Here is a 115,343-nt window from a genome sequence, read left to right on the forward strand (position 1 = left end):
GAATCAAAAAAGAATAAAACTCAGTCTTGGGGGACTCAGCCCGGTAGAATACCGGACTGAGTATCAAAAAGCCGGTTAACTGAAACTGTCCAGGTTTTGGGGTTCAGTTCATTGCGCCGCATCCGGCATATAGCCGAGTAGAGGCAAAATTACTCTTCCCGGCCTTTACCCATACTTTTTTGGTCTTCATCCGGATAGTGTTTTTTTAGATATTCCAGGACGTTTTTATTGACCTTGTGTTGGGTATACACCCACCCTTTCCAGTAATCAGGTTGGTCCAGGTAAACTTCTGGCGGAATGGTGAAATCAGAAAGCGTTAACCATTCGGCTAACAGATCGGGGTTTCGTTTCTGGATCAACTGCAACAGCATGATCAGCGACATGGCAGAGGCAGGAGCCGTACTATCGCCGCTTAAATACTTCCACACTGTTGACCGGTTCGAACGAAAAAGGATCGGTAGCAATGCCCGGTCCAGATTCATTTCATTAAAAATCTTCTCAAATTCATTCATTTAAATTTCCTGCCTGGCGTAAACCTCTTAAAAATTGAGATTTATCAAAGAAACGCATTTTAGCACACATCAGGAACCGCTTCACGTTTAGTCCAGAAACAGAATTTATTTCGCTTATCAAAACAAGTCTTTACTCTTTTTTACATTGAAAGAGCACGAAATAATTTCATTTTTTATTTATATAAGAAACTATTTTTGTTTCTTATTGGTGGTGTTTACGCTTACACAAGACAAAAATGCGCTTTACATCACACAAATGGCGGCGTAGATTTCGATCAAATTGCAACGCAATTTATTTCTTAAAACAATATTATTTGTTTCTTATAGAAACATTAATGCGACTTATTTTGAACAAGAGAAAATGAATGAAAACTGTAAACGTAGCTTTACTGGCACTCATAATTTCAGCAATATCCAGCCCTGTTGTTTTAGCTGGTGATACCATTGAAGCGGCGGCAACAGAGCTTTCAGCCATTAACTCTGGCATGTCGCAATCGGAGATTGAGCAGAAGATTACCCGCTTTTTAGAACGCACAGACAACAGCCCCGCTGCGTATACCTATTTGACTGAACATCACTACATCCCTTCTGAAACACCTGATACCACTCAGACTCCCCCTGTCCAGACAGATCCTGACGCAGGACAAAAAACCGTTGCCGCTACAGGTGATGTACAGACAACCGCCCGTTATCAGAGCATGATCAACGCCCGACAGTCTGCGGTAACTGATGCCCAGCAAACGCAAATTACAGAGCAACAGGCGCAGATCGTAGCCACACAAAAAACGCTCGCCGCGACTGGAGATACGCAAAATACCGCGCATTATCAGGAGATGATTAATGCCAGGCTGGCGGCTCAAAATGAGGCTAATCAGCGCACTACCACGGAACAAGGGCAGAAAATGAATGCACTGACAACCGATGTGGCAGCACAACAGCAAAAAGAAAGGGCTCAATACGATAAACAAATGCAAAGTCTGGCGCAGAAGTCTGTCCAGGCACATGAACAAATTGACAGCCTGTCACAAGACGTAACCCAAACGCAGCAACAGTTAACCAACACGCAAAAACGGGTCGCAGATAACAGCCAACAAATTAACACGCTCAATAACCATTTCGATTCTCTGAAAAACGAAGTTGAGGACAATCGTAAAGAAGCCAATGCGGGAACTGCATCTGCCATCGCTATCGCCTCACAACCACAGGTGAAAACCGGTGACGTGATGATGGTGTCAGCGGGAGCGGGAACGTTCAACGGTGAATCTGCGGTGTCTGTAGGAACATCTTTTAATGCCGGAACGCATACGGTACTTAAAGCAGGTATTTCTGCGGATACACAATCTGATTTCGGTGCGGGTGTCGGCGTGGGATATTCGTTCTAATTTTAACAGCAATTTCTTATTCGCAATTTTCCGCACATTATTTAAGGTAAACAATGATGAATAGCTCCATTAAATCGTTTTCCCTGCTGGCGGTTATATTACTGGCTGGCTGTAGTTCACCCACTTCCCGCATCGCAGATTGCCAGGCGCAGGGCGTCAGCCATGATACCTGTTACCTCGCAGAACAGCAGCGTCAGGCGGCTATTTTAAGTGCATCCGAAGCGCAGGCATTTAAAAATGCAGAAGCCGCACAACACGCCCAGGCGGCAAAGAAAGCCATTTATAAAGGATTTGGCATGACCTTTAGAATGAGCAGTAAAAACTTTGCTTATCTCAATGATTCATTATGTGCAATTGATGAAGACAATAAAGATGCCACTGTTTATCAGTCAGGTCTTTATAACGTCATTGTTTATCACCACACGGGAAAAGTCGCCTTAATGAAGGAAGGTCAGTTTGTGGGTTATTTAAAATGAAGGAGCAAAGGAAAATCCCCCTGACGCATATTATGATTATCGGTGCGTTTATTTTTGCCTTCTTGCAAGTGGTGTTATTAGCCTCCCTGGTTCACGCTGTGAATGTTAACAACGAAATCCAGGAAGGCTTATTTCAGTCGGGGCGCATTATGGTAGAAAGTTTGCAGCATATTCTTTCGGTGCAAACGGGGATTAACTGATTTTCACCCCGCCCGATGATGACAGCAGCCGGAGAGATTTTCGATAATCGGGCAGTCGGCGCTGTCATCGCCAGGGCAGGCATTCGCCAGCGCCAGTAGCTGGTTGCGCATGGATTGCAGTTCTTCGATATGCCGTTCGATCTCCGCCACCTTCTCCAGCGTACGACGTTTGACGTCGGCACTATGACGCTGCGGGTCGTTAAACAGGTTCACCAGCTCGCCGCTCTCTTCCAGGTTAAAGCCCACCTGGCGTGCCTGGCGCAGTAAGGTCAGTTCGTTGAGATGCTGCTGCGTGTAGGTTCGATAACCGTTTTCGCTGCGCATCGGCGGCGTCACCAGCCCCTTCTCTTCATAGAAGCGGATTGCTTTGCTGGTCAGGCCGGTAATTTTTGCTACATCGCTAATGTTCATCGTTCGCGCAACGCCTCCTGTGCTTTGTTAAAGGGTTTCAACAAATATTCAAGCACGTTTTTTTGCCAGTGCGAATATCGACCGCCACCACAATAATACAGGAAGTACTGCGCACAGAGAGATGTTATACGGTTTTATTGCGCTTCATGACCATTGCCACGATAAGGCTGAGTAAGATTGCACCAATAATCCATATCAACGCACGGCTGCCCTGGGACCACAGGCTGTAGATAAAGCCAACGATCACCAACAACATCACCAACGTACCAACGATAAGAATCGGCAACGAGGCGTGAATATCATGACGCAGGCGGATCGCCACCACAAACACCGCCAGATAGCAGATCAAAAAGGTGGCGCTGGCAACGCTGGCGAGTGAGCCTAAATTCAGCGCCGCCGTCATCAGCATAATCAGCACCACGACAATGATGTTGCCCCAGGTACTCTGCCGCCACAGGGATTTATTCATTAGCTTTGGCAGTTCGCGTTCGCTGCCCATGTTGTCCATGATGTTAAACACGGCGAACAGGTTCGCGTTTATGGCTGAAGCCGTCGCCAGTAAAGCGCCGATGACGACGATCACATAACCCACATGCCCGAGCAGCGGAGAAGCAGCCTGCGCTACGGCGGTATCGGCATATTTTTCTAACTCTAATGCCGATACATCGCTAAGCAAAACCAGCGCCAGCGAGATATAAAGCAACGTGGTAACGCCAATCGCCACCAGAAATGCCCGTGGCATAATGACCTGCGGATCTTTCACTTTATCCGCCGCGTTCGCCATCATGCCAAAGCCCGCATAGGCAAGGAAGGTTATCCCAATACAGGAGAAGAACGCACCGGAGCTGGGGGGCGCAGAGACGGAAATATGCGCCGGTTGCAGCGACCAGACACCTGCAATGATCAGCAATAACAGGATCATCATTTTAATGCCGACGAGGATCACTTCCAGCCGCCCTACCGCATGGTTGCTTAAGGAGTTGAAAAGCGTCATCACCGCAATGATCCCCAACGCGTAGAGCAATATAAGGTGCTCCTCCTGGCTGCCTTCATGCAAAAACTGCACGGCATAAGCGCCAAAAGCACGGGCGACCATGGCGATGCTTACCGCCAGCGTCAACAGGTACAGTAACGAGAGCGCCAGCGAAAAGACGCCGTTGCCTAATCCGCGACGAAAGAAGTCGATAATACCGCCATTGCTGGGATAGCTCGCCCCCAGGCGCGCATAGGCATAACCGGAAAACATCGCCACAATACCGCCAAATGCAAAGGCGACCCAGGTCGAGGCTTCCATTAGCAACGCAGCCTGCCCCAGCAGCGCGAAGATCCCCGCCCCCACCATTGCCCCAATGCCGATGGAAACGACGTTCCATAGACCGAGGGGTTTGTTACCGTTATTACCTTCCGTGTTCATCATGATCAGCCCTTAAACACGTTATAGCCGAGTTGCTTAGCGACCGATGCCACCATTTTTTGACCGCGAACACTGTTGCCTTCTTCGTCCAGCGGTGGTGAGAACGCGGCAATTCCCATCACGCCAGGGACGACCGCCAGAATACCGCCACCTACACCGCTTTTGCCCGGTAAACCAACGCGATACGCCCAGTCACCGGAGCGACCATACAGCCCTTCCATCATCATTTCGGCCAGAATGTACGGCACGTTGTCGGCCTGAAGAACGCGTTTATGCGTCAGCGGATTCACTCCCCCCGCCGCCAGCGTCGCGCCAAGCGTTGCCAGTTCAACAGTATTGATGAGCGTGGAGCACTGACGGGTGTACACGTCACAGGCTTCCATTGCATCACAATAGAGATATCCGGCGGAGTACAGCAGCCAGGCAATGGCCCGGTTATGGAAGTTGGTTGTTTGTTCCGACTGGTTGACTTCATCAGAGAGCGCTACCTGCTCACCAGCCAGTTGTTGTTGGATATGTAAAATTCGCTGCCAGCGTTGTTCGGCATTTTCAGCGTTAATCAGGCTGGTGGTGGCAATAGCGCCAGCATTTACCAGTGGCGACAGCGGTTTGCCGCCATGCAACTCTAAGGCGATAACTGAATTAAAGGGCAATCCGGTCGGGTCAGCGCCAACTTTGTCCTGTACCGCCTGCGGGCCGACATCTTCTAACGCAAGGGCTAACGTACAGACTTTCGAGATGGATTCCAGCGCAAAGCGGTAATCACTGTCACCCGCGCGATAGATGTTGCCATCGCAGGTCACAATAGCCACTGCTGCCAGTTGATCAGGGACATTCGCCAGACAGGGAATGTAGTCGGCATTTTGTCCGCCGTTAAGTGAGTGAAATTGGGTGTAAGCCTGATCCACTGCCTGCTGTAATTTGTTTGCATCTAACATCTTTTGTTAACTCCTTTTTATAGATGCGGGAGGTAATTCCTCACCCCGGTGCCGATTTTCAGGCATCCTGATTTAACTTAGCACCCGCAACTTAACTACAGGAAAACAAAGAGATAAATGTCTAATCCTGATGCAAATCGAGCCGATTTTTTAATCTTTACGGACTTTTACCCGCCTGGTTTATTAATTTCTTGACCTTCCCCTTGCTGGAAGGTTTAACCTTTATCACAGCCAGTCAAAACTGTCTTAAAAGGAGTGTTTTATGCCACAAACTATCGACCTGACCCTGGGCGGCCTGTCCTGCGGTCACTGCGTTAAACGCGTGAAAGAAAGTCTCGAACAGCGCCCGGATGTTGAGCAGGCGGATGTGTCTGTCACTGAAGCGCACGTTACCGGGACTGCCAGTGCAGAACAGCTGATCGAAACCATCAAACAAGCGGGTTATGACGCATCTGTAAGCCACCCAAAGGCTAAACCGCTGGCGGAGTCATCAATCCCGTCGGAAGCACTGACAGCGGTTTCTGAGGCGCTTCCGGCAGCGACCGCCGATGACGATGACAGCCAGCAGTTGCTGCTGAGCGGCATGAGCTGCGCCAGCTGTGTCACCCGCGTACAAAATGCGCTGCAAAGCGTACCGGGCGTCACTCAGGCACGGGTAAACCTGGCGGAGCGTACTGCGCTGGTGATGGGCAGTGCCTCCCCACAAGATTTAGTGCAGGCGGTGGAAAAAGCGGGCTACGGCGCGGAAGCGATTGAAGATGACGCTAAACGCCGCGAGCGCCAGCAAGAAACCGCCGTCGCTACGATGAAGCGCTTCCGCTGGCAGGCGATTGTCGCACTGGCGGTGGGTATCCCGGTGATGGTCTGGGGGATGATCGGCGATAACATGATGGTCACCGCCGACAACCGCAGCCTGTGGTTGGTTATCGGCCTGATAACCCTGGCGGTAATGGTTTTCGCCGGCGGGCATTTTTACCGCAGCGCATGGAAAAGCCTGCTGAACGGTGCAGCGACGATGGATACGCTGGTGGCGCTGGGTACTGGTGTGGCGTGGCTCTATTCGATGAGCGTCAACCTGTGGCCGCAGTGGTTCCCGATGGAAGCGCGACATCTTTATTACGAAGCCAGCGCGATGATTATCGGTCTGATCAATCTCGGCCATATGCTGGAAGCGCGCGCGCGTCAGCGTTCTTCTAAGGCGCTGGAGAAATTACTCGATTTAACCCCACCGACGGCGCGCCTGGTCACCGACGAAGGTGAAAAAAACGTGCCGCTGGCAGATGTTCAGCCAGGTATGTTATTGCGCCTGACGACCGGCGACCGTGTGCCGGTAGATGGTGAGATTACCCAAGGCGAAGCGTGGCTGGATGAAGCGATGCTGACGGGCGAACCTATCCCGCAGCAAAAAGGCGAAGGCGATAGCGTCCATGCCGGGACAGTGGTGCAGGACGGTAGCGTGCTGTTTCGCGCCAGTGCGGTTGGCAGCCATACCACGCTATCAAGGATTATTCGTATGGTGCGCCAGGCCCAGAGCAGCAAGCCAGAAATCGGTCAGCTGGCGGATAAAATCTCAGCCGTATTTGTGCCGGTAGTAGTGGTTATTGCGCTTGTCAGTGCGGCAATCTGGTATTTCTTTGGTCCGGCACCGCAGATTGTCTATACCCTGGTGATTGCCACCACGGTGCTGATTATTGCCTGTCCGTGTGCGCTGGGGCTGGCGACGCCGATGTCGATTATTTCCGGCGTCGGGCGGGCGGCTGAGTTTGGCGTGCTGGTGCGGGACGCTGACGCGCTGCAACGCGCCAGTACACTCGATACCGTCGTGTTCGATAAAACCGGGACGCTGACCGAAGGGAAGCCGCAGGTTGTCGCAGTGAAAACGTTTGCTGATGTTGATGAAGCGCAGGCATTGCGTCTGGCGGCGGCACTGGAGCAAGGTTCCAGCCATCCGCTGGCACGAGCGATCCTCGATAAAGCAGGCGATATGCAGCTGCCGCAGGTCAACGGTTTCCGCACATTGCGCGGGCTGGGCGTGAGCGGTGAAGCTGAAGGTCATGCGTTATTGCTGGGCAATCAGGCGCTGTTAAATGACCAGCAAGTTGATACTAAAGCGATTGAAGCAGATATTTCAGCTCAGGCATCGCAAGGGGCAACGCCTGTGCTGCTGGCGGTTGACGGGAAAGCGGTAGCCCTGCTGGCTGTACGCGATCCGTTGCGTAGTGATAGCGTGGCGGCGCTGCAACGCCTGCATATAGCGGGATATCGTCTGGTGATGTTGACCGGGGATAACCCAACCACCGCCAATGCGATCGCCAAAGAAGCAGGGATTGATGAGGTGATAGCTGGGGTGCTGCCGGACGGTAAAGCCGAAGCGATCAAACGTCTGCAAAGTGAAGGACGTCAGGTGGCAATGGTGGGCGACGGCATTAACGACGCGCCAGCGCTGGCTCAGGCGGATGTCGGCATTGCGATGGGTGGCGGCAGTGATGTTGCCATTGAAACCGCGGCGATTACCCTGATGCGCCATAGCCTGATGGGCGTTGCGGATGCGCTCGCGATTTCCCGCGCAACGCTGCGCAATATGAAGCAGAACCTGCTCGGCGCGTTTATCTACAACAGTATCGGTATTCCGGTCGCCGCCGGTATTTTGTGGCCGTTCACCGGTACGCTGCTTAACCCGGTGGTTGCCGGAGCGGCAATGGCGCTCTCGTCGATTACCGTAGTGAGTAACGCCAACCGATTGCTGCGATTTAAACCGAAGGAATAAGTACATCATTACGGATGCACTGCTTTAGGGTGGCGCATCCGTTATAGGGAAATTATTCTACGCGACCTTTTTTGCACGCTCTTCACGGCGTGCCAAATATTCAGCCACTGTTTCAATCCGTCCCAATTCTTCCTGGGTACGCATGTTGTTTTCAACTTCCCAAAGATCAACTGCCGCCTGGAGGTTTAGCCAAAAATCGACTGTGGTATCAAAAACTTTCGCCAGACGGAATGCCATTTCAGTGGTGAGTTTACGATTATTATTGATCAGTGCACTGACGCTATTACGATGAACATGCAGTAACTCTGCTAACTCATTGATTTTCAAATCGAGCGGTTCCAGATATTCATAGAGAAGAATATCTCCGGGTGTCGTCGGTTTTCTTGTTGCCTGTTTCATGGTTTTACCTTTCTCGTCAATACGACAGCTATGTTTTAGTAGTTGTGTGGGTCTAAAAACAATTCTTCGGCCTTGCCATTAACCCATTTAAATATCAGTCGGTACTGTTTATTCACTCTAATGGAGGAATATTCCTGTAATTTCCCGGACAACTCTTCGTATCGGTTCCCCGGAGGGGAGCGTAAATCCCGATGAGAAGTGGCAGCATTAATGATGTCCAACTTTCGTGATAACGTGGTATGGATTTCAGCAGGGATCTTTCGATGTGGCGTTGAATGGACAAAAAAATCAGCCAGCCAGGCATCACGAAAACTCCTTATATTATTCTTTTGAGCCATTCCATTCTCATCTCCTTGTCCATTGTTTAATTATTGTAATGCACACAAGCACTGTGCACAAGTGCGACAATCAACTCCATTTGCGCCATCCCTCCCCGCGCGCTAGCATGATATTTCACAAAGGGAGGTCGTATGGATCTGTTGTATCGGGTAAAAACGCTTTGGGCCGCGCTGCGCGGTAATCATTACACCTGGCCTGCTATCGATATCTCTCTTCCCGGCAATCGCCATTTTCATCTGCTCGGCAGTATTCATATGGGTAGCCACGATATGGCTCCCCTGCCCACCCGTTTGCTCAAAAAGCTCAAAAACGCCGATGCGCTGATCGTCGAGGCGGATGTTTCCACCAGCGATACGCCTTTTGCTAATTTGCCTGCCTGCGAGGCGCTGGAAGAGCGCATTAGCGAGGAGCAATTACAAAACCTGCAGCACATTAGCCAGGAGATGGGCATTTCTACCTCACTCTTTTCTACCCAACCGCTGTGGCAAATCGCGATGGTTCTTCAGGCGACGCAGGCACAAAAACTGGGGCTGCGGGCAGAATACGGTATCGATTACCAGCTATTGCAGGCGGCGAAGCAACAACATAAACCCGTGATTGAACTGGAAGGGGCAGAAAACCAGATTGCCATGTTGCTCCAGCTCCCTGACAACGGACTGGCGCTGCTGGACGATACGCTGACCCACTGGCACACCAATGCACGGTTGCTGCAACAAATGATGAGCTGGTGGCTGAATGCGCCGCCGCAAAATAATGAAATAACGCTGCCTAATACGTTCAGTCAGTCGCTGTACGATGTGCTGATGCATCAGCGAAATCTCGCCTGGCGGGACAAATTATGCGCCATGCCGCCGGGGCGCTATGTGGTCGCAGTCGGTGCACTACACCTGTATGGAGAAGGGAATTTGCCGCAGATGTTGCGCTAAAAAAATGGCCAATATCGCTATTGGCCCGTCAAAGAGGAATTTCATATTTTTATTATTATGCCGTCACTTTAAGCGACGGTGTAACTCGATTGTCGCTCAATCTCACCATCCTGCCAATACTCTTAGGCAAGATGACTCTTTTTTTTGGACCGCCATCAGGCGTATGCTTGCTTCGTTTTTTTGTTTAAGGCAGGAAAATTACCATGACACCCGCAGTTAAATTACTCGAAAAAAACAAGATTTCGTTTCAAATCCATACCTACGAGCACGATCCGGCTGAAACCAATTTTGGCGATGAAGTCGTCAAAAAATTAGGTTTGAATCCGGATCAGGTCTACAAAACGCTGCTGGTGGCAGTGAACGGTGATATGAAACACCTTGCCGTGGCCGTTACGCCGGTTGCAGGTCAACTGGATCTTAAAAAAGTAGCAAAAGCGCTGGGTGCCAAGAAAGTTGAGATGGCCGATCCGATGGCCGCGCAGCGTTCAACGGGATACCTGGTTGGGGGGATTAGCCCACTGGGGCAGAAAAAACGTCTGCCAACGATTATCGACGCCCCCGCACAAGAATTTGCCACTATTTATGTTTCCGGCGGCAAGCGCGGACTGGATATCGAACTGGCGGCAGGCGATCTGGCAAAGATCCTCGATGCCAAATTTGCTGATATCGCCCGCCGCGATTAAGCATTGTGCCGGATGCAAATATCCGGCACTTTCGGATTACTGCCAGCTCACCTCACCTTTCGGTTCATAAACACTCACATCCAGCGGCGAGCTTTTCTGGATATACGCTTTCAGCACTTCGGCATCAATAAAGCCGGTATTCACATAGCCCGGTTTGTTATCAAGGCGCGGATAGCCATCACCGCCAGTGGCATTGAAGTTTAATGTCGCCATACGATAAGTTTTCGCCGGATCGACCGGTTCGCCTTTGATTTTAAGGTCGTCCAGTTTGCCGCCTTTCGCCACAAAGCTAACGTTAGCAAATTGCGGGTAGGCACCTGAATCTGGCTTCATCTGCGCGACGGCGGTCAGGTAATCAATCACCTCTTTCCCGGTCATGTCGGCATACACCACCACATTGCCGAATGGCTGCACTTTCAGCACGTTTTTATAGCTGATATCGCCTGCTTCGATAGAATCACGAATTCCGCCTCCACTCATCACCGCAAAGTCAGCACCAGTGCGATCCATTTGGGCTGCCAGAATCAACCGCCCCATATTGGTCTGTACAAAACGCACTTTGTCACGATCGCCTTCCAGACGACCATTGGTTTCGCCTATTTTCACTTCCAGCTGCGCTTTGCCTTTGTTCTGGAACGGTGATAACAGCGAGATCATTTGCTGGTTTTCAGCGATTTCAGGAGTGTAAAGCACGCGCTCGCTTTTCCCGTCTTCCCAGGTCACTTTCTTCTTCAGGTTCACCGGAATCAGCTGGTAGTTAACCATTTTCATTTCGCCATTACGAAACTCAAAATCAGCCCGTCCCACGTATTTGCCCCACTCATGCGCCTGCACAATCCAGATGCCGTTTTGTTGATCCGGTTTGCATGGCGTACCCGGCACGTAATCGACCTGTTTTTTGTTTTCTGCCGCCATGCAGACCGGATCTTGCGAGTGACCACCGACGATCATCGCCAGTGATCCGGCAGGCAGCGCGCGCGCCATCTCCACATCGCCCGGTGCGTTAGAGCCGTGCTCACCATTGTCGTAATGCCCCATATGGGTCGCCGCGATAATAATGTCTGGCTTTTCTGTCTGTTGCAGCTCCTGAATCACCAGCTTCGCTTCATCGGCGGGCTTACGGAACTCAATATCGGTGAAGTTTTCTGGGTTGCCTAACTTCGCTGTATCATCCGTCGTCAGGCCAATAACGGCAATTTTCAGATCCTGACGCTTAAACAGCGCCCATGGTTTAAACAGGCGCTCGCCGGTACTTTTCTGGTAGATATTGGCAGAAAGTAACGGGAACTTTGCCCACTTTTCCTGCTGGCGTAATACGGTGAGCGGGTTATCAAATTCATGATTACCGATTGCCATCGCATCGTAGCCCACCAGATTCATGCCGCGAAAATCAGGTTCGGCATCCTGTAAGTCAGACTCGGGCACGCCAGTGTTAATGTCGCCACCGGAAAGTAGCAGCACGCTACCGCCTTCAGCCGCAACCTCTTTGCGGATACCATCCACCAGCGTTTTTTGCGCCGCCAGACCATATTCGCCATATTCATTGCGCCAAAAATGCCCATGATGATCATTGGTATGCAGAACTGTAATTTTGTAGGTTTTATCCTGCTCATACGCCAGAGCAGCTTCACTCGCCAGTGTAAATGTGGTTAACAGTGCTAACGCCACGCCCCGCTGCAATAATTTCATACTTCTCTCCCTGACCTGATTTCAACGTGTTGAAAAATAGTATGACGCGACATCATAGACAAGTCTGCGTCCGGTGAAGATAAATCTGCATCCAGATTAGAAATTCTGTATTCGGCGTTGAGACTTCCTTCAGGCGACGCATACAGGTATGTTAGTCGGGTAATAATCACAAATAAGATCATTCTTTACATCGCAACCCTGAAAAAGTGACTTTCCTATGGCAATGAGTGAACAAACCCAGCCTGTGGCGGGCGCGGCTGCGTCAACGACCAAGGCCCGAACATCGTTTGGTATTTTAGGTGCTATCAGCCTCTCACATCTGCTGAACGACATGATCCAATCGCTGATTCTGGCGATTTATCCGCTGCTTCAGTCCGAATTTTCTCTGACATTTATGCAGATTGGCATGATAACCCTCACCTTCCAGCTCGCCTCTTCGCTACTGCAACCAGTGGTCGGTTACTGGACCGATAAATATCCGATGCCGTGGTCGTTGCCAATTGGCATGTGCTTTACCTTAAGTGGTCTGGTGCTGCTTGCGCTGGCGGGCAGTTTTGGCGCAGTTCTGCTGGCGGCGGCGCTGGTCGGTACCGGTTCATCGGTCTTTCATCCGGAATCTTCTCGCGTGGCCCGTATGGCTTCCGGCGGGCGGCATGGCCTGGCGCAATCTATCTTTCAGGTCGGCGGCAACTTTGGCAGTTCCCTGGGCCCCTTGCTGGCGGCGGTGATTATCGCGCCTTATGGTAAAGGCAACGTTGCCTGGTTTGTGCTTGCGGCACTGCTGGCGATCGTGGTGTTGGCGCAAATCAGCCGTTGGTACTCGGCCCAGCACCGAATGAATAAAGGAAAACCCAAAGCGACGATTATCAATCCACTACCGCGCAATAAAGTTGTTCTGGCGGTCAGCATTCTGTTAATCCTCATTTTCTCGAAATATTTCTATATGGCGAGCATCAGCAGCTATTACACCTTTTATCTGATGCAAAAATTCGGATTATCTATCCAGAATGCTCAGCTTCATTTGTTTGCCTTCCTGTTTGCCGTTGCGGCAGGTACGGTGATCGGCGGGCCTGTAGGGGATAAAATTGGACGGAAATATGTGATTTGGGGCTCTATCCTCGGCGTTGCGCCGTTTACGCTGATTTTACCCTACGCCAGCCTGCACTGGACGGGGGTTTTAACGGTGATTATTGGATTTATCCTCGCTTCGGCATTCTCTGCCATTCTGGTCTACGCTCAGGAGCTGCTTCCGGGACGTATCGGTATGGTTTCTGGACTCTTTTTCGGTTTTGCTTTCGGCATGGGAGGTCTGGGAGCGGCAGTTCTGGGGCTTATCGCCGACCACACCAGCATCGAGTTAGTCTATAAAATCTGTGCTTTCCTGCCACTATTGGGGATGTTGACCATATTCCTGCCTGATAACCGGCATAAAGACTGATTTCATTGCAGCCAAAGGCAAACTTTGGCTGCATCGTTTTACAGTCGCCATAAGCCTTTCCTCTGTTAAACCGCCTTCTGTTTTCCGATCCGTGCTTTTTTTGCAGCTAATTCCATTTTTCTGCAAAATTCAACAATTATTCATAAACATCATCAATGAAATTGTCATAAACTATTACCTGTAATTTTGGTTTTCCCGGCCAAAAATGGACAATAACCACCAGGAAAAGGAGACGGAATGCATCACGCCACCCCGCTTATCACCACCATTGTTGGCGGCCTTGTGCTCGCCTTTATCCTCGGCATGCTGGCCAATAAACTACGTATTTCTCCTCTGGTGGGATATCTGTTAGCGGGTGTGCTGGCAGGACCATTCACTCCGGGCTTTGTTGCCGATACCAAGCTTGCGCCGGAACTGGCTGAACTGGGCGTCATTCTGTTGATGTTTGGCGTGGGTCTGCACTTTTCGCTGAAGGATTTGATGGCGGTAAAGGCCATCGCCATTCCCGGTGCGATCGCCCAGATAGCCGTGGCGACGCTGCTGGGTATGGCGCTCTCCGCCGTGCTGGGCTGGTCGTTAATGACCGGTATCGTGTTCGGCTTATGCCTTTCCACCGCCAGTACCGTGGTGTTACTGCGCGCACTTGAAGAACGGCAATTAATAGACAGTCAGCGTGGGCAAATCGCCATCGGTTGGTTGATTGTGGAAGACCTGGTAATGGTTCTGACGCTGGTGTTGCTGCCCGCAGTGGCAGGAATGATGGAACAAGGCGATGTGGGCTTTGCCACTCTTGCTGTCGATATGGGGATCACCATCGGCAAGGTGATCGCATTTATCGCCATTATGATGCTGGTAGGTCGCCGTCTGGTGCCGTGGATTATGGCACGTAGCGCAGCAACCGGTTCCCGTGAGCTGTTTACCCTGTCGGTGCTGGCGCTGGCGTTAGGGATTGCCTTTGGTGCGGTGGAGCTGTTTGATGTCTCCTTTGCACTCGGTGCGTTCTTTGCCGGGATGGTACTGAACGAGTCTGAACTGAGTCACCGTGCCGCCCACGATACGCTGCCATTGCGCGACGCGTTTGCGGTGCTGTTTTTTGTCTCCGTCGGGATGTTGTTTGATCCGTTAATTCTGATTCAGCAACCGCTGGCAGTGCTGGCGACGCTGGCGATTATTCTGTTTGGTAAGTCGTTAGCCGCGTTTTTCCTGGTGCGACTGTTTGGTCACTCCCAACGTACGGCATTAACTATCGCCGCCAGCCTGGCGCAAATTGGTGAGTTCGCGTTTATCCTGGCGGGACTGGGCATGGCGCTGGATCTGTTGCCGCAAGCCGGGCAGAACCTGGTACTGGCAGGGGCGATTTTGTCGATTATGCTCAACCCGGTCCTGTTTGCGCTGCTGGAGAAATATCTGGCGAAGACCGAAACGCTGGAAGAGCAGACGCTGGAAGAGGCTATCGAAGAAGAGAAGCAGATCCCAGTGGATATTTGCAACCATGCGCTACTGGTAGGTTACGGTCGTGTAGGCAGCCTGCTGGGGGAGAAATTGCTCGCCTCTGATATTCCGCTGGTGGTGATTGAGACGTCACGAACCCGTGTTGATGAACTGCGAGAGCGCGGGGTCCGCGCAGTATTGGGCAATGCGGCGAACGAAGAAATTATGCAACTGGCGCATCTGGAATGTGCAAAATGGCTGATCCTGACGATTCCCAACGGTTATGAAGCGGGCGAGATTGTGGCATCTGCCCGCGCGAAAAATCCGGATATTGAGATTATCGCCCGCGCCCATTATGACGATGAAGTGGCGTATATCACGGAACGTGGTGCGAATCAGGTAGTGATGGGTGAGCGTGAAATTGCTCGTACTATGCTGGAACTGCTGGAAACACCACCGGCGGGTGAAGTGGTGACGGGGTAAACATTGATTCCATTGCCGGATGCGATGCTGACGCATCTTATCCGGCCTACGGATGCCCTCTTCCACAAGTCGGATAAGGCGTTTATGCCGCATCCGACTGTCATCAGCCCGATAACTTAACGATCCCAGTAAGACTCTTCCAGGCTGTCTTCACGCTCCGGCAAGCCGCGCGTTAAACGAGGTGAATGCTGGTTCAGTACCTGATAGCTCACACGGTTAGCATATTTACACACCTGCGCTAACGATGAATAAGTTAACCAGGTGAATTTATGTTTGCTGGAGTTTGGTACGTTGCTACGGTGGTAGCTGTTGGCGGTAATGTCATGCAGCAACGCTGCCAGTGCGCCATCCCCTGCTCCATTAGTGTTCATGATTTTTTCCGGCCCGCCCATGTACGGCGCAATGTGCGAATAGACACGCAGCGGATTCTGGCAATCCTTGTGGCGCATGGCGCGGCTAAACTCATACTGGTTAAATTCCGCTATAGCACCCGGCAGCAGCGGATGCTGGGTTTTACGTTTCGCTTCGTCTTCGGTAAAGCCCGCCATATACAAGCCGATTGGCCCGGCGGTGCACAGCACCAGATCAACCCAGTCCAGCGCCTTGTCAGATGCCAACAACGGATCACTCTCTCCGGTCAACGCTTCCGCTTCATCTTCGTTCATCGCAAGGATAGAGACGTGGTCTTTGAGGAATTGCTGCCACCACTGCGGATTCTCGGCAATGACAAACTTGGTACCCAGTGTCAGCACCACCGGTACGTTATATTTCTTCGCGTACTCAATGGCTTTCATGGTTGCTTCCGGCATGGGTTCACCCGGCTTACAACGCACCAGATAAGAGGTGAGAACCAGTGCCGAGGCTCCGGCAATCACATCTTCCGGAATACTTTCAGCCCGCAGCTGGTTCATGTGGCCAGGGCTGATAGCAAAGGTACGTTCCCCGGACTCGCCAATCAGCGTAAAGCAACGACCAATCGGGCCATCCACGCCTTGTAGATAGTTAAGATCGGTACGGCTGGAGGTGTTACACAGGTAACGATAGGCATAGCTGCCAATTTCAATATTGCTGCACATCACACCCAGCAGCACCGAACGGTCGTCCGCGAGCACCGAGTAGTTGTGCATGGTGTTGCCAATGGTGCCACCCGCAAACTGATGGGTAATCAGGTTTTTCTGTTTTAGTTCCTGATAAAGCGCTTCGGCTACGTCATCCTCAATCACCAGTGAATGCCCGGCGCTTAATCCATAACGCTCAATGAATTCATCATCCACTTTCGCTTCAATATCGACCAGCGTTTGATCGATACCCACTACCCAGGCAGCGCTGGTTTCGTTTTCTGGCTGGAATTGCTGAAGCAGCGGATCGCGTGCATTTACGGGGAAGTAATGTTTGGATTTACGTTTACCGGGAAATTTCATGGTTGTTTTTACGGGTGGTTAATTGAGCGGCGAATGTTAACACAATCTGACGGGAGCGCGCGAGATGCAGCCAGTTTCAATATCAGCAGGCGGGATCGCATTTTCATGGCAGTGGTTCCTTACAATGACGTAATTTGAAAGGAGTTTTTGCATGAAGCCGGAAAACAAATTACCCGTTCTGGACCTTATTTCTGCTGAAATGAAGACCGTTGTGAATACTCTTCAGCCGGATTTACCGCCCTGGCCCGCAACGGGAACGATTGCTGAGCAACGACAGTATTACACGCTTGAGCGCCGATTCTGGAATGCGGGCGCTCCAGAAATGGCAACCAGAGCTTACATGGTTCCAACAAAATATGGGCAGGTGGAAACACGTCTCTTTTGTCCGCAGCCAGATAGTCCGGCGACGCTATTTTATTTGCATGGCGGCGGTTTTATTCTCGGCAATCTCGATACCCACGATCGCATCATGCGCCTGCTGGCAAGCTACAGCCAATGTACGGTGATTGGCATTGATTACACCCTTTCACCTGAAGCGCGTTTTCCGCAAGCGATAGAGGAAATTGTGGCTGCCTGTTGTTATTTCCACCAGCAGGCGGAGGATTATCAAATCAATGTGTCCCGCATTGGTTTTGCTGGTGATTCCGCAGGTGCCATGCTGGCGCTCGCCAGTGCGTTGTGGTTGCGCGATAAACAGATCGATTGCGGTAAAGTTGCGGGCGTTTTGCTGTGGTATGGGCTTTACGGATTACGGGATTCCGTGACTCGTCGTCTGTTAGGCGGTGTCTGGGATGGCTTAACGCAACAGGATTTACAGATGTATGAAGAGGCGTATTTAAGCAACGACGCGGACCGCGAGTCGCCGTATTACTGTCTGTTTAATAATGATCTCACTCGCGAAGTTCCGCCCTGTTTTATTGCCGGGGCGGAGTTCGATCCGCTGCTGGATGACAGCCGTCTGCTTTACCAGACGTTAGCGGCGCATCAGCAGCCCTGTAAGTTCAAACTCTACCCAGGCACGCTGCACGCCTTTTTGCATTATTCACGGATGATGAAAACCGCCGACGAGGCTCTTCGCGACGGCGCTCAGTTCTTTACCGCTCAGCTTTAGCGATACGCGGCAACAAGATTAGCCATCATTTCGATATGTTCTGGCGTGGCATTAAGCGCCGGAATATATTCATATTTTTTCCCGCCCGCACCGAGGAAGACCTCACGGTTTTGCTCGGCAATCTCTTCCAGCGTCTCCAGACAATCCGCAGCAAAGCCCGGGCACATCACCTGAATATGACCTACGCCTTTTTCTCCGAGCATTTTCAGCGTTTCGTCGGTATAAGGCATCAGCCAGGGTTCCCGCCCAAAGCGCGACTGAAAGGTCATCATCACTTTTTCCGGTGCCATCTCCAGTGCGGAAGCCAGTTCGCGAGTCGTTGTGCGGCAACGTTGCGGATAATCATCGCCTTCATCTGCATAACGCTGGGGAATGCCATGATAAGAGAGCAACAGCAGATCCGGTTCGCCATGTTTGGCAAAAGAAGCGCGTACGCTGTTCGCCAGTGCATTAATATAATCGTGGTTATCGGCGTAATCACGAATAAACGATATCCCCGGAATGCTACGTTTGTGCGCCAGAATTCGCGCCAGTTCATCCCATACCGCACCGACAGTTGAACAGGAGTATTGCGGATAAAGCGGCAGCACCACAATATGATCTACATGCTCTGCCAGAAGTTCATCTACGGCGCTTTCCAGTGATGGCGAGCCGTAGCTCATTCCCAGCGCTACGGGCGTCTCCGGTAAACGTTGTGCCAGCGCCTGCTGTTGCTGGCGGCTGTAAACCATCAGCGGCGAGCCACCTTCCATCCAGACAGAGGCATACAGCTTCGCCACACGCGGCGAGCGCAGCGGCAAAATCACGCCGCGCAGCAACGGCCACCATAACAACCGTGAGGTATCAACCACGCGTCTGTCGCTTAAAAATTGTTTCAGATAGCGTTTTACCGCTTCAGGTGTGGGGGCATCGGGCGTACCCAGGTTTGCCAGCAGGATACCGGTTTTAGTCTGACGCATTACCGCCTCTTATCGATTCAACTTGTTGATAATTGTAGCGGAAAAGTGAAGAAGAAGAACTAATTGCTGTGAGAGGTATTGCCTGAGGAGGATGAGCAGACCTGCCCGAAAGCAGATCTGCTGCGGCTTGATTAGCCGAGGATTTTTTCCAGATCAGCGCGAACTTCAGCCACCGGCTTGGTGCCGTCAACTTTCGCGTATTTGGTGTTACCTGCTTCCGCTTCTTTGGAGTAGTAGCCGATCAGCGGTGCAGTCATCTGATGGTATTCAACCAGACGTTTACGCACGGTTTCTTCCTGATCGTCTTTACGGGTAGTCAGTTCTTCACCGGTAACGTCGTCTTTGCCTTCTACTTTAGGCGGATTGAATTTAACGTGATAAACACGACCAGACGGCGCATGAACGCGGCGGCCTACGATACGATCAACAATCAGTTCGTCCGGTACGTCGAATTCCAGAACGTAATCAACATTGATGCCCGCTTCTTTCATCGCGTCTGCCTGCGGAATGGTACGCGGGAAGCCGTCCAACAGGAAACCATTACGGCAGTCTTCCTGAGCAATGCGCTCTTTAACCAGCGCGATCACCAGTTCGTCGGTGACCAGTTTGCCAGCATCCATAATGTCTTTTGCTTGTTTACCCAGCTCGGAGCCTGATTTGACCGCAGCACGCAGCATATCGCCAGTGGAGATTTGCGGAATACCATATTTCTCCATGATGAACTGAGCCTGAGTCCCTTTCCCCGCGCCCGGAGCGCCAAGCAGAATGATACGCATTGCGAAAATCCCCTTAAAATGTGTCGAATTTTTTGAAAAAGCGATAAACGATACCACCAACAGGCGATTGCCTCAAGAAAGGCACCTGAGGCTGAAACGGTTAATGGCGAGATAATTTGCGGAAAGTGCAGATGAAGAAAAGAAAAATGCCGGATGACACGAAGGTCATCCGGCATGGCATCAAGAAACCAGCAGCTGGTTCATACGACGAATAAACAGGTTCGGATCTTCCAGCGTGCCGCGTTCTGCCAGCAGCGCCTGATCCAGCAGCAGTTCTACCCACTCGCTGAACTTCGCTTCATCTTCAGTATCCGCCGCACGTTTCACCAGTACGTGATCCGGGTTCAGTTCGAAGATGTATTTCACTTCTGGCACTTTCTGGCCCGCCGCAGCGAACAGTTTCGCCATCTGAGTGCTCATTTCGTCCGCGTCGGTAGAGACAATCGCTGGCGTATCGGTCAGACGGTGAGTCAGACGGACATCTTTCACGCGCTCGCCGAGCAGGGCTTTCACACGGTCGATGAACGGAGTCAGGGCTTTCTCCGCTTCTTTCGCGCTCTCATCAACTTCGTCAGCCAGTTTTTCCAGCGACTCGTCAACTTTAGACACCGACTGGAACGGTTTACCGTCGAACTCAGTCAGATAGTTCATCATCCACTCATCGATGCGGTCGGAAAGCAGCAGAACTTCGATGCCTTTCTTACGCAGCAGTTCCAGGTGCGGGCTGCTCTTCGCTGCCGCATAGCTGTCTGCGGTGATGTAGTAGATTTTCTCCTGCCCTTCTTTCATGCGGGAAACGTAGTCTTCCAGAGATACGGTCTGCGCAGAAGAATCGGTATGGGTAGAAGCAAAACGCAGCAATTTGGCGATCGCTTCCTGGTTAGCGAAATCTTCCGCCGGACCTTCTTTCAGTACCAGGCCAAACTGTTGCCAGAAGGTCTGGTATTTTTCCGCGTCGTCTTTCGCCAGTTTTTCCAGCATTTGCAGCACACGCTTGGTCAGCGCATTGCGCAGGTTACGCGTTACCGTGCTGTCCTGGAGGATTTCACGGGAAACGTTCAGCGGCAGATCGCTGGAGTCAATCAGACCACGCACGAAGCGCAGATAGTTCGGCATGAACTGTTCTGCGTCGTCCATGATGAACACACGCTGAACATACAGTTTCAGACCGTGTTTATGATCGCGGTTCCACATATCCCACGGTGCCTGAGACGGAATGTACAGCAGGCTGGTGTACTCCTGCTTACCTTCAACGCGGTTGTGGCTCCAGGTCAGCGGATCGTTAAAGTCGTGGGCGATGTGTTTGTAGAACTCTTTGTACTCTTCATCGGTGATTTCCGACTTGTTACGAGTCCACAGCGCCTGCGCTTTGTTGATTTTCTCCCAGGAGATAACGGTTTCGCCGTCTTTCTCTTCGCGTTTTTCGATCTCTACCGGCAGCGCGATATGGTCGGAGTATTTGCTGATGATGGAACGCACGCGCCAGTCATCGAGGAACTCGTCTTCGCCTTCACGCAGATGCAGGGTGATTTCAGTACCACGATCTTCTTTGGTGATATCGGCAACGGTGTATTCACCTTCGCCAGCCGATTCCCAGAAGACGCCATTTTCTGGTTTTTCGCCTGCCGCGCGAGTACGCACGGTCACTTTGTCGGCCACGATAAACGCAGAGTAGAAACCAACACCAAACTGACCGATCAGCTGGCTGTCTTTCGCCTGGTCAGAACCCAGGGATTCGAGGAATGATTTGGTGCCGGATTTAGCGATAGTCCCCAGATGGTCAATCACTTCGTCGCGGGTCATCCCCACGCCGTTATCGGAGATGGTCAGCGTGCGCTTGTCTTTATCGAAAGAGACACGAACGCGCAGTTCGCCATCACCTTCGTACAGGTCCGGGTTAGAAAGCGCGCGGAAACGCAGCTTGTCCGCCGCATCGGAGGCGTTAGAGATAAGCTCACGCAGGAAGATTTCTTTATTGGAATAGAGAGAATGGATCATCAGGTGCAGAAGCTGCTTCACTTCTGACTGAAAACCACGAGTTTCTTGTCCTTTCATGTAGGTCTACCTCAATAATGCCATTTTAAGGTTAAAAACAGGATGAGGGAGAGATGGGGACAAGGGAGAATAATTTCAAGCGAGAGCAGGTGATCCTGCTCTCGTTTGCTTAAAAACGAATCTTATGACGCCCGGCAAGGGAATGTGACAGCGTGGTGCCATCGACCATTTCCAGTTCGCCGCCAACCGGTACGCCATGAGCGATTCGGCTGGCTTCCACGTCATATTGCGCACAAAGCTCGGCAATGTAGTTAGCGGTAGCTTCACCTTCAACCGTGGGGTTGGTGGCGAGGATCACTTCAGTGATTTTTTCCTCTGCCAGACGCTGTTCCAGGCGATCAAGGCCGATGTCATCCGGACCGATGCCGTCCAGCGGCGACAGGTGCCCCATCAACACAAAATAACGACCTGAAAACTGCCCCGTCTGCTCAATGGCGTAAATGTCCGCCGGACTCTCCACCACGCAGATTTGACCGTTTTCCTGACGACGCGGATTCGAACAGATGTTACAGACTTCCTGTTCGGTGAAAGTGCGGCAATCGGCGCAGTGGCCGATTTCCGACATCGCCCGGGTGAGCGCCTGCGCCAGACGCATCCCGCCGCTACGATCGCGCTGAAGCAGCGTGAACGCCATACGCTGCGCCGACTTCGGGCCAACGCCCGGCAGACAGCGCAGTGCTTCCATAAGCTGTGTTAACAGCGGGCTGGTTTGCATCAGAACGGCATCTTAAAGCCAGGCGGCAGCTGCATTCCGGAGGATACAGAGGCCATTTTTTCTTTCTGCGTTTCTTCAATACGACGTGCTGCGTCGTTGAATGCTGCAGCCACCAGGTCTTCCAGCATCTCTTTGTCGTCTTCCAGCAGGCTCGGGTCGATCTCTACGCGACGGCAGTTGTGTGCACCGTTGATGGTCACTTTTACCAGACCTGCGCCAGATTCGCCGGTGACTTCCAGCTGCGCGATCTCTTCCTGCATTTTCTGCATTTTTTCTTGCATCTGCTGGGCTTGCTTCATCAGGTTACCCAGACCGCCTTTACCAAACATAGGTTTCTCTCTCAATCACGTTAAGGATGACGAACGTAAGCTGTGCTTACGATCAAATGGGGCGGATACTTTCTTCATCCAGCTCCGCATCGAAGAATCGACGCAGGGTCTGAATATTATTATCCGCAATAATGGACTCGCGCGCCTGCGCAAGTTTTTCTTCGTATATCGCCTGACGCCATTCCAGCGGCGTACGCACCGCGGGATTATCATCTTCAACGATAGTCAGTTCAACCGTTGAACCTTTTAACGTGCTCAACGCTTCAGCCAGTTTTTGCTGTGCGCCGCGGTTGTTCAAATGCCGCTGAGAGGAGCGCAAATGCAGACATACTGCGTTGTCGCTCTCCTCTTTCCAGGCATTTAACGCCACCTGTTCGACCAGTTTTGGTAGCGAAAGTTGACTCACCTGAGCCGCCCACGGGTCGCGCTCAATGGCTTCTGCCGCCAGCTTCGCCGCCAGTTCCGGCGTTTTTTCATGTTCCAGCGCTTTTTTCAGCGCCTTCGGCGTAGCGACCACTTCTTTTTGCTGCATCACTGGAGTGGTCGCCTTCCAGCGATACGCTTCTTTTTTGGCTGGCGCTTTTTCCAGCGCCGATGGCACCGGGCGCGCCTGAACGCGATCGGTGACCGAAGCCAGTCTTTCCAGCGCAGCGTTATTCACCGGCCGCGCGCGGGTAGCGGCTGCCGGTTCACTCTTTTTTGCTTTGGTTGCTCCCTGCACGCGCTGCAACTGCTGGCGCGCCGCCAGCACCTGGCTGGTGGTTTCCGGGAGCGGTACAGTCGGTGCCTGCTGCGGCGCTGATTGCGGTTGCGGCGGCACCTGGGTTGGCGTCATTACTGCCGTTGGCGCGACGGGCGCAAAGGACTGGCGTGGCACTTCTGGCTCAGGCAGCGGCATACGCGGATGGAATGCCAGCGCGCGCAGCAGCGTCATCTCAACGCCCATGCGGCGGTCCGGCGCATACGGTAATTCTTTGCGACCAATCAACAGCGTCTGATAGTAAAGCTGAATATCCGTCGGCGGTATGGTGCGCGCCAGTTCACGCATCCGCAGCTCGATGGCAGCCATGTCGTTGCCAAGTGCAGCAGGCGAAAGTTGTACCATCGCAATACGATGCAACAGACCGAGCATTTCCACCAGCAACGCTTCCCACTCGATACCACGGGCAGCAGCTTCATTAATCAGCGCCATTACGCGCTCGCCGTTGGCCTCGACCATCGCTTCAACCAGCGATAACGCCTGATCGTCGTCAAGCGTACCCAGCATCGCACTAACCGCCTGGGTTGAAACCTGGCCGTCACCGCTGGCAATAGCCTGGTCGGTCAGACTTAAGGCATCTCGCAGGCTGCCTTCAGCGGCGCGTGCCAACAATTGCAGCGCCCGCGGCTCGTGAGCGATATGTTCTTCGTTGAGGATGTGCTCAAGTTGATGGCGAATTTGCTCGACATCCAGCGCCTTGAGATGGAATTGCAGACAGCGCGACAAAATCGTCACCGGCAATTTCTGCGGATCGGTCGTCGCCAGCAGAAACTTAACGTGCTCCGGCGGCTCTTCAAGGGTTTTTAACAGTGCGTTAAAGCTGTGGCGCGACAGCATATGCACTTCGTCGATCAGATAAACTTTGAAACGACCACGCGCCGGAGCGTACTGGACGTTATCCAGCAGGTCGCGAGTGTCTTCAACTTTAGTGCGCGAGGCGGCGTCGATTTCAATCAGATCGACAAAGCGCCCCTGCTCGATTTCACGACAGTTATCGCACACGCCGCACGGCGTCGCGGTAATGCCGGTTTCGCAGTTTAGCCCCTTCGCCAGCAGTCGGGCGATAGAGGTTTTTCCGACGCCACGGGTACCGGAAAAAAGATAAGCATGATGAATACGCCCTAACGACAAGCCGTTCGCCAGTGCGGTCAGCACATGTTCCTGGCCGACGACGTCAGCAAAGGTTTGTGGGCGCCATTTTCGGGCTAAGACCTGATAACTCATTGGCAGGCTCTGAAACGCTGGAAGGTGGATTCACGAAGGGGTAATGCTAACACAGCCCCGTCAGAACGGCGAGGCTGAATGCACATCTTGTGCTGTCCGTAGCGTGGGCAGCACAAGACTGGCGATAATTAATGGCCCGGGAACGGAACAAGGCTGTAGCTGGTAATGCCCTGTTTTTCGAGACGCTGTTCGCCGCCGAGATCGAACAGGTTGATAATGAACGCAGCATCAGCCACTTCACCACCCAGACGACGGATCAGTTTAACGGTCGCTTCGATAGTGCCGCCGGTTGCCAGCAGGTCGTCCACCACCAGAACTTTGTCGCCCGGTTTGATGGCATCAACGTGGATTTCCAGCTGATCGGTGCCGTATTCCAGGTCGTAAGTTTCACTGATGGTTTCACGCGGCAGTTTGCCCGGTTTACGGACCGGTACAAAGCCAACGCCCAGACCCAGAGCTACCGGAGCGCCAAACAAGAAGCCACGCGCTTCGGTGCCGACCACTTTGGTAATGCCCGCATTTTTGTAACGCTCAACCAGCAAGTCGATGCTGAGAGCGTAAGCTTTCGGGTCTTCCAGTAAGCTGGTGACATCGCGGAAAAGAATGCCGGGTTTTGGGTAGTCCTGAATGCTTTTGATGCTATTTTTGAGATACTCAAGCTGCTGTGCAGTCGCGGTCATAAGTGTATGCCTGCTTGTTACGGTGGTACTCACGGCGCGTTTTAAACGTATCAAAAGTAACAGTTGTTTAACCTTTGACCGCCTGCGCCTGTGCTCGAAAACGCCAGAATGTACTGGCTGTACGCAATAATTGCAACTGCGATTGTTGTGCTTCAGTGCTTTTCTTGCTTTTCATCAATCACCGGAATTCGCCACATATAAAAAAGCAAACAGGCGAGAATTACCAGCAACATGATGCGCACCCATGGCATCTGGACGAACCACAGAGAAATGGCAAACGTGAGCAAAATAAGCATAATCGCCCGCGGTTTGACGCCGCGCGGCATCGCATGATGTTTCTGCCAGAAACGTAGATAGCTGCCAAACCATGAGCGGTACAGCAACCAGGCGTGAAAGCGCGGGGAAGAACGGGCAAAGCACCAGGCCGCCAGCAGGATAAACGGCGTCGTCGGTAATACCGGTAATACCACGCCCAGCGTACCCAGCACTACCGCCAGCCAGCCAATGATGATTAAAATGATTCGTTGCATATTGAGTGTTGTCAGCTTACAGAGTGGCTACTTTAGCATAACAATTATCATTTTCATTGAGGTCTTATCGTGAAAACCACCCTGCTGCTGGAAAAACTGGAAGGACAGCTCGCCACGCTGCGTCAGCGTTGTGCCCCGGTAGCGCAATTTGCCACGCTAAGTGCCCGTTTTGACAGGCACCTTTTTCAGACCCGTGCGACAACACTACAGGCTTGTCTCGATGAGGCGGGCGATAACCTGGCTGCGCTTCGTCATGCGGTTGAGCAACAGCAACTGCCGCAAGTGGCCTGGCTGGCGGAACATCTGGCGGCGCAACTGGAGGCTATAGCGCGTGAAGCCACAGCCTGGTCGCTACGCGAGTGGGACAGTGCGCCACCGAAAATTGCCCGCTGGCAGCGTAAACGTATTCAGCATCAGGATTTTGAGCGGCGGCTACGTGAGATGGTTGCCGAGCGTAGAGCCCGTCTGGCGCGAGCGACCGATCTCGTGGAACAGCAGACGCTGCATCGTGAAGTGGAAGCCTATGAAGCGCGCCTGGCACGCTGCCGCCATGCGCTGGAAAAAATCGAAAACAGGTTAGCGCGTTTAACCCGCTAGCAATGGAGAGAGTATGTCACTGGAAAATGCCCCTGACGATGTCAAACTGGCCGTCGATTTAATTGTGCTGCTGGAAGAAAATCAGATCCCAGCCCGCACCGTGCTGCGCGCGCTGGATATTGTAAAACGCGATTATGAAAAGAAGTTACAGAGCGATGAGACTTCACAAAGCGAGTAAAAAATAAAGGGCGGCATCACTGTCGCCCTTTATTGTCCTTACCCTACCGCTGGCGTCGGATCGTCGCCTTTGTAGTCGCGTTTCACTTCCGTCACTTCATCGCCCTTCTCGTTGTGCAGATGCACTTCAAGCTGGTTAAAGGCAATGTTGATGTCGTTTTCACGGCACAGCTGATCGATAGTACGGTTCAGCTCATCGACAGTACGGCTACGGTCACGCAGTTCACGCACATACAGACGCAGCTCATGATCCAACGTGCTGGCACCAAACGCCGTAAAGAAGACTTCCGGCATTGGTTCGTGCATCACCCTTGGGTGCTCAGTCGCCGCCTTCAGTAATACTTTACGCACTTTTTCCAGATCGGAGCCATAGGCCACGCCGAGACGGATCACCAGACGCGTAGTCGTGTCAGTCAACGACCAGTTGATCAGACGCTCGGTAACAAACGCTTTGTTCGGGATGATCACTTCTTTGCGATCGAAATCGGTAATCGTTGTCGCACGAATACGGATCTTACTTACCGTCCCCGAGAAGCTACCAATGGTTACCGTATCGCCAATGCGCACCGGACGTTCGAACAGAATGATCAAACCGGAGACGAAGTTACCGAAAATTTCTTGTAAACCAAAACCAAGACCTACGGATAATGCTGCTGCCAGCCACTGGAGTTTATCCCAAGAGACGCCCAGCGATCCGAACACCGTCATCGCACCAACGGCAATAATGATGTAGTTAAGGATGGTAGTAATGGCATACGACGCGCCCTGGCGCATATTCAGTCGCGAGAGCACCAGCACTTCCAGCAAACCAGGCAGGTTGCGAATCAACGCCCAGGCCACCATTGAGGCGATAATCGCAAACAACAGACTGCCCATGGTGACGTTTTTCACCACCGCAGCACCAGCTTCAGTACCGTTGTAATGCCAGAGCGTAATGCTGTCGAGATAGCTGAACACGGTGATCAAATCGGACCAAATTGCCCAGAACATGACACCGAACAGCGCAAACATCAGCAACATGGTAATACGCAGCGTCTGCTGGTTAACTTGCTCCAGTGCAATGGTGGGTTCTTCCGGCGGTTCGGCACCTTCTGCGCCCTCTTTCACCAGATTCTGCCGACGCGCCAGCGCACGACGCCAGGCGATACGCCGCGCCGCTACGCTTAAGCCGCGCAATACCGTCTGGTACAGCAGGTTCCAGATGATCACCAAATAAACGGTTTCAATCCAACGCCCGGAGAGGCGCAGCGTGGTGTAGAAATAACCCGTGGCGGTCAGCACCATCAACGCAATCGGGATAATCGACAGCACGGTAATGGTGACCAGTCGCATGGTGTGCGACTCTTTATCACGCCAGCTTTCGCGGCACATCGGCCATACCAGGAAGGCAATCAGCAGCAGGTTGAAGAAAATCATCGCCTGCCCCAGCACATCATCCATCAGATGCAGCGGGGAAAGTTCTGCCACCACAGACCAGAAATGGATAGGCAGCAATGCGAGACTGATGCGGACAATTTGCCGACGCCAGTGGCTGGTCTGCTGTTCCGGCATACCAAAGTGACGCACGGCAACGCCGTTTTTCTCCAACACTTTCCAGCACAGGCCAAACACCAACCAGAAAATCGCCAGTTTTTTACTGAACGACCATAGCAGTTCGCTGATGTTGAGCTGCATGGTCAACAGAATCAGGCCAACCGCGAGAATAATCAGGCACACCGGCAGCGCACGGATCAGGTCGATAAGGATCGCTTTTGGTGTGTTGAGCTGGCTGTCGTTACGCAGGGAACCCACAGCGGAAGCCAGTTTTTGTTGATACGCTTTCAGCCAGCCCAGACGCCAGTGGATCAGCCCGGCAATCAACAGCAGCGGCAAACCAGCGAGGAAAGCGATAAAAACGGCAGGCCAGGCTTTTTCCCAGTTCACCGTGATTTTCATCGACTTAAATTCATCTTTGAGGCTTTGCGGGAACGCTTTGATCCAGTTCCAGTCCATTGGACGGTTACTGTTCACCCAAAAGATTTGCTGAGTCAGGATGGATTTCAGGTTTTTCGACACACTCATTAACTGCTGCTGGTTGATTTGCAGGTTAATGGCCATCATCAATTGGTTACCCAACTGTTTGTTAAGCTGATCCAGCAATTCGCGACGCATATCAACCACTTGCAATAATGCATCGTGAACTTCGCTGTTGACTTCGTTGGTGTGACCTTCTTCCAGTTTGTTGACGAACGCATCGCTCTGGAAGAGTGCATCACGCTGCTGGTTAACTTCAAACTGTTCGAGACGCAAATCCGCGATGCGGTTGGTCATGTTTTCCAGTTCATCCGCCGAGGGCAGCGTTTGTTGTTGCTGGTAAAGGATACGAGACAACAGCAGGCTGCCCTTCAGGACGGCAATCTGCTCTTTAATATTGCGTTCCGATTGCAGTGCCCGCTCCAGCCAGTTTTTGACTTTAATGTTTTGCTGCATCAACTGATTACCGTTTTCAGTCGCGGTAATCAGACGCTGACTTAACTGCTGGTTAATTTCCAGTTCCTGCTTCACCAGCGGATTAGCCTGAATACGCGCGGCTTCATCCGGGGAGACGGCCTCCTGCGCCGTTTGTTCGGTTAAAGTCAGGCGCTTGCTGTTTACCGCTTCTTGCAACAGCTGCAACTGGTGCTCCAGACGGGCGCTGTTCGCCGTCACGTAATCCCGTTGCTTTTGCAAGGTATCCTGTAAGACTGTGTTTCCTTCCAGGCTTTTACGCTGCTGGTCAATCTCCGCATTCAGCAACGCCTGCTGGGCCTGCATTAACACTTTCTGGCTGGGACGTAAGGCAGTCTCGCCGACATCAGTCCCATCCAGACGACTGCGAATTTGTTGCAGCTGCTGCGAAGCGTTATACATCGCATTTTGCACGCGTTCGGGCTGCGTCTGTAACGAAACCAGCTGGCTGTTATAAGACGCCAGATCGTTTTGTGCGTTTTGCAAATCGTCCAGCGCCTGGGCAACGCGAGTTTCCAGCTGGCGCAACGAAAGCGTGCTCAGAATTTTGCGCGTTTCTTCGTCGTTATCGACATCGCTAAGTGCTGTTAACGCCGCGGTCGCCTGGCGCATTTTTTCCGGCGCTTCAGCGACTTTTTGCCGTAGCTGAACTGTCTCTTCTTTTACGCGATCGATTTTATCGAGGGTGGCTAATGTATCTGTCAGATCCTGCTGCACCAGTTTGTCCTGAGCAGAAAGATCTTTTTGTTTATTCAGTGAGTCAAGTTGTGCCTGCAGGTCCGCTTTTGTCGGCAGATCACCATTCGATGACGCCCGCGCAAACGCCGTGTTCTGGCATAACAAGACAAAAACAAAAGCAATAAATGCTGAAAAAACAAAATGCCGTGATCGTTTGTAATACTGGAACATAGTCATGATGAATGAAGGTTTCTGAACCTGAAGAACGACCTGAAAAAGTCAAACCGCAAGAATATCACGACGCAGTGAACCAGAATAGCAACGACGAAAATGTCCAGGAAAAATCCTGGAGTCAGATTCAGGGTTATTCGTTAGTGGCAGGATTACGAAGCGTGGGGCACAGGAGATACATCTCCAGTAAGATGGCGACGTAATCGCGGGCTTCTTTTTTAAGATCAAAAGATTGCGGGGCAAAGAGCCAGTTTTCCATCAGGCCGGAAATATAGCCGCGCATAATAATTGCTGCGCGACGCGTCATTAAATCCGCAGGCAACATTTTCGCTTCAATACAATGTTTTAACGTTTGTTCTATACGGTCATAACTTTCCAGACAGAGATTACGTTGTGCCTGTTGCACAACAGCCATTTCTCCGACAAATTCGCATTTGTGGAATATAATCTCCATCAATAATCGACGCCGTTCTTCTGTCACCGTGGATTCAAGAACATGAATTAATATCTCTCTTAATACTGAGAGTGGATCGCCAGGGAATTTTGCCTGATACTCAAGCTCTAGTTCACCAATATTGGATTCTGACAGTTCCCAGATCTCACTGAACAAATCCGACTTGTCTTTAAAATGCCAGTAGATTGCACCGCGCGTAACGCCAGCTGCTTTTGCAATCTCGCCCAGCGAGGTGGATGATACCCCCTGCTGTGAGAAAAGACGTAGAGCCACATCGAGGATGTGTTGGCGCGTTTCTTGCGCTTCTTGTTTGGTTTTTCGTGCCATATGTTCGTGAATTTACAGGCGTTAGATTTACATACATTTGTGAATGTATGTACCATAGCACGACGATAATATAAACGCAGCAATGGGTTTATTAACTTTTGACCATTGACCAATTTGAAATCGGACACTCGAGGTTTACATATGAACAAAAACAGAGGGTTTACGCCTCTGGCGGTCGTTCTGATGCTCTCAGGCAGCTTAGCCCTAACAGGATGTGACGACAAACAGGCCCAACAAGGTGGCCAGCAGATGCCCGCCGTTGGCGTAGTAACAGTCAAAACTGAACCTCTGCAGATCACAACCGAGCTTCCGGGTCGCACCAGTGCCTACCGGATCGCAGAAGTTCGTCCTCAAGTTAGCGGGATTATCCTGAAGCGTAATTTCAAAGAAGGTAGCGACATCGAAGCAGGTGTCTCTCTCTATCAGATTGATCCTGCGACCTATCAGGCGGCATACGACAGTGCGAAAGGTGATCTGGCGAAAGCCCAGGCTGCAGCCAATATCGCGCAATTGACGGTGAATCGTTATCAGAAATTGCTCGGTACTCAGTACATCAGTAAGCAAGAGTACGATCAGGCTCTGGCTGATGCGCAACAGGCGAATGCTGCGGTCACTGCGGCGAAAGCTGCCGTTGAAACTGCGCGGATCAATCTGGCTTACACCAAAGTCACCTCGCCGATTAGCGGTCGCATTGGTAAGTCGAACGTGACAGAAGGCGCATTGGTACAGAACGGTCAGGCGACTGCGCTGGCAACCGTGCAGCAACTTGATCCGATCTACGTTGATGTGACCCAGTCCAGCAACGACTTCCTGCGCCTGAAACAGGAACTGGCAAATGGCACGCTGAAACAAGAGAACGGCAAAGCCAAAGTGTCGCTGATCACCAGTGACGGCATTAAGTTCCCGCAGGACGGTACGCTGGAATTCTCTGACGTTACCGTTGATCAGACCACCGGGTCTATCACCCTACGCGCTATCTTCCCGAACCCGGATCACACTCTGCTGCCGGGTATGTTCGTACGTGCACGTCTGGAAGAAGGGCTTAATCCAAACGCTATTTTAGTCCCGCAACAGGGCGTAACCCGTACGCCGCGTGGCGATGCCACCGTACTGGTGGTTGGCGCGGATGACAAAGTGGAAACCCGTCCGATCGTTGCAAGCCAGGCTATCGGCGATAAGTGGCTGGTGACAGAAGGTCTGAAAGCAGGCGATCGCGTAGTAATAAGTGGGCTGCAGAAAGTGCGTCCTGGTGTCCAGGTAAAAGCACAAGAAGTTACCGCTGATAATAACCAGCAAGCCGCAAGCGGTGCTCAGCCTGAACAGTCCAAGTCTTAACTTAAACAGGAGCCGTTAAGACATGCCTAATTTCTTTATCGATCGCCCGATTTTTGCGTGGGTGATCGCCATTATCATCATGTTGGCAGGGGGGCTGGCGATCCTCAAACTGCCGGTGGCGCAATATCCTACGATTGCACCGCCGGCAGTAACGATCTCCGCCTCCTACCCTGGCGCTGATGCGAAAACAGTGCAGGACACGGTGACACAGGTTATCGAACAGAATATGAACGGTATCGATAACCTGATGTACATGTCCTCTAACAGTGACTCCACGGGTACCGTGCAGATCACCCTGACCTTTGAGTCTGGTACTGATGCGGATATCGCGCAGGTTCAGGTGCAGAACAAACTGCAGCTGGCGATGCCGTTGCTGCCACAAGAAGTACAGCAGCAAGGGGTGAGCGTTGAGAAATCATCCAGCAGCTTCCTGATGGTTGTCGGCGTTATCAACACCGATGGCACCATGACGCAGGAGGATATCTCCGACTACGTGGCGGCGAATATGAAAGATGCCATCAGCCGTACGTCGGGCGTGGGTGACGTTCAGTTGTTCGGTTCACAGTACGCGATGCGTATCTGGATGAACCCGAATGAACTAAACAAATTCCAGCTAACACCGGTTGATGTCATTACTGCCATCAAAGCGCAGAACGCCCAGGTTGCGGCGGGTCAGCTCGGTGGTACGCCGCCGGTGAAAGGCCAACAGCTTAACGCCTCTATTATTGCTCAGACGCGTCTGACCTCTACTGAAGAGTTCGGCAAAATCCTGCTGAAAGTGAATCAGGATGGTTCCCGCGTGCTGCTGCGTGATGTGGCGAAAATTGAGCTGGGTGGTGAGAACTACGACATCATCGCAGAGTTTAACGGCCAACCGGCTTCCGGTCTGGGGATCAAGCTGGCGACCGGTGCAAACGCGCTGGATACCGCTGCGGCAATCCGTGCTGAACTGGCGAAGATGGAACCGTTCTTCCCGTCGGGTCTGAAAATTGTTTACCCGTACGACACCACGCCGTTCGTGAAAATCTCTATTCACGAAGTGGTTAAAACGCTGGTCGAAGCGATCATCCTCGTGTTCCTGGTTATGTATCTGTTCCTGCAGAACTTCCGCGCGACGTTGATTCCGACCATTGCCGTACCGGTGGTATTGCTGGGGACCTTTGCCGTCCTTGCCGCCTTTGGCTTCTCGATAAACACGCTAACAATGTTCGGGATGGTGCTCGCCATCGGCCTGTTGGTGGATGACGCCATCGTTGTGGTAGAAAACGTTGAGCGTGTTATGGCGGAAGAAGGTTTGCCGCCAAAAGAAGCTACCCGTAAGTCGATGGGGCAGATTCAGGGCGCTCTGGTCGGTATCGCGATGGTACTGTCGGCGGTATTCGTACCGATGGCCTTCTTTGGCGGTTCTACCGGTGCTATTTATCGTCAGTTCTCTATTACCATTGTTTCAGCAATGGCGCTGTCAGTACTGGTGGCGTTGATCCTGACTCCGGCTCTTTGTGCCACCATGCTGAAACCGATTGCCAAAGGCGATCACGGGGAAGGTAAAAAAGGCTTCTTCGGCTGGTTTAACCGCATGTTCGAAAAGAGCACGCACCACTACACGGACAGCGTAGGCGGTATTCTGCGCAGTACAGGGCGTTACCTGGTGCTGTATTTGATCATCGTGGTCGGCATGGCCTATCTGTTCGTGCGTCTGCCAAGCTCCTTCTTGCCAGATGAAGACCAGGGCGTATTTATGACCATGGTTCAGCTGCCAGCAGGTGCAACGCAGGAACGTACGCAGAAAGTGCTCAATGAGGTAACGCATTACTATCTGACCAAAGAAAAGAACAACGTTGAGTCGGTGTTCGCCGTTAACGGCTTCGGCTTTGCGGGACGTGGTCAGAATACCGGTATTGCGTTCGTTTCCTTGAAGGACTGGGCCGATCGCCCGGGCGAAGAAAACAAAGTTGAAGCGATTACCATGCGTGCAACACGCGCTTTCTCGCAAATCAAAGATGCGATGGTTTTCGCCTTTAACCTGCCCGCAATCGTGGAACTGGGTACTGCAACCGGCTTTGACTTTGAGCTGATTGACCAGGCTGGCCTTGGTCACGAAAAACTGACTCAGGCGCGTAACCAGCTGCTTGCAGAAGCAGCGAAGCACCCTGATATGTTGACCAGCGTACGTCCAAACGGTCTGGAAGATACCCCGCAGTTTAAGATTGATATCGACCAGGAAAAAGCGCAGGCGCTGGGTGTTTCTATCAACGACATTAACACCACTCTGGGCGCTGCATGGGGCGGTAGCTATGTGAACGACTTTATCGACCGCGGTCGTGTGAAGAAAGTTTACGTCATGTCAGAAGCGAAATACCGTATGCTGCCGGATGATATCGGCGACTGGTATGTTCGTGCTGCTGATGGTCAGATGGTGCCGTTCTCGGCGTTCTCCTCTTCTCGTTGGGAGTACGGTTCGCCGCGTCTGGAACGTTACAACGGCCTGCCATCCATGGAAATCTTAGGCCAGGCGGCACCGGGTAAAAGTACCGGTGAAGCAATGGAGCTGATGGAACAACTGGCGAGCAAACTGCCTACCGGTGTTGGCTATGACTGGACGGGGATGTCCTATCAGGAACGTCTCTCCGGCAACCAGGCACCTTCACTGTACGCGATTTCGTTGATTGTCGTGTTCCTGTGTCTGGCGGCGCTGTATGAAAGCTGGTCGATTCCGTTCTCCGTTATGCTGGTCGTTCCGCTGGGGGTTATCGGTGCGTTGCTGGCTGCCACCTTCCGTGGCCTGACCAATGACGTTTACTTCCAGGTAGGCCTGCTCACAACCATTGGGTTGTCGGCGAAGAACGCGATACTTATCGTCGAATTCGCCAAAGACTTGATGGATAAAGAAGGTAAAGGTCTGATTGAAGCGACGCTTGATGCGGTGCGGATGCGTTTACGTCCGATCCTGATGACCTCGCTGGCGTTTATCCTCGGCGTTATGCCGCTGGTTATCAGTACTGGTGCTGGTTCCGGCGCACAGAATGCAGTAGGTACCGGTGTAATGGGCGGGATGGTGACCGCAACGGTACTGGCAATCTTCTTCGTTCCGGTATTCTTTGTGGTGGTTCGCCGCCGCTTTAGCCGCAAGAATGAAGATATCGAGCACAGCCATACTGTCGATCATCATTGATACAACGTGTAATCACTAAGGCCGCGCAAGCGGCCTTTTTTATGCATAACCTACGAACATTAAGGAGTCATTGAACCACCAACTCAGGATCTCATACGAAAACCAGTATTAAACACGTATAAAATTCATAAAAAATACTGATTGTTAGTTAATTTATTATTAAGTAGCGCTAATAGATTTAATAATCCATAATCATTTAGAGGCTATTCTTAATTATTTGCGGTAATTCTTTATTCATTCCTCGGTTATTACGTCATATTCAGAGCAATCCTGGTATTAGTGTTACCAATTTCATCTGGCGATAATCCTGAAATGTTATGAACAGTTCGAGCAAACTGCTTTTACCTGCTGCGGGTTAGTGCTAGTATGAAAAAGTAAGTCCTGTCCCGCTTCCTTCCTAATTGTAATTTTTCGTAATAATGCGATGAAAACCTGCAAAGAGTGGCTTATAGTTAAGCTAACAAACGAGAGGGCAAGTCCAGGTCAGTAAGTTTTTTCCATCCCGAAAGGTGTCCGTTAGTTCAACCGCTAAGAAGGGGACGCGTTATGGATGAATACTCACCCAAAAGACATGATATCGCACAGCTTAAGTTTCTCTGTGAAACCCTGTATCATGACTGTCTTGCAAACCTTGAAGAAAGCAATCATGGCTGGGTTAACGACCCAACCTCGGCGATCAACCTCCAGTTGAATGAACTGATTGAGCATATTGCGACCTTCGCACTTAATTACAAAATTAAGTATAATGAAGACAATAAGCTCATTGAGCAGATCGACGAATATCTGGATGACACCTTTATGTTGTTCAGCAGTTATGGTATTAATATGCAGGATCTTCAGAAATGGCGGAAGTCAGGTAATCGACTATTCCGTTGTTTTGTCAATGCGACGAAAGAGAATCCTGCGAGTTTATCTTGTTAGAATTATTACAACCATGGGTAGAAGTATGTCCGAAAAACCTTTAACGAAAACCGATTATTTAATGCGTTTACGTCGTTGCCAGACAATTGACACGCTGGAGCGTGTTATCGAGAAAAATAAATACGAATTATCAGATAATGAACTGGCGGTATTTTACTCAGCCGCAGATCACCGCCTCGCCGAATTGACTATGAATAAACTGTACGACAAGATCCCTTCCTCAGTATGGAAATTTATTCGCTAATAAATAATTGGCTTTCGGAGCTATAACCAGCTGTTTATTAAGAATTTTATACTTTATCGCCATGAAGGCATACCCTATGTGATCTTCATCACACAGACGTAATGGGAACGTTCTCTTCACTGACTTTTCGTCTTACTGTGTTGCCGCATTTTCAGCAACCGGAGGTCAGTAATGAGCACAGAAAAAGAAAAGATGATTGCTGGTGAGTTGTATCGCTCGGCAGATGAGACGTTATCTCGCGATCGCCTGCGCGCTCGTCAGCTTATTCACCGATACAATCATTCCCTGGCGGAAGAGCACACATTACGCCAGCAAATTCTCGCTGATTTATTCGGTCAGGTGACAGAGGCTTATATTGAGCCAACGTTTCGCTGTGATTATGGCTATAACATTTTTCTCGGCAATAATTTTTTCGCCAACTTCGATTGCGTGATGCTTGATGTCTGCCCTATTCGCATCGGTGATAACTGTATGTTGGCACCAGGCGTTCATATCTACACGGCAACACATCCCATCGACCCTGTAGCACGTAATAGCGGTGCTGAACTGGGGAAACCCGTCACCATCGGTAATAACGTCTGGATTGGCGGACGCGCGATCATTAACCCTGGTGTGACCATTGGTGATAACGTCGTGGTAGCCTCAGGTGCAGTTGTCACAAAAGATGTCCCGGACAACGTTGTCGTGGGCGGTAATCCAGCCAGAATAATTAAAAAATTGTAACCAGTTTTTCGCAACTGTTATGCAAAATCGTGGCAAATCTGTTACTTTCCCTCTACTATTCCCACGTTAAAATAGGGTGTTCCCTGGAAAGTTGCAGATACCACGAAGGCAAACGATGACCGAAATACAACGCCTGCTGACCGAAACGATTGAGTCTCTGAATACCCGCGAAAAACGCGACAACAAACCCCGCTTTAGTATCAGTTTTATCCGTAAACATCCGGGGCTATTTATCGGTATGTATGTTGCTTTTTTTGCCACCCTGGCGGTGATGTTGCAGTCCGAAACGCTTTCAGGCTCTGTCTGGCTACTGGTGGTATTATTTATCCTGCTAAATGGTTTCTTCTTTTTCGATGTCTACCCACGCTACCGCTATGAAGATATCGACGTGCTGGATTTCCGCGTTTGCTATAACGGCGAATGGTACAACACGCGCTTTGTACCTGCCGCGCTGGTTGAAGCCATCTTGAACTCTCCGCGTGTCGCGGATGTTCATAAAGAACAACTGCAAAAAATGATCGTCCGTAAAGGTGAACTGTCTTTTTACGATATTTTTACCCTCGCTCGCGCCGAATCAACATCTTAAGTTAGGGTTACATACCAGGCGTAAAGCTCTGCGCCTGGTCAAATGACAACGTTCGTTTCCACCCATCACTTCATGAAATCCCGGCTCTACCTCCTTATCTCCTGCCAGCCTTTTTCCACAATCAGATATACTTTCCCTACACTGTGTTAATAAGGATATGCTGGTGAGAACACGACATCTGGTCGGCCTTATTTCGGGAGTACTGATTCTTTCAGTATTGCTGCCTGTCGGCTTAAGCATCTGGCTGGCCCATCAGCAGGTAGAAACATCATTTATTGAAGAGCTGAATACGTATTCCTCCCGCGTCGCTATTCGGGCCAATAAGGTGGCGACACAAGGGAAAGATGCGCTGCAAGAGCTGGAAAGATGGCAAGGCGCTGCCTGTAGCGAAGCCCATCTCATGGAAATGCGTCGGGTATCTTACAGTTATCGCTATATTCAGGAAGTGGTTTATATCGATAACAACGTTCCCCAGTGTTCGTCTCTGGAGCATGAAAGCCCGCCCGATACCTTCCCCGAGCCAGGTAAAATTTCGAAAGATGGTTATCGTGTCTGGTTAACATCGCATAACGATTTAGGCATTATCCGTTACATGGTCGCCATGGGAACGGCACATTATGTCGTCATGATCGACCCCGCTTCCTTTATTGATGTCATTCCCTATAGCTCATGGCAAATTGATGCCGCCATTATTGGCAATGCCCATAACGTTGTGATAACCAGCAGTGATGAAATTGCTCAGGGAATTATTACCAGACTACAAAAAACACCCGGTGAGCATATCGAAAATAATGGAATCATTTACGATATCCTGCCCTTACCGGAGATGAATATTTCGATCATCACCTGGGCTTCAACGAAAATGTTGCAGAAAGGCTGGCATCGGCAAGTCTTTATTTGGTTACCGTTCGGGTTGGTGATTGGCCTGCTGGCAGCGATGTTTGTGCTGCGTATTTTGCGCCGTATCCAGTCACCGCATCATCGGCTGCAGGATGCTATCGAAAATCGTGATATTTGCGTGCACTATCAGCCGATTGTCTCCTTAGCCAATGGCAAAATTGTCGGTGCTGAGGCACTGGCGCGCTGGCCGCAGACAGACGGTAGTTGGTTGTCACCAGATAGTTTTATTCCGCTGGCACAGCAAACGGGGCTTTCTGAGCCGTTGACGCTACTGATTATAAAAAGTGTCTTTGAAGATATGGGCGACTGGCTGCGTCAGCATCCGCAGCAGCATATTTCGATCAATCTTGAATCCACCGTGCTCACCTCGGAAAAAATCCCGCAATTGCTGCGTGAAATGATCAATCACTATCAGGTTAATCCCAGACAGATCGCGCTTGAACTCACTGAACGCGAGTTTGCCGATCCGAAAACCAGCGCCCCGATAATTTCTCGCTACCGGGAGGCGGGCCATGAAATTTATCTCGATGATTTTGGTACGGGGTATTCAAGTTTAAGCTATTTACAGGATCTGGATGTCGACATTCTGAAGATCGATAAATCTTTCGTTGATGCGCTGGAATATAAAAATGTCACGCCACATATCATCGAAATGGCAAAAACACTGAAACTGAAAATGGTAGCGGAGGGAATCGAAACCAGTAAACAAGAAGAGTGGCTACGTCAGCATGGCGTGCACTACGGCCAGGGCTGGCTCTACAGCAAGGCATTACCGAAAGAGGATTTCTTACGCTGGGCCGAGCAACATTTGTGAATTTTAGGGCTGACGGCACGCCGCACAGCCCGTCCGCTACCTACTCGTCGATGATTGATTCGAATCCACCATAGATCATTCGCTTGCCGTCAAACGGCATGGACTCGCCGAACTCTTTCATCCGTGGGTCCGACATCATCTTTTGATTAGCAGCGTCGCGGACCTCTTTTGAAGGGTATTCAATCCAGCTAAAGACAACCTCTTCATTCTCTTCAGCTTTTACCGCCATACGAAAATCGGTCACTTTGCCATCCGGTACATCGCTGGCCCAGCATTCGACAATACGAAGCGCGCCAAACTCTTTAAACAATGGCGCGGCCTTAGCGGCCATTTCCCGATAGGCATCCTTTTTATCGGCAGGAACGGCAACCACAAAACCATCAACATACTTCATCAGACATACCTCCGAAGCGTACTGCGCAGCCAGACAATTCTTGCGACGTCAGTTGTGGTTAAAGTTTAGCCATGTTGGGATTTTTTGACGAAACGGTGGGAGGTAGAAATGGGTGGGGGCCCTGCCAGCTACATCCCGGCACACGCGTCATCTGCCTTGGCTGCTTCCTTCCGGACCTGACCTGGTAAACAGAGTAGCGTTGCGGGAGAACCAACAGAGCCCCCATTGAGAGCGTTGAGAACCAACGCGCAGGCGCATTATCACTGCTGCCCCGGCTAATTGCAACCCATTGCGTGCCGGATGCTGGTTTCTTGCGCAATGCGACTTCACTCGGGCGTTTTTCCAGATTATGCTGAAAAATTACCTCAGGAAGAAAAGATGGAAAAAGAAGATTCATTTCCCCAACGCGTCTGGCAAATCGTCGCCGCTATTCCCGAAGGCTATGTCACCACTTACGGTGATGTGGCGAAACTGGCAGGATCGCCCCGCGCCGCGCGCCAGGTGGGCGGTGTGTTAAAGCGTCTCCCTGAAGGCAGCACCTTGCCCTGGCACCGGGTGGTTAATCGCCACGGCACAATTTCGCTAACCGGACCGGATTTACAGCGTCAACGACAGGCATTACTGGCAGAAGGTGTGATGGTATCGGGAAGCGGGCAAATCGACTTGCAGCGTTATCGCTGGAACTACTAACCCTCTCCGGGCGGAGAGGGTTAACTGCGCTTAATATTGCGTAGGAGCTGGAACTGCCGAAGACGGATTCACCTGAGTTGGTGAAGTCGAAGGTACGGTAGTCGTTGCGCCACCGCTGGCCTGAACCGGCACGGCGGTTTGCTGCACCGGCACCAATGTCAGGTCGGCTTTAGTTCCGCCCTGGTTGATCACCGGCTGAACGGTATCGGTAATAAATACCAGTTTGTCATTCACGGTAATCGCCGCACTCAACAGAATACGCGCATTCGGCTGAACATCTGCCGGGTTAAATGGCAGAACAAAGCTGAATGGTGACTGTTTACCTTCGGTACGCACCGCTTTCTGCGCCAGCACTTTCGACGGCGCATCGGCTAAAGACGCGTCAGAAAGTGTCACGGTCAGCACGGCATCAGGCGGCAGTGCGACTTTCTGACGGATCCAAACGGTACCGGAGACATTCGGTTGCTGGATAGCAGGTTGTTGTGTTGCTGAAATAGACGTATTTGCAGCCGGTGCTGGCGTCTGAATATCCGCGCTTTTATCTGCGCAAGCCGCCAACGCAATCGCAACCGCTAAACCACTGGCCATGTGCACGAGTTTCATTCACTTCTCCTTATTATCAATGCACCAGCGGGCTAACTTTCCTCGCCGGAAGAGTGGTTAACAAAATAGTAACGTCAACAAGTGTGGCACACATCACGCATTTCTGCCTGTAATTAGCCCTTAATTCAGACTATTGCACCCATCGGACCAGTGGCAAATTTGCGTTATACTCAACTCACTTTGGCTTGCTGCGGCAGCTTTGTTACTGGAGAGTTATATGAGTCAGGCGCTAAAAAATTTACTGACATTGTTAAATCTGGAAAAAATTGAGGAAGGACTCTTTCGCGGCCAGAGTGAAGATTTAGGTTTACGCCAGGTGTTTGGCGGCCAGGTCGTGGGTCAGGCCTTGTATGCTGCAAAAGAGACCGTCCCTGAAGAGCGGCTGGTACATTCGTTTCACAGCTACTTTCTTCGCCCAGGCGATAGTAAGAAGCCGATTATTTATGATGTCGAAACGCTGCGTGACGGTAACAGCTTCAGCGCCCGCCGGGTTGCTGCTATTCAAAACGGCAAACCGATTTTTTATATGACGGCCTCTTTCCAGGCACCAGAAGCGGGTTTCGAACATCAAAAAACAATGCCGTCCGCGCCAGCGCCTGATGGCCTGCCTTCGGAAACGCAAATCGCCCAATCGCTGGCGCACCTGCTGCCGCCAGTGCTGAAAGATAAATTCATCTGCGATCGTCCGCTGGAAGTCCGTCCGGTGGAATTTCATAACCCATTGAAAGGTCACGTCGCAGAACCACATCGTCAGGTGTGGATCCGCGCAAATGGTAGCGTGCCGGATGATCTGCGCGTTCATCAGTATCTGCTCGGTTACGCTTCTGATCTTAACTTCCTGCCGGTAGCTCTACAGCCGCACGGCATCGGTTTTCTCGAACCAGGAATTCAGATAGCGACCATCGACCATTCCATGTGGTTCCATCGCCCGTTTAATTTGAATGAATGGCTGCTGTATAGCGTGGAGAGCACCTCGGCGTCCAGCGCACGCGGCTTTGTGCGCGGTGAGTTTTATACTCAGGACGGCGTGCTGGTTGCCTCGACCGTTCAGGAAGGGGTAATGCGTAATCACAATTAAAAAAATAGCCGGAGGTGAAAACCGTCCGGCTGTTTTTTGCAGTGCTTATTACGCGTTATAGGCATTTTCGCCGTGGCTGTTGACGTCCAACCCTTCTCGCTCCTGTTCTTCCGGTACACGCAGACCAACCGTCAGATCCGCCAGTTTGTAGCCAATAAACGCCACCACACCGGACCAGACAATCGTAATGGCAATGCTTTCCAGCTGTACCAGCAACTGATGGCCCATCGTCACACCTTCAGCGAAGCCCACGCCGCCCAGCGAACTGGCGGCAAAAATCCCGGTCATAATACAGCCGACAATGCCACAAACACCGTGCACACCGAAGACATCGCAGGGATCATCCACCCGCAGCAAGCGTTTGAGCATGGTAACGCCCCACAAGCCCGCCAGACCAGCTACCACACCGATAATCAACGCGCCGCCAACACCAATGTAGCCACACGCTGGCGTCACGCCGACCAGACCGGCAATCGCGCCAGAACACGCTCCCAGCAGTGAAGGCTTACCGCGCAGCGCCCATTCACCGAAGATCCAGCCAAGAATTGCTGCCGCCGTTGCGACCACAGTATTCACAAATGCCAGTGCTGCGATTTCATTCGCCGTGCCCGCTGACCCGGCGTTAAAGCCAAACCAACCGATATAGAGAATGGCAGTCCCGGTGAAGACCATCGGCAGGTTGTGCGGTTTAAACGCCTCTTTGCCGAAGCCCACGCGTTTGCCTATCAGATACGCGCCCACCAGACCGGCGATTGCGGCGTTAATGTGCACCACAGTGCCACCCGCAAAATCCAGTGCACCGTGAGAAGCCAGCAAACCGCCGCCCCAGACCATATGCGCAATCGGAATGTAGGAGAGCGTCAGCCATACCACCACGAAAATCAACACAGCTGAGAAACGGATTCGTTCCGCCAGTGCTCCAACTATCAAGCCTACGGTAATGCAGGCAAACGATCCCTGAAACGCTACGTGGATATACTGATAAATGCTGCCCATCACCGCCGTCAGTTCGATGTTTTTCAGCATCAACCAGTTAATGTTGCCGAAGAAGTTGTTTCCCTCACCAAACGCCAGCGAGTAACCGTAAACCACCCAGAGAATACAGACCAGTGCAAACGTCACCGTCACCTGCGTCAGCATCGACAGCACGTTTTTGCCGCGAATCAACCCACCGTAAAACAGGGCAATCCCCGGAATAGTCATAAACAGCACCAGCGCAGTACAAATCATCATAAACGCATTGTCGGCTTTATCGGCCACCGCAGGTGCAGCCATTACCAGTCCCGGCAGCATCGCCAGTGAAGCAAGCCCAGTTTTTATCGTCGCTATCTTCATTTTTCGTTCCTGTTGCTGTGTGCCAGAGATTACAGCGCCGCTTCGTCGGCTTCGCCGGTACGAATACGAATGACGCGTTGCAATTCAGCGACGAAGATTTTGCCGTCGCCAATTTTTCCGGTGTAAGCCGCCTTACTGACGATATCAATCACTTCATCGAGTTGGTCATCAGCAATCGCCACATCAATTTTTACTTTTGGCAGGAAGTTGACGCTGTATTCCGCCCCCCGGTACAGCTCGGCATGCCCTTTCTGACGCCCGAAACCTTTCACTTCGGTGACGGTCAGGCCCTGAATACCAATGGAAGATAACGCTTCACGAACGTCTTCCAGCTTGAATGGTTTGATTATCACGGTCACCAGCTTCATAGATCCCCTCCGGTCAGAATTCGGTAATGGTTCTGCTACACGAAGAAGGTATTGCAAGCGGTGTGCCAGAAATGAAAAACGAGAAAGAGAGCAGGAAGTTAAGAAGATTGAAAATGAAAACGCACTATGACAGTGCACAGTGCGTTACATTTTTGCACCAACGATGAAATATTGCGCTATTCAGGCGCTCAATGATTCCTCTTCACGCACGCTGGCTGCCAGCTCTTCGCCCGCAAGTTGCAGTTGATACATCTGCCAGTAGCGTCCCTGGGCCGCCAGCAGTTGCTGGTGAGTGCCCTGCTCCACAGCTTGCCCACGATGAAGCACCAGAATGGTGTCGGCATCAACAATAGTTGATAAGCGGTGAGCAATCACCACCAGCGTGGTATGTTCACGCACCGCCGCCAGAGCATGTTGAATCGCCTGTTCAGTACCGGAGTCAATGCTGGCTGTTGCCTCATCAAGGATCAGGATTTGCGGCGTCTCCACCAACACGCGTGCCAGTGCCAGCAGTTGCTTTTGCCCGACTGAGAGATTATTCCCCTGCTCGCCAAGCGGCGTGTAAATACCGTCGCTCATGCTACGCGCCAGCTCCGCCAGTTGCACGGTTTCCAGCGCCTGCCAGACGCGTTCTTCGGAGATATCACGCCCCAGCGTCACGTTGGCGAGGAAGGTATCCGCCAGCACCACCGGATCTTGCTGCACCATTGCCACGCCCTGGCGCAGCGCGCTGTGACTTAGCGAACTTAATGGACGACCATCAAGGCGAATCTCACCTTCCGTTAGCGGGTAATAGCCCATCAATAAACTGGCGAGGGTACTTTTACCACTGCCGGTATGCCCGACCAGCGCCACAAAATTGCGCGAAGGCACAGAGAGATTAATGTTCTTTAGCACCATATTGTCATCGCGATAAGCAAATGACACGTTATCGACTTCGATGGTGCCGCTCTGTAACGGGCGATCATCATTGCCATATTGCTGGCGCGGTCCGTCCATCAGTTCAAACACACGCTCACCAGCAACTACAGCCTGTTGCAGCATCGCCTGCTGCGTGGTCAGTTCGATTAAGGGTTCGTTAAGTCGCCCAAGATAGCTGATAAATGCATACAACACGCCCACTTCAATGGTGCCGCTGGCGGAGAAGCCAAACAGCATCAACAACCCACAAAGAATGAGCGATGAAAACAGACTCAGCAGCGGACGCAGCAGAAAACCGTCGAGGCGCAGGGTTTGCATCCTCGCCATATAGTGTGAACGACTGGCCTCACCCATACGTTCGCCAAATCGCGCCTGCTGACGGAACTGCTGGATAACGCTCATGCCATTGATAATTTCGTTAAAGCCGTCGTTGATATCTGCCAGATAAGCGCGCACACGACGGACAATCGGCGTGCTGTAACGCTGATATATCACCATTACCACCAGCACCACCGGGAAAATCATTATCGCCACCAGCGCCATTCGCCAGTCGAGGCTGAACATTGCCACCAGCATCGCGCCCACCAGTGCGGCGCTACGCAGGACAGTTGCCACTACGGTAACGTAGAGGTCGCGGATCACTTCAGTGTCATTAGTGACGCGGGAAATCACCTGCCCGACGGGTTGGGTATCAAACTCGCTTAATGGCTGGCGTAACGCAGCATCCATCACGTCGGTACGCAACTGTTGCACTACGCCTACTGCCGCCCGATTAAACAGCAGCGACTGCGCGTAATGTAGCCCGGCGGCAAACAGTTGCAGCCCAACATACGCCGCAGCCAGCCCTGCAACCACTTTCAACGGCAGGTTATTTTTCGCTACCATATTGTCGATAAAATAGCTGATAAGCAGCGGCCCACTGACTTCTGCCGCCGCCGCAACCCACATCATCAGGACCGCAATCCCCAACGGTTTACGCCACGGTGAACCGTACGCTAACAGACGCTTGAGAGTCGGCCACAGTTGGCTAAAACTACGCATCGACGGCCTCCTCGCGAATTTCCGGAGCGTCGTCGAGCGCCGCCTCCAGTTGTTGATAGCGATACATATCGCGATACCAGCCACTTTGTTGCGCCAGCTCATCATGATTGCCACGCTGGGCGATATGTCCGTGCTGTATCACAATAATTTCACTGGCTTCCGTCAGTGCAGAAAGGCGATGGGCACTGATGATTACCGTTCTTCCCTGCCCCCACTGACGCAGGTTATGCAGGATCTGGTGCTCTGTGCGTCCGTCTACTGCCGAAAGCGCATCATCAAGGATGAGGATTTCCGCGTTGACTAATAACGCACGAGCAATGGAGATACGCTGTTTTTGCCCACCGGAAAGCATCACGCCGCGCTCGCCCACTTCTGTATCGTAACCTTGCGGTAAACGCAAAATATCGTCATGCACGCTGGCTAACCGCGCGACATGCTCAATCTCTTGCTGGGTGGCATTCGGGCAACCCAACGCGATGTTGTTCGCTACGGTGTCGGAAAAAAGGAACGGTGTCTGGCTAACTACCGCCAGGCGGCTACGCCAGCTATCGAGTTGTAACTTCGTCAGAGGAATATCATGAAAGCGGATATCCCCCTCGCTGACGTCGAAATGACGCTGAATGAGCGACAACAGGGTACTTTTGCCGGAACCAGTCGGCCCGCAAATACCTACCATCTGACCGGGTTTCAGGGCGAAATTGACGTTTTCCAGCGCAGGATGGTCAGTCTGCGGATACGTGAACTGGCGAATATTTACATCCAGTTCGCCACGACCTTCCGGCACGGGTTCGCTACCATCATTCACCACCGGCGCTTCCGCCAGCATCGCGCGAATGCGGCTGTACGCAGCACTACCACGTTCCACTATGTTAAACATCCATGCCAGCGCCAGCATTGGCCAAATCATCAGACCTAAATACATCATAAAACTGGTGAGCTGGCCCAGCGTTAAACTACCCTGCACCACCATCCAACTACCGCCGCCAATCGCCAGCAAGTTCGCCGTGCCGATGGCGATGTAAATCGTCGGATCAAAACGGGCATCAATACGTGCCACCCGCATGTTTTTCTTGCCGGTATCTTCGGCATCCGCGGCAAATAACGCCGACTGGCGATCTTCCAGACCAAAAGCTTTGATCATGCGGATACTGGTGAGGCTTTCCTGGGTGCGGTCATTAAGACTGGAAAACGCCGCCTGTGCCAGCTTAAAGCGTTCATGCAAGGCATCGCCGTTGCGCTTGATCATGATCGCCATCACTGGCATCGGCAACAGGGCAAATAAGGTCAACTGCCAGCTAATTTGCGTAGACATCATAATCAACACAGCGCAGCCCATTACCAGTGAATCCACCAGCGTCAGCACCCCTTCTCCGGCGGCAAACACGACGCGATCGACGTCATTGGTCGCACGAGCCATGAGGTCACCCGTGCGATGACGCAGGTAAAACTCAGGATGCTGCCGGCTTAGCTGGCGGTAATAATCTTCACGCAGTTCAACAGCCAGTTGATAAGACGCACCAAACAGCAATACGCGCCAGACGTAACGCAGGAGATAAACCACAACGGCAATCAGCACCATGGTGGCGATCCACATCAGGATCTGCCCGGTAGTAAAGTGTTGTTCTGTCACGCCATCGACAACAATACCAACCACTTTTGGCGGAACCAGTTGCAGCATCGCGATAATGACAAGCAAGGCGACAGCCCCGAGATAGCGACGCCATTCCCGACGGAAATACCAGCTTAATTGAGCAAATAATCGCACGCGTTGTGTCCTGACCTGATTCTGGATATTTATTCGATGGGTAAAGAAGTGGTGTATTTAATCTGTTCCATCGCGAAGCTGGAAGTGACGTCCGACAGCCCCGGCACGCTGTTTACCAGACGCTTATAAAACTCGTCGTAGCGTTTCATGTCGGCAACCTGGACGCGCATCAGATAATCGTATTCACCGGCCATGCGCCAGAACCCCAGCACTTCTGGCATTTCGGTAACCACCGTGACAAAGCGGCAATACCATTCGCTGCTGTGATGTTGCGTTTTTATCAGCACAAAGGCGGTCAGGCCGAGGCCTATTTTTTCCGGATCCAGCAGGGCGACTTTGCCGATAAGAATACCGTCGTCCTCCAGCCGTTTCAGACGCTTCCAGCAGGGGGTGGTTGTCAGATTAACGGCTTCAGCCAGTGCCTGCAAAGAGAGGGTGCAATCCTGCTGTAGCAAGGCCAGCAGCTTACGGTCAATTTTATCTAACATAGCCCTTCCACAGAGAATTTTTTTCTCTTTTAATTCTATTTTAAAGGTGAAATCGCGACAATTTATTCTGTGCGGTTTAAGCACCACGGCACAAAATGACAAATTCAACGCAAAAAAAACCGGGCAATTGCCCGGTGCTGGAAGGGATCTCGTTATTCGGGGGAATAAGGTAGATGTGGATAGTCCAGCCAGTGCGTCAAATAGTGAGAGACAGCCTGATTTCGGCAATGTCCAATCACCGGTAAATGCGGGAGCTCCGCGCGCAGTTGCGGCATCGCATTGCCCATAATAAATCCGCTACCGACACTGCCTAACATTTCGCGATCGTTCATCGCATCACCAAAGGCCATGCAATCGCGTAACGATAAACCTAAATGTTGGGTCAGCACCGTCAATGCAGCGCCTTTATTGCAGCCCACCGGCAGCACTTCGAGGCAATCCGTGGCGGAAAAACATAAATGTGCACGCTCGCCTAATGCTTCGTATAGCTGGATCTGCAAGCGTGTAAGATCGTCGTGATCGCCACAGAAGCAGATCTTGGTGACGCTGCCGAGTGGCATTTTTTTGACATCGATTATCTGATAACGAAAACCGCTATAGACAAATGCCTGCAACAACGCAGGGATCTCTTTCCCGGTAAACCAACCATCGTCATTGAAGATATGCATGCTTGCTCGGGTATCCCATTGCTGATACAGCACCAGCTCCGCGACATCCGCAGGTAAATCATCACGATGTAAAAGTTCACCTTCCAGAGAATGCACGCGCGTTCCGTTGCCAGTAATCAAATATGCATCCAGCGATAGCGCCCCGAGAATATGCTGCATCTCCAGCGCATGACGCCCCGTGGCAAAAGTGAGGGTAATGTCGCGTTCACGCAGTCGCGCCAAAGTAGAGAGGGTTTTCTCACCTAAATGATGGTCAGGCATCAATAAAGTGCCATCCATATCAAATGCTGCCAGACGAGCCATTTCTTTCTCCACTCTGTGACACGGTTAATGGTGATTGAGTATCACCTGATATATACGGAAGTAATAGTGAATAGTTAAATAATATTGTTCCGGGTTTATATGCGACTGCTCAACCGTCTTAACCAGTATCAACGTCTGTGGCAACCTTCCGCCGGAAAGCCGCAAACCGTCACCGTCAGCGAACTGGCCGAACGCTGTTTTTGCAGCGAACGCCATGTTCGTACGCTGTTGCGTCAGGCACAGGAGGCGGGATGGCTGGAGTGGCAGGCGCAGTCAGGACGCGGAAAGCGCGGACAATTACGCTTTCTGGTCACGCCAGAATCGCTACGCAATGCGATGATGGAACAGGCACTGGAAACCGGAAAGCAGCAAGATGTGCTGGAGCTGGCGCAACTGGCCCCAGGTGAGCTGCGCACTCTGTTACAGCCGTTTATGGGCGGACAATGGCAAAACGATACGCCCACGTTGCGTATTCCCTACTATCGCCCGCTCGAACCGCTACAACCGGGCTTTTTGCCCGGCCGTGCCGAGCAGCATCTGGCCGGACAGATATTTTCCGGCCTGACCCGCTTCGATAATAATACCCAGCGCCCGATTGGCGATTTAGCGCATCACTGGGAAACCTCTACTGACGGGTTACGCTGGGATTTTTATCTTCGCTCAACCTTACACTGGCATAACGGCGATGCAGTAAAAGCCTCCCACTTACACCAGCGGTTATTGATGCTGTTACAACTGCCAGCACTGGATCAATTATTTATTAGCGTGAAGCGTATTGAAGTCACCCATCCGCAGTGTCTGACCTTCTTTTTACATCGCCCCGATTACTGGCTTGCGCACCGGCTGGCGAGCTATTGCAGCCATCTGGCGCATCCGCAATTCCCCCTGATCGGCACGGGTCCTTTTCGCTTAACACAATTCACAGCGGAACTGGTGCGCCTGGAAAGCCATGATTATTACCATTTACGTCATCCGCTGCTTAAAGCGGTTGAGTACTGGATAACTCCGCCGCTTTTCGAAAAAGATTTGGGAACCAGTTGTCGGCATCCCGTGCAAATCACCATCGGCAAACCGGAGGAGCTGCAACGGGTCAGCCAGGTCAGTAGTGGCATCAGTTTAGGTTTTTGCTATTTAACGTTGCGCAAAAGTCCCCGACTGTCCCTCTGGCAGGCGCGAAAAGTGATCTCCATTATTCATCAATCCGGTTTATTACAAACGTTAGAAGTCGGAGAAAACCTGATCACCGCCAGTCATGCATTACTGCCAGGCTGGACTATTCCGCAATGGCAAGTACCGGATGAAGTCAAACTACCGAAAACCTTGACGCTGGTTTATCACCTACCGATAGAACTTCATACCATGGCAGAACGTCTACAGGCGACACTGGCAGCGGAAGGCTGTGAACTCACAATTATTTTTCATAACGCAAAAAACTGGGACGACACGACCCTACTGGCACACGCAGACCTCATGATGGGCGACAGATTAATTGGCGAAGCACCGGAATATACCCTGGAGCAATGGCTGCGTTGCGATCCACTGTGGCCACATGTTTTCGACGCTCCAGCATATGCACATTTGCAATCGACACTGGACGCGGTGCAAGTAATGCCTGATGAGGAAAACCGATTTAATGCCCTGAAAGCGGTTTTTAGCCAGTTAATGGCAGACGCGACGCTGACGCCGCTATTCAACTATCACTATCGCATTAGTGCCCCTCCCGGCGTGAACGGTGTGCGACTGACACCGCGCGGCTGGTTTGAATTTACCGAAGCCTGGCTTCCCGCGCCGTCGCAATGAATAGCTGGTCCGGGTTCATCGCAGGCGTTACCATAACGCTTTTATTGTTCAAGCAGGATTATCTATGAAACGTGCTGTCGTTGTGTTCAGTGGAGGCCAGGATTCCACCACCTGTCTGGTGCAGGCATTACAACAATATGATGAAGTCCATTGCGTGACGTTCGATTACGGTCAGCGACATCGCGCAGAAATCGACGTGGCACGCGAACTGGCGCTGAAACTGGGAGCACGCGCGCATAAGGTTCTTGATGTAACGCTGCTCAACGAGCTGGCGGTCAGCAGCCTGACGCGTGACAGCATTCCGGTGCCTGATTATGAACCTGAAGCCGATGGCATCCCGAATACGTTTGTCCCTGGGCGTAATATTTTGTTCCTGACGCTGGCGGCAATATATGCGTATCAGGTAAAAGCAGAAGCGGTGATTACCGGCGTCTGCGAAACGGATTTCTCCGGCTACCCGGATTGCCGCGATGAGTTTGTGAAAGCACTAAACCATGCCGTCAGTTTAGGCATGGCGAAAGATATTCGTTTTGAAACGCCGCTGATGTGGATTGATAAAGCGGAAACCTGGGCGCTGGCTGATTATTACGGCAAACTAGATTTAGTCCGTAACGAAACGCTGACCTGTTATAACGGCATTAAAGGCGACGGTTGCGGTCATTGTGCGGCGTGTAATTTACGTGCCAACGGTTTGAATCATTATCTGGCCGATAAACCGACGGTGATGGCAGCGATGAAGCAGAAAACCGGGTTGAATTAATTATTCCGGGTGTCGCCGGATGCGGCTTGAGCATCCGGCACCACAAAACGTTTACTTAACCATCTGCTCCAGCTTTTCGCGCAATTCTCCTTCCAGAGCTAATGCTTTCTGCGTTTTAAGATCAATACAAACAAACGTAATAAGCGCATCCGCTACTACCTGCCCTTCCGGCTCCAGTGTAATGACCTGGCTTAAGATACCGCTTTTACCGTTTAATTGCTGTAACTGGCTCGTAATGGTTAACAAGTCGCTTAATACCGCCGGGCGACGATAGTTAATATTGATATTCACCACCACGAAAGCGATGTTATGGGCCGTCATCCACTGAAAACTGTCGCTATTTTCCAACCCATCCCAGCGGGCTTCTTCGAGAAATTCAAGGTAGCGGGCGTTGTTTACGTGCTGGTAAACGTCGAGATGATATCCACGAACTTTGATTTGTGTTTGCATAGCGCAATAACCTTACGTTGTTGTTATAAGAACTGTTATAAGTACAGAGGTCATAACTGGTATGACCTCTTCAGTCTGGCAAAAAATTGCCACTATGCAAATTAATTACAGGGTTAATACCGCCAGATTACGTTCCACCAGCGAATTGCCCATCCCCGGCACCTGCTTGAGATCCTCCACCGTTTTAAACGGACCGTACTCTTCGCGATAACTGACAATCGCCTGCGCTTTCTTCAGGCCAACGCCATTCATCGCGCGGGCTAACTCTTCCGCGCTGGCATTATTAATGCTGACCCGGGTGCCTTCTTCGTCACTGGCTTTCGCCGGTACTGCTGCTTTACTTTGTGCTGCAGGAGCTTCCGCTTTGGTTTCTACCGTTGTCGGTTTCGCCGCAGGAGCTGCCGCCAGAGCACTATGAGACATTCCGGCACAGGCCAGGGACAGGGTAATGAGCAGTGCTTTAATTCCGTGTTTCATACTGTTTTCTCCTTGTTTGTTAACAGTGGAATCACCTTAACGGCAGTGAAAACAGTAAACAAATGGCAATGTTCAGAAATGGAAAAGGCCGCGAAAGCGACCTTTTCTTGTTACAGCTGCAAAGCATTTTTTTGCGAGGCGACTTCAGGATTATTGCTGTTCCAGCGCATCGCCAATTTTGATTTTCGCCTCTTTACGCAGGTTACTCATCAGAGCTTCAAAGACGATTTGTGCGTTGTTCTGGGTGATACCCTGCACCATCGCTTTTTTCTGATCTTCCGGCATTGAACCTTGTTTCACTTCATCCAGCGCCAGCAGAACCACATTACCTTGCATATCGGTCGCCATACCGTAGCTCGGTTTGTCTTTCGCTGGCAGGGGCAGTGCAAACGCCGCCTGGCTAATCGGGTCACGACCGGAACGGCTTAAGGTTTTCGGCTCGCCAAATTTCAGACCGGCAGCCTGCATAGCTTCCGCACCTTTGCCGGCTTTCAAATCAACCAACAGTTTCTCAGCATCCACTTTCGCCTGTTGTTCAGCTTTGTTGTGCTGAACCAGTGCCTTAACTTGTTCCTGAACATCTGCCAACGGTTTCACCGCTTCCGGTTTGTGCTCGCTGATGCGCAGCACGAATGCGCGGTCGCCGTCTACGGTGATGATGTCAGAGTTGATGCCCGGCGCGCCGTTTTCACCTACCAGACCGCCGTTGAAGATAGCGTCGGCAACTGGCTTGAAGTTCAACTCTTCCGGCAGGTTATCTTTGCTGAACCAACCCGTCTGAGTGGCTTTAACGCCGGCAGCTTGCTCTGCACCGGCCAGAGACTCGGTATCATTGCTTGCTGCATCGCTCACTTTCTGCTGCAGTGCGTAGTACGCATCGAGGGCTTTTTCGTGTTTCACTTTCGCCGCGACATCGTCACGCACTTCGTCTAACGACTTCACTTTCGCTGGCTGAATGTCGTCCAGACGTACAATCAGGAAACCGACCGAAGATTTGATGACACCAGAGAGTTGGCCTTTTTCTTTCAGACCAGCATTTTTCAGTTCGTCCGGGATAGTGGCATCTTCTAACCAACCCATATCGCCGCCGTTACGGGCAGAGATAATATCGGCAGATTTTTCTTTGGCTAACGCAGCAAAATCACCGCCTTTATTCAGCTCATCAAGTACCGCTTTCGCTTCATCTTCAGTTTTGGTCTGGATGATGCTGTAGCGGGTACGCTGCGGCTGGGTGAATTGATCCTGATGCTGATCGTAGTAGCTCTGGATATCCGCATCGCTAACCGGTTGCTGCATCGTTGCGGCATCCAGCTTGATGTAACTCACGCGGAATTGTTCCGGCGTCATGAAATTGTTTTTGTTTTGTTCGTAGTAGCTGGCAATTTCCTGTTCGGTCACAGGCTGCTTCGCCGCCAGCGCGTTAACATCGATAGTCGCTTCACGTACCACGCGTTGTTGAGCTACCAGTGCCGCCAGCTCGTCGGTTTCACCTTTCAGCATAAAATCGGTACCGGCAACGCCGTTAATCAGCTGTTGGGTAGTGAGCTGGTTACGTAGCGCCTGGGCGTACTGATCGGCGGTCATCCCCATCTGGTTGAGGATACCGTTATAGCGGCTGTTATCAAATTTGCCGTCAACCTGGAAGGCTGGGGTCGCGAAAATCGCCTGTTTAACCTGCTCATCACTGATACCCAGTTTCAGCTCACGAGCGTACTGATCCAGCAGCGCCTCGTCGATCAGACGATTCAGCACCTGTTGACGCAGGGTTTTCATATAGCCTTCGTTCGCTGCAAGCTCAGAGTATTGATCGCCCAGCTGTTGCTGCATGCGATTACGCTCGCTGTTGAAGGCGTTCTCGAACTGCCCACGGCTGATTTCCTGGTCATTCACTTTTGCGGCGTAGTTATTGCCTCCGCCAATCAGGTAACCACTCACGCCGGTCAATATGAACGACACGATAATGATACCGAAAATAATCTTGAGCACGAGACTGTTTGCAGCCGTGCGTAAGCTGTCCATCATGGTGTAACAACACTCCGCTGTAGATGACTGTGTACCTCACGCAACGTATCGATGCGCGCAAAGGCCTATTGTGACAAGAAACGGGGGCAATTGTCAGCCCACAAGACGCAGAAAGTCACCGAATACAAATAAAAAAGGCACATCAGTAGATGCGCCCTTGAACTTCGTCACATCCCCACTGGGGACAACGCTTAGTTTACCGCGTCTTTCAGTGCTTTACCTGCACGGAAGCTCGGTACTTTAGCGGCAGCGATGGTGATCTCTTTACCGGTCTGCGGGTTGCGGCCAGTACGGGCAGCACGCTCTTTAACGGCAAAAGTACCAAAACCTACCAGTGCTACATCATCCCCTTCTTTCAGAGATTCAGTTACGGAAGCAATAATAGCATCTAACGCACGGCCAGCCGCAGCTTTAGAGATATCAGCCCCTGCAGCAATCTTGTCGATCAATTGAGATTTATTCACTCTTCTCTTCCTCTTTATAATTTATATCGCACTTGAATCCTTCAAGGTACGAACGCGCAGCAGTTATATCAGGCCAGCCATCCCCTTACAACACCCCTTAATAAGGGCAAGCCCAATCCGCCATCTAACTTAGCGAGACAAAAAAAGGCTGGCAAGTCCGAATTAGCCTGCCAGCCCTGTTTTTATTAGTGCATTTTGCGCGAGGTCACTATTTTGCAGTCACAACCTGCATGCCAGACGGTTCATTTTGCAGCGCCAGAGTCAGAACTTCCTCAATGCGTTTCACAGGATGAATATCCAGATCAGCAATTACGTTGTCAGGAATCTCTTCCAGATCGCGTTTATTTTCGAACGGAATTAACACTGTTTTAATCCCGCCGCGATGCGCTGCCAGTAGTTTTTCTTTCAAACCACCGATCGGCAGTACCTGACCACGCAGAGTGATCTCACCGGTCATTGCCACATCGGCACGAACCGGGTTACCGGTCAGGCAAGAAACCAGCGCGGTGCACATAGCAATACCGGCACTCGGACCATCTTTCGGCGTCGCACCTTCCGGTACGTGGACGTGGATGTCGCGTTTTTCATAAAAATCAGGGTTGATCCCCAGTTTTTCCGCACGCGCACGAACCACCGTTAACGCCGCCTGAATGGACTCCTGCATCACTTCGCCAAGCGATCCGGTATAGGTCAGTTTGCCTTTACCCGGAACGCACGCGGTTTCAATGGTCAGCAAGTCACCGCCCACTTCCGTCCACGCCAGACCAGTTACCTGACCGACACGGTTTTCGTTATCCGCGCGACCATAGTCGAAACGCTGAACACCGAGATAGTCATGCAGGTTATCGCCGTTAATTTCGATATGTTTTAATGACTTATCGAGCAGTAACTGCTTAACCGCTTTGCGACACAGTTTGGAGATTTCACGCTCCAGACCACGCACGCCCGCCTCACGGGTGTAGTAACGAATAATGCCGATAATGGCGCTATCGTCGACGGTCAGCTCACCTTTTTTCAGTGCATTACGTTCAATCTGCTTCGGCAGCAGGTGACGTTTGGCGATGTTCAGTTTTTCATCTTCGGTATAACCGGAGAGGCGAATCACTTCCATACGATCCAGCAGCGGTGCCGGAATGTTCATGGAGTTCGACGTCGCGACAAACATCACGTCGCTAAGGTCGTAATCCACTTCCAGGTAGTGGTCGCTGAACGCTACGTTCTGCTCTGGATCCAGCACTTCAAGCAGTGCGGAAGCCGGATCGCCTCGCATGTCAGAAGACATTTTGTCGATCTCATCGAGCAGGAACAGCGGGTTTTTCACGCCCACTTTCGCCATTTTCTGGATCAGTTTACCCGGCATAGAACCGATGTAAGTACGGCGGTGACCACGGATTTCCGCTTCATCACGCACGCCGCCCAGCGCCATACGGACATATTTACGCCCGGTGGCTTTGGCGATGGACTGCCCCAGGGACGTTTTACCTACCCCCGGTGGCCCTACCAGGCAGAGGATCGGTCCCTTGATTTTGTTGACACGGCTTTGAACCGCAAGATACTCAAGGATGCGATCTTTCACGCGCTCCAGACCATAATGGTCGGTATCAAGGATTTCCTGCGCCTGACGCAGGTCTTTTTTGACCTTGCTACGCGCATTCCACGGTACCTGTACCATCCAGTCGATATAACCACGCACTACGGTCGCTTCTGCCGACATCGGAGACATCATTTTCAGCTTCTGCAACTCTGCTTCCGCTTTCTCTTTTGCCTCTTTCGGCATTTTCGCCGCGTCGATTTTGCGCTTCAGGGCTTCGTTTTCGTCCGGCGCGTCGTCCATTTCACCGAGTTCTTTCTGAATAGCTTTCATTTGCTCGTTCAGATAGTACTCACGCTGGGATTTCTCCATCTGCTTTTTAACACGGTTGCGAATGCGTTTCTCAACCTGCAGCAGATCGATTTCCGATTCCATCATTGCCATCAGATATTCCAGACGTTCGTTAACGTCGGACATCTCCAGAACGGACTGTTTGTCAGCCAGTTTCAGCGGCATATGTGCAGCAATGGTATCCGCCAGACGCGCCGGATCGTCGATGCTATTCAGCGACGTCAGCACTTCTGGTGGAATTTTTTTGTTCAGCTTGATGTAGCCTTCGAACTGGCTGATTGCAGTACGCACCAGCACTTCCTGTTCCCGCTCATCAATGGTCGGCGACTCCAGATACTCCGCCTTCGCAGAAAAGTGTTCGCCATTGTCAGAGAGCGCAGAAATACGCGCGCGCTGTAACCCCTCGACCAGCACTTTGACGGTGCCGTCAGGCAGTTTCAGCATCTGCAATATAGAGGCCACGGTCCCGACGGTGAAAAGATCGTTTACACCCGGCTCATCCGTTGAAGCTTCTTTCTGCGCGACCAGCATAATTTTTTTATCATGGTCCATCGCCGCTTCCAGACAACGGATAGATTTTTCCCGCCCGACAAATAAGGGGATGACCATGTGCGGATAAACCACCACATCGCGCAGCGGCAATACGGGGATTTCAATGCGTTCAGAACGCTCAGGATTCATAGAGCTCTCTCTTAGTTTAATTTCCGCCAGGTAATCAGATGACACGACTGTGCTTCACGCCATCTATTAACATGTACGTCAGTATATGGGGATGTTTCCCCCACATTCAACGCCGAGAATAGAGGAAAAATTAAAGGGGAGATAAAATCCCCCCTTTTTGGTTAACTAATTGTATGGGAATGGTTAATTATTCACCAGATGCCTGTTGCGCTTCCGGCTTGCCATAAATCAGCAACGGCTTGCTTTGACCATCAATTACCGATTCGTCGATAACCACTTTTTCGACGTCTTCCATGGACGGCAGATCGTACATGGTATCGAGCAGTGCGGCTTCTACGATGGAACGCAGGCCACGGGCACCGGTTTTACGCGCCATCGCTTTCTTAGCGATAGCATCCAGCGCCTCGTCACGGAATTCCAGATCCACGCCTTCCAGATTAAACAGCGCCTGATACTGCTTGGTCAGGGCGTTTTTCGGCTCTTTGAGGATCTGAATCAGAGCTTCTTCGCTCAGTTCATTCAACGTTGCGACAACCGGCAGACGACCAATGAACTCAGGGATCAGACCAAACTTGATCAGATCTTCCGGTTCAACCTGCGCCAGCAGTTCACCTTCGCTTGCTTTGTCGGACTTCGCTTTTACCGTCGCGCCAAAACCAATGCCGGAACCGGTTTCTACACGATGGGAAATCACTTTATCCAGACCGGCAAACGCACCGCCACAGATAAACAGGATCTTAGAGGTATCAACCTGCAAGAATTCCTGTTGCGGATGTTTACGCCCACCTTGCGGCGGAACAGCAGCTACCGTACCTTCGATCAGTTTTAACAGTGCCTGCTGTACGCCTTCACCGGAAACGTCTCGGGTAATGGACGGGTTGTCTGACTTACGAGAAATCTTGTCGATTTCATCGATGTAGACAATCCCGCGCTGCGCTTTCTGTACGTCGTAATCGCACTTCTGCAACAGCTTCTGAATGATGTTTTCAACGTCTTCGCCCACATAACCGGCTTCGGTCAGCGTGGTTGCGTCAGCCATGGTGAACGGAACGTCCAGCAGGCGCGCCAGCGTTTCGGCCAGCAGCGTTTTACCGGAACCGGTCGGACCGATCAGCAGAATGTTACTTTTGCCCAACTCGACGCCATTGCTGGTATCTCCGTTGCGCAGACGTTTGTAGTGGTTGTATACCGCGACCGCCAGCACTTTTTTCGCCTGTTCCTGACCGATAACGTAATCGTCCAGGTGGTTGCGAATTTCATGCGGCGTTGGTAGCGCACTGCGTTCACGATGCGGTGCAACTTCTTTAATCTCTTCGCGAATGATGTCGTTACATAAATCAACACATTCGTCGCAGATATACACGGATGGACCGGCAATCAGCTTGCGCACTTCATGCTGGCTTTTGCCGCAAAAAGAGCAATACAGCAATTTGCCTGAGCCATCTTTGCGTTTATCTGTCATGGGTCAAAACCTCTTCTTTGTTCTTTGTGCCGCACACGACGACGCAAATGCCATTCTCAGGCGCAAGCCGCTTACAGCGTTGTGCCGCCCTGGATAAGTATAGCGGCACAGTTGCGCCTCTGGCATCAATTACGATGGGTCAGAATCGAATCGACCAGACCGTATTCCACCGCTTCAGGGGCGGAAAGGAAGCGATCGCGCTCGGTATCACGTTCAATCTGTTCTAATGATTGACCCGTATGAAGCGCCATAAGTTCATTCATGCGCCCTTTAACTTTCAGAATTTCACGGGCATGAATTTCGATATCGGTCGCCTGGCCCTGGTAGCCGCCCAACGGCTGGTGAATCATCACGCGCGAATTCGGCAGGCAGAAACGTTTACCTTTTGCCCCTGCAGTCAGCAAGAAAGCGCCCATCGAGGCCGCCTGGCCCATACAGATGGTGCTGACATCAGGCTTGATAAACTGCATGGTGTCATAGATAGACATCCCGGCAGTAATCACCCCGCCTGGAGAGTTAATGTACAGATAGATATCTTTTTCTGGGTTTTCTGCTTCCAGGAACAGCATCTGCGCCACAATCAGGTTAGCCATGTGGTCTTCAACCTGGCCAGTCAGAAAAATGACGCGTTCCTTAAGTAGACGAGAATAGATATCAAAAGAGCGCTCACCTCGTGAGGTCTGTTCAATGACCATCGGCACCAGCGCCATATGGGGTGCAAAGTTATCTCGTTCGCCGCTGTATGACATTTCCGTCTCCTGGATAAAATTGAAAAAACCTGCTGTACCGATTGTAACCTTATGGACGGATTATCAGCTAGTCCCTGTGTTATGGGTACGGCATCACCATATTTCAAGCATAACAATCTTTTGTTGTTACGCTAACACCGAAAGAGGCTTTTCGCACGGTTCCATGCAAAATTCATGACAAAAAAAAGCCCACCACCTAGCGGTGACGGGCCTTTGTGCGAATTTAGCGCGTTATGCTGCGTAAATTACGCCTGCTGGTTCATCAGCTCGTTGAAAGTGGTTTCTTTTTCAGTCACTTTCGCTTTCGCCAGTACAGCTTCAACAGCCTGTTCTTCCAGAGCAACATTGCGCATGTTGTCCATCAGTTCTTTGTTTTTGCTGTAGAACTCGATAACTTCTTTCGGATCTTCGTACGCAGAAGCCATCTCTTCGATCAGGCCTTTCACGCGCTCTTCGTCAGCTTTCAGCTCGTTGGTGCGGATAACTTCGCCCAGCAGCAGGCCAACAACTACGCGACGTTTAGCCTGTTCTTCGAACAGTTCACGCGGCAGTTCCAGAGCTTGTTTTTCGTTGCCACCGAAACGCTGTGCAGCCTGGCGACGCAGAACGTCGATTTCGCTGTCGATCAGCGCAGCCGGTACGTCGATGTCGTTAGCTTTTACCAGACCTTCGATCGCCTGAGACTTAACGCGGTTACGGATGGCGCTCTTCAGCTCGCGCTCCATGTTTTTACGCACTTCAGCGCGCAGACCTTCTACGGAACCATCTTCAACGCCGAAACGTTTGATGAATTCAGCAGTCAGTTCCGGCAGTTCACGCTCTTCAACTTTCTTCAGGTTGATAGCGAATTTCGCTGCTTTACCTTTCAGGTTTTCTGCGTGGTATTCTTCCGGGAAGGTCACGTCGATGGTGAACTCTTCGCCAGCTTTGTGGCCTTTGATACCGTCTTCAAAGCCCGGGATCATACGACCCTGGCCCATCGCCAGTACGAAATCAGACGCTTTACCGCCTTCGAACTCTTCGCCGTCTACAGAACCGGTGAAGTCGATGGTTACGCGGTCTTCTGCTTCAACAGCGCCGTCTTTTTCTTTCCAGGTCGCCTGCTGTTTACGCAGAGTATCCAGCATGCCGTCAACGTCAGCATCGGTCACTTCAACGATCGGTTTTTCAACTTCGATCGCTTCCAGACCCTGCAGTTCAACTTCCGGATAAACTTCAAACTCTACAGAGTAGGTGAAGTCTTCACCCAGCTTGTATTCGCCCGGAACATAAGTCGGTGCGCCAGCCGGATTGATTTTTTCTTTAATGATGGCGTCAATGAAGTTACGGCTCATCAGGTCACCCAGAACGTCCTGGCGTACAGACGCGCCATAACGCTGAGCAACGATATTCATTGGCACTTTGCCTTTGCGGAAGCCGTCAATACGTACTTTTTTCGCAACGTTGACCAGCTCGCTTTTAACAGCGGTCTCGATGCTGTCAGCAGCGATAGTAATCGTTACACGGCGGCCAAGGCCTTGAGTGGTTTCAACTGAAACTTGCATCTTGTTACCTCAAAAAATCACAGTGCTCGGTCAACTCTTACCCCGCAAGCACAGGTTGTTGGCTTCGCGGAACCGGGATGTTCTTATAATCAATCACATTCCCTGTTACCAGAATCATCCCGAAAGCATTCAAATAGGACGCGGCATTATAGCGGCATCACTTTTATGAGTCGAGAACGGTTATTGCGCGCTGTCGCGTATTTTTTCACAATTCCCGGGCAATTTTCGTCTGAATGCTGGGCAAAAAGCGCAAAATCCAGACAAAACAAAACGGCCCGCAGGCCGTTTTTCATAAAATCTTTAGCAACATACTGGAAAAGCGCCGACAGTTGCAAATGCGTTTTTACGCGATGCTTCCTGCTCCACGACAGGGAGGAGAGGCAAAGACGGTGTCCTGCAACCCTTCCCACTCCTTAATAGTGTAAGTATGCAGAGCCAGCGCATGAACGGTAGTAGAGAGTTCCTCCGCTAAAGTACTGTAAATCATTCGATGACGATTCAGAAAACGTTCACCCGTAAAACGATCGCTGACCAGCACAACTTTAAAATGGCTTTCAGAGCCGGCTGGGACATTGTGACGATAGCTTTCATCCACTACTTCGAGGAATACGGGTTGGAACGCCGCCCTTAATTTTTCTTCTATCCGCTCACGTATCATCATGAAATATCTCCTCCGACAACGCTGAGATGTCATCCATCCCTTTAAATACTAGCCGCTTTTACCGTTTCCATTGCAGCTTAACAACAAATATTTAGGTTTCGTCCTGGTTTTTCCGTCAAGCGTATGAAGTTTACTGATTTAAAGATTGAAACACAGGCCTCGCATCAGCGTTTCTTTTACCAGGGGCGATTATTTCGTCAACATGATGAATTTACATGCCTTACCCACTTCCCCTCGCCGTTGGCAATGTTATGATGGCGGGAATTTTTACCAAACACGCTTAAGAGTCTCTGAGAGCCCGAACATGTTCAAAAAAATCCTCTTCCCGTTAGTTGCTCTGTTTATGCTTGCAGGATGCGCAAAACCGCCAACAACTATTGAAGTTTCACCGACGATAACACTGCCACAGCAGGATCCAAGCCTGATGGGCGTCACCGTAAGCATTAATGGTGCCGATCAGCGTACCGATCAGGCGCTGGCAAAAGTCACCCGCGATAATCAAATCGTTACCCTGACCGCCTCCCGCGATCTGCGTTTCCTGCTGCAAGAAGTGCTGGAAAAACAGATGACCGCGCGTGGTTACATGGTTGGTCCGAATGGCCCGGTTAATCTGCAAATCATCGTTAGCCAACTGTATGCTGACGTGTCCCAGGGCAACGTGCGCTATAACATCGCCACCAAAGCGGATATCGCTATCATCGCTACCGCGCAGAATGGCAACAAAATGACCAAAAACTATCGTGCCAGCTACAACGTTGAAGGTGCGTTCCAGGCCTCCAACAAAAATATCGCCGATGCGGTTAACAGTGTGCTGACCGATACCATCGCTGATATGTCTCAGGACACCAGCATCCACGAATTCATCAAGCATAACGCGCGTTAATTTCTGCCCTCTGGCCCGGTGCAAGCCGGGCCTGTAGACGCCCATGTCCAGTCAATATTTACGTATTTTTCAACAGCCACGTTCAGCCATATTGCTGATTCTGGGTTTTGCTTCCGGGCTACCGCTCGCCCTGACGTCCGGCACCTTACAGGCCTGGATGACGGTCGAGAATATCGATCTCAAAACCATTGGTTTCTTCTCTCTGGTAGGCCAGGCTTACGTTTTTAAATTCCTCTGGTCACCACTGATGGACCGCTACACGCCCCCATTTTTCGGGCGGCGGCGCGGTTGGCTGCTCGCCACGCAAATTCTGTTATTAGTCGCCATTGCGGCGATGGGTTTTCTCGAACCAGGCACCCAGCTCCGCTGGATGGCGGCACTGGCGGTGGTGATCGCTTTTTGCTCTGCCTCCCAGGATATTGTCTTCGATGCGTGGAAAACCGATGTGCTCCCGGCAGAAGAACGTGGTGCGGGCGCGGCAATCAGCGTGCTGGGTTACCGTTTAGGGATGCTGGTTTCCGGCGGCTTAGCCCTGTGGCTGGCAGATAAATGGCTGGGCTGGCAGGGCATGTACTGGTTGATGGCGGCGCTGTTGATCCCCTGTATTATCGCGACGTTGCTTGCACCAGAACCCACCGACACCATTCCTGTGCCCAAAACGCTGGAACAAGCGGTTGTTGCACCTCTGCGCGATTTCTTTGGTCGCAATAATGCCTGGCTTATTTTGCTTCTTATCGTGCTGTATAAGCTGGGCGACGCATTCGCTATGAGCCTGACAACCACGTTTTTGATTCGCGGCGTCGGGTTTGATGCGGGTGAAGTAGGCGTGGTTAACAAAACGCTTGGCTTACTGGCGACCATTGTTGGCGCATTGTACGGTGGGATTTTGATGCAGCGCCTGTCGCTGTTCCGTGCACTGCTGATTTTCGGCATTTTACAAGGTGCATCTAACGCCGGTTACTGGCTGCTGTCGATTACTGATAAGCATCTCTACAGCATGGGTGCAGCCGTCTTTTTCGAAAACCTCTGTGGCGGGATGGGTACATCAGCCTTTGTCGCGCTGTTAATGACGCTGTGTAATAAGTCATTTTCCGCTACTCAATTTGCCCTGCTCTCAGCGCTTTCTGCTGTAGGGCGAGTTTATGTCGGCCCCGTGGCGGGTTGGTTTGTTGAAGCACACGGCTGGTCGACATTCTATCTGTTCTCCGTCGCCGCTGCCGTACCAGGGCTTATTTTACTGCTGATTTGTCGCCAGACGCTTGAATATACACGAGTAAATGACAACTTTATCTCCCGTACCGAATATCCGGCAGGTTATGCCTTTGCCATGTGGACACTGGCGGCGGGCGTCAGCCTGTTGGCCGTGTGGTTACTGCTGTTGACGATGGACGCGCTGGATTTGACGCACTTCTCTTTCCTGCCTGCTCTGCTGGAAGTCGGGGTTTTAGTCGCCCTTTCTGGCGTCGTGCTTGGTGGTTTACTGGATTATCTGGCGCTACGAAAAACACATCTGACGTAATCTGTAAATATTATTTAGCTGTAGTAATCACTCGCCGTAATTATTACGGCTAAATAAACATCAGCATCGCTTATTAATATTTGTTCTTTTGTGCGGCTTAGCGTTTGGAAATTATTGACGCCATTTATGAATTCTATTTTTCTTACACGATTCAGCTAATGAATCTTTATTTTCTCACTACCAAGTTGTCACTTTAATGATAATTATTTGTTAAATAATTGTTTTATTTCGCATTGGTTATACCAATTGCCCGCCCAGACTTCTTCTGCACTCCCCTTTTGTTATAACGCCCTTTTGCAACAGCTTCTTAAAATCAACCCGATATGTTTTGCAACATATGTGACCTGGAAGCCAAATCCAAGTAACAGGAATTTAATCATGTTTACAGTAATGTAACCTTCCCGTAAAATGCCCACACACTTTAAACGCCACCAGATCCCGTGGAATTGAGGTCGTTAAATGAGACTCAGGAAATACAATAAAAGTTTGGGATGGTTGTCATTATTTGCAGGCACTGTATTGCTCAGTGGCTGTAATTCTGCGCTGTTAGATCCCAAAGGACAGATTGGTCTGGAGCAACGTTCACTGATACTGACGGCATTTGGCCTGATGTTGATTGTCGTTATTCCCGCAATCTTGATGGCTGTTGGTTTCGCCTGGAAGTACCGTGCGAGCAATAAAGATGCTAAGTACAGCCCGAACTGGTCACACTCCAATAAAGTGGAAGCTGTGGTCTGGACGGTACCTATCTTAATCATCATCTTCCTTGCGGTACTGACCTGGAAAACCACTCACGCTCTTGAGCCTAGCAAGCCGCTGGCACACGACGAGAAGCCCATTACCATCGAAGTGGTTTCCATGGACTGGAAATGGTTCTTCATCTACCCGGAACAGGGCATTGCTACCGTGAATGAAATCGCTTTCCCGGCGAACACTCCGGTGTACTTCAAAGTGACCTCCAACTCCGTGATGAACTCCTTCTTCATTCCGCGTCTGGGTAGCCAGATTTATGCCATGGCCGGTATGCAGACTCGCCTGCATCTGATCGCCAACGAACCCGGTACTTATGACGGTATCTCCGCCAGCTACAGCGGCCCGGGCTTCTCAGGCATGAAGTTCAAAGCTATTGCAACACCGGATCGCGCCGCATTCGACCAATGGGTCGCAAAAGCGAAACAGTCGCCGAACACCATGTCTGACATGGCAGCGTTCGAAAAACTGGCCGCGCCTAGCGAATACAACCAGGTGGAATATTTCTCCAACGTGAAACCAGACTTGTTTGCTGATGTGATTAACAAGTTTATGGCTCACGGTAAGAGCATGGACATGACCCAGCCAGAAGGTGAGCACAGTGCACACGAAGGTATGGAAGGCATGGACATGAGCCACGCGGAATCCGCCCATTAAAGGGGTTGAGGAAGAATAAAGATGTTCGGAAAATTATCACTTGATGCAGTCCCGTTCCATGAACCTATCGTCATGGTTACGATCGCTGGCATTATTTTGGGAGGTCTGGCGCTCGTTGGCCTGATCACTTACTTCGGTAAGTGGACCTACCTGTGGAAAGAGTGGCTGACCTCCGTCGACCATAAACGCCTAGGTATCATGTATATCATCGTGGCGATTGTGATGTTGCTGCGTGGTTTTGCTGACGCCATTATGATGCGTAGCCAGCAGGCCCTTGCCTCGGCGGGCGAAGCGGGCTTCCTGCCTCCTCACCACTACGATCAGATCTTCACCGCGCACGGCGTGATTATGATCTTCTTCGTGGCGATGCCTTTCGTTATCGGTCTGATGAACCTGGTGGTTCCGCTGCAGATCGGCGCGCGTGACGTTGCGTTCCCGTTCCTCAACAACTTAAGCTTCTGGTTTACCGTTGTTGGTGTGATTCTGGTTAACGTTTCTCTCGGCGTGGGCGAATTTGCGCAGACCGGCTGGCTGGCCTATCCACCGCTATCGGGAATAGAGTACAGTCCGGGAGTCGGTGTCGATTACTGGATATGGAGTCTCCAGCTATCCGGTATAGGTACGACGCTTACCGGTATCAACTTCTTCGTTACCATTCTGAAGATGCGCGCACCGGGCATGACCATGTTCAAGATGCCAGTATTTACCTGGGCATCACTGTGCGCGAACGTACTGATTATTGCTTCCTTCCCAATTCTGACGGTAACCGTCGCGTTGTTGACCCTGGATCGCTATCTGGGCACCCATTTCTTTACCAACGATATGGGTGGCAACATGATGATGTACATCAACCTGATTTGGGCCTGGGGCCACCCGGAAGTTTACATCCTGATCCTGCCTGTATTCGGTGTGTTCTCCGAAATTGCGGCAACCTTCTCGCGTAAACGTCTGTTTGGTTATACCTCGCTGGTATGGGCAACCGTCTGTATCACCGTGCTGTCGTTCATCGTCTGGCTGCACCACTTCTTTACGATGGGTGCGGGCGCGAACGTAAACGCCTTCTTTGGTATCACCACGATGATTATCGCCATCCCGACCGGGGTGAAGATCTTCAACTGGCTGTTCACCATGTATCAGGGCCGCATCGTGTTCCATTCTGCGATGCTGTGGACTATCGGTTTTATCGTCACCTTCTCGGTGGGCGGGATGACTGGCGTGCTGCTGGCAGTACCGGGCGCGGACTTCGTTCTGCATAACAGCCTGTTCCTGATTGCGCACTTCCATAACGTGATCATCGGCGGCGTGGTCTTCGGCTGCTTCGCAGGGATGACCTACTGGTGGCCTAAAGCGTTCGGTTTCAAACTGAACGAAACCTGGGGTAAACGCGCGTTCTGGTTCTGGATCATCGGCTTCTTCGTTGCCTTTATGCCACTGTATGCGCTGGGCTTCATGGGCATGACCCGTCGTTTGAGCCAGCAGATTGACCCACAGTTCCACACCATGCTGATGATTGCAGCCAGCGGTGCTGTACTGATTGCGCTGGGTATTCTCTGCCTCGTTATTCAGATGTACGTTTCTATTCGCGACCGCGACCAGAACCGTGACCTGACTGGCGACCCGTGGGGTGGCCGTACGCTGGAGTGGGCAACCTCTTCCCCGCCTCCGTTCTATAACTTTGCCGTTGTGCCGCACGTTCACGAGCGTGATGCATTCTGGGAAATGAAAGAGAAAGGCGAAGCGTACAAAAAGCCTGACCACTATGAAGAAATTCATATGCCGAAAAACAGCGGTGCCGGTATCGTCATTGCGGCTTTCTCCACCATCTTCGGTTTCGCCATGATCTGGCATATCTGGTGGCTGGCGATTGTTGGCTTCGCAGGCATGATCATCACCTGGATCGTGAAAAGCTTCGACGAGGACGTGGATTACTACGTGCCGGTGGCAGAAATCGAAAAACTGGAAAACCAGCATTTCGATGAGATTACTAAGGCAGGGCTGAAAAATGGCAACTGATACTTTGACGCACGCGACTGCCCACGCGCACGAACACGGGCACCACGATGCAGGCGGAACCAAAATCTTCGGATTTTGGATCTACCTGATGAGCGACTGCATTCTGTTCTCTATCTTGTTTGCTACCTATGCCGTTCTGGTGAACGGCACCGCAGGCGGCCCGACAGGTAAGGACATTTTCGAACTGCCGTTTGTTCTGGTTGAAACTTTCTTGCTGTTGTTCAGCTCCATCACCTACGGCATGGCGGCTATCGCCATGTACAAAAACAACAAAAGCCAGGTTATCTCCTGGCTGGCGTTGACCTGGTTGTTTGGTGCCGGATTTATCGGGATGGAAATCTATGAATTCCATCACCTGATTGTTAACGGCATGGGTCCGGATCGCAGCGGCTTCCTGTCAGCGTTCTTTGCGCTGGTCGGCACGCACGGTCTGCACGTCACTTCCGGTCTTATCTGGATGGCGGTGCTGATGGTGCAAATCGCCCGTCGCGGGCTGACCAGCACGAACCGTACCCGCATCATGTGCCTGAGCTTGTTCTGGCACTTCCTGGATGTGGTTTGGATCTGTGTGTTCACTGTTGTTTATCTGATGGGGGCGATGTAATGAGTCATTCTAACGCGAGCGGCGGCGCATCCCATGGCAGCGTAAAGACCTACATGACAGGCTTTATCCTGTCGATAATCCTGACGGTAATTCCGTTCTGGATGGTGATGACAGGGGCTGCCTCTCCGGCCGTAATTCTGGGAACCATCCTGGCAATGGCAGTGGTACAGGTTCTGGTGCATCTGGTGTGCTTCCTGCACATGAATACCAAATCAGATGAAGGCTGGAACATGACGGCGTTTGTCTTCACCGTGCTAATCATCGCTATCCTGGTTGTAGGCTCCATCTGGATTATGTGGAACCTCAACTACAACATGATGATGCACTAAGAGCGGCGGTTATGATGTTTAAGCAATACCTGCAAGTAACGAAACCAGGCATCATCTTTGGCAACCTGATCTCGGTGATTGGGGGATTCCTGCTGGCCTCAAAGGGCAGCATTGATTATCCCCTGTTTATCTACACGCTGGTTGGGGTGTCACTGGTTGTGGCGTCGGGTTGTGTGTTTAACAACTACATCGACAGGGATATCGACAGAAAGATGGAAAGGACGAAGAATCGGGTGCTGGTTAAAGGCCTGATCTCTCCTGCTGTCTCGCTGGTGTACGCCACCTTGCTGGGTATTGCTGGCTTTATGCTGCTGTGGTTTGGCGCGAATCCGCTGGCCTGCTGGCTGGGGGTGATGGGCTTTGTGGTTTATGTCGGCGTTTATAGCCTGTACATGAAACGTCATTCTGTCTACGGCACATTGATTGGTTCGCTCTCCGGCGCTGCGCCTCCGGTGATCGGTTACTGTGCGGTAACCGGCGAGTTCGATAGCGGCGCAGCGATCCTGCTGGCTATCTTCAGCCTGTGGCAGATGCCTCATTCTTATGCCATCGCCATTTTCCGCTTTAAGGATTATCAGGCCGCAAACATTCCGGTACTGCCGGTGGTGAAAGGCATTTCGGTGGCGAAGAATCACATCACGCTGTATATCATCGCCTTTGCCGTTGCCACGCTGATGCTCTCTCTTGGCGGCTACGCTGGGTATAAATATCTGGTGGTCGCCGCTGCGGTGAGCGTCTGGTGGTTAGGCATGGCCCTGCGCGGTTATAAAGTTGCTGATGACAGAATCTGGGCGCGCAAGCTGTTTGGCTTCTCTATCATCGCCATCACTGCCCTCTCGGTAATGATGTCCGTTGATTTTATGGTGCCGGACTCGCATACGCTGCTGGCTGCTGTGTGGTAACACAACCTCTCTATTAAAAAGGTGCTACGGCACCTTTTTTATTGTCTGAGATCAGAGATACGGCTAATAACCGTATCTCTTGACAGAGTGAGCAGATGCACATAAATTAATCATACGGTTGATAGCCGTATTATGTATGAGATCGACTCCCTACGATTTCATTCAGTTAATCAAAGAGGTCACAATGCCTGGAAAAACAGCCACTCTACCCGATGTCGATAAAACGCTGAAAAATGCGCGGGTTGAACTCAAAACCAGTCCCGACGCCAAAAACAGACTTCGTGAAGCTGCGCAAGCCGTTGGGTTAGATTTAAGCGCCTTTATTTTGAGCGCTGCTATGGAACGCGCCGAAAGCGTGCTTGATAACCAACGTCGCCGTGAGCTTTCGAATCAAAGCTGGGAACTGATGAACCAACTCATCGCCGAACCTGCTCAACCGACGCTCGCACTCAAGGCGTTAATGAAAAGGAAAAACAGCGATGGTCGACAAGCATGAAGAGATTACTCTGCCCATAGTCCTCTCCTGTAATTATCAGTCTGATATTACTTATCCTGGGCAAAAACAGTTTGATTGCGGTAACCCTGTTATCGATAAATTTGTACGCACATCGCTAAAGAAAAGTGTGCGTAATAGCGACTGTGCGGCTAAAGCACTTATTGACAGACAAAGTGGTGAACTGATTGGCATATGTACTTTTACGGCATATTCGCTGGAAAAACAACGCGTTTCTGGCGTCCTTCAGGGTTCACAGCCTTCAGAGATTGGTGTTGTCAGATTAGTCATGTTGGGGGTGGCGCGGAAGTATCAAAAGCGGGGCTTTGGTCAGGACCTACTATGTGATTTTTTTGAACATGTAAAAATAATTCACCAGGCATTACCAATTAAAGGGGTTTATCTTGATGCTGACCCTGCCGCCATTAACTTTTATGCTCGTCTCGGCTTTGTTCAGCTTTCAGCGACACCAAATGCTTTTGGTGCTGTACCGATGTTTTTGGCGATTCAGCATATTCTCGCGGCTTAGATTATTATCGCCACCCGCCAGGGCAAGTCTTGCCTCAGGCGGGGGCTGAGCAGCGTTACCACTTTTGTTCAATTGCCCCCGCTTTCAGCAACTCCACATCCTTGCCGTTAATGGTTGCCGTTGCGGCAACGATTGTGGTCCTTACAGTTGCACAAGATTTTCGCTCAAATTCCGGTTTATAAAGAATTAGAGACGAATTACTGGTAAATGAATCAAATATATAATCAGTAAAGCTAATATTCAGCCGGTTTAAACCGAAAGGCGCGAAACCAACCGTTTGGTTAATCTCCTTACCGGATGGGCTACGAATGCTGAATGTCACGCGAAGATTGGCCACTTCGCCTAATTTATTGGTGGTAGCGAAGAGGCTATCCATGCAGGAAAAACCTTTATCTAAAAAATTATCCCGCATCCCAGAACGGGTAACCGTGATCACGGGTAACGTATCGTCAACCGTTTTTCTGTCAATCATGTCTTTTCGACATGTAGCCAGAAAGTCTTCCGGACCACCATAAATGTGGACACCTTTATCAAGATATTCCTTCGCTTTCTTACAATCTACCTCAACATACTGACCATTGGCGTACATCATGCCCAACCTGGACCATGCTAAATTCACACCGTATTGCGCGGCCTGATTAAATAGAACATACGCTTTGGCATAATCCACCCGCACCAGCTCACCGTCGTAGTAGATACTCCCCAGCGCTAACGGAGCTTCTCTATCACCGTGTTTAGCGGCTAACTCAAACCATTTAATCGCTTCCTGAACATCAGGTTTGGTATCAAAGCGAGGCTGATAATATTCCCAGCCTAACAGGCTCTGCGCGTCGACATCTCCCAATTCAGCCATTTTATGCAGTCTATTTATAACATCGGGCGCAGGTTGACCACCGTATATGCTGTCATACAATTCATGCGCTTTCTCGCTTGCCACCACGCATGGTGAAACTATTAGCATTAAAGAAAATAATATTCTTTTAGTTAACATGTATACCTTTATGTTCTCTCTGTCATATGTTTCCATAATAATTAACCACCAAACATCCATTTAATGAATAAATACAGTGCCATAAAGGCCCAAGTAATAAGCACACATTTAACCTGAAACATTATCATCGATGTCACCTAATCGTTTATTTAGTGAGATAAAAATAGCATGTTCGCAAGATAAAAAATGCACATAGCAATCAAGAAATAATATTATTACTTTTGATGTAAAACTATTTAACTTTAAGAATAATTTTTTCAACATATAGAGCATTCATTTTATGAATGCAAAGTAAACATACCTGACACACAAACTATTCTCCTCTGTAATATTTTCTCATTAACACTCTGTTTACCCAACATGCGCTCCGCACTACACTATGTGGGCATTTTTTTAAGAGGTGGTAATGAACGATTATAAAATGACGCCAGGTGAGCGGCGCGCGACCTGGGGTTTAGGCACCGTTTTCTCGTTGCGCATGCTGGGCATGTTCATGGTTCTGCCGGTTCTGACCACGTACGGCATGGCTCTGCAAGGTGCCAGCGAAGCATTAATCGGTATTGCCATTGGTATTTATGGTCTGACGCAGGCCGTTTTTCAGATTCCGTTTGGCCTGCTTTCAGACCGCATTGGTCGCAAACCATTAATTGTCGGTGGGCTGGCGGTGTTTGCCGCCGGTAGCGTTATTGCTGCGCTCTCCGACTCCATCTGGGGAATTATTCTGGGCCGGGCGTTACAAGGTTCTGGAGCGATTGCCGCTGCCGTTATGGCGCTACTTTCTGATCTCACGCGCGAACAAAACCGTACCAAAGCGATGGCGTTTATCGGCGTGAGTTTTGGTATTACCTTCGCCATTGCGATGGTACTTGGCCCTATCATCACTCACAAACTTGGGCTGCACGCGCTGTTCTGGATGATCGCTATTCTGGCAACAACCGGCATTGCGTTGACCATTTGGGTTGTGCCCAACAGTAGCACTCACGTACTTAATCGTGAGTCCGGAATGGTGAAAGGCAGTTTCAGTAAAGTGCTGGCGGAACCGCGGTTGCTGAAACTCAACTTTGGCATTATGTGTCTACACATGCTTCTGATGTCTACGTTTGTTGCCCTGCCCGGACAGCTGGCTGATGCGGGGTTCCCGGCGGCTGAACACTGGAAGGTCTATCTGGCGACGATGCTAATCGCCTTTGGCTCGGTCGTGCCTTTCATTATCTACGCTGAAGTTAAGCGCAAAATGAAGCAAGTCTTTGTCTTCTGCGTCGGATTGATCGTGGTTGCGGAAATTGTGTTGTGGAACGCACAAACGCAGTTCTGGCAACTGGTGGTCGGCGTGCAGCTTTTCTTTGTAGCGTTTAATTTGATGGAAGCCCTTCTGCCTTCACTTATCAGTAAAGAGTCGCCTGCAGGTTACAAAGGTACGGCGATGGGTGTTTACTCCACCAGCCAGTTTCTTGGCGTGGCGATTGGCGGTTCGCTGGGCGGCTGGATTGACGGCATGTTTGACGGTCAGGGCGTATTTCTCGCTGGCGCAATGCTGGCCGCAGTGTGGCTGGCAGTCGCCAGTACCATGAAAGAACCGCCGTATGTCAGCAGCTTGCGCATTGAAATCCCGGCGGACATTGCCGCAAACGAAGCGTTAAAAGTACGTTTGCTGGAAACTGAAGGCGTCAAAGAAGTGTTGATTGCAGAAGAAGAACATTCAGCGTATGTGAAAATCGACAGCAAAGTGACGAATCGCTTTGAGGTTGAACAGGCAATTCGCCAGGCATAAAAGCGAGGCGAAATTGCCTGCTGCGCTACGCTTACCAGGCCTACAAAGTTCCTGAGTTATAAACCTTTGTAGGCCAAATCAGGCGTTCATGCCGCATCTGACATGAACAAAGCGCAGGTTGTCGCGATTAATCGCGGAAGTTTTTGAACTGGAACGGCTGACCGAGATCACCACCACGTACCATCGCCATGACAGCCTGCAAATCATCACGAGATTTACCCGTTACGCGGATCTCATCGCCCTGAATTTGCACCTGCACTTTCAGTTTACTGTCTTTGATCATTTTGACGATTTTCTTCTGAGTCGCGCTCTCAATGCCCTGTTTCAGTTTCGCTTCCACAAACCAGGTTTTACCGCTATGAACGATATTTTCCGGTACATCCAGTGAACTGCCTTCAATGCCGCGCTTCAGCAACTTGGCACGCAGAATATCCAGCAACTGATTGACCTGGAAGTCGGACTCGCTCAACACTTTGATGGTTTTGCTGGCGTCGTTCAGCTCAAATGAGGCTTCAACATTACGGAAGTCAAAACGGGACTCCACTTCGCGGCTCGCGTTATCGACCGCGTTACGTGCTTCCTGAAGATCAACTTCAGAGACAATATCGAAAGATGGCATCTTTTCCTCTCCCTTCATTTTTGATGCGAAGCATAATACCTGCAAAGTTAAATAACCAACAGTCCTGCACCAGGACGTATCCCTTAATTGTGCATAGTCGCAACAGCATGCACAATTAAGGGATAGCCTTATTGAACACCCGGAGTGGTTGCGGGTGAGGAGGAACAATGAAAATTACCGTATTGGGATGCGGTGCCTTAGGGCAATTATGGCTTACAGCACTTTGTAAACAGGGTCACGACGTTCAGGGCTGGCTGCGCGTACCGCAACCTTATTGTAGCGTGAATCTGGTTGAGACTGACGGTTCGATATTTAACGAATCGCTGACCGCCAACGATCCCGATTTTCTCGCCACCAGCGATCTGCTCCTGGTGACGCTGAAAGCATGGCAGGTTTCCGATGCCGTCAAAAGCCTCGCGTCCACACTGCCTGTAACCACGCCAATACTGTTAATTCACAACGGCATGGGTACCATCGAAGAGTTGCAAAACATTCAGCAGCCATTACTGATGGGCACCACCACCCATGCCGCCCGCCGCGACGGCAATGTCATTATTCATGTGGCAAACGGTATCACGCATATTGGTCCGGCACGGCAACAGGACGGCGATTACAGTTATCTGGCGGATATTTTGCAAACCGTATTGCCTGACGTCGCGTGGCATAACAATATTCGCGCCGAGCTGTGGCGCAAGCTGGCAGTCAACTGTGTGATTAATCCACTGACCGCCATCTGGAATTGCCCGAATGGTGAATTACGTCATCATCCGCAAGAAATTATGCAGATATGCGAAGAAGTCGCGGCAGTGATCGAACGCGAAGGGCATCATACTTCAGCAGAAGATTTGCGTGATTACGTGATGCAGGTGATTGATGCAACAGCGGAAAATATCTCGTCGATGTTGCAGGATATCCGCGCGCTGCGCCACACCGAAATCGACTATATCAATGGTTTTCTCTTACGCCGCGCCCGCGCGCATGGGATTGCCGTACCGGAAAACACCCGCCTGTTTGAAATGGTAAAAAGAAAGGAGAGTGAATATGAGCGCATCGGCACTGGTTTGCCTCGCCCCTGGTAGTGAAGAGACTGAAGCCGTCACCACTATCGACCTCTTGGTTCGCGGCGGTATCAAAGTCACCACTGCCAGCGTCGCCAGCGATGGTAACCTGGCAATTACCTGCTCGCGCGGCGTAAAGATGCTGGCGGATGCGCCGCTGGTCGAAGTGGCTGATGGCGAATATGACGTGATTGTGCTGCCTGGTGGCATCAAAGGCGCAGAGTGTTTTCGCGATAGCACCCTGCTGGTTGAAACCGTTAAACAGTTCCACCGTTCCGGGCGTATCGTCGCGGCTATTTGCGCCGCGCCAGCCACCGTGCTGGTCCCGCACGATATCTTCCCGATTGGCAATATGACCGGCTTCCCGACGCTGAAAGACAAAATTCCCGCCGAACAATGGCAGGACAAGCGCGTCGTCTGGGATGCACGAGTAAAATTGCTGACCAGCCAGGGGCCGGGTACAGCTATCGACTTTGGTCTGAAAATTATCGATCTGCTGGTTGGGCGCGAGAAAGCCCATGAAGTGGCATCACAACTGGTGATGGCGGCAGGGATTTATAATTATTACGAGTAGTGTCGGATGCGGTAAACGTCGCATCTGGCCAGATGCGACGTTACAACCACATATTACGGGCGATACACCTTCACATTGTTAAAGCCCTGCTCGCGCAGATAGAGCGCCTGCAGGCGGCTCATCACCCCGCGCTCACACCACAACAGCCAGGTTTTGCTCTGGTCGAGATCGCCAAATTTGGTGCTCAGTTTATAGAACGGCAGAGAAACCACATCAATCCCTTCGACTTTCAGTGGCTTATCTTCCTGTTCATCGATAGAACGGATATCGAGGATCACGTCGTTCGGGCCGAAGCCATTGACGGTTTCCACTTCCACCACTTCCTGCTCGGTCTGCTGGGCGATTTCGCGGATATCAACGTTATTCGCTTCCTCAACCACTTTATCGAGAATGCTGAAGTCAAACTTCTCTTCTTCCGCTTCAATCTTCGATTTAACCGCTTTCACCGTCGGGCTTTTGGAAATCACGCCGCAATATTCCGGCATCGTGCGGGCAAAGTCTTCGGTGCCAATCTGGCGAGCCAGGTTGATGATGTGCTCTTTGTCGTAAGAGATCAGCGGACGCAGGATCAGCGTGTCGGAGACGTTATCAATCAGGCGCAGGTTGGTCAGCGTCTGGCTGGACACCTGGCCGAGCGCTTCGCCGGTGACCAGCGCCTGTACGCCGTAACGTTCTGCCACTTTGGACGCGGCACGCACCATCATACGTTTGAGGATAACACCCATCTGACCGTCGTCGATTTTCTCGAGAATTTCCCCGACGACAGGTTCGAAATTAATAGCGACAAAACGCACGCGGTGGGAGCTGCCAAAGCGGTTCCACAGATAATGCGCCACCTGACGCACGCCAATTTCATGCGCCGCGCCGCCGAGGTTAAAGAAGCAGTAATGCACGCGGCAGCCGCGACGCATCAACATATAACTGGAAACACCGGAGTCGAAACCACCGGAAATGAGCGACAACACATCTTCCTGGGTGCCGATCGGGAAACCGCCAATACCTTCGTAGCGGCCTTTAATTAGCAGGAGGCGATCGTCTTCCACTTCCAGATGGACAGTCACATCCGGATTGGTCAGCTTCACGCGCGCGGACTCAATATGCTGATTTAAACCGCCGCCGACGTAACGTTCCACATCAATCGAGCTAAAATCATGTTTGCCACGGCGCTTCACGCGCACGCAGAAGGTTTTGCCTTCCAGCTGATCGCGATACTGAACCAACGCTTTCTCGAAAATATCGTGCATGTCGGTAAACGGCACGTCTTCGACTTCGAGAATATGGTGGATACCCGGAATACGGGTCAGGGCGTCGTGAATGGCCAGACGCTGGTTTTCATCTTTTGCGCGAACTTCGATGTTATCCCAGTGGCGGACGACAGCGAGCGTCTCATCATAGTGCTTTAAAACGTTACGAATGTTCCCGGTAAGGATTTTTATAAAGCGCAAGCGCACAGATTGGCTTTTGATGGTGATTTCCGGGAACAATTTAATGATAAACTTCATGGCGGCAATGGTTCGTTGGCAAGCCTTAAGCGACTTGTATAGGGAAAAATACAGCAGCCCACACCTGCGGCTGCATCCAGGCGCGGAAGTATACCACTAACATCGCTTTGCTGCGCACATCACCTTACCATTGCGCGTTATTTGCTATTTGCCCTGAGTCCGTTACCATGACGGGGCGAAAAATATTGAGAGTCAGACATTCATTATGCCGAAGAAAAATGAGGCGCCCGCCAGCTTTGAAAAGGCGCTGAGCGAGCTGGAACAGATTGTAACCCGTCTGGAAAGTGGCGACCTGCCGCTGGAAGAGGCGCTGAACGAGTTCGAACGCGGCGTGCAGCTGGCACGTCAGGGGCAGGCCAAATTACAACAAGCCGAACAGCGCGTACAAATTCTGCTGTCTGACAATGAAGATGCCTCTCTAACCCCTTTTACACCGGACAATGAGTAATGGACTTTCCGCAGCAACTCGAAGCCTGCGTTAAGCAGGCCAACCAGGCGCTGAGCCGTTTTATCGCCCCACTGCCCTTTCAGAACACTCCCGTGGTCGAAACCATGCAGTATGGCGCATTATTAGGTGGTAAGCGTCTGCGACCTTTCCTGGTTTATGCCACCGGTCATATGTTTGGCGTTAGCACAAACACGCTGGACGCACCCGCTGCCGCCGTTGAGTGTATCCACGCTTACTCATTAATTCATGATGATTTACCGGCGATGGATGATGACGATCTGCGTCGTGGTTTGCCGACCTGCCATGTGAAGTTTGGCGAAGCGAACGCGATTCTCGCTGGCGATGCTTTACAAACGCTGGCGTTCTCGATTTTAAGCGATGCTGATATGCCGGAAGTGTCGGATCGCGACAGAATTTCGATGATTTCTGAACTGGCGAGCGCCAGCGGTATTGCCGGAATGTGCGGTGGTCAGGCATTAGATTTAGACGCGGAAGGCAAACACGTACCTCTGGAGGCGCTTGAGCGTATTCATCGTCATAAAACCGGCGCATTGATTCGCGCCGCCGTTCGCCTTGGTGCATTAAGCGCCGGAGATAAAGGACGTCGTGCTCTGCCTGTACTCGACAAGTACGCAGAGAGCATCGGCCTTGCCTTCCAGGTTCAGGATGACATCCTGGATGTGGTAGGAGATACTGCAACGTTGGGAAAACGCCAGGGTGCTGACCAGCAACTTGGTAAAAGTACCTACCCTGCACTTCTGGGTCTTGAGCAAGCCCGGAAGAAAGCCCGGGATCTGATCGACGATGCCCGTCAGTCGCTGAAACAACTGGCTGAACAGTCACTCGATACCTCGGCACTGGAAGCGCTAGCGGACTACATCATCCAGCGTAATAAATAAACAATAAGTATTAATAGGCCCCTGATGAGTTTTGATATTGCCAAATACCCGACCCTGGCACTGGTCGACTCCACCCAGGAGTTACGACTGTTGCCGAAAGAGAGTTTACCGAAACTCTGCGACGAACTACGCCGCTATTTACTCGACAGCGTGAGCCGTTCCAGCGGGCACTTCGCCTCCGGGCTGGGCACGGTCGAACTGACCGTGGCGCTGCACTATGTCTACAACACCCCGTTTGACCAATTGATTTGGGATGTAGGGCATCAGGCTTATCCGCATAAAATTTTGACCGGACGCCGCGACAAAATCGGCACCATCCGTCAGAAGGGTGGCCTGCACCCGTTCCCGTGGCGCGGCGAAAGCGAATATGACGTATTAAGCGTCGGGCATTCATCAACCTCCATCAGTGCCGGAATTGGTATTGCGGTTGCTGCCGAGAAAGAAGGCAAAAATCGCCGTACCGTCTGTGTCATTGGCGATGGCGCGATTACCGCTGGCATGGCGTTTGAAGCGATGAATCACGCGGGCGATATCCGTCCTGATATGCTGGTGGTTCTCAACGACAATGAAATGTCGATTTCCGAAAATGTTGGCGCGCTCAACAACCATCTGGCGCAACTGCTTTCCGGTAAGCTTTACTCTTCACTGCGCGAAGGCGGGAAAAAAGTTTTCTCTGGCGTGCCCCCCATTAAAGAGCTGCTCAAACGCACCGAAGAACATATTAAAGGCATGGTAGTGCCTGGCACGTTGTTTGAAGAGCTGGGCTTTAACTACATCGGCCCGGTGGACGGTCACGATGTGCTGGGGCTTATCACCACGCTTAAGAACATGCGCGACCTGAAAGGCCCGCAGTTCCTGCATATCATGACTAAAAAAGGTCGTGGTTATGAACCGGCAGAAAAAGACCCAATCACCTTCCACGCCGTGCCTAAATTTGATCCCTCCAGCGGTTGCCTGCCGAAAAGTAGCGGCGGTTTACCAAGCTATTCAAAAATCTTTGGCGACTGGTTGTGCGAAACCGCAGCGAAAGATAACAAGCTGATGGCGATTACTCCAGCGATGCGTGAAGGTTCCGGCATGGTCGAGTATTCACGTAAATTCCCGGATCGCTATTTCGACGTGGCAATTGCCGAGCAACACGCAGTGACCTTTGCTGCGGGTCTGGCGATTGGAGGCTACAAACCCATTGTCGCGATCTACTCCACCTTCCTGCAACGCGCCTATGATCAGGTGCTGCATGACGTGGCGATTCAAAAGCTTCCGGTCCTGTTCGCCATCGACCGCGCGGGCATTGTTGGTGCTGACGGTCAAACCCACCAGGGCGCTTTTGATCTCTCTTACCTGCGCTGCATACCGGAAATGGTCATTATGACCCCGAGCGATGAAAACGAATGTCGCCAGATGCTCTATACCGGTTATCACTATAACGATGGCCCGTCCGCGGTGCGCTACCCGCGCGGCAACGCGGTTGGCGTGGAACTGACGCCGCTGGAAAAACTGCCAATTGGCAAAGGCATTGTGAAGCGTCGTGGTGAGAAACTGGCGATCCTTAACTTTGGTACGCTGATGCCAGAAGCGGCGAAAGTCGCTGAATCGCTGAACGCTACGCTGGTCGATATGCGTTTCGTGAAACCGCTTGATGAAGCGTTAATTCTGGAAATGGCCGCCAGCCATGAAGCGCTGGTTACCGTAGAAGAAAACGCCATTATGGGCGGTGCAGGCAGCGGCGTGAACGAAGTGTTGATGGCCCATCGTAAACCAGTACCCGTACTGAACATTGGCCTGCCGGACTTCTTTATTCCACAAGGAACTCAGGAAGAAATGCGCGCCGAACTCGGCCTCGATGCCACTGGTATGGAAGCCAAAATCAAAGCCTGGCTGGCATAATCCCTACTCTACTCCTGCTATGCTTAAGAAATTATTCATGGCAGGAGTGGCAGCATGCAATACAACCCCTTAGGAAAAACCGACCTTCGCGTTTCCCGACTTTGCCTCGGCTGTATGACCTTTGGCGAGCCAGATCGCGGTAATCACGCATGGACACTGCCGGAAGAGAGCAGCCGTCCCATCATTAAACGCGCACTGGAAGGCGGCATAAATTTCTTTGATACCGCCAATAGCTATTCCGATGGCAGCAGCGAAGAGATCGTCGGTCGCGCACTGCGGGATTTTGCCCGTCGTGAAGACGTGGTCGTTGCCACCAAAGTGTTCCATCGCGTTGGTGATTTACCGGAAGGATTATCCCGTGCGCAAATTCTACGTTCTATTGACGACAGCCTGCGCCGTCTCGGCATGGATTATGTCGATATCCTGCAAATTCATCGCTGGGATTACAACACGCCGATCGAAGAGACGCTGGAAGCCCTCAACGACGTGGTAAAAGCCGGGAAAGCGCGTTATATCGGCGCGTCATCCATGCACGCTTCGCAGTTTGCTCAAGCACTGGAACTACAAAAACAGCACGGCTGGGCGCAGTTTGTCAGTATGCAGGATCACTACAATCTGATTTATCGTGAAGAAGAGCGCGAGATGCTGCCGCTGTGTTATCAGGAAGGCGTGGCGGTGATTCCATGGAGCCCGCTGGCGCGGGGCCGTCTGACGCGTCCTTGGGGAGAAACCACCGCACGGCTGGTGTCGGATGAAGTGGGGAAAAATCTCTACCAAGAAAGCGATGAAAATGACGCACAAATTGCAGAACGCTTAACGGGCGTCAGTGAAGAACTTGGTGCAACACGAGCACAAGTTGCGCTGGCCTGGTTGTTGAGTAAACCGGGCATTGCCGCACCGATTATCGGAACTTCGCGGGAAGAACAGCTTGATGAGCTGCTGAACGCGGTGGATATCACTTTAAAGCCGGAACAGATTGCTGAACTGGAAACGCCGTATAAACCGCATCCGGTAGTAGGATTTAAATAGGTATGCAGGCCTGATGAGACGTGACAAGCGTCACATCAGGCATCGGTGCACAACTACGACAGAATACCCAGCGGCCAGTGATGACCGATAAAGTACAGGATGCCTGCGGAAATCACCCCGGCGACAATATCGTCGATCATGATCCCCATGCCGCCATGTACATTGCGATCAAACCAACGGATCGGCCACGGCTTCCACATATCCAGGATACGGAAAATCACAAACCCGGCGGCAACCCACTGCCAGTCATTGGTCGGCAGCGCCATGAGCGTGATCCACATACCGATAAATTCGTCCCAGACAATGCTGCCGTGATCGTGCACGCCCATGTCTTTCGCCGTTTGATGACAAAGATAGACGCCGATACAGATCCCCAGCATCACCACCAGCGAATAGAGCTGCCAGGGCAAAAAGGTCATCAGATACCAGAACGGAATCGCCGCCAGCGATCCCATCGTGCCAGGAACGATTGGGCTTAATCCACTTCCGAATCCGACAGCAAGCAGATGCCACGGATTACTCATCTTCAGGCGACTTTTCGCGACATCTTTATGGCGTGGCAAAATGGTCATATCCTTTCCAGTCTAACGTGACAGGTTCGCCGTCACGAATAAAACAAAGCCCTTCGATATCGGCGGTCATTTGCCCGATACAGGTAAACGGTACGCCCAGGTGTCCGAGAGCCACATCCAGCGCGCCACGGTTCAGTTCCGGCACCGTGAAACACAACTCGTAATCTTCACCGCCAGAGAGCGCCCAGCGCAACGCCTGTTCAGGTTCAACATGGCGAGAAAGCGCATCAGAAAACGGCAGCAATGCCAGGTCAATACGTGCGCCGCAGTCGCTGGCTTTCACGATATGCCCGAGATCGGAAATCAGACCGTCAGAGAGATCGATAGCTGAATTTGCCAGATCGCGCAGTGCCTGCCCCTGTAAAATACGCGGCGATGGACGGAGATGACGTTTGATCAAGTAGTCCGCATCTTTAGCATCGGCAACCTGCAAACGGTTTTGCAAAATCGCCAGCCCGGCGGCGCTATCGCCCGGTGTACCGGTCACATAGATCCAGTCACCCGGTTTCGCCCCAGCGCGCGTTAAGGCTCGTCCCATCGGAACAAAGCCGTGGATACCCAGCGTCATTGATAATGGCCCACGCGTGGTATCGCCGCCAATGAGTTGCATATCGTAATAATTGAGAAGATCAAACAAACTGTCGCTGAAGGACTCAAGCCACGCTTCGTCGACGTCCGGTAAGGTTAATGCCAGCGTCAGCCAGGCCGGATCGGCCCCCATCGCTGCCAGATCGCTTAGGTTCACCGCCAGTGCTTTATACGCCAGATCAGCAGGATCGATATCAGGGAGGAAGTGGTTGCCCGCCACCAGCGTATCAGTGCTGATCGCCAGGGTCTGCTTCTCGGGGATATTGAGAAGTGCGCAATCGTCGCCAATGCCCAGTTCGACATCAAGACGAGAACTTCTTACACGGTCAAAATAACGGGCAATCAGGGAGAACTCGCCACATGCCATACGTTATGCCTCAGCAGGTAAAAAAGAAAAGGCCGGCGATCGCGGAACGGTCTTCCGTGAATCTACCGGCCTGGATATCACTTTTTGTTAGGGCGAATCACAGGTGCTGCTTTATCGAGTACGCCGTTGACGAACTTATGGCTGTCTTCTGCGCCGAACGATTTCGCCAGTTCGATCGCTTCGTTAATGGCCACTTTGTATGGCACATCGCTACGTTTAGACAGCTCGTACAGCGCAATGCGCAGTACTGCTTTTTCTACCTGGCCCAGTTCTTCCAGCAGGCGGGACAGGTATGGCTTCATCAGTCCGTCGAGGTATGCGGTGTTAGTCGCCACCCCGGCCAGCAGCTCACGGAAGTACAGGACGTCAACGTCTTTTACATCCTGTTCAGCCAGGAACTGGTATTCAACATCAGCGATGTCGTTCTGGGACAACTGCCAGGAGTAGAGCGCCTGGACGGCACACTCACGAGCGCGGCGACGAGCAGCAGGTTTCACGGATTTCCCCTTACTAATTTCAGGCCTTGATGGCTTTCAATACATTAATCATTTCAAGCGCGGTCAGTGCAGCTTCTGCACCTTTGTTGCCAGCTTTGGTGCCAGCACGTTCGATCGCTTGTTCAATGCTTTCAGTGGTCAGAACACCAAAAGCAACCGGAATTTCGCTGTCCTGGGCAACATGCGCCAGGCCGTTGCTTGCACCACCAGCGACATATTCAAAGTGGGCAGTGCCACCACGAATAACCGTACCCAGCGCAATCACCGCGTCGTATTTACCGGTTTTAGCCAGTGCACCCGCCGCCAGCGGCAGCTCATAGGCACCAGGCACCCAAACAACGGTAATGTTTTCATCTTTTACCTGACCGATACGTTTCAGTGCGTCAATTGCACCTTCCAGCAGGCTGTCATTGATAAAGTTGTTGAAACGCGCGATGGTGATGGCGACGCGAGCGTCCGGGGTAGCAACGTTAGCTTCAATAATGTTCATTTTCTTCCTTCGGGTTCGAGTATGGCCCCGCAGGGGGGCGGATTTTAGCATAATATTTCGTGCGCTGCTTCCCTTTCGAGCCGGGAGATCATGCACCCACTAAATGCAGGCAAACATCCGGGCCTACATGACGTATCTCTTTGAATTTAAATTGGGGGGCGTCGGCTAATTTCTCAAGCCCTGGCAGCGAGCATAATCCACGGGCGTCGCTGCCTAATAGTTTAGGTGCGATATAGACAATCAGCTCATCGACTAACCCCGCCTGTAGCAATGCGCCAGCGAGCGTTGGCCCCGCTTCCACCCAGATGCTGTTAATTTGCTGTTTACCCAGTTGCATCATCAGTACAACCAGATCCAGATGACCTTTATGCTCTGGAATCAGCAAGGTACGCACCGTTTCCGGCCACTCACGAGAATCATCCTGAGTACGCGCGAACCAGGTTTCGCCGGGCTGCTGCACAATGCGATGTTCCGGCGTCACGCGATTTTGGCTATCAATCACAATACGTATCGGCTGACGGAGATTTTGTTGCGGATAGAGCGCCTGAGTTTGTTCATCCAGTTCAGACCAACGCACTGTTAAGGCTGGATCATCCGCCAGCACCGTGGCGCTGCTGGTTAAAATGGCATGACTTTGTGCGCGCAGTCGTTGTACGTCGCGCCTCGCCTGAGGCGAAGTGATCCACTGGCTTTCGCCGCTCGCCATCGCCGTGCGACCATCAAGCGATGCGCCAAGTTTTAATTGAATATAAGGAAAGCCGGTGCGCATCCGTTTGAGAAAGCCTTTATTCAATTGCTCGGCTTCACTCATCATCAGCCCGTGGCTGACGTCAATGCCAGCCTGTTGCAGACGGTAAAGTCCACGTCCAGCAACCTGCGGATTGGGGTCCTGCATCGCTGCAACCACGCGCGCTACGCCAGCGGCGATGAGTGCGTCACAGCATGGTGGCGTACGACCATGATGGCTACAGGGTTCGAGTGTGACATAGGCGGTCGCACCTTTGGCTTTTTCACCCGCCATTCGCAATGCGTGTACTTCGGCATGTGGTTCACCCGCTCGTTGGTGGTAACCTTCACCGACAATTTCGCCATCTTTGACAATGACGCACCCGACATTCGGGTTGGGGTGGGTGGTAAAACGTCCTCGTTGCGCCAGCTTTAGCGCCCGCGCCATGTAATACTCGTCCTGCACGGCTTAGTCCTCCAGGCGCGCGATCTCTTCGCCAAATTCTTTGATATCTTCGAAACTGCGGTAGACAGAGGCAAAACGGATATAGGCGACTTTATCGAGCTTTTTCAATTGCTCCATCACCAGATTGCCAATCATCTTGCTCGGCACTTCGCGCTCACCGGTGGCGCGCAGCTGCGATTTAATATGATTGATTGCCATTTCGACGTCATCGGAACTCACCGGACGTTTTTCCAGCGCCCGCAGCATTCCGCTGCGCAATTTCTCTTCATTAAACGGTTCACGCACGTCGTTGCTTTTTACAACACGCGGCATAACCAGCTCCGCCACTTCAAAGGTGGTGAAACGTTCATTACACACCAGACACTGCCGACGGCGGCGTACGGATGAACCCTCGCCCACGAGACGAGAGTCAATTACCTTAGTGTCCACGGCGAAACAGAATGGGCAATGCATACGGCGTCCTGACCAGGTGGTTAACAGAAATCTATTTTACCCTGAACTGACGATACAACAAAGGCGCAACGCTTTTGAGATAAAGGATCGATGCTTTCGCTGCTTTTACCCTCTACCATTAGGCTAATTGCGACGAGAAAGGGACGACCTATGAATACTAACGTTTTTCGACTGCTCCTGCTGGGAAGCCTATTCAGCCTTAGCGCCTGTGTGCAGCAAAGCGAAGTGCGACAGATGAAACACAGCGTCAGCACGCTGAACCAGGAGATGACGCAACTCAATAAAGAAACGGTCAAAATCACTCAGCAAAACAGGCTGAATGCAAAATCCAGCAGTGGGGTTTACCTTCTGCCTGGAGCAAAAACACCAGCAAGACTGGAAAGCCAGATCGGTACTTTACGTATGTCGCTGGTGAATATTACGCCTGATACAGATGGCACCACCCTGACGCTACGTATTCAGGGCGAGTCGAATGATCCCTTGCCCGCATTCAGCGGAACTGTTGAATATGGGCAAATTCAGGGAACAATAGACAACTTTCAGGAAATCAATGTGCAGAATCAATTGATTAACGCCCCTGCCAGCGTCCTCGTCCCCAGCGATGTTGATATTCCGTTACAGTTAAAGGGTATTTCTGTGGATCAGTTAGGCTTTGTACGTATCCACGACATTCAACCTGTTATGCAGTAAACGTATTGCGGGGCGATTTTGTGCGTCCCGCAACATCTTTTCCCGTCATATTGTTACTCCGCTTACATCACCTGGATTGATAGTAAAAGTTTGCAACAAGGGTGAAAGTCAGTACAATCCCCGCCCGAATGTGTGTAAACGTGAACGCAATCGATTACGTAAATGATAGAACTGTGAAACGAAACATATTTTTGTGAGCAATGATTTTTATAATAGGCTCCTCTGTATACGAAATATTTAGAAACGCAATTTGCGCCTTTTTCACTCCCGCAAGGGATTTTCAAACAGTGGCATACATATGAAAAAAACATTACTGGCAGCCGGTGCGGTACTGGCGCTCTCTTCGTCTTTTACTGTCAACGCAGCTGAAAACGACAAACCGCAGTATCTTTCCGACTGGTGGCACCAGAGCGTTAACGTTGTCGGAAGCTATCACACCCGTTTCGGACCGCAGATCCGCAACGATACCTACCTTGAGTACGAAGCATTCGCTAAAAAAGACTGGTTCGACTTCTATGGTTATGCGGATGCGCCGGTATTCTTCGGCGGTAACTCCGATGCAAAAGGTATCTGGAACCACGGTTCTCCGCTGTTTATGGAAATCGAACCGCGTTTCTCCATCGACAAACTGACCAATACTGACCTTAGCTTCGGTCCGTTCAAAGAGTGGTACTTCGCGAACAACTACATTTACGACATGGGTCGTAATAAAGATGGTCGCCAGAGCACCTGGTACATGGGTCTGGGTACCGACATCGATACTGGTCTGCCGATGAGCCTGTCCATGAACGTCTATGCGAAATACCAGTGGCAGAACTATGGCGCAGCGAACGAAAACGAGTGGGACGGTTACCGTTTCAAAATTAAATACTTTGTGCCGATTACCGATCTGTGGGGCGGTCAGCTGAGCTACATCGGCTTCACCAACTTCGACTGGGGTTCCGATTTAGGGGATGACAGCGGTAACGCAATCAACGGTATTAAGACCCGTACTAATAACTCTATCGCTTCCAGCCATATTCTGGCTCTGAACTACGATCATTGGCACTACTCTGTCGTAGCTCGTTACTGGCACGACGGTGGTCAGTGGAACGACGATGCAGAACTGAACTTCGGCAACGGCAACTTCAACGTTCGCTCTACCGGCTGGGGTGGTTACCTGGTAGTAGGTTACAACTTCTAATTGTGAGAATGCCGGATTTCATATCCGGCATTTTTTATCACTTCTTCTTGTTCATCATCGCTTTCAGGTCAGCGAATGGGTTGTACTTCGCTTCACCGACATCTTTCTGCGCATCTTCCCCTGCGATAACGGTCGTACCATACTGATCCGCTTCGGTATATTTCGAATGCTCATGATCGTGGCAATAGAGACAAAGCAATTCCCAGTTACTGCCATCTTCCGGGTTATTGGTATGGTCGTGATCAATGTGGTGAACGGTAAGTTCACGCAGGTTGGAATAAACAAACTCGCGGGAACAGCGACCGCAGACCCACGGATAGATTTTTAATGCTTTTTCGCGATAGCCGCTTTCTAAGCGCGCATAGTTTTTTGGGATGATAGCCATGAAAAGTTACCTGGATGAAATGTAGGGTTACGCGCAGTTTCCCAAGATGCGGGGATTTTCGCAATCTCCATACATCAAAAAAAATCCCGATCTTCTGACCGGGATTTTCAACATCAACGGGAACTTGATTACGGCAGAATTGACGGCTGATCCGCCCCTTCTTTTTCCACTTTCTGCTGCAGCATGTGTTCGCGCTTCATACCCAGTTTCAGAGCCAGTGCCGATGCTACGTAGATGGAAGATGCAGTACCGATGGAAACACCAATCAGCATGGTCAGCGAGAAGCCTTCCAGTACCGGACCACCGAAGAGGTACAGCATCAGGATAACCATCAAGGTAGTACCGGATGTGATCAAGGTACGGTGCAGCGTCTGGGTCAAGGACACGTTAAAGATTTCGTAAGGCGTACCGCGACGGATCTTGCGGAAGTTTTCACGAATACGGTCCGATACCACGATACTGTCGTTAAGCGAGTAACCGATAACAGACATCAACGATGCCACAATGGTCAGGTCAATCTCGATATGGAATAACGACAAAATACCCAGCGTAATGATAACGTCGTGCGCCAGCGCAATAACAACCCCTGCCGCCAGTCGCCACTCAAAGCGGAAACCTACGTACACGAGGATAGACAGCAGCGCCGCCATCAACGCCATCGCACCGGTTTGCGCAAGGTCTGCCCCCACGCTCGGACCGACGAACTCAATACGCTTCACTGCCGCATTCTGATTGGTGGATTCGTTAATCACCTTCAGAACCTGGCTGCCCAGCACCTGACCGCCGGTTTCGCCTTCAGCAGGCGGCATACGGACCATGATGTCGTGGCTGCTACCAAAGTTTTGCAGCATCGGCTCTTCAAAACCGGCTTTTTGCAATGCATCACGCATTACGTCAATTTCAGCCGGTTTTTCGAGCGTAATTTCAATAACCGTACCACCGGTGAAATCCAGCCCCCAGTTAAAGCCGCGCACGCCCATAATAACGATAGCGGCGATTAACAGCAGACCAGAGATGCCGAAAGCCCAGTAGTCCCAGCGCATAAAGTCATAGACTTTACGGCCGTGGTTTAGTTGTTCAACAGTATATTCCTGTGCCACATCGCACTCCTCAGATTGACAGCTTCTTGACGCGCTTGCCGCCATATAGCAGGTTTACGATGGCACGCGTACCGACAATCGCGGTAAACATCGACGTCGCCACACCGATACCGGTAGTAATCGCGAACCCTTTAATTGCCCCGGTACCCACTGCGTACAGGATGATGACTTTAATCAGCGTGGTGATGTTCGCATCGAAGATGGAACTGAATGCGCCACGATAACCTTCATCAATTGCCTGTTGAACAGTACGTCCGTTGCTCAACTCTTCTTTAATACGTTCGTTGATCAGTACGTTCGCGTCGACCGCTACCGCAAGGGTTAAGACGATACCCGCGATACCTGGCATACTCAGCGTTGCGCCTGGCAACAGCGACATAATGCCGACAATCAAGATCAAGTTGGCAATCAGAGCACTGGTCGCAATCAGACCAAACTTCTTATAGAAGATGATCATGAACAGAATAGAAACCAGCAGACCGGCAAGGCAAGCCTCCAGCCCCTGTTCAATGTTCTGCATACCCAGAGTCGGGCCAATGGTACGTTCTTCAACAATCTGAATCGGCGCGATCAACGCACCGGCACGCAGCAAAAGTGAAAGCTGACGGGCTTCGTTCGGGTTGTTAATACCGGTGATACGGAAGCTGTTACCCAGACGAGACTGGATGTTAGCGATGTTAATCACCTCTTCCTGTTTCACCAGAACCGCACGACCGTTAGCATCTTTCTTGCCGCTGTCTTTGTACTCCACAAACAGGGTCGCCATCGGTTTGCCGATGTTGTCCTTGGTGAAGTTAGACATAATGTTGCCACCTGCGCTGTCGAGCGAAATGTTAACCTGCGGCTGGTTGTATTCGTCCTGGCTGGAAGTGGAGTCGGTGATATGGTCACCGGTCAGAATTACGCGTTTGTACAGCACAACCGGCTGACCTTCGCGGGTCTGTTTCACTTCAGAGTCGCCCGGTACGCGACCGGATGCCGCAGCGGCCTGATCAACGTTGGTGTTTACCAGACGGAATTCCAGCGTTGCCGTCGCACCCAGAATCTCTTTCGCACGCGCGGTGTCCTGAATACCTGGCAGTTCAACAACGATACGGTCAGCACCCTGACGCTGAACCACCGGCTCCGCCACACCAAGTTGGTTTACACGGTTACGCAGGATATTAATGTTCTGCTGCACCGCATATTCACGCGCTTCACTCAGGCGAGCATCGCTCATTACCGCACGCAGCTGGTTGCTGCCCTGGCTACTAATCACCAGGTCCGGATGACGCTTGCTCAGATACGCAATGGCTTCATCACGAGCTTTAGCATCGCGGAAAGTGATGCTCAGGCCGTAGTTGTTTTCTTTACGAACGGTGGTATACGGGATGCCCTTTTCGCGCAGGTCGCTGCGCAGGCTATCGATATTTTGTTCCTGGAGTTTGCCAAGCGCGGTGTCCATATCCACTTCCATCAGGAAGTGAACGCCGCCACGCAGGTCAAGGCCGAGCTTCATCGGCTCAGCGTGAATAGCTGCCAGCCAGCGCGGCGTTGCCGGGGCAAGGTTAAGCGCCACGACGTATTTGTCACCCATAACGCCCATTAATGCTTCACGAGCGCGCAGCTGGGTGTCAGTGGAGTCGAAGCGCGCAAGAATAGCGCCCTCTTCCAGTGCCACAGACTTAGCAGTTATTTTTTCTTCTTGTAACGTTTTCTGGACCTGGATCAGCGTTTGCTCACTGGCGGCGACTCCGCGCGCACCAGTGATCTGAACAGCCGGATCCTCACCAAACAGGTTGGGAAGCGCATACAGCAGACCGATGACAATCACCACGATCAGCATGACGTACTTCCACAAAGGATAACGGTTTAACACGGCAATTCCCTTAGGGAAAAATTTTAATTACAGCGCCTTCATGGTGCCTTTCGGCAGGACGGCAGCTACGAAGTCACGTTTAATAACTACTTCAGTGGTGTCATTCAGCGCGATAGCAATGTAGCCGTTTTCCGCTACTTTGGTTACGCGACCAACCAGGCCACCGTTCGTCAGAACTTCATCACCTTTGGCAATGGAGTCCATCAGCTTTTTGTGTTCTTTGGTGCGCTTCTGCTGTGGACGCAGGATCATGAAATAGAAAATCAGACCGAATACCACCAGCATCAAAATCAAAGACATCGGGCTACCTTGCGCCGGTGCACCCGTTGCCGCTACCGCATCAGAAATAAAAAAGCTCATTAAATTTCCCTCATTATTAATATTAATCAACGTTCAAAGGTGGTACTTCTCGCCCCTGACGCTGGTAAAAATCAGTTACGAAGCTCTCTAATTTACCCTCTTCAATAGCCTTGCGTAAACCCGCCATCAAACGCTGGTAGTAACGAAGGTTATGAATGGTGTTGAGTCGCGCGCCTAATATTTCGTTGCAACGGTCGAGATGATGCAAGTAAGCGCGTGAATAATTGCGACAGGTGTAGCAATCACACTCAGGATCGAGTGGGCCAGTATCGCTCTTATACTTCGCATTGCGGATTTTCACCACGCCATCGGTCACGAACAAATGACCATTTCGGGCGTTGCGGGTTGGCATTACGCAGTCAAACATATCGATACCGCGACGTACGCCCTCAACCAGGTCTTCTGGTTTACCAACGCCCATCAGGTAACGCGGTTTGTCTGCCGGAATTTGCGGGCATACATGCTCCAGAATACGGTGCATATCTGCTTTCGGCTCACCCACAGCCAGACCGCCGACAGCGTAGCCATCAAAACCGATATCTACCAGACCTTTAACAGAAATATCACGTAAATCTTCGTAAACGCTGCCCTGAATGATACCAAACAGCGCATTTTTATTTCCGAGACTGTCAAAACGCTCACGGCTACGCTTCGCCCAACGCAGAGACATCTCCATGGAGCGTTTTGCGTAATCCCAGTCAGCAGGATACGGCGTACACTCATCAAAGATCATGACGATATCCGAACCAAGATCGTACTGAATCTCCATCGACTTTTCCGGGTCGAGGAAAATCGGGTCGCCGTTGATCGGGTTACGGAAGTGAACGCCCTGTTCGGTGATTTTACGAATATCACCAAGGCTGAAGACCTGGAAGCCGCCGGAGTCGGTAAGGATTGGTCCTTTCCACTGCATAAAATCGTGCAGATCGCCGTGCAGTTTCATGATTTCCTGGCCCGGGCGCAGCCACAGGTGGAAGGTGTTGCCGAGGATAATTTGCGCGCCAGTGGCTTCAACTTCTTCCGGCGTCATCCCTTTTACGGTGCCGTAAGTGCCAACAGGCATAAAACAAGGCGTTTCCACTACGCCACGATCAAAGACCAGGCGGCCACGGCGTGCGCGACCGTCGGTGGTGTCCAGTTCAAATTTCATTTTTTCTCCACTACGTCAGAAAAACAGTCCAACGTTTAAACCAGCGCCGCGGAATTACTCCCCAACGCGCTCATTAATTGCCTGCGGATTGTACGTGATAAACATCGCATCACCGTAACTAAAAAAGCGATATTTCTCTTCTACCGCTGCTTTATAGGCATTCATGGTGTGTTGGTAACCGGCAAAGGCCGAAACCAGCATAATCAACGTCGATTCAGGAAGGTGGAAGTTCGTCACCAGCGCATCGACCACTTTGTACTGGAAGCCGGGATAGATAAAGATTTGGGTATCGTCAAAGAACGGTTCGATGAGATCGTTTTTCGCCGCCTGGGCCGCGCTTTCCAGCGAACGTACCGAGGTGGTGCCAACCGCAATCACCCGGTTACCGCGCGCTTTCGCCGCCAGTACCGCGTCTACCACATCCTGCGGTACTTCAGCGTATTCCGAGTGCATGATGTGATCTTCAATGGTGTCGACGCGCACCGGCTGGAAGGTGCCCGCACCAACGTGCAGGGTGACAAACGCCATCTCCACGCCTTTGGCGCGTAATTTTTCCAGCAAAGGTTCGTCAAAATGCAGACCAGCGGTCGGGGCTGCAACCGCGCCCGGTTTTTCGCTATAAACGGTTTGATAAAGTTCGCGGTCAGCGTCTTCGTCCGGACGGTCGATATACGGCGGCAGCGGCATATGGCCGATGCTGTTGAGGATATCCAGTACCGAACGATCATCATTAAATTCGACTTCAAACAGTGCGCCGTGGCGCGCGGTCATTGTTGCGTTAATACTTTCGTCATCGCCCAGCAACAGTTCTGCGCCAGGTTTTGGCGCTTTCGAGGCGCGAATATGCGCAAGAATGCGTTTGTCGTCGAGCATACGCTCAACCAGCACTTCAATCTTGCCGCCGCTGGCTTTACGCCCAAACAGGCGCGCCGGGATCACACGGGTATTATTAAAAACCAGAAGATCGCCGGGGTTGAGCTTATCGAGTAAATCGGTGAAAGTACCGTGCGTCAGCGCGCCCGTCGGCCCGTCCAGCGACAGTAAACGACAGCTACTGCGTTCAGGCATGGGATAGTGGGCAATCAGGGATTCGGGCAATTCAAAGGAGAAATCGGTAACGCGCATGACACTGACTCAGACTAAAATAAGAGGCGGGTAGTCTAGTGCCGGGGCGCTCTCCCTGCAACCTTTACCCCCCTTTGGATAGAATATAATCGATGAATTTTTTAGCTCACCTGCATTTAGCCCATCTCGCGGAAAGCTCGCTTTCCGGCAATTTACTGGCTGATTTCGTACGCGGAAATCCTGAAGAAAGTTTTCCGCCCGACGTCGTGGCTGGCATTCATATGCATCGGCGCATTGATGTACTAACCGACAATCTGCCGGAAGTCCGCGAAGCACGGGAATGGTTTCGTAGTGAAACGCGCCGCGTTGCGCCTATTACGCTGGATGTCATGTGGGATCACTTTCTTTCCCGCCACTGGTCGCAGCTGTCGCCGGACTTTCCGCTACAGGAATTTGTCTGTTATGCCCGCGAGCAAGTGATGACGATTTTGCCGGACTCACCGCCACGTTTTATCAATCTGAACAATTACTTGTGGTCAGAGCAGTGGCTGGTGCGCTATCGCGATATGGATTTCATCCAGAACGTGTTAAACGGCATGGCAAGCCGTCGCCCACGTCTGGATGCCCTGCGTGACTCCTGGTACGATTTAGACGCCCATTACGATGCTCTCGAAACCCGCTTCTGGCAGTTTTATCCGCGGATGATGGCGCAGGCGTCACGCAAGGCGCTCTGAAACTTCAAGCTCCGGCGTCACTATTTTTTAGCATTCGCATCCAGCGGAGCGGCATAACAACTGTAAGAAAAACATTCGCTGGAATGATTGGCGATATCTTTAAAGTTGCTTTCAGCAACCCCCTCGAACATGAGTACCGTTCTGGACAACTCTCCGTTGTCATTTATATGTGGAAAATCAAATTGTGTACTGAATCGCCATACATCTGTCTTTTCTGGCTCGCTGTTCACAGAGATACGTCGATGGAAGACTCCTCCTGAAAACGTGCGCCAGAACAATTGTTGATCAAAATCTTGTAATATCTCAGAGTTGGATGCTATTTGATGTAGTAAACCTGTATACCGTGGACTGCCATTACGAGCAACATTATGCAAACCCTGACTAAAAGCATCAAACAAACAATAGATGTGATCACTAGTGAAAAAAGGTCTTAATTTTTTTTGTTCTTCATCGCTGTAATCCAGGAGCATCTCATTGATTTCTTCCGGTGAGAATTTTAAGACAAAATTATCCTCAGGATTTGTTTCTTTCTTGTTTTTTTCACTATTCTTCTCCTCAATGGTCTTCGCATTTTGTTTCGCAATTTTTTCCGTATTTTCTTCCTCAGTTTTTTTCGCAATTTTTTCCGCAATTTTTTCCGCAATTTTTTCCCGAGTTTTTGATTTTAGACTAACACCATCGATGTCAACCGGTGTTGTTTTCAGATCTCTCTGCGCGTCTTTCAAATTTGTCTTATAGAGATCGGGCACTTTATCGGCAGATAAGTATCCGGATGAAGAAATCTGGTGTGTACGCATGGGGGGCTGTTCACAAAGCATCGAGGCTATATCGTCTTTAAACTCTTTTACATTAAAGTTATCGGCATTAACCTTCCCTGTTATAAACCCCGCATCGGCAATTTTCTTCTCTAATTGTTTTGTACGTTTAGAATAATAAGCGTTGTTATCATAAAACTTTTCAAGAAGGGCCCACTCCTCAAGTTGCCTTATGTGATTTTTCAACTGTTGATGATCTATTTTATATTCATGTGTACTAGAATCATTTTGGTTGCAAGAGTTACAGATTTTTAAGCATAATTTTCCATCAGATTTATCATCTATGGTATCAGTGAAAATATAGGACACTTCAATATTCTGCCCGTTCTTATCAGTCATCTCATATGACCATTGCCCCGTTCGTTTCGCATTCTTAATGAGTTCGATGGACTCTGCAGGACAACCATGAAGAATGGGCAGAATTTTATCAGGATGCTTAATGAGTAAAATTATTATATTTACAATGTTTGAAAAGAAATCTTTGCTATTTTTTATTTCATCGATTTTTTCCGCTGAAATGTTTACTAAATTTTCATTTCCGGAAATGAAAAGCAATTTGCCATGGGGGCTTTTTTTAAATTGTTCTTCTGTTTTAGAAAAAACATCCTCTTTAAAAGGTGGCAACTCAGTACCAGTAATAAACGGTTTTAATAAATTCGAATTTGAAATTGTCATATCTTTGCTCCACTACAGGGTTATCCTGGAGCATGTTGTACATAACCTCATGGGCAAAGAATACCAAAAATCGCTCATATCGAACGGGACAAATATTTAACAAACTCAGCCCTGACATTGAGCAGCTTTTTTGCGCTGCGTAGTGTCAGGGCTGGTGACTACGACGTAATAAATAAAACAGATGCTTTAGTTGATCCACACCGTAGCCGAAATGGCAGGCAAAGCCAGAATCCCGTCTGTCAGTTGCCCATGGCCTTCTTTGCGTTGCCATTGCGCAACATTAAGCAACGGTGACGCGGGTAGCACCACTTCACAGGCTTCTCCACGGTTGATTGCCACCAGTACACGCTGCTGATTCAGCACGCGGCCAAATACCACCACGTTATCTTCCGCATACAGCACCTGACAGCCGCCACGACGCAGCGCCTGACTTTTCTTACGCAGCGCAATCATTCGCTGGTACAGCGCGAATAACGCCGTATCCTGCTTTTCCACCTGCCAGGGGAACGGTTTACGGCAAAACGGATCGTTTTTACCATCCAGTCCCACTTCATCACCGTAATAAATGCACGGTACACCAGGCCAGGTGAACAACCAGACCACCGCCAGCGGCAGGCGCGCAATATCCCGACCGAGCAGCGTTTTAAATCGCGCAGTATCGTGGCTATCGAGCTGATTAAACATACGCAGTTGCTGTTGATGAGAAAGTCCGGCGCGGCAATTATCCATCCAGGCCATACAGGTTTGGGCGTCAATTTGCTGCGGATCATAAGAGATGTCGGTATTGGCAAGAAATCCCCACAACGGGAATGTGAAGCCACGATAGTTCATGGCGGCATCTTCCACATCGGCCTGTAACCATTGCCGTGCATCGCCAAAATGCTCTCCAACGATATACGCTTCCGGCTGGGTTTCTTTCGCCGCTTCGGTGATCCCGGCAACGTGCTGCAAATTATTGCGCGCCCCACCCGCTTCCTCCAGCATATGCACCACATCCAGCCGCCAGCCGTCCATATTCCACGGCGCTTTCAGCCAGTGGCGGACAATACTGTCTTCCCCGCGATAAATTTCATTCACCAGACTTTCCGACTGATAATCCAGTTTCGGCAAGCTGGCATAGCCCAGCCAGTCGAGCGCCGTGCCATCGTCACTAAACGAGTACCAGTCGCGCCAGGGCGATTCGGGGTTGTGACAAGCACCACCCGTGCCACGATTGTGCCTGTCAAACCAGGCATGGGAATCGCCACTGTGGTTAAACACGCCATCCAGCACCAGCCGCATTCCCAGCTGCTGCGTATGGTGTCGCAAACGCAGCAACGCTCCGTCGCCGCCAAACTGCGGATCGACGTGGCGATAATCCTCTGTATCGTATTTATGTACGCTGGGAGCTTTAAACACCGGATTGAGATACAGCGCCGTCACGCCAAGTTTTTTCAGATACGGCAGTTTTTCGCTTATCCCGTCCAGATCGCCGCCATAGAACGTTGATCCGCCCGCCTGCGCCGTGACCGGTTCATCCCAGTCACGCAATATGATCTCTTGTCCGGCTGCGTGATGGTAATAAACATGATCCTGTTCAGCTTCACGAGGAAGACTACGGGCGAAACGATCAGGGAAGATCTGATAAAAAATCTGATCCGCAGCCCATTGTGGGCCGATATCCGGGACATCGACAGCAAACTGCTCCAGTCGTGCTGGCGGCATTCGGCTGAAGCCCTGCGGTGTAAACCAACGCTGGCGATCGTGCCACAGTAATTTGAAACTATAACGCCGCCGAGGTTGCCCGCTGGAGAGATCGATCGCCGCCCGCCATGCGGTAACGCCAGGCTGCGGCTGACTGCGCTGCTTATGCATCGCTACTGACGTTTCTTCGTTGTCGTGTTCTGTACGCAGCATAATGCGCTGCGGTGGGTCTTCGCCCGTCAGCCACAGCGTAATGAGCAGTTGATCTTTGCTTTGTTTAACAAATGGGGGCACCGGCAGATGCCATGCATTTAACATCATAATTCCCCTGTGATGAAAATCTGATCACCTTGCCATAGCCTAATGCAGGATCACTCATCATCTGAAGGATATTTGGGGGAGGAGGACGGGGGCGGATAACTTTCGGAATAGCCGGATCAGGATTTCCTCCTGAACCGGCTTACAGAACGCAAGGATTAGTGGTTTTCAGCCAGCTGACGATCGTGGCGGCGCTTAAACATCCAGCCAATCAACAGCACAACAATCCACGCGAAACCGACATACAGCGAGATACGCGTATCCGGGTGATAACCAATCAACCCGATAATAAAGAGCAGGAAAATCAAACCGCAGATGGTGGTTGCGACCCCACCCGGCACTTTAAATTTCAGCGCCTTAACTTCTTCTGGCGGCAAACGGCGACGGAAGGCGATTTGCGACAGCAGGATCATAATCCACACCCACACCGTGGCGAAGGTTGCCAGCGAAGCGATCACCAGGAAGACGTTTTCCGGCATGATGTAGTTCAGATACACCGCAAACAGCAGCGCGGTAGTCATCACCAGCACCGTAACCCACGGAATACCGCGACGCGAGGTTTTGCTGAAAATTTTTGGCGCGCTGCCCTGCTCTGCCATACCGTGGAGCATACGGCCTACGCCAAATACGTCACTGTTAATTGCCGACAGCGAAGCGGTCAGCACAACAAAGTTAAGAATGCTGGCGGCAAAGGTAATGCCCATATGCTGGAACGTCAGCACGAACGGGCTACCGGCAGTGCCAACCTGATTCCACGGGTAGATAGACATTATGACGAACAGCGTACCGACGTAGAACACCAGAATACGCATCGGCACGGAGTTAATCGCACGCGGAATCGATTTCTCAGGATCTTTCGCTTCACCGGCGGTAATCCCGATAATTTCGATCCCACCGTAAGCAAACATCACCATTTGCAACGACATCACCATACCAAGCCAGCCGTTACTGAAGAAGCCGCCGTTGCTCCACAGGTTATGAATACCGGTCGGTTGCCCGCCGTTGCCAATTCCCCAGATGATGATGCCGAAACCGGCGACAATCATGATGATGATAGTGGCGACTTTAAAGAACGAGAACCAGAACTCCAGCTCACCGAATACCTTCACGCTCATCAGGTTTACGGCGCAAATGATCAGCACCACGCTCAGTACCCAAATCCAGTGCGGCACCGTCGGGAACCAGACCCCCATATAGATACCAAAAGCGGTCACATCGGCGATGGCGACAATTAGGATTTCAAAGCAGTAGGTCCAGCCGGTAATGTAACCTGCCAGCGGGCCGAGGTTTTCCTGCGCATAACGCGAGAAAGAGCTGGCGGCCGGGTTATGTACCGACATTTCCCCCAGCGCGCGCATAATGATATACGCCGCGACACCACCGATAATATAGGCCAACAACACGCTCGGACCGGCCATTTTGATGGCGTCTGCCGAACCGTAAAACAACCCGGTGCCAATTGCTGAACCCAGTGCCATAAAGCGTATGTGGCGGGTACTTAGCCCACGCTTTAGCTTGTTCTTACTTTCCATCAATTCCTAACCCATCAACACAATAAAAAACCACGGGGCATCGCAGCCCCGTGGTTAAAACAAATGTTCAGTGATTTAGTGAGCGCTGGAGGTCACCTGACGACCTGCCGCACGATCCCAGATAATGGCCAAAACCACCATCACCACTGTTGGCATTAACCACGCCAGACCTTGTTCGGCCAGCGGTAAACGCTGCGCCCAGGACGGTAAGATATCGCTGAATGCAGATGCTTTGATCCCGTCGAGAATACCAAAAAGCAGGCTGATAAACATCGGCGGAGCAATCACGCGGGTCGAATTATGCCACCATGAGCGTGTAAAACTTAATACAACCAGTGCGATACACGGCGGATAAATGGCGGTCAGCACCGGTACAGAGATCTGAATCAGCTGGCTCAAGCCGAGGTTAGACACCACCATCGAGAAGCCGCCGAGGATAAACACCAGCGTACGATAAGAGAGCGGTACGTACTGGGCGAAGAATTCTGCACAAGCACAGGTCAGGCCAACCGCCGTGACCAGGCAGGCGATGAAGATTAACGCCGCCAGCAGGAAGCTACCGCCGCCGCCAAAGGTATGCTGAACGTAAGCATGCAGGATCGCCGCACCGTTTGCAGACTGATCGACCAGCGACGCGCTGTCTGAACCCAGACGGAACAGCGCCAGATACAGCAGAGTCAGACCAACACCCGCCATCAGGCCAGCCCAGACGGTATAACGGGTCAGCAGACGCGCTTCGGTAACGCCACGAGAACGCGCCGCGTTAACAATAACGATACCAAACACCATTGCGCCCAGCGTATCCATGGTCAGATAGCCGTTGACGAAGCCGTTAGAAAACGCAGCGTTTTGATAAGCCTCAGTCGCCGTGCTGATAGAACCCGCCGGCCAGATAATTGCGGCAACAGACAGGATGACCAGCGCGATAATTTTCAGCGGCGCAAGGAAGTTGCCCACGGTATCCAGCAGCTTGCCCGGATAGAGCGAAACCAGAATAACGATAGCGAAATAAACCAGGCTGTAGATAAACAGCGGCAACGCGGAATCACCCGTCAGCGGCGCAATGCCCACTTCAAAAGAAACGGTAGCTGTACGCGGCGTAGCGAAAAGCGGCCCCACCGCCAGGTAACACACCGTTGCCAGCAGTACGCCAGCGACTTTACCGATTGGCGTGCTGAGGCTGTCAACACCGCCGCCAACTTTCGCCAGCGCCACCACCGTTAACACCGGTAGGCCAACGGCAGTAATGAGGAAACCGAATGCCGCAGTCCAGACGTGTTCGCCTGCCTGCAAGCCGACCATTGGAGGGAAAATAATGTTACCTGCGCCGACGAACAACGCAAATGTCATAAAGCCCAGAGCGATGATATCGCGCGATCTTAATTGATGGGTCATAAATCATACTGCCTGTGGATGTGGTGTTGTAACGTTAAATTTTTGTGCCAATCCCTGGGGATGATACAGCGGTATATTTAAACAATTTTAGCGGGAAATACTCCCAACCAGGCGCGGCGAAGAATAGTTTTTCGATTTACCGCGTAAATGCAGTCAGTATGACAGCACCTGAAGCGCAATTTAAACGCTTATAACGTTTTAAAGCAAGAAGGGATCTAAAAACCAGAGGTATATAGCGATAAGAAATCACCAACCAGTATAAAACACTATTTCAATGAAAAAGACATGGCTAATCATGCGAACAAAAAATCACCAACCATTGTAAAATCTAACGCCCGTATTTCGACTGCAAAGAAAATAAGCCAGCATCGGCTGGCTTATGGCAATAAAAGATGACAAAGGCGAATTAATCGCTGTTTTTGGCAATTAAACGTTCCGGGATAACAAAACTGAAACGTGTACCTTTTCCTACTGTACTCTCAATATTCAGGCGACTTTCGTGATGATTCACCGCATGTTTCACGATCGCTAACCCTAATCCGCTACCACCGGTTTGCCGGGAACGCGCTTTATCAACGCGATAAAAACGCTCGGTCAGGCGCGGAATATGCTCCGGTGCAATGCCCGGTCCGTTATCTTCAACGCTAAATTCGGCACCATGCGGCACTCGCTGCCAGCGTACGGTGATATGCGTGCCTTCCGGCGTATGATTCACGGCGTTATAGACCAGGTTCGAAATCGCACTGCGTAGCTGATCTTCGCTGCCTGACACCTTGAGGCCGTTATCTATCTCAAAGGTAAATGTCTGTTTTTTCTGACTCAGAGTCTGAGCCTCACGCTCAACAACGCGCAGCATCATCGGCACATCAACCTTTTCATTGAGCAACTGCGTCGGTGCGGCTTCTATTTTCGACAGCGTCAGCAATTGCTTCACCAGCCCTTCCATCCGCTGTGTCTGCTCGCGCATGGTGTGCAACGCTTTTTCACGTACCGCGCCTTCCAGCGGTTGCTCATCCATCATCTCCAGGTAACCCTGTAACACGGTCAATGGCGTACGTAACTCATGGCTCACGTTGGCAAAAAAGTTACGCCGCGCCCCTTCCAGTTGATGCATTTGCGTGACATCACGCGCCACCATCAGCAACTGTTTGTGGGTATAAGGCATGACGCGAATTTCCAGATGCCGCCCGGTGTTGAGCACCAGATTAAGCGGGCGAGAAAAATCACGCGTTTTCAGATATTGCGTAAACTCCGGGTAACGCAGCAGGTTAAGGATGTTCTGCCCGTTATCTTCCGGCCAGCGCAAACCAAGAATCTGTTGCGCCAGACCGTTACACCAGAAAATACCGCCCTCTTCCGTGGTCAGCACTACCGCGTCGGGCAGCGACTCCGCGCCACTACGAAAGCGTTTAATCAGATTGCCCAGTTCGCGGCGGCGTTTTTTATTTCGCAGCTGCATCTGGTGTAAGCCGTATAGCAGCGGTTCCCAGCTACCACGCCCCGGTGGCGGGGTCATACTACGATCCACCCACAGCCACCATGAAAGGCGCAATAAATTCCAGAAATGCCAGATAAGCAGTCCCGTTACCGATGCCAGCAAAAACCAGGGCAGGTAACCAAAAAATGCACCCAGGATGAAAGCCGGGAGGCAGCAAAGTAGCAGCTCCAGCACCAGCCTTTTCCACGACAGCCGTTCCAGCACGTAAGATACTCCAGTTAAGAATTCATAAGCCCTGCTCTGCGTCCGATGAGCAAGGCGTTAAAAGCGGGTTGAAAAACGATATCCTGTACCGCGCACGGTCTGCACCATGCGGTCATGCCCGCCGGGCTCCAGTGCTTTACGCAGGCGACGAATGTGGACATCGACTGTACGATCTTCCACATACACGTTGGTTCCCCAGACGTGGTTTAACAGCTGCTCGCGGCTGTACACGCGCTCAGGATGCGTCATAAAAAAGTGCAGCAGTTTAAATTCTGTCGGCCCCATCTCCAGCGGTTCTTCGCCCGCCATCACCCGGTGAGATGTCGGGTCGAGACTGAGCCCCTGCATCTCGATCACCTCTTCCACCGCCATTGGCGAAATACGGCGCATTACCGCTTTGATTCGCGCCACCAGCTCCTTCGGCGAAAACGGCTTGGTGATATAGTCATCCGCACCGGTTTCAAGGCCGCGCACGCGATCTTCTTCTTCCCCTCTGGCGGTCAACATCACCACTGGAATATCCCGGGTCATCGACTCGCGCTTGAGGTGTTTGATGAACTGGATACCGGAGCCGCCAGGTAACATCCAGTCAAGGAGAATTAAATCCGGCCAGGGTTCATTCAGTTGATTCACAGCACTGTCATAATCTTCCGCTTCGACCGGCTGAAAGCCATTTTGTTCGAGCACGAAGCAGACCATTTCGCGAATTGGTGCTTCATCTTCTACGACCAGAATACGTCTCGCCATGATTTGCCCTGTTGTAATAAATAGGTTGCGATCATTAATGCGACGTCATTATGCGTCAGATTTATGACAGATTTATGAAAAGCTCGTCGCACATATCTTCAGGTTATTGATTTCCGTGGCGCAGAAAAAAGCAAATGGCACATCTGTTTGGGTATAATCGCGCCCATGCTTTTTCGCCAGGGAACCGTTATGCGCATCCTTCACACCTCAGACTGGCATCTCGGCCAGAACTTCTACAGTAAGAGCCGCGAAGCCGAACATCAGGCTTTTCTTGACTGGCTGCTGGAGACAGCACAGATCCATCAGGTGGATGCGATTATTGTTGCCGGTGATGTTTTCGATACCGGCTCGCCGCCCAGTTACGCCCGCACGTTATACAACCGTTTTGTTGTCAATTTACAGCAAACTGGCTGTCATCTGGTGGTACTGGCAGGAAACCATGACTCGGTCGCCACGCTGAATGAATCGCGCGATATCATGGCGTTCCTCAATACTACCGTGGTCGCCAGCGCCGGACATGCGCCGCAAATCTTGCCTCGTCGCGACGGGACGCCAGGCGCAGTGCTGTGTCCCATACCTTTTTTACGCCCGCGTGACATTATTACCAGCCAGGCGGGGCTTAACGGTATTGAAAAACAGCAGCATTTGCTGGCGGCTATTACTGATTATTATCAACAACATTATGCCGATGCCTGCAAACTGCGCGGCGATCAGCCTCTGCCCATCATCGCCACGGGACATTTAACGACCGTGGGTGCCAGTAAAAGTGACGCCGTGCGTGACATTTATATTGGCACGCTGGACGCGTTTCCGGCACAAAACTTTCCACCAGCCGACTACATCGCGCTCGGGCATATTCACCGCGCGCAGATTATTGGCGGCATGGAACATGTTCGCTATTGCGGTTCCCCCATTCCACTGAGTTTTGATGAATGCGGTAAGAGTAAATATGTCCATCTGGTGACATTTTCAAACGGCAAATTAGAGAGCGTGGAAAACCTGAACGTACCGGTAACGCAACCCATGGCGGTGCTGAAAGGCGATCTGGCGTCGATTACCGAACAGCTGGAACAGTGGCGCGATGTATCACAGGAGCCACCTGTCTGGCTGGATATCGAAATCACTACTGATGAGTATCTGCATGATATTCAGCGCAAAATCCAGGCATTAACCGAATCATTGCCCGTTGAAGTATTGCTGGTACGCCGGGGTCGTGAACAGCGCGAGCGTGTGTTAGCCAGCCAACAGCGTGAAACCCTCAGCGAACTCAGCGTCGAAGAGGTGTTCAATCGCCGTCTGGCACTGGAAGAACTGGATGAATCACAGCAGCAACGTCTGCAGCATCTTTTCGCCACGACATTGCATAGCCTCGCCGGAGAACACGAAGCATGAAAATTCTCAGCCTGCGCCTGAAAAACCTGAACTCATTAAAAGGCGAATGGAAGATTGATTTCACCCGCGAGCCGTTCGCCAGCAACGGGCTGTTTGCTATTACCGGCCCAACCGGTGCGGGGAAAACCACCCTGCTGGACGCCATTTGTCTGGCGCTGTATCACGAAACCCCGCGCCTCTCTAACGTTTCACAATCGCAAAATGATCTCATGACTCGCGATACCGCCGAATGTCTGGCGGAAGTGGAGTTTGAAGTCAAAGGTGAAGCGTATCGCGCGTTCTGGAGCCAGAATCGGGCGCGTAACCAGCCGGACGGTAATTTGCAGGTGCCACGCGTAGAGCTGGCGCGCTGCGCAGACGGCAAAATTCTCGCCGACAAAGTGAAAGATAAGCTGGAACTGACGGCGACGTTAACCGGACTGGATTACGGGCGCTTCACCCGTTCGATGCTGCTTTCGCAGGGGCAATTTGCTGTCTTCCTGAATGCCAAACCCAAAGAACGCGCGGAATTGCTCGAGGAGTTAACCGGCACTGAAATCTACGGGAAAATCTCGGCGATGGTTTTTGAGCAGCACAAATCGGCCCGCACAGAGCTGGAGAAGCTGCAAGCGCAGGCCAGCGGCGTCGCGTTGCTCACGCCAGAACAAGTGCAATCGCTGACAGCGAGTTTGCAGGTACTTACTGACGAAGAAAAACAGTTACTTACCGCGCAGCAGCAAGAACAACAATCACTAAACTGGTTAACGCGTCTGGACGAATTGCAGCAAGAAGCCAGCCGCCGTCAACAGGCCTTGCAACAGGCATTAGCCGAAGAAGAAATAGCGCAACCTCAACTTGCGGCGCTCAGTCTGGCACAACCGGCACGAAATCTTCGTCCGCACTGGGAACGCATCGCAGAACACAGCGCGGCGCTGGCGCATACTCGCCAGCAGATTGAAGAAGTAAATACTCGCTTACAGAGCACAATGGCGCTTCGGGCGAGCATTCGCCACCACGCGGCGAAGCAGTCAGCAGAATTACAGCAGCAGCAACAAAGTCTGAATGCCTGGCTACAGGAACACGACCGCTTCCGTCAGTGGAACAACGAACTGGCGGGTTGGCGTGCGCAGTTCTCCCAACAAACCAGCGATCGCGAGCATCTGCGGCAATGGCAGCAACAGTTAACCCATGCAGAGCAAAAACTTAATGCGCTTGCGGCGATTACGTTGACGTTACCCGCCGATGAAGTTGCTACCGCCCTGGCGCAACATGCCGAGCAACGCCCACTGCGTCAGCGCCTGGTCGCGCTGCATGGACAGATTGTTCCCCAACAAAAACGTCTGGCGCAGTTACAGGTCGCTATCCAGAATGTCACTCTGGAACAGACGCAACGTAACGCCGCACTTAACGAAATGCGCCAGCGTTATAAAGAAAAGATGCAGCAACTTGCCGATGTGAAAACCATTTGCGAGCAGGAAGCGCGCATCAAAACGCTGGAAGCTCAACGTGCACAGTTACAGGCGGGTCAGCCTTGTCCACTTTGTGGTTCCACCAGCCACCCGGCGGTCGAGGCGTATCAGGCGCTGGAGCCTGGCGTTAATCAGTCTCGATTACTGGCGCTGGAAAACGAAGTTAAAAAGCTCGGTGAAGAAGGTGCGACGCTACGTGGGCAACTGGACGCCTTAACAAAGCAACTTCAGCGTGATGAAAACGAAGCGCAAAGCCTCCGACAAGATGAGCAAGCACTTACTCAACAATGGCAAGCCGTCACGGCCAGCCTCAATATCACCTTGCAGCCACAGGACGATATTCAACCGTGGCTAGATGCACAAGATGAGCACGAACGCCAGCTGCGGTTACTCAGCCAACGGCATGAATTACAAGGGCAGATTGCCGCGCATAATCAGCAAATTATCCAGTATCAACAGCAAATTGAACAACGCCAGCAGCAGCTCTTAACGGCATTGGCGGGTTATGCACTGACATTGCCACAGGAAGATGAAGAAGAGAGCTGGTTGGCGACGCGTCAGCAAGAAGCGCAGAGCTGGCAGCAACGCCAGAACGAATTAACCGCGCTGCAAAACCGTATTCAGCAACTGACGCCGATTCTGGAAACGTTGCCGCAAAGTGATGAACTCCCGCACAGCGAAGAAACTGTGGCGCTGGAAAACTGGCGGCAGGTTCATGAACAATGTCTCGCATTACACAGCCAGCAGCAGACCTTACAGCAACAGGATGTTCTGGCGGCGCAAAGTCTGCAAAAAGCCCAGGCGCAGTTTGACACCGCGCTACAGGCGAGCGTCTTTGACGATCAACAGGCGTTCCTTGCGGCGCTAATGGATGAACAAACACTAACGCAGCTGGAACAGCTCAAGCAGAATCTGGAAAACCAGCGCCGTCAGGCGCAAACGCTGGTCACTCAGACAGCAGAAGCGCTGGCACAGCATCAGCAACACCGACCTGACGGCCTGGATCTCAGTGTGACGGTGGAGCAGATTCAGCAAGAGTTAGCGCAAACTCAGCAAAAGTTGCGTGAAAATACCACCAGTCAGGGCGAGATTCGCCAGCAGCTGAAGCAGGATGCAGACAACCGTCAGCAACAACAAACCTTAATGCAGCAAATTGCTCAAATGACGCAGCAGGTTGAGGACTGGGGATATCTGAATTCGCTAATAGGTTCCAAAGAGGGCGATAAATTCCGCAAGTTTGCCCAGGGGCTGACGCTGGATAATTTAGTCCATCTCGCTAATCAGCAACTTACCCGGCTGCACGGGCGCTATCTGTTACAGCGCAAAGCCAGCGAGGCGCTGGAAGTCGAGGTTGTTGATACCTGGCAGGCAGATGCGGTACGCGATACCCGTACCCTTTCCGGCGGCGAAAGTTTCCTCGTCAGTCTGGCGCTGGCGCTGGCGCTTTCGGATCTGGTCAGCCATAAAACGCGTATTGACTCGCTGTTCCTTGATGAAGGTTTTGGCACGCTGGATAGCGAAACGCTGGATACCGCCCTTGATGCGCTGGATGCCCTGAATGCCAGTGGCAAAACCATCGGTGTGATTAGCCACGTTGAAGCGATGAAAGAGCGTATTCCGGTGCAGATCAAAGTGAAGAAGATCAACGGCCTGGGCTACAGCAAACTGGAAAGTGCGTTTGCAGTGAAATAACTATTCAGCAGGATAATGAATACAGAGGGGCGAATTATCTCTTGGCCTCGCTGGTCGTTATCCTGCAAGCTATCACTTTATTGGCTACGGTGATTAGTAGCCGTTCTGGTGGTTGTGATGGTGGTATGAAAAAAGTTATTTTATCTTTGGCTCTGGGCACGTTTGGTTTGGGGATGGCCGAATTTGGCATTATGGGCGTGCTCACGGAGCTGGCGCATAACGTAGGAATTTCGATTCCTGCCGCCGGGCATATGATCTCGTATTATGCGCTGGGGGTGGTGGTCGGTGCGCCAATCATCGCGCTTTTTTCCAGTCGCTACTCACTCAAACATATCTTATTGTTTCTGGTGGCGTTGTGCGTCATTGGCAACGCCATGTTCACGCTCTCTTCGTCTTACCTGATGCTCGCCATTGGTCGGCTGGTATCCGGCTTTCCGCATGGCGCATTTTTTGGCGTCGGAGCGATCGTGTTATCAAAAATTATCAAACCCGGAAAAGTCACCGCCGCCGTGGCGGGGATGGTTTCCGGGATGACAGTCGCCAATTTGCTGGGCATTCCGCTGGGAACGTATTTAAGTCAGGAATTTAGCTGGCGTTACACCTTTTTGTTGATCGCTGTTTTTAATATTGCGGTGATGGCATCGGTCTATTTTTGGGTGCCGGATATTCGCGACGAGGCGAAAGGAAAACTACGCGAACAATTTCACTTTTTACGCAGCCCTGCCCCGTGGTTAATTTTCGCCGCCACCATGTTTGGCAACGCAGGTGTATTTGCCTGGTTCAGCTACGTAAAGCCATACATGATGTTTATTTCCGGTTTTTCGGAAACGGCGATGACCTTTATTATGATGTTAGTGGGGCTAGGGATGGTGCTGGGGAATGTGCTAAGTGGCCGGATTTCAGGACGTTATTCACCACTGCGCATTGCAGCAGTGACTGACTTTATCATTGTACTGGCACTGCTGATGCTTTTTTTCTGCGGCGGCATGAAAATAACGTCGCTTATTTTTGCTTTTATTTGTTGCGCGGGATTATTTGCCCTTTCAGCACCTCTGCAAATATTGTTACTGCAAAACGCCAAAGGCGGAGAGTTATTAGGTGCCGCAGGTGGGCAAATAGCGTTTAACCTCGGTAGCGCCGTCGGCGCATATTGCGGTGGTATGATGCTGACGCTGGGGCTGGCATATAATTACGTGGCGCTGCCTGCCGCCCTGCTTTCGTTTGCTGCGATGTCGTCGTTGCTGCTGTATGGTCGCTATAAGCGCCAGCAAGCGGCGGATAGTCCGGTGCTGGCGAAACCACTGGGGTAGATTACTGTCACGTTGCGCGTTGCTTATTGCCGGATGCGGCATGAACGCGTTATCGGCCTGCGTTTCCGGCACATTTTGCAGGCCTGATAAGACGCGGCAAGCGTCGCATCAGGCATGATGCGCCAATTGCCTGGGTTTTTTACTCTTGTGGCCATAACCACGCAGCGCCGCGTACGCCGCTGGAATCACCGTGCTTCGCCTTACGCACCGGCGTTTCACATTCGCCGCCGAAGACAAATTGTTTAATCAACTGCGGAACCGTTTGATATAAACGGTCGACATTGCTCATCCCGCCCCCCAGGACAATCACATCCGGATCGAGAATATTCACGACATGTGCCAGCGATTTTGCCAGCCGCAGCTCGTAGCGACGCAATGCCAGTTCCGCTACCGGATCGCTTTCTTCAACCAGGCGGATAATTTCACTGCCTTTCAGCGCATGTCCGCTCAAACGATGATAATCCGTCGCGAATCCCGTGCCCGAAATAAAGGTTTCAATACAACCTTGTTTACCGCAATAACAAGGGACTTCCTCGCGATAACGCAGTTCGTCTTCGTCCATCCACGGTAGCGGATTGTGTCCCCACTCACCTGCCGTGCCATTGCCGCCGATATGCGCCCGCCCATTGAATGCCACGCCCGCGCCGCATCCCGTGCCGATAATCACGGCAAATACCGTCTGCGCTCCCGCTGCCGCGCCATCTACTGCTTCTGAAACCGCCAGACAGTTGGCGTCATTTGCCAGCCGCACTTCCCGCTGCAACCGCGCGCTTAAGTCTTTATCGAATGGCTGACCGTTAAGCCAGGTTGAATTGGCATTCTTCACCACACCGGTGTAGGGCGAAATCGAACCAGGAATGCCCATACCTACCGTTCCGCGCTGCCCTGTCGCCTGCTCCGCCATATCAACCAACGTGGCGATCGTTTCAATAGTCTGCCGGTAATCATCACGCGGCGTGGGCAGACGATGGCGGTACAACTGCTCCCCTGCATCGCCCAGTGCAATCACTTCAGTTTTGGTGCCGCCTAAATCGATACCTATACGCACGGTACTCTCCTTATTTTTTTCAATATCAATAGCGTAGAGACGGACAACCGGATTGGCAATGCAAGGCCGCCGACAATTCGTTATCATGCCCGCTAAATTTAACGACAAGGCCGTGGAAATTATCATGCTGTGGTTCAAAAATTTAATGGTTTACCGTCTTAGCCGCGAGATTTCGTTGCGTGCAGAAGAGATGGAAAAACAGCTAGCCTCGATGGCATTTACCCCATGCGGCAGCCAGGACATGGCGAAGATGGGCTGGGTTCCTCCGATGGGATCGCACAGCGATGCGTTAACGCACGTTGCCAATGGTCAAATTGTTATCTGCGCGCGCAAAGAAGAAAAAATCCTCCCGTCTCCGGTGATTAAACAGGCGCTGGAAGCGAAAATCGCCAAACTGGAAGCGGAACAGGCGCGTAAGCTGAAGAAAACCGAAAAAGATTCGCTGAAAGACGAAGTGCTGCATTCTCTGCTGCCGCGTGCTTTCAGCCGTTTTAGCCAGACAATGATGTGGATCGACACGGTTAACGGTTTGATTATGGTGGACTGCGCCAGTGCCAAAAAAGCGGAAGATACGCTGGCATTACTGCGTAAAAGCCTGGGGTCGTTACCGGTTGTACCATTAAGCATGGAAAACCCGATTGAACTGACGTTGACCGAATGGGTACGCTCCGGCAGCGCAGCACAGGGCTTCCAGCTGCTTGATGAAGCCGAGCTGAAATCGCTGCTGGAAGATGGTGGAGTGATCCGCGCGAAGAAACAAGATCTGACCAGCGAAGAGATCACTAATCACATCGAAGCCGGAAAAGTGGTGACTAAACTGGCGCTCGACTGGCAGCAGCGCATTCAGTTTGTGATGTGCGACGATGGTTCGCTCAAGCGTCTGAAGTTCTGCGACGAGCTGCGCGATCAAAACGAAGATATCGACCGTGAAGATTTCGCCCAGCGCTTTGATGCCGATTTCATCCTGATGACTGGTGAACTGGCAGCGTTAATTCAAAACCTGATTGAAGGATTAGGTGGCGAGGCACAACGTTAATTGCTGATTTACCTTTAATGCCGGATGCGACGCCTGCCGCGTCTTATCCGGCGTACGAAGCCACACCAGGAATATAATTGTTAGCTACAGCGGGCAATAATTCTTAGCGCAGCAATATTATGCGTTTTACGCTGTAACTTGCTCCAGGGGCGTTGTGTCATTGTTTTTCCTCAAGCCGGTGACGCGCTTCATTGCGAATTTTTCGCGTTGCCCCGGTTTTCACTAAATCCCGTAACTGCGAAAGAGCGGGTTGATCGACAAATAAAAGTAATGATGGCTCCTCTTTTAGCCACACCGTTTTCACATCGGCAGCCAGCTGTGGATTATTAATAGCCAGCGACCGATCCTGAGACTCAGTCAATGTCGTTAACAACACCGGGGTATGTGCGTGGCGCAATGCCGTTTGGCTCAAATGATCATTGCGACTTTGCAGCAATGCACGCCACCATTCATCATCTGATTTATCTTTTATCGTCGCCAGTTACGCAACAATATCTGGAGATCTTCACTGATATTTATATCAACCTTGATGAATTATGAATATATCGGAAATCGAAAAAATCGCAGCAACGGAAATATTATTATGGGTTAAAGAGAGGATATTTCAGAAAAATGCCCTCCCGTTCATGGGGAAGGCGAGGAATTACAGATAGCGGCACAGATAAGAGGTGGGTTCGGCAACTTGCAGATGAAACTCGCTGTGACCGGGAACATTAAACACCGAACCGGCTTCATACACTTGCCAGTCGGTCGCGTCAGGCAGTAACACATTCAGCGCACCACTGATTACCGTCATCTCTTCAGGCTCAGCGGTGCTGAAGGTGTATTCGCCTTCAACCATAACACCCACGCTGGCGCGACCAGTGCTGCTGCTGGAAAAGCCGATCGATTTCACTTTGCCGGAAAAGTACTCATTACTTTGAAGCATAAACTGGCCCTGTCTGATAGTTGAACATCTACTTCACTATAGGGGCCAGAGGCGCTGGCTGTCACGCAAAATTACACCAGTAATTCCGCAGCCAGCCGTGCAATCAATACGTTAGAGAGCAAGACAGGAACATCGAGCTGTTTTTGCAGTAAATCGCGATGACGCTGGTTAAATCCCAAACAATCCAGCATGATGACATCTGCACCTTTTGCCAGTAATTCTTTCCCGGCATCAATGATTTTTTGTTCCGAATCATGAATGGGGTTACCCAATGAAAATACTGGCGGTTTCTGCAAAATTTGCCATTTTTGCGCCTGAACGGTCAGCAACTCCTCAACCGGTACGATAACCCCCACCTGATGATCTTCAACAATAGAGGAAACCAGCGGAGGCAATATTCGCGACGGCTCAAGAAAGATCGTATTACGCGCAGTCATACTACTAATGTTTGCTGTACTCATTAATAAAATGACGTCATAACCCTGATTATCGAGCACTTCAACCACACCTTGCAGGTCTCGTTCCACTTTGCGACGCGAAACATGGGCCAGCTGGTTGTCATTTAATAATGTGAGAATTGTGTCTTCACCTGCTTCTGGCGCGTACTCCGCCATCACTTCTTCGCGGCTTAACTTCCCCAGCAGGCTATGATGGGAAATATTATCTTCGTCAATGTATTCTGTCAGGAGCGGCAAAACTTCCTGCATAGGTACAATGCCGATGGTCAGGATCGCCAACGACGCACTCATTGTTCTTCCACCTTACTTTTATTTCGTCGTTAATTACCGGGCAAGCGCTAAGCACCACTGCTGACACTTACCTGTGCTACAAATGACAAAAAGCGTAGCAGCAGACCTGCACGGCATAATGTAAAGATTCCAAATGATTCCAGTAATGGATTGTTATTGTTTAATATTCTAATTATTTGAAAAACATGAATTGTGAAAAATGTGACGCAGATCCCTTGTGGTGGCACTCAGAATCCCTTCCGAGCAGTCTGATGCGGTCACTCTTTGTCAGGGTCCTCATAGCGTTTTTTCGCATCCATCGCTTCCTGAGCGGTCGGATGTTCACTGATCAACGAGTCTGGTTTAGGATGATCGGCTCTGAGTTGGTACCAGGTTACCGTCTGTCCTGGTTTTCCTTTTTCAATCGTCACTATATATGCTTCACGAGGATAAGGCGGTTTCGTTGGCATCGTTCTTCCTTATTTCACGGGATGAACGTTAAGTATAGGCGCTCGAAAATCAACAATTGATCGTCTGTGCCAGGGCACTGCGAATTTCAGAAATCACCTGGCTGGGTTCGTTTGTTGCGTCGATAATAATATGCGCAACTTCGCGATATAGCACATCGCGTTCTTCCAGCACTTCCTGAACTTCTTCGCTCAGCGGTTTTCCCGTTAAGGTTGGCCGTAAATCTTCTTCCGGTGCAGCTTGCAGTCGGTTAACCAGGACTGATACTGGCGCACACAAATAAACCACGATCCCGTTATTTTGCATGAAGTGACGATTAAATTCCGTCAGAATAATGCCGCCGCCTGTAGCGATAACGGTGGATGGCGCAGTTACCGCTTCCAGCGCCGCCGTTTCTCTGGCGCGGAATCCCGCCCACTCTTCCCTTTCGACGATCTCCGCGACCGTCATATTGAGCTGTGATTGCAACCACTGGTCGGTATCGACAAACCGACGGTTAAGCGAATCGGCAAGGGCCATTCCGACCGTTGTTTTACCACAGCCCCGAGGCCCGATCAGAAAAAGAGGTTGTGTCATCGTGGGTTTTCCCCAATAGGTCGCAATGCGGCGAAAGCCGATATCATGAGAATAGCGATCATACCATCAAACTAGTACAATTTCGATTGTAAAGAAAAAATTCCACTTAAAGTGAAAATCTCAATACATCCCTTACTATACCAATAAATATTCAAGAATGAAGTGTAAATAATAAATTACATTCAGCCACGACTACGTTGCACTTCCAGCCACCACTTCTCCAGCTCCGCAGCAAAGGCCTGGCGGTCACGTTGTGAAAGACTATCTGGTCCTCCGGTCTGGATCCCACTGGCACGTAAGGTATCCATAAAATCGCGCATCGTCAGGCGCTCACGAATGGTCGCTGGCGTGTAACGTTCGCCGCGTGGATTAAGCGCCGCCGCGCCTTTCTCGATGGCTTCAGCAGCCAAAGGTATATCTGCGGTGATCACCAAATCGCCCGCTTCACACTGCCGGACAATTTCGTTATCGGCAACGTCGAAACCTGCCGCGACGCGCAGCGTACGAATAAATCGCGATGGCGGCACGCGTAAACTCTGGTTTGCTACCAGTACCAGCGGCATCTGCATACGTTCCGCCGCGCGATACAAAATCTCTTTAATTACATTGGGACACGCGTCGGCATCCACCCAAATTGTCATAAAGTCATCCTTTGTTGGGTAATCCTCTATTGTGTCGCGCTTTTGCCTTCCGGCATAGTTCTGTTTATGCTTCTGCCAGCGATTATCAAAACAATGAATTTCACGGCAGGAGTGAGGCAATGGAAAAGAAAATCGGTTTTATTGGCTGCGGCAATATGGGAAAAGCCATTCTCGGCGGTCTGATTGCCAGCGGTCAGGTGCTTCCAGGGCAAATCTGGGTATATACCCCCTCCCCGGATAAAGTCGCCGCCCTGCATGACCAGTTCGGCATCAACGCCGCAGAATCGGCGCAAGAAGTGGCGCAAATCGCCGACATCATTTTTGCCGCCGTTAAACCTGGCATCATGATTAAAGTGCTTAGCGAAATCACCTCCAGCCTGAATAAAGACTCTCTGGTCGTTTCTATTGCTGCAGGTATCACACTCGACCAGCTTGCCCGCGCGCTGGGCCATGACCGGAAAATTATCCGCGCCATGCCGAACACTCCCGCGCTGGTTAATGCCGGGATGACCTCCGTAACGCCAAACGCGCTGGTAACCCCAGAAGATACCGCTGATGTGCTGAATATTTTCCGCTGCTTTGGCGAAGCGGAAGTAATTGCCGAGCCGATGATCCACCCGGTGGTCGGTGTGAGCGGTTCTTCGCCAGCCTACGTCTTTATGTTTATCGAAGCGATGGCCGACGCCGCCGTGCTGGGCGGGATGCCACGCGCCCAGGCGTATAAATTTGCCGCTCAGGCGGTAATGGGTTCCGCAAAAATGGTGCTGG

The 115,343-nt window shown here is 51.3% G+C and carries 110 protein-coding genes, 1 other RNA gene, 2 pseudogenes and 1 other annotated feature (1 of these 114 running past the window's edge); of the genes and pseudogenes, 47 read left to right on the plus strand and 66 right to left on the minus strand.

What is annotated here, in order from left to right; all coding sequences use genetic code 11:
• The coding region (locus ACJHX7_RS09785) for an IS3 family transposase (protein WP_322967685.1) at window positions 1–79 on the plus strand (79 nt) is incomplete at its 5' end.
• Window positions 80–149: 70 nt separating this feature from the next.
• Here ACJHX7_RS09785 and ACJHX7_RS09790 read toward each other — a convergent pair.
• Window positions 150–512 carry a hypothetical protein gene (locus ACJHX7_RS09790; protein ID WP_001001644.1) on the minus strand — a complete coding sequence of 121 codons (363 nt, stop codon included), beginning with the start codon at window positions 510–512 and terminating at the stop codon, window positions 150–152.
• Between the two features lie 365 nt (window positions 513–877).
• Between ACJHX7_RS09790 and ACJHX7_RS09795 the strand changes: the two genes are divergently transcribed.
• From ACJHX7_RS09795 to ACJHX7_RS09805, 3 genes are read left to right on the plus strand one after another with little or no spacing between them, the layout of a single operon-like run.
• On the plus strand, window positions 878–1,894 hold the full coding sequence (locus ACJHX7_RS09795) for a YadA family autotransporter adhesin (protein ID WP_000859802.1): 1,017 nt from the start codon (window positions 878–880) through the stop codon (window positions 1,892–1,894).
• Window positions 1,895–1,947: 53 nt separating this feature from the next.
• A complete protein-coding gene (locus ACJHX7_RS09800; protein WP_001301626.1) occupies window positions 1,948–2,370 on the plus strand; it encodes a lipoprotein in 423 nt (140 codons plus the stop codon).
• Window positions 2,367–2,570 (plus strand): hypothetical protein, encoded by a 204-nt coding sequence (locus ACJHX7_RS09805; RefSeq protein WP_000664216.1) that lies wholly within the window; start codon window positions 2,367–2,369, stop codon window positions 2,568–2,570. The genes ACJHX7_RS09800 and ACJHX7_RS09805 overlap by 4 nt, the downstream gene beginning before the upstream one ends.
• 3 nt (window positions 2,571–2,573) lie before the next feature.
• Here ACJHX7_RS09805 and cueR read toward each other — a convergent pair whose 3' ends face one another.
• The 4 genes and pseudogenes from cueR to glsA form a co-directional block, all read right to left on the minus strand.
• On the minus strand, window positions 2,574–2,981 hold the full coding sequence (cueR, locus tag ACJHX7_RS09810) for a Cu(I)-responsive transcriptional regulator (RefSeq protein ID WP_001026752.1): 408 nt from the start codon (window positions 2,979–2,981) through the stop codon (window positions 2,574–2,576).
• Window positions 2,978–3,075 (minus strand): annotated as a pseudogene (locus tag ACJHX7_RS09815) (hypothetical protein); the annotation flags it as partial. The gene cueR and the pseudogene ACJHX7_RS09815, both read right to left, overlap by 4 nt.
• A 30-nt stretch (window positions 3,076–3,105) precedes the next feature.
• Complete coding sequence (locus ACJHX7_RS09820; protein ID WP_000982170.1) at window positions 3,106–4,398, minus strand: APC family permease; 1,293 nt, start codon at window positions 4,396–4,398, stop codon at window positions 3,106–3,108.
• A 2-nt stretch (window positions 4,399–4,400) separates the two neighbouring features.
• Complete coding sequence (gene glsA, locus ACJHX7_RS09825) at window positions 4,401–5,333, minus strand: glutaminase A (RefSeq protein ID WP_094029723.1); 933 nt, start codon at window positions 5,331–5,333, stop codon at window positions 4,401–4,403.
• Window positions 5,334–5,595: 262 nt separating this feature from the next.
• On the opposite strand from glsA, the gene copA reads away from it, so the two are divergent.
• Window positions 5,596–8,100 carry a copper-exporting P-type ATPase CopA gene (copA, locus tag ACJHX7_RS09830; RefSeq protein WP_094029724.1) on the plus strand — a complete coding sequence of 835 codons (2,505 nt, stop codon included), beginning with the start codon at window positions 5,596–5,598 and terminating at the stop codon, window positions 8,098–8,100.
• Between the two features lie 57 nt (window positions 8,101–8,157).
• On the opposite strand, the gene ACJHX7_RS09835 is transcribed toward copA, so the two are convergent.
• Window positions 8,158–8,499: a HigA family addiction module antitoxin gene (locus ACJHX7_RS09835; protein WP_000806442.1), complete on the minus strand. Its 342-nt coding sequence runs from the start codon at window positions 8,497–8,499 to the stop codon at window positions 8,158–8,160.
• 35 nt (window positions 8,500–8,534) lie between these two features.
• Entirely contained in the window at window positions 8,535–8,837 is a 303-nt protein-coding gene (locus ACJHX7_RS09840; RefSeq protein WP_000057541.1) for a type II toxin-antitoxin system RelE/ParE family toxin, read from the minus strand.
• Window positions 8,838–8,969: 132 nt separating this feature from the next.
• On the opposite strand from ACJHX7_RS09840, the gene ACJHX7_RS09845 reads away from it, so the two are divergent.
• Window positions 8,970–9,764: a TraB/GumN family protein gene (locus tag ACJHX7_RS09845; protein WP_000365164.1), complete on the plus strand. Its 795-nt coding sequence runs from the start codon at window positions 8,970–8,972 to the stop codon at window positions 9,762–9,764.
• Between the two features lie 203 nt (window positions 9,765–9,967).
• Window positions 9,968–10,447 carry a Cys-tRNA(Pro)/Cys-tRNA(Cys) deacylase YbaK gene (gene ybaK / locus ACJHX7_RS09850; RefSeq protein ID WP_000186627.1) on the plus strand — a complete coding sequence of 160 codons (480 nt, stop codon included), beginning with the start codon at window positions 9,968–9,970 and terminating at the stop codon, window positions 10,445–10,447.
• Window positions 10,448–10,483: 36 nt separating this feature from the next.
• On the opposite strand, the gene ushA is transcribed toward ybaK, so the two are convergent.
• Window positions 10,484–12,136, minus strand: coding sequence for a bifunctional UDP-sugar hydrolase/5'-nucleotidase (ushA, locus tag ACJHX7_RS09855; RefSeq protein WP_000771727.1), 1,653 nt, complete (start codon window positions 12,134–12,136; stop codon window positions 10,484–10,486).
• A 217-nt stretch (window positions 12,137–12,353) separates the two neighbouring features.
• On the opposite strand from ushA, the gene fsr reads away from it, so the two are divergent.
• Complete coding sequence (gene fsr / locus ACJHX7_RS09860) at window positions 12,354–13,574, plus strand: fosmidomycin MFS transporter (protein ID WP_001251634.1); 1,221 nt, start codon at window positions 12,354–12,356, stop codon at window positions 13,572–13,574.
• 237 nt (window positions 13,575–13,811) lie between these two features.
• The gene (gene ybaL, locus ACJHX7_RS09865) at window positions 13,812–15,488 is read left to right on the plus strand and encodes a YbaL family putative K(+) efflux transporter (RefSeq protein WP_000546224.1); all 1,677 of its coding nucleotides are present in this window, start codon (window positions 13,812–13,814) and stop codon (window positions 15,486–15,488) included.
• Window positions 15,489–15,604: 116 nt separating this feature from the next.
• Here ybaL and gsk read toward each other — a convergent pair whose 3' ends face one another.
• On the minus strand, window positions 15,605–16,909 hold the full coding sequence (gsk, locus tag ACJHX7_RS09870) for an inosine/guanosine kinase (protein ID WP_000671574.1): 1,305 nt from the start codon (window positions 16,907–16,909) through the stop codon (window positions 15,605–15,607).
• A 151-nt stretch (window positions 16,910–17,060) separates the two neighbouring features.
• On the opposite strand from gsk, the gene aes reads away from it, so the two are divergent.
• Window positions 17,061–18,020: an acetyl esterase gene (gene aes / locus ACJHX7_RS09875; RefSeq protein ID WP_089583143.1), complete on the plus strand. Its 960-nt coding sequence runs from the start codon at window positions 17,061–17,063 to the stop codon at window positions 18,018–18,020.
• On the opposite strand, the gene hemH is transcribed toward aes, so the two are convergent.
• The 8 genes from hemH to ACJHX7_RS09915 form a co-directional block, all read right to left on the minus strand.
• On the minus strand, window positions 18,017–18,979 hold the full coding sequence (gene hemH / locus ACJHX7_RS09880; protein ID WP_094029725.1) for a ferrochelatase: 963 nt from the start codon (window positions 18,977–18,979) through the stop codon (window positions 18,017–18,019). The genes aes and hemH overlap by 4 nt on opposite strands.
• 131 nt (window positions 18,980–19,110) lie before the next feature.
• Window positions 19,111–19,755: an adenylate kinase gene (gene adk, locus ACJHX7_RS09885; RefSeq protein ID WP_001220233.1), complete on the minus strand. Its 645-nt coding sequence runs from the start codon at window positions 19,753–19,755 to the stop codon at window positions 19,111–19,113.
• A gap of 180 nt (window positions 19,756–19,935) precedes the next feature.
• Window positions 19,936–21,810, minus strand: a complete 1,875-nt coding sequence (htpG, locus tag ACJHX7_RS09890; RefSeq protein ID WP_000678201.1) for a molecular chaperone HtpG — start codon at window positions 21,808–21,810, stop codon at window positions 19,936–19,938.
• A 109-nt stretch (window positions 21,811–21,919) separates the two neighbouring features.
• The gene (gene recR / locus ACJHX7_RS09895) at window positions 21,920–22,525 is read right to left on the minus strand and encodes a recombination mediator RecR (RefSeq protein ID WP_001195025.1); all 606 of its coding nucleotides are present in this window, start codon (window positions 22,523–22,525) and stop codon (window positions 21,920–21,922) included.
• Window positions 22,525–22,854 (minus strand): YbaB/EbfC family nucleoid-associated protein, encoded by a 330-nt coding sequence (locus ACJHX7_RS09900; protein WP_000467098.1) that lies wholly within the window; start codon window positions 22,852–22,854, stop codon window positions 22,525–22,527. Before ACJHX7_RS09900 ends, recR begins: the two co-directional genes overlap by 1 nt.
• A 52-nt stretch (window positions 22,855–22,906) precedes the next feature.
• Window positions 22,907–24,838, minus strand: a complete 1,932-nt coding sequence (dnaX, locus tag ACJHX7_RS09905; RefSeq protein ID WP_000122015.1) for a DNA polymerase III subunit gamma/tau — start codon at window positions 24,836–24,838, stop codon at window positions 22,907–22,909.
• Window positions 23,510–23,574: a sequence feature (DnaX frameshifting element), on the minus strand. (Overlaps the previous gene by 65 nt.)
• A 128-nt stretch (window positions 24,839–24,966) precedes the next feature.
• Window positions 24,967–25,518: an adenine phosphoribosyltransferase gene (gene apt / locus ACJHX7_RS09910; RefSeq protein WP_000127356.1), complete on the minus strand. Its 552-nt coding sequence runs from the start codon at window positions 25,516–25,518 to the stop codon at window positions 24,967–24,969.
• A 152-nt stretch (window positions 25,519–25,670) separates the two neighbouring features.
• Window positions 25,671–26,048 carry a DUF454 family protein gene (locus ACJHX7_RS09915; protein WP_022645283.1) on the minus strand — a complete coding sequence of 126 codons (378 nt, stop codon included), beginning with the start codon at window positions 26,046–26,048 and terminating at the stop codon, window positions 25,671–25,673.
• Between the two features lie 69 nt (window positions 26,049–26,117).
• On the opposite strand from ACJHX7_RS09915, the gene priC reads away from it, so the two are divergent.
• Together priC and rsmS are read left to right on the plus strand one after the other, a co-directional pair.
• Entirely contained in the window at window positions 26,118–26,645 is a 528-nt protein-coding gene (priC, locus tag ACJHX7_RS09920; protein ID WP_024223151.1) for a primosomal replication protein N'', read from the plus strand.
• 13 nt (window positions 26,646–26,658) lie between these two features.
• Window positions 26,659–26,823, plus strand: a complete 165-nt coding sequence (rsmS, locus tag ACJHX7_RS09925; protein WP_000051144.1) for a pleiotropic regulatory protein RsmS — start codon at window positions 26,659–26,661, stop codon at window positions 26,821–26,823.
• 38 nt (window positions 26,824–26,861) lie between these two features.
• Here the strand turns inward: rsmS and mscK are convergent, their stop codons facing one another.
• On the minus strand, window positions 26,862–30,224 hold the full coding sequence (mscK, locus tag ACJHX7_RS09930; RefSeq protein ID WP_000177751.1) for a mechanosensitive channel MscK: 3,363 nt from the start codon (window positions 30,222–30,224) through the stop codon (window positions 26,862–26,864).
• 127 nt (window positions 30,225–30,351) lie between these two features.
• On the minus strand, window positions 30,352–30,999 hold the full coding sequence (gene acrR / locus ACJHX7_RS09935; RefSeq protein ID WP_000101737.1) for a multidrug efflux transporter transcriptional repressor AcrR: 648 nt from the start codon (window positions 30,997–30,999) through the stop codon (window positions 30,352–30,354).
• Between the two features lie 141 nt (window positions 31,000–31,140).
• Between acrR and acrA the strand changes: the two genes are divergently transcribed.
• The 7 genes from acrA to pdeB all read left to right on the plus strand — a co-directional run bounded on the left by acrA (window position 31,141) and on the right by pdeB (window position 39,694).
• Window positions 31,141–32,334, plus strand: coding sequence for a multidrug efflux RND transporter periplasmic adaptor subunit AcrA (gene acrA / locus ACJHX7_RS09940; RefSeq protein WP_001295833.1), 1,194 nt, complete (start codon window positions 31,141–31,143; stop codon window positions 32,332–32,334).
• Between the two features lie 22 nt (window positions 32,335–32,356).
• On the plus strand, window positions 32,357–35,506 hold the full coding sequence (gene acrB / locus ACJHX7_RS09945; protein ID WP_001132469.1) for an efflux RND transporter permease AcrB: 3,150 nt from the start codon (window positions 32,357–32,359) through the stop codon (window positions 35,504–35,506).
• A gap of 546 nt (window positions 35,507–36,052) precedes the next feature.
• Window positions 36,053–36,427, plus strand: coding sequence for an Hha toxicity modulator TomB (gene tomB, locus ACJHX7_RS09950; RefSeq protein ID WP_000344800.1), 375 nt, complete (start codon window positions 36,053–36,055; stop codon window positions 36,425–36,427).
• A gap of 25 nt (window positions 36,428–36,452) precedes the next feature.
• Window positions 36,453–36,671, plus strand: a complete 219-nt coding sequence (locus ACJHX7_RS09955; RefSeq protein ID WP_001291435.1) for an HHA domain-containing protein — start codon at window positions 36,453–36,455, stop codon at window positions 36,669–36,671.
• Window positions 36,672–36,842: 171 nt separating this feature from the next.
• A complete protein-coding gene (gene maa, locus ACJHX7_RS09960) occupies window positions 36,843–37,394 on the plus strand; it encodes a maltose O-acetyltransferase (RefSeq protein ID WP_000102561.1) in 552 nt (183 codons plus the stop codon).
• Window positions 37,395–37,509: 115 nt separating this feature from the next.
• The gene (locus tag ACJHX7_RS09965; protein WP_000136192.1) at window positions 37,510–37,980 is read left to right on the plus strand and encodes a YlaC family protein; all 471 of its coding nucleotides are present in this window, start codon (window positions 37,510–37,512) and stop codon (window positions 37,978–37,980) included.
• Between the two features lie 163 nt (window positions 37,981–38,143).
• Window positions 38,144–39,694: a cyclic-guanylate-specific phosphodiesterase PdeB gene (pdeB, locus tag ACJHX7_RS09970; RefSeq protein WP_001571032.1), complete on the plus strand. Its 1,551-nt coding sequence runs from the start codon at window positions 38,144–38,146 to the stop codon at window positions 39,692–39,694.
• Between the two features lie 40 nt (window positions 39,695–39,734).
• Here pdeB and ACJHX7_RS09975 read toward each other — a convergent pair whose 3' ends face one another.
• Window positions 39,735–40,088, minus strand: coding sequence for a DUF1428 domain-containing protein (locus tag ACJHX7_RS09975; protein WP_000878140.1), 354 nt, complete (start codon window positions 40,086–40,088; stop codon window positions 39,735–39,737).
• A gap of 119 nt (window positions 40,089–40,207) precedes the next feature.
• Window positions 40,208–40,304, minus strand: an RNA gene (gene ffs, locus ACJHX7_RS09980) — signal recognition particle sRNA small type.
• A 162-nt stretch (window positions 40,305–40,466) separates the two neighbouring features.
• On the opposite strand from ffs, the gene ACJHX7_RS09985 reads away from it, so the two are divergent.
• Window positions 40,467–40,778 carry an MGMT family protein gene (locus ACJHX7_RS09985; protein ID WP_000409911.1) on the plus strand — a complete coding sequence of 104 codons (312 nt, stop codon included), beginning with the start codon at window positions 40,467–40,469 and terminating at the stop codon, window positions 40,776–40,778.
• Window positions 40,779–40,808: 30 nt separating this feature from the next.
• Here ACJHX7_RS09985 and ACJHX7_RS09990 read toward each other — a convergent pair whose 3' ends face one another.
• The gene (locus ACJHX7_RS09990; protein WP_000779831.1) at window positions 40,809–41,381 is read right to left on the minus strand and encodes a YbaY family lipoprotein; all 573 of its coding nucleotides are present in this window, start codon (window positions 41,379–41,381) and stop codon (window positions 40,809–40,811) included.
• A gap of 217 nt (window positions 41,382–41,598) precedes the next feature.
• Between ACJHX7_RS09990 and tesB the strand changes: the two genes are divergently transcribed.
• On the plus strand, window positions 41,599–42,459 hold the full coding sequence (tesB, locus tag ACJHX7_RS09995; protein WP_000075876.1) for an acyl-CoA thioesterase II: 861 nt from the start codon (window positions 41,599–41,601) through the stop codon (window positions 42,457–42,459).
• 48 nt (window positions 42,460–42,507) lie between these two features.
• Here tesB and amtB read toward each other — a convergent pair whose 3' ends face one another.
• The 6 genes from amtB to cof form a co-directional block, all read right to left on the minus strand.
• Window positions 42,508–43,794, minus strand: a complete 1,287-nt coding sequence (amtB, locus tag ACJHX7_RS10000; protein ID WP_000685029.1) for an ammonium transporter AmtB — start codon at window positions 43,792–43,794, stop codon at window positions 42,508–42,510.
• A gap of 29 nt (window positions 43,795–43,823) precedes the next feature.
• Window positions 43,824–44,162 (minus strand): P-II family nitrogen regulator, encoded by a 339-nt coding sequence (gene glnK / locus ACJHX7_RS10005; protein WP_000780338.1) that lies wholly within the window; start codon window positions 44,160–44,162, stop codon window positions 43,824–43,826.
• A gap of 180 nt (window positions 44,163–44,342) precedes the next feature.
• Window positions 44,343–46,124: a SmdB family multidrug efflux ABC transporter permease/ATP-binding protein gene (locus ACJHX7_RS10010; protein WP_001256209.1), complete on the minus strand. Its 1,782-nt coding sequence runs from the start codon at window positions 46,122–46,124 to the stop codon at window positions 44,343–44,345.
• Window positions 46,117–47,889: a SmdA family multidrug ABC transporter permease/ATP-binding protein gene (locus ACJHX7_RS10015; RefSeq protein WP_410231560.1), complete on the minus strand. Its 1,773-nt coding sequence runs from the start codon at window positions 47,887–47,889 to the stop codon at window positions 46,117–46,119. Before ACJHX7_RS10015 ends, ACJHX7_RS10010 begins: the two co-directional genes overlap by 8 nt.
• 29 nt (window positions 47,890–47,918) lie before the next feature.
• Window positions 47,919–48,377 (minus strand): DNA-binding transcriptional regulator DecR, encoded by a 459-nt coding sequence (gene decR / locus ACJHX7_RS10020; protein WP_000884589.1) that lies wholly within the window; start codon window positions 48,375–48,377, stop codon window positions 47,919–47,921.
• Window positions 48,378–48,529: 152 nt separating this feature from the next.
• Window positions 48,530–49,348 (minus strand): HMP-PP phosphatase, encoded by an 819-nt coding sequence (gene cof, locus ACJHX7_RS10025; protein WP_000113027.1) that lies wholly within the window; start codon window positions 49,346–49,348, stop codon window positions 48,530–48,532.
• A gap of 99 nt (window positions 49,349–49,447) precedes the next feature.
• On the opposite strand from cof, the gene ACJHX7_RS10030 reads away from it, so the two are divergent.
• The gene (locus tag ACJHX7_RS10030) at window positions 49,448–51,148 is read left to right on the plus strand and encodes an SgrR family transcriptional regulator (protein ID WP_001238237.1); all 1,701 of its coding nucleotides are present in this window, start codon (window positions 49,448–49,450) and stop codon (window positions 51,146–51,148) included.
• Window positions 51,149–51,212: 64 nt separating this feature from the next.
• On the plus strand, window positions 51,213–51,908 hold the full coding sequence (queC, locus tag ACJHX7_RS10035; protein WP_000817228.1) for a 7-cyano-7-deazaguanine synthase QueC: 696 nt from the start codon (window positions 51,213–51,215) through the stop codon (window positions 51,906–51,908).
• A 51-nt stretch (window positions 51,909–51,959) separates the two neighbouring features.
• Here queC and fadM read toward each other — a convergent pair whose 3' ends face one another.
• The 9 genes from fadM to bolA form a co-directional block, all read right to left on the minus strand.
• Entirely contained in the window at window positions 51,960–52,358 is a 399-nt protein-coding gene (gene fadM / locus ACJHX7_RS10040) for a long-chain acyl-CoA thioesterase FadM (RefSeq protein ID WP_001194534.1), read from the minus strand.
• Between the two features lie 105 nt (window positions 52,359–52,463).
• The gene (locus ACJHX7_RS10045; protein ID WP_000680294.1) at window positions 52,464–52,835 is read right to left on the minus strand and encodes a helix-hairpin-helix domain-containing protein; all 372 of its coding nucleotides are present in this window, start codon (window positions 52,833–52,835) and stop codon (window positions 52,464–52,466) included.
• A 150-nt stretch (window positions 52,836–52,985) separates the two neighbouring features.
• The gene (gene ppiD / locus ACJHX7_RS10050; protein WP_000969382.1) at window positions 52,986–54,857 is read right to left on the minus strand and encodes a peptidylprolyl isomerase; all 1,872 of its coding nucleotides are present in this window, start codon (window positions 54,855–54,857) and stop codon (window positions 52,986–52,988) included.
• Between the two features lie 191 nt (window positions 54,858–55,048).
• Window positions 55,049–55,339: a nucleoid-associated protein HU-beta gene (gene hupB, locus ACJHX7_RS10055; protein WP_254892905.1), complete on the minus strand. Its 291-nt coding sequence runs from the start codon at window positions 55,337–55,339 to the stop codon at window positions 55,049–55,051.
• A 190-nt stretch (window positions 55,340–55,529) separates the two neighbouring features.
• The gene (gene lon, locus ACJHX7_RS10060; RefSeq protein WP_001295325.1) at window positions 55,530–57,884 is read right to left on the minus strand and encodes an endopeptidase La; all 2,355 of its coding nucleotides are present in this window, start codon (window positions 57,882–57,884) and stop codon (window positions 55,530–55,532) included.
• Window positions 57,885–58,071: 187 nt separating this feature from the next.
• Window positions 58,072–59,346 (minus strand): ATP-dependent protease ATP-binding subunit ClpX, encoded by a 1,275-nt coding sequence (clpX, locus tag ACJHX7_RS10065; RefSeq protein ID WP_000130305.1) that lies wholly within the window; start codon window positions 59,344–59,346, stop codon window positions 58,072–58,074.
• Between the two features lie 125 nt (window positions 59,347–59,471).
• On the minus strand, window positions 59,472–60,095 hold the full coding sequence (clpP, locus tag ACJHX7_RS10070; RefSeq protein WP_000122253.1) for an ATP-dependent Clp endopeptidase proteolytic subunit ClpP: 624 nt from the start codon (window positions 60,093–60,095) through the stop codon (window positions 59,472–59,474).
• Window positions 60,096–60,340: 245 nt separating this feature from the next.
• Window positions 60,341–61,639, minus strand: a complete 1,299-nt coding sequence (tig, locus tag ACJHX7_RS10075) for a trigger factor (protein ID WP_001198386.1) — start codon at window positions 61,637–61,639, stop codon at window positions 60,341–60,343.
• Window positions 61,640–61,982: 343 nt separating this feature from the next.
• Complete coding sequence (gene bolA / locus ACJHX7_RS10080; RefSeq protein ID WP_000973448.1) at window positions 61,983–62,300, minus strand: transcriptional regulator BolA; 318 nt, start codon at window positions 62,298–62,300, stop codon at window positions 61,983–61,985.
• Between the two features lie 304 nt (window positions 62,301–62,604).
• Between bolA and ACJHX7_RS10085 the strand changes: the two genes are divergently transcribed.
• The 9 genes from ACJHX7_RS10085 to ACJHX7_RS10125 all read left to right on the plus strand — a co-directional run bounded on the left by ACJHX7_RS10085 (window position 62,605) and on the right by ACJHX7_RS10125 (window position 70,979).
• Window positions 62,605–63,183 (plus strand): lipoprotein, encoded by a 579-nt coding sequence (locus ACJHX7_RS10085; protein ID WP_094029727.1) that lies wholly within the window; start codon window positions 62,605–62,607, stop codon window positions 63,181–63,183.
• 43 nt (window positions 63,184–63,226) lie between these two features.
• Entirely contained in the window at window positions 63,227–64,702 is a 1,476-nt protein-coding gene (ampG, locus tag ACJHX7_RS10090; RefSeq protein ID WP_000098423.1) for a muropeptide MFS transporter AmpG, read from the plus strand.
• 459 nt (window positions 64,703–65,161) lie between these two features.
• On the plus strand, window positions 65,162–66,109 hold the full coding sequence (gene cyoA, locus ACJHX7_RS10095; protein WP_001239436.1) for a cytochrome o ubiquinol oxidase subunit II: 948 nt from the start codon (window positions 65,162–65,164) through the stop codon (window positions 66,107–66,109).
• A gap of 21 nt (window positions 66,110–66,130) precedes the next feature.
• Window positions 66,131–68,122, plus strand: coding sequence for a cytochrome o ubiquinol oxidase subunit I (gene cyoB, locus ACJHX7_RS10100; protein WP_000467180.1), 1,992 nt, complete (start codon window positions 66,131–66,133; stop codon window positions 68,120–68,122).
• Window positions 68,112–68,726, plus strand: coding sequence for a cytochrome o ubiquinol oxidase subunit III (locus ACJHX7_RS10105; RefSeq protein ID WP_000179819.1), 615 nt, complete (start codon window positions 68,112–68,114; stop codon window positions 68,724–68,726). Before cyoB ends, ACJHX7_RS10105 begins: the two co-directional genes overlap by 11 nt.
• Window positions 68,726–69,055, plus strand: a complete 330-nt coding sequence (locus tag ACJHX7_RS10110) for a cytochrome o ubiquinol oxidase subunit IV (RefSeq protein WP_000019794.1) — start codon at window positions 68,726–68,728, stop codon at window positions 69,053–69,055. The genes ACJHX7_RS10105 and ACJHX7_RS10110 overlap by 1 nt, the downstream gene beginning before the upstream one ends.
• Before the next feature lie 11 nt (window positions 69,056–69,066).
• Complete coding sequence (gene cyoE, locus ACJHX7_RS10115; RefSeq protein ID WP_000971336.1) at window positions 69,067–69,957, plus strand: heme o synthase; 891 nt, start codon at window positions 69,067–69,069, stop codon at window positions 69,955–69,957.
• A gap of 184 nt (window positions 69,958–70,141) precedes the next feature.
• Window positions 70,142–70,453 (plus strand): DUF1778 domain-containing protein, encoded by a 312-nt coding sequence (locus ACJHX7_RS10120; RefSeq protein ID WP_001577859.1) that lies wholly within the window; start codon window positions 70,142–70,144, stop codon window positions 70,451–70,453.
• Complete coding sequence (locus tag ACJHX7_RS10125; RefSeq protein ID WP_032170811.1) at window positions 70,437–70,979, plus strand: GNAT family N-acetyltransferase; 543 nt, start codon at window positions 70,437–70,439, stop codon at window positions 70,977–70,979. Before ACJHX7_RS10120 ends, ACJHX7_RS10125 begins: the two co-directional genes overlap by 17 nt.
• Window positions 70,980–71,034: 55 nt before the next feature.
• Here ACJHX7_RS10125 and ACJHX7_RS10130 read toward each other — a convergent pair whose 3' ends face one another.
• Window positions 71,035–71,970, minus strand: a complete 936-nt coding sequence (locus ACJHX7_RS10130; protein WP_032171822.1) for a tetratricopeptide repeat protein — start codon at window positions 71,968–71,970, stop codon at window positions 71,035–71,037.
• A gap of 406 nt (window positions 71,971–72,376) precedes the next feature.
• Between ACJHX7_RS10130 and ACJHX7_RS10135 the strand changes: the two genes are divergently transcribed.
• Entirely contained in the window at window positions 72,377–73,741 is a 1,365-nt protein-coding gene (locus tag ACJHX7_RS10135; protein ID WP_001000978.1) for an MFS transporter, read from the plus strand.
• A 127-nt stretch (window positions 73,742–73,868) separates the two neighbouring features.
• On the opposite strand, the gene yajQ is transcribed toward ACJHX7_RS10135, so the two are convergent.
• A complete protein-coding gene (gene yajQ / locus ACJHX7_RS10140) occupies window positions 73,869–74,360 on the minus strand; it encodes a nucleotide binding protein YajQ (protein WP_174785814.1) in 492 nt (163 codons plus the stop codon).
• Between the two features lie 167 nt (window positions 74,361–74,527).
• Here yajQ and panE point away from each other — a divergent pair, with 167 nt between their 5' ends.
• Together panE and yajL are read left to right on the plus strand one after the other, a co-directional pair.
• Window positions 74,528–75,439 carry a 2-dehydropantoate 2-reductase gene (gene panE / locus ACJHX7_RS10145; protein WP_000705836.1) on the plus strand — a complete coding sequence of 304 codons (912 nt, stop codon included), beginning with the start codon at window positions 74,528–74,530 and terminating at the stop codon, window positions 75,437–75,439.
• Window positions 75,402–75,992, plus strand: a complete 591-nt coding sequence (gene yajL, locus ACJHX7_RS10150) for a protein deglycase YajL (RefSeq protein WP_001276319.1) — start codon at window positions 75,402–75,404, stop codon at window positions 75,990–75,992. Before panE ends, yajL begins: the two co-directional genes overlap by 38 nt.
• A gap of 53 nt (window positions 75,993–76,045) precedes the next feature.
• Here yajL and thiI read toward each other — a convergent pair whose 3' ends face one another.
• A complete protein-coding gene (thiI, locus tag ACJHX7_RS10155; protein WP_094029728.1) occupies window positions 76,046–77,494 on the minus strand; it encodes a tRNA uracil 4-sulfurtransferase ThiI in 1,449 nt (482 codons plus the stop codon).
• Between the two features lie 205 nt (window positions 77,495–77,699).
• On the opposite strand from thiI, the gene xseB reads away from it, so the two are divergent.
• From xseB to yajO, 4 genes are read left to right on the plus strand one after another with little or no spacing between them, the layout of a single operon-like run.
• Entirely contained in the window at window positions 77,700–77,942 is a 243-nt protein-coding gene (xseB, locus tag ACJHX7_RS10160; RefSeq protein ID WP_001124935.1) for an exodeoxyribonuclease VII small subunit, read from the plus strand.
• Window positions 77,942–78,841: a (2E,6E)-farnesyl diphosphate synthase gene (ispA, locus tag ACJHX7_RS10165; RefSeq protein WP_000347223.1), complete on the plus strand. Its 900-nt coding sequence runs from the start codon at window positions 77,942–77,944 to the stop codon at window positions 78,839–78,841. Before xseB ends, ispA begins: the two co-directional genes overlap by 1 nt.
• A 24-nt stretch (window positions 78,842–78,865) precedes the next feature.
• Window positions 78,866–80,728, plus strand: coding sequence for a 1-deoxy-D-xylulose-5-phosphate synthase (gene dxs / locus ACJHX7_RS10170; protein WP_094029729.1), 1,863 nt, complete (start codon window positions 78,866–78,868; stop codon window positions 80,726–80,728).
• 54 nt (window positions 80,729–80,782) lie between these two features.
• On the plus strand, window positions 80,783–81,757 hold the full coding sequence (yajO, locus tag ACJHX7_RS10175) for a 1-deoxyxylulose-5-phosphate synthase YajO (protein WP_001199804.1): 975 nt from the start codon (window positions 80,783–80,785) through the stop codon (window positions 81,755–81,757).
• Between the two features lie 53 nt (window positions 81,758–81,810).
• On the opposite strand, the gene pgpA is transcribed toward yajO, so the two are convergent.
• The 6 genes from pgpA to nrdR all read right to left on the minus strand — a co-directional run bounded on the left by pgpA (window position 81,811) and on the right by nrdR (window position 85,916).
• The gene (gene pgpA, locus ACJHX7_RS10180; RefSeq protein WP_000154044.1) at window positions 81,811–82,329 is read right to left on the minus strand and encodes a phosphatidylglycerophosphatase A; all 519 of its coding nucleotides are present in this window, start codon (window positions 82,327–82,329) and stop codon (window positions 81,811–81,813) included.
• Window positions 82,307–83,284 (minus strand): thiamine-phosphate kinase, encoded by a 978-nt coding sequence (thiL, locus tag ACJHX7_RS10185; RefSeq protein WP_000742096.1) that lies wholly within the window; start codon window positions 83,282–83,284, stop codon window positions 82,307–82,309. Before thiL ends, pgpA begins: the two co-directional genes overlap by 23 nt.
• 77 nt (window positions 83,285–83,361) lie before the next feature.
• Complete coding sequence (gene nusB, locus ACJHX7_RS10190; RefSeq protein ID WP_000801125.1) at window positions 83,362–83,781, minus strand: transcription antitermination factor NusB; 420 nt, start codon at window positions 83,779–83,781, stop codon at window positions 83,362–83,364.
• Window positions 83,782–83,800: 19 nt separating this feature from the next.
• Window positions 83,801–84,271: a 6,7-dimethyl-8-ribityllumazine synthase gene (gene ribE, locus ACJHX7_RS10195; protein ID WP_001021161.1), complete on the minus strand. Its 471-nt coding sequence runs from the start codon at window positions 84,269–84,271 to the stop codon at window positions 83,801–83,803.
• 88 nt (window positions 84,272–84,359) lie between these two features.
• On the minus strand, window positions 84,360–85,463 hold the full coding sequence (gene ribD / locus ACJHX7_RS10200) for a bifunctional diaminohydroxyphosphoribosylaminopyrimidine deaminase/5-amino-6-(5-phosphoribosylamino)uracil reductase RibD (protein WP_001150434.1): 1,104 nt from the start codon (window positions 85,461–85,463) through the stop codon (window positions 84,360–84,362).
• 3 nt (window positions 85,464–85,466) lie between these two features.
• Window positions 85,467–85,916: a transcriptional regulator NrdR gene (nrdR, locus tag ACJHX7_RS10205; protein ID WP_000543535.1), complete on the minus strand. Its 450-nt coding sequence runs from the start codon at window positions 85,914–85,916 to the stop codon at window positions 85,467–85,469.
• 150 nt (window positions 85,917–86,066) lie between these two features.
• Between nrdR and ACJHX7_RS10210 the strand changes: the two genes are divergently transcribed.
• Window positions 86,067–86,606, plus strand: coding sequence for a DUF3251 domain-containing protein (locus tag ACJHX7_RS10210; RefSeq protein WP_094029730.1), 540 nt, complete (start codon window positions 86,067–86,069; stop codon window positions 86,604–86,606).
• Between the two features lie 298 nt (window positions 86,607–86,904).
• The gene (gene tsx / locus ACJHX7_RS10215) at window positions 86,905–87,789 is read left to right on the plus strand and encodes a nucleoside-specific channel-forming protein Tsx (protein WP_001295328.1); all 885 of its coding nucleotides are present in this window, start codon (window positions 86,905–86,907) and stop codon (window positions 87,787–87,789) included.
• Between the two features lie 37 nt (window positions 87,790–87,826).
• On the opposite strand, the gene yajD is transcribed toward tsx, so the two are convergent.
• The 6 genes from yajD to queA form a co-directional block, all read right to left on the minus strand.
• Complete coding sequence (yajD, locus tag ACJHX7_RS10220; protein ID WP_000974813.1) at window positions 87,827–88,174, minus strand: HNH nuclease YajD; 348 nt, start codon at window positions 88,172–88,174, stop codon at window positions 87,827–87,829.
• Window positions 88,175–88,302: 128 nt separating this feature from the next.
• Window positions 88,303–89,274, minus strand: coding sequence for a protein translocase subunit SecF (secF, locus tag ACJHX7_RS10225; protein ID WP_000046637.1), 972 nt, complete (start codon window positions 89,272–89,274; stop codon window positions 88,303–88,305).
• Window positions 89,275–89,284: 10 nt separating this feature from the next.
• Window positions 89,285–91,132 carry a protein translocase subunit SecD gene (secD, locus tag ACJHX7_RS10230; RefSeq protein ID WP_000934822.1) on the minus strand — a complete coding sequence of 616 codons (1,848 nt, stop codon included), beginning with the start codon at window positions 91,130–91,132 and terminating at the stop codon, window positions 89,285–89,287.
• A gap of 27 nt (window positions 91,133–91,159) precedes the next feature.
• Window positions 91,160–91,492, minus strand: a complete 333-nt coding sequence (gene yajC, locus ACJHX7_RS10235) for a preprotein translocase subunit YajC (protein WP_000007629.1) — start codon at window positions 91,490–91,492, stop codon at window positions 91,160–91,162.
• 22 nt (window positions 91,493–91,514) lie between these two features.
• Entirely contained in the window at window positions 91,515–92,642 is a 1,128-nt protein-coding gene (tgt, locus tag ACJHX7_RS10240; protein WP_000667319.1) for a tRNA guanosine(34) transglycosylase Tgt, read from the minus strand.
• 54 nt (window positions 92,643–92,696) lie between these two features.
• Window positions 92,697–93,767: a tRNA preQ1(34) S-adenosylmethionine ribosyltransferase-isomerase QueA gene (queA, locus tag ACJHX7_RS10245; protein ID WP_001266492.1), complete on the minus strand. Its 1,071-nt coding sequence runs from the start codon at window positions 93,765–93,767 to the stop codon at window positions 92,697–92,699.
• A gap of 92 nt (window positions 93,768–93,859) precedes the next feature.
• On the opposite strand from queA, the gene acpH reads away from it, so the two are divergent.
• Window positions 93,860–94,441, plus strand: a complete 582-nt coding sequence (acpH, locus tag ACJHX7_RS10250) for an ACP phosphodiesterase (protein ID WP_001009885.1) — start codon at window positions 93,860–93,862, stop codon at window positions 94,439–94,441.
• Between the two features lie 20 nt (window positions 94,442–94,461).
• Here the strand turns inward: acpH and ACJHX7_RS10255 are convergent, their stop codons facing one another.
• The 6 genes from ACJHX7_RS10255 to phoB all read right to left on the minus strand — a co-directional run bounded on the left by ACJHX7_RS10255 (window position 94,462) and on the right by phoB (window position 103,308).
• Window positions 94,462–95,931 carry a hypothetical protein gene (locus ACJHX7_RS10255; RefSeq protein WP_094029732.1) on the minus strand — a complete coding sequence of 490 codons (1,470 nt, stop codon included), beginning with the start codon at window positions 95,929–95,931 and terminating at the stop codon, window positions 94,462–94,464.
• Window positions 95,932–96,117: 186 nt separating this feature from the next.
• Window positions 96,118–97,935 carry a maltodextrin glucosidase gene (gene malZ, locus ACJHX7_RS10260; RefSeq protein WP_122992233.1) on the minus strand — a complete coding sequence of 606 codons (1,818 nt, stop codon included), beginning with the start codon at window positions 97,933–97,935 and terminating at the stop codon, window positions 96,118–96,120.
• A 155-nt stretch (window positions 97,936–98,090) separates the two neighbouring features.
• Window positions 98,091–99,464 (minus strand): proline-specific permease ProY, encoded by a 1,374-nt coding sequence (proY, locus tag ACJHX7_RS10265; protein ID WP_032170799.1) that lies wholly within the window; start codon window positions 99,462–99,464, stop codon window positions 98,091–98,093.
• Between the two features lie 75 nt (window positions 99,465–99,539).
• Window positions 99,540–100,859: a branched-chain amino acid transporter carrier protein BrnQ gene (brnQ, locus tag ACJHX7_RS10270; protein WP_022645273.1), complete on the minus strand. Its 1,320-nt coding sequence runs from the start codon at window positions 100,857–100,859 to the stop codon at window positions 99,540–99,542.
• A gap of 406 nt (window positions 100,860–101,265) precedes the next feature.
• The gene (phoR, locus tag ACJHX7_RS10275) at window positions 101,266–102,561 is read right to left on the minus strand and encodes a phosphate regulon sensor histidine kinase PhoR (protein WP_000893614.1); all 1,296 of its coding nucleotides are present in this window, start codon (window positions 102,559–102,561) and stop codon (window positions 101,266–101,268) included.
• A 57-nt stretch (window positions 102,562–102,618) separates the two neighbouring features.
• Window positions 102,619–103,308: a phosphate response regulator transcription factor PhoB gene (gene phoB, locus ACJHX7_RS10280; RefSeq protein ID WP_000113933.1), complete on the minus strand. Its 690-nt coding sequence runs from the start codon at window positions 103,306–103,308 to the stop codon at window positions 102,619–102,621.
• Window positions 103,309–103,497: 189 nt separating this feature from the next.
• Here phoB and sbcD point away from each other — a divergent pair, with 189 nt between their 5' ends.
• The 3 genes from sbcD (at window position 103,498) to araJ (ending at window position 109,150) form a co-directional block, all read left to right on the plus strand.
• Window positions 103,498–104,700 (plus strand): exonuclease subunit SbcD, encoded by a 1,203-nt coding sequence (sbcD, locus tag ACJHX7_RS10285; RefSeq protein WP_094029734.1) that lies wholly within the window; start codon window positions 103,498–103,500, stop codon window positions 104,698–104,700.
• Window positions 104,697–107,840: an exonuclease subunit SbcC gene (sbcC, locus tag ACJHX7_RS10290; RefSeq protein ID WP_097465895.1), complete on the plus strand. Its 3,144-nt coding sequence runs from the start codon at window positions 104,697–104,699 to the stop codon at window positions 107,838–107,840. The genes sbcD and sbcC overlap by 4 nt, the downstream gene beginning before the upstream one ends.
• A gap of 125 nt (window positions 107,841–107,965) precedes the next feature.
• Window positions 107,966–109,150, plus strand: a complete 1,185-nt coding sequence (araJ, locus tag ACJHX7_RS10295; protein WP_001337469.1) for an MFS transporter AraJ — start codon at window positions 107,966–107,968, stop codon at window positions 109,148–109,150.
• 139 nt (window positions 109,151–109,289) lie between these two features.
• On the opposite strand, the gene mak is transcribed toward araJ, so the two are convergent.
• Window positions 109,290–110,198, minus strand: coding sequence for a fructokinase (gene mak, locus ACJHX7_RS10300; RefSeq protein ID WP_001219310.1), 909 nt, complete (start codon window positions 110,196–110,198; stop codon window positions 109,290–109,292).
• A gap of 124 nt (window positions 110,199–110,322) precedes the next feature.
• Between mak and rdgC the strand changes: the two genes are divergently transcribed.
• Window positions 110,323–111,234, plus strand: coding sequence for a recombination-associated protein RdgC (gene rdgC, locus ACJHX7_RS10305; RefSeq protein WP_001298537.1), 912 nt, complete (start codon window positions 110,323–110,325; stop codon window positions 111,232–111,234).
• A gap of 80 nt (window positions 111,235–111,314) precedes the next feature.
• Here rdgC and ACJHX7_RS10310 read toward each other — a convergent pair whose 3' ends face one another.
• The 7 genes and pseudogenes from ACJHX7_RS10310 to ACJHX7_RS10340 form a co-directional block, all read right to left on the minus strand.
• Entirely contained in the window at window positions 111,315–111,395 is an 81-nt protein-coding gene (locus tag ACJHX7_RS10310; RefSeq protein ID WP_122992234.1) for a hypothetical protein, read from the minus strand.
• Window positions 111,392–111,715 (minus strand): annotated as a pseudogene (locus ACJHX7_RS10315) (DUF2773 domain-containing protein); the annotation flags it as partial. The gene ACJHX7_RS10310 and the pseudogene ACJHX7_RS10315, both read right to left, overlap by 4 nt.
• Before the next feature lie 162 nt (window positions 111,716–111,877).
• On the minus strand, window positions 111,878–112,162 hold the full coding sequence (ppnP, locus tag ACJHX7_RS10320) for a pyrimidine/purine nucleoside phosphorylase (RefSeq protein WP_000941942.1): 285 nt from the start codon (window positions 112,160–112,162) through the stop codon (window positions 111,878–111,880).
• A gap of 71 nt (window positions 112,163–112,233) precedes the next feature.
• A complete protein-coding gene (locus ACJHX7_RS10325; RefSeq protein WP_001276417.1) occupies window positions 112,234–112,911 on the minus strand; it encodes an AroM family protein in 678 nt (225 codons plus the stop codon).
• Window positions 112,912–113,168: 257 nt separating this feature from the next.
• Window positions 113,169–113,360 carry a protein YaiA gene (yaiA, locus tag ACJHX7_RS10330; protein WP_001142439.1) on the minus strand — a complete coding sequence of 64 codons (192 nt, stop codon included), beginning with the start codon at window positions 113,358–113,360 and terminating at the stop codon, window positions 113,169–113,171.
• Between the two features lie 49 nt (window positions 113,361–113,409).
• Window positions 113,410–113,934, minus strand: coding sequence for a shikimate kinase AroL (aroL, locus tag ACJHX7_RS10335; protein WP_000193395.1), 525 nt, complete (start codon window positions 113,932–113,934; stop codon window positions 113,410–113,412).
• 182 nt (window positions 113,935–114,116) lie between these two features.
• Window positions 114,117–114,575, minus strand: coding sequence for a YaiI/YqxD family protein (locus ACJHX7_RS10340; RefSeq protein WP_000158159.1), 459 nt, complete (start codon window positions 114,573–114,575; stop codon window positions 114,117–114,119).
• A 119-nt stretch (window positions 114,576–114,694) separates the two neighbouring features.
• Between ACJHX7_RS10340 and proC the strand changes: the two genes are divergently transcribed.
• A protein-coding gene (proC, locus tag ACJHX7_RS10345) for a pyrroline-5-carboxylate reductase (RefSeq protein WP_001304841.1) crosses the window boundary here: on the plus strand, window positions 114,695–115,343 show its 5' portion. 161 nt of this gene lie beyond the right edge of the window; 649 of the gene's 810 nt are visible here — the first part of the coding sequence; the start codon lies at window positions 114,695–114,697; its stop codon lies off the right edge, out of view.

This window comes from Escherichia sp. WS1451 (genome assembly GCF_046487365.1).
GTDB classification, from domain to species: domain Bacteria; phylum Pseudomonadota; class Gammaproteobacteria; order Enterobacterales; family Enterobacteriaceae; genus Escherichia; species Escherichia coli.

Bases quoted from the DNA above. Each gene is read 5' to 3' on its own strand.
- ACJHX7_RS09790 (WP_001001644.1), bottom strand. From the start codon at position 512: ATGAATGAATTTGAGAAGATTTTTAATGAAATGAATCTGGACCGGGCA.
- ACJHX7_RS09795 (WP_000859802.1), top strand. From the start codon at position 878: ATGAAAACTGTAAACGTAGCTTTACTGGCACTCATAATTTCAGCAATA.
- ACJHX7_RS09800 (WP_001301626.1), top strand. From the start codon at position 1,948: ATGATGAATAGCTCCATTAAATCGTTTTCCCTGCTGGCGGTTATATTA.
- ACJHX7_RS09805 (WP_000664216.1), top strand. From the start codon at position 2,367: ATGAAGGAGCAAAGGAAAATCCCCCTGACGCATATTATGATTATCGGT.
- cueR (WP_001026752.1), bottom strand. From the start codon at position 2,981: ATGAACATTAGCGATGTAGCAAAAATTACCGGCCTGACCAGCAAAGCA.
- ACJHX7_RS09820 (WP_000982170.1), bottom strand. From the start codon at position 4,398: ATGATGAACACGGAAGGTAATAACGGTAACAAACCCCTCGGTCTATGG.
- glsA (WP_094029723.1), bottom strand. From the start codon at position 5,333: ATGTTAGATGCAAACAAATTACAGCAGGCAGTGGATCAGGCTTACACC.
- copA (WP_094029724.1), top strand. From the start codon at position 5,596: ATGCCACAAACTATCGACCTGACCCTGGGCGGCCTGTCCTGCGGTCAC.
- ACJHX7_RS09835 (WP_000806442.1), bottom strand. From the start codon at position 8,499: ATGAAACAGGCAACAAGAAAACCGACGACACCCGGAGATATTCTTCTC.
- ACJHX7_RS09840 (WP_000057541.1), bottom strand. From the start codon at position 8,837: ATGGCTCAAAAGAATAATATAAGGAGTTTTCGTGATGCCTGGCTGGCT.
- ACJHX7_RS09845 (WP_000365164.1), top strand. From the start codon at position 8,970: ATGGATCTGTTGTATCGGGTAAAAACGCTTTGGGCCGCGCTGCGCGGT.
- ybaK (WP_000186627.1), top strand. From the start codon at position 9,968: ATGACACCCGCAGTTAAATTACTCGAAAAAAACAAGATTTCGTTTCAA.
- ushA (WP_000771727.1), bottom strand. From the start codon at position 12,136: ATGAAATTATTGCAGCGGGGCGTGGCGTTAGCACTGTTAACCACATTT.
- fsr (WP_001251634.1), top strand. From the start codon at position 12,354: ATGGCAATGAGTGAACAAACCCAGCCTGTGGCGGGCGCGGCTGCGTCA.
- ybaL (WP_000546224.1), top strand. From the start codon at position 13,812: ATGCATCACGCCACCCCGCTTATCACCACCATTGTTGGCGGCCTTGTG.
- gsk (WP_000671574.1), bottom strand. From the start codon at position 16,909: ATGAAATTTCCCGGTAAACGTAAATCCAAACATTACTTCCCCGTAAAT.
- aes (WP_089583143.1), top strand. From the start codon at position 17,061: ATGAAGCCGGAAAACAAATTACCCGTTCTGGACCTTATTTCTGCTGAA.
- hemH (WP_094029725.1), bottom strand. From the start codon at position 18,979: ATGCGTCAGACTAAAACCGGTATCCTGCTGGCAAACCTGGGTACGCCC.
- adk (WP_001220233.1), bottom strand. From the start codon at position 19,755: ATGCGTATCATTCTGCTTGGCGCTCCGGGCGCGGGGAAAGGGACTCAG.
- htpG (WP_000678201.1), bottom strand. From the start codon at position 21,810: ATGAAAGGACAAGAAACTCGTGGTTTTCAGTCAGAAGTGAAGCAGCTT.
- recR (WP_001195025.1), bottom strand. From the start codon at position 22,525: ATGCAAACCAGCCCGCTGTTAACACAGCTTATGGAAGCACTGCGCTGT.
- ACJHX7_RS09900 (WP_000467098.1), bottom strand. From the start codon at position 22,854: ATGTTTGGTAAAGGCGGTCTGGGTAACCTGATGAAGCAAGCCCAGCAG.
- dnaX (WP_000122015.1), bottom strand. From the start codon at position 24,838: ATGAGTTATCAGGTCTTAGCCCGAAAATGGCGCCCACAAACCTTTGCT.
- apt (WP_000127356.1), bottom strand. From the start codon at position 25,518: ATGACCGCGACTGCACAGCAGCTTGAGTATCTCAAAAATAGCATCAAA.
- ACJHX7_RS09915 (WP_022645283.1), bottom strand. From the start codon at position 26,048: ATGCAACGAATCATTTTAATCATCATTGGCTGGCTGGCGGTAGTGCTG.
- rsmS (WP_000051144.1), top strand. From the start codon at position 26,659: ATGTCACTGGAAAATGCCCCTGACGATGTCAAACTGGCCGTCGATTTA.
- mscK (WP_000177751.1), bottom strand. From the start codon at position 30,224: ATGACTATGTTCCAGTATTACAAACGATCACGGCATTTTGTTTTTTCA.
- acrR (WP_000101737.1), bottom strand. From the start codon at position 30,999: ATGGCACGAAAAACCAAACAAGAAGCGCAAGAAACGCGCCAACACATC.
- acrA (WP_001295833.1), top strand. From the start codon at position 31,141: ATGAACAAAAACAGAGGGTTTACGCCTCTGGCGGTCGTTCTGATGCTC.
- acrB (WP_001132469.1), top strand. From the start codon at position 32,357: ATGCCTAATTTCTTTATCGATCGCCCGATTTTTGCGTGGGTGATCGCC.
- tomB (WP_000344800.1), top strand. From the start codon at position 36,053: ATGGATGAATACTCACCCAAAAGACATGATATCGCACAGCTTAAGTTT.
- ACJHX7_RS09955 (WP_001291435.1), top strand. From the start codon at position 36,453: ATGTCCGAAAAACCTTTAACGAAAACCGATTATTTAATGCGTTTACGT.
- maa (WP_000102561.1), top strand. From the start codon at position 36,843: ATGAGCACAGAAAAAGAAAAGATGATTGCTGGTGAGTTGTATCGCTCG.
- ACJHX7_RS09965 (WP_000136192.1), top strand. From the start codon at position 37,510: ATGACCGAAATACAACGCCTGCTGACCGAAACGATTGAGTCTCTGAAT.
- ACJHX7_RS09975 (WP_000878140.1), bottom strand. From the start codon at position 40,088: ATGAAGTATGTTGATGGTTTTGTGGTTGCCGTTCCTGCCGATAAAAAG.
- ACJHX7_RS09985 (WP_000409911.1), top strand. From the start codon at position 40,467: ATGGAAAAAGAAGATTCATTTCCCCAACGCGTCTGGCAAATCGTCGCC.
- ACJHX7_RS09990 (WP_000779831.1), bottom strand. From the start codon at position 41,381: ATGAAACTCGTGCACATGGCCAGTGGTTTAGCGGTTGCGATTGCGTTG.
- tesB (WP_000075876.1), top strand. From the start codon at position 41,599: ATGAGTCAGGCGCTAAAAAATTTACTGACATTGTTAAATCTGGAAAAA.
- amtB (WP_000685029.1), bottom strand. From the start codon at position 43,794: ATGAAGATAGCGACGATAAAAACTGGGCTTGCTTCACTGGCGATGCTG.
- glnK (WP_000780338.1), bottom strand. From the start codon at position 44,162: ATGAAGCTGGTGACCGTGATAATCAAACCATTCAAGCTGGAAGACGTT.
- ACJHX7_RS10010 (WP_001256209.1), bottom strand. From the start codon at position 46,124: ATGCGTAGTTTTAGCCAACTGTGGCCGACTCTCAAGCGTCTGTTAGCG.
- decR (WP_000884589.1), bottom strand. From the start codon at position 48,377: ATGTTAGATAAAATTGACCGTAAGCTGCTGGCCTTGCTACAGCAGGAT.
- cof (WP_000113027.1), bottom strand. From the start codon at position 49,348: ATGGCTCGTCTGGCAGCATTTGATATGGATGGCACTTTATTGATGCCT.
- ACJHX7_RS10030 (WP_001238237.1), top strand. From the start codon at position 49,448: ATGCGACTGCTCAACCGTCTTAACCAGTATCAACGTCTGTGGCAACCT.
- queC (WP_000817228.1), top strand. From the start codon at position 51,213: ATGAAACGTGCTGTCGTTGTGTTCAGTGGAGGCCAGGATTCCACCACC.
- fadM (WP_001194534.1), bottom strand. From the start codon at position 52,358: ATGCAAACACAAATCAAAGTTCGTGGATATCATCTCGACGTTTACCAG.
- ACJHX7_RS10045 (WP_000680294.1), bottom strand. From the start codon at position 52,835: ATGAAACACGGAATTAAAGCACTGCTCATTACCCTGTCCCTGGCCTGT.
- ppiD (WP_000969382.1), bottom strand. From the start codon at position 54,857: ATGATGGACAGCTTACGCACGGCTGCAAACAGTCTCGTGCTCAAGATT.
- lon (WP_001295325.1), bottom strand. From the start codon at position 57,884: ATGAATCCTGAGCGTTCTGAACGCATTGAAATCCCCGTATTGCCGCTG.
- clpX (WP_000130305.1), bottom strand. From the start codon at position 59,346: ATGACAGATAAACGCAAAGATGGCTCAGGCAAATTGCTGTATTGCTCT.
- clpP (WP_000122253.1), bottom strand. From the start codon at position 60,095: ATGTCATACAGCGGCGAACGAGATAACTTTGCACCCCATATGGCGCTG.
- tig (WP_001198386.1), bottom strand. From the start codon at position 61,639: ATGCAAGTTTCAGTTGAAACCACTCAAGGCCTTGGCCGCCGTGTAACG.
- bolA (WP_000973448.1), bottom strand. From the start codon at position 62,300: ATGATGATACGTGAGCGGATAGAAGAAAAATTAAGGGCGGCGTTCCAA.
- ACJHX7_RS10085 (WP_094029727.1), top strand. From the start codon at position 62,605: ATGTTCAAAAAAATCCTCTTCCCGTTAGTTGCTCTGTTTATGCTTGCA.
- ampG (WP_000098423.1), top strand. From the start codon at position 63,227: ATGTCCAGTCAATATTTACGTATTTTTCAACAGCCACGTTCAGCCATA.
- cyoA (WP_001239436.1), top strand. From the start codon at position 65,162: ATGAGACTCAGGAAATACAATAAAAGTTTGGGATGGTTGTCATTATTT.
- cyoB (WP_000467180.1), top strand. From the start codon at position 66,131: ATGTTCGGAAAATTATCACTTGATGCAGTCCCGTTCCATGAACCTATC.
- ACJHX7_RS10105 (WP_000179819.1), top strand. From the start codon at position 68,112: ATGGCAACTGATACTTTGACGCACGCGACTGCCCACGCGCACGAACAC.
- ACJHX7_RS10110 (WP_000019794.1), top strand. From the start codon at position 68,726: ATGAGTCATTCTAACGCGAGCGGCGGCGCATCCCATGGCAGCGTAAAG.
- cyoE (WP_000971336.1), top strand. From the start codon at position 69,067: ATGATGTTTAAGCAATACCTGCAAGTAACGAAACCAGGCATCATCTTT.
- ACJHX7_RS10120 (WP_001577859.1), top strand. From the start codon at position 70,142: ATGCCTGGAAAAACAGCCACTCTACCCGATGTCGATAAAACGCTGAAA.
- ACJHX7_RS10125 (WP_032170811.1), top strand. From the start codon at position 70,437: ATGGTCGACAAGCATGAAGAGATTACTCTGCCCATAGTCCTCTCCTGT.
- ACJHX7_RS10130 (WP_032171822.1), bottom strand. From the start codon at position 71,970: ATGTTAACTAAAAGAATATTATTTTCTTTAATGCTAATAGTTTCACCA.
- ACJHX7_RS10135 (WP_001000978.1), top strand. From the start codon at position 72,377: ATGAACGATTATAAAATGACGCCAGGTGAGCGGCGCGCGACCTGGGGT.
- yajQ (WP_174785814.1), bottom strand. From the start codon at position 74,360: ATGCCATCTTTCGATATTGTCTCTGAAGTTGATCTTCAGGAAGCACGT.
- panE (WP_000705836.1), top strand. From the start codon at position 74,528: ATGAAAATTACCGTATTGGGATGCGGTGCCTTAGGGCAATTATGGCTT.
- yajL (WP_001276319.1), top strand. From the start codon at position 75,402: ATGAGCGCATCGGCACTGGTTTGCCTCGCCCCTGGTAGTGAAGAGACT.
- thiI (WP_094029728.1), bottom strand. From the start codon at position 77,494: ATGAAGTTTATCATTAAATTGTTCCCGGAAATCACCATCAAAAGCCAA.
- xseB (WP_001124935.1), top strand. From the start codon at position 77,700: ATGCCGAAGAAAAATGAGGCGCCCGCCAGCTTTGAAAAGGCGCTGAGC.
- ispA (WP_000347223.1), top strand. From the start codon at position 77,942: ATGGACTTTCCGCAGCAACTCGAAGCCTGCGTTAAGCAGGCCAACCAG.
- dxs (WP_094029729.1), top strand. From the start codon at position 78,866: ATGAGTTTTGATATTGCCAAATACCCGACCCTGGCACTGGTCGACTCC.
- yajO (WP_001199804.1), top strand. From the start codon at position 80,783: ATGCAATACAACCCCTTAGGAAAAACCGACCTTCGCGTTTCCCGACTT.
- pgpA (WP_000154044.1), bottom strand. From the start codon at position 82,329: ATGACCATTTTGCCACGCCATAAAGATGTCGCGAAAAGTCGCCTGAAG.
- thiL (WP_000742096.1), bottom strand. From the start codon at position 83,284: ATGGCATGTGGCGAGTTCTCCCTGATTGCCCGTTATTTTGACCGTGTA.
- ribE (WP_001021161.1), bottom strand. From the start codon at position 84,271: ATGAACATTATTGAAGCTAACGTTGCTACCCCGGACGCTCGCGTCGCC.
- nrdR (WP_000543535.1), bottom strand. From the start codon at position 85,916: ATGCATTGCCCATTCTGTTTCGCCGTGGACACTAAGGTAATTGACTCT.
- ACJHX7_RS10210 (WP_094029730.1), top strand. From the start codon at position 86,067: ATGAATACTAACGTTTTTCGACTGCTCCTGCTGGGAAGCCTATTCAGC.
- tsx (WP_001295328.1), top strand. From the start codon at position 86,905: ATGAAAAAAACATTACTGGCAGCCGGTGCGGTACTGGCGCTCTCTTCG.
- yajD (WP_000974813.1), bottom strand. From the start codon at position 88,174: ATGGCTATCATCCCAAAAAACTATGCGCGCTTAGAAAGCGGCTATCGC.
- yajC (WP_000007629.1), bottom strand. From the start codon at position 91,492: ATGAGCTTTTTTATTTCTGATGCGGTAGCGGCAACGGGTGCACCGGCG.
- tgt (WP_000667319.1), bottom strand. From the start codon at position 92,642: ATGAAATTTGAACTGGACACCACCGACGGTCGCGCACGCCGTGGCCGC.
- queA (WP_001266492.1), bottom strand. From the start codon at position 93,767: ATGCGCGTTACCGATTTCTCCTTTGAATTGCCCGAATCCCTGATTGCC.
- acpH (WP_001009885.1), top strand. From the start codon at position 93,860: ATGAATTTTTTAGCTCACCTGCATTTAGCCCATCTCGCGGAAAGCTCG.
- ACJHX7_RS10255 (WP_094029732.1), bottom strand. From the start codon at position 95,931: ATGACAATTTCAAATTCGAATTTATTAAAACCGTTTATTACTGGTACT.
- malZ (WP_122992233.1), bottom strand. From the start codon at position 97,935: ATGATGTTAAATGCATGGCATCTGCCGGTGCCCCCATTTGTTAAACAA.
- proY (WP_032170799.1), bottom strand. From the start codon at position 99,464: ATGGAAAGTAAGAACAAGCTAAAGCGTGGGCTAAGTACCCGCCACATA.
- brnQ (WP_022645273.1), bottom strand. From the start codon at position 100,859: ATGACCCATCAATTAAGATCGCGCGATATCATCGCTCTGGGCTTTATG.
- phoB (WP_000113933.1), bottom strand. From the start codon at position 103,308: ATGGCGAGACGTATTCTGGTCGTAGAAGATGAAGCACCAATTCGCGAA.
- sbcD (WP_094029734.1), top strand. From the start codon at position 103,498: ATGCGCATCCTTCACACCTCAGACTGGCATCTCGGCCAGAACTTCTAC.
- sbcC (WP_097465895.1), top strand. From the start codon at position 104,697: ATGAAAATTCTCAGCCTGCGCCTGAAAAACCTGAACTCATTAAAAGGC.
- araJ (WP_001337469.1), top strand. From the start codon at position 107,966: ATGAAAAAAGTTATTTTATCTTTGGCTCTGGGCACGTTTGGTTTGGGG.
- rdgC (WP_001298537.1), top strand. From the start codon at position 110,323: ATGCTGTGGTTCAAAAATTTAATGGTTTACCGTCTTAGCCGCGAGATT.
- ACJHX7_RS10310 (WP_122992234.1), bottom strand. From the start codon at position 111,395: ATGACACAACGCCCCTGGAGCAAGTTACAGCGTAAAACGCATAATATT.
- ppnP (WP_000941942.1), bottom strand. From the start codon at position 112,162: ATGCTTCAAAGTAATGAGTACTTTTCCGGCAAAGTGAAATCGATCGGC.
- ACJHX7_RS10325 (WP_001276417.1), bottom strand. From the start codon at position 112,911: ATGAGTGCGTCGTTGGCGATCCTGACCATCGGCATTGTACCTATGCAG.
- yaiA (WP_001142439.1), bottom strand. From the start codon at position 113,360: ATGCCAACGAAACCGCCTTATCCTCGTGAAGCATATATAGTGACGATT.
- aroL (WP_000193395.1), bottom strand. From the start codon at position 113,934: ATGACACAACCTCTTTTTCTGATCGGGCCTCGGGGCTGTGGTAAAACA.
- ACJHX7_RS10340 (WP_000158159.1), bottom strand. From the start codon at position 114,575: ATGACAATTTGGGTGGATGCCGACGCGTGTCCCAATGTAATTAAAGAG.